Source organism: Rhizobium sp. Root1204 (genome assembly GCF_001424965.1).
Lineage (GTDB): Bacteria > Pseudomonadota > Alphaproteobacteria > Rhizobiales > Rhizobiaceae > Pararhizobium.
Genome location: NZ_LMCZ01000034.1, coordinates 1 through 109512, shown reverse-complemented (window position 1 = coordinate 109512; position 109512 = coordinate 1). Strand labels below are relative to the sequence as shown.

The 109512-nt window shown below is 59.4% G+C and carries 130 protein-coding genes and 1 tRNA gene (1 of these 131 only partly in view); 42 read left to right on the top strand and 89 right to left on the bottom strand.

The window, feature by feature from the left end; translation table 11 throughout:
• From ASC96_RS21695 to dusB, 4 genes are all read right to left on the bottom strand, one after another.
• Positions 1–627 carry the start of a PAS domain-containing sensor histidine kinase gene (locus ASC96_RS21695; RefSeq protein ID WP_060505180.1) on the bottom strand. Its footprint begins 1647 nt before the window's first position, so the window shows 627 of its 2274 coding nt (coding positions 1–627); it begins with the start codon at positions 625–627; the stop codon falls past the left edge of the window.
• 222 nt (positions 628–849) lie between these two features.
• Positions 850–2304 carry a nitrogen regulation protein NR(I) gene (ntrC, locus tag ASC96_RS21690; RefSeq protein ID WP_060505179.1) on the bottom strand — a complete coding sequence of 485 codons (1455 nt, stop codon included), beginning with the start codon at positions 2302–2304 and terminating at the stop codon, positions 850–852.
• On the bottom strand, positions 2301–3458 hold the full coding sequence (locus ASC96_RS21685; protein ID WP_060505178.1) for a nitrogen regulation protein NR(II): 1158 nt from the start codon (positions 3456–3458) through the stop codon (positions 2301–2303). Before ASC96_RS21685 ends, ntrC begins: the two co-directional genes overlap by 4 nt.
• A complete protein-coding gene (gene dusB / locus ASC96_RS21680) occupies positions 3455–4480 on the bottom strand; it encodes a tRNA dihydrouridine synthase DusB (protein ID WP_060505177.1) in 1026 nt (341 codons plus the stop codon). The genes ASC96_RS21685 and dusB overlap by 4 nt, the downstream gene beginning before the upstream one ends.
• A gap of 245 nt (positions 4481–4725) precedes the next feature.
• Here dusB and ASC96_RS21675 point away from each other — a divergent pair, with 245 nt between their 5' ends.
• On the top strand, positions 4726–5940 hold the full coding sequence (locus ASC96_RS21675; RefSeq protein ID WP_060505176.1) for a bifunctional 2-C-methyl-D-erythritol 4-phosphate cytidylyltransferase/2-C-methyl-D-erythritol 2,4-cyclodiphosphate synthase: 1215 nt from the start codon (positions 4726–4728) through the stop codon (positions 5938–5940).
• A complete protein-coding gene (locus tag ASC96_RS21670) occupies positions 5937–6437 on the top strand; it encodes a CinA family protein (RefSeq protein ID WP_060505175.1) in 501 nt (166 codons plus the stop codon). The genes ASC96_RS21675 and ASC96_RS21670 overlap by 4 nt, the downstream gene beginning before the upstream one ends.
• Before the next feature lie 8 nt (positions 6438–6445).
• Here ASC96_RS21670 and ASC96_RS21665 read toward each other — a convergent pair whose 3' ends face one another.
• From ASC96_RS21665 to ASC96_RS21590, 16 genes are all read right to left on the bottom strand, one after another.
• Entirely contained in the window at positions 6446–6898 is a 453-nt protein-coding gene (locus ASC96_RS21665; RefSeq protein ID WP_060505174.1) for a type II toxin-antitoxin system RatA family toxin, read from the bottom strand.
• A 48-nt stretch (positions 6899–6946) separates the two neighbouring features.
• The gene (locus tag ASC96_RS21660; protein WP_060505173.1) at positions 6947–7531 is read right to left on the bottom strand and encodes an AAA family ATPase; all 585 of its coding nucleotides are present in this window, start codon (positions 7529–7531) and stop codon (positions 6947–6949) included.
• Positions 7521–8102 carry an AAA family ATPase gene (locus ASC96_RS21655; protein ID WP_060505619.1) on the bottom strand — a complete coding sequence of 194 codons (582 nt, stop codon included), beginning with the start codon at positions 8100–8102 and terminating at the stop codon, positions 7521–7523. Before ASC96_RS21655 ends, ASC96_RS21660 begins: the two co-directional genes overlap by 11 nt.
• Before the next feature lie 65 nt (positions 8103–8167).
• Positions 8168–9145 carry a lipoyl synthase gene (gene lipA, locus ASC96_RS21650; protein WP_060505618.1) on the bottom strand — a complete coding sequence of 326 codons (978 nt, stop codon included), beginning with the start codon at positions 9143–9145 and terminating at the stop codon, positions 8168–8170.
• Between the two features lie 90 nt (positions 9146–9235).
• Positions 9236–10681 carry a dihydrolipoyl dehydrogenase gene (gene lpdA / locus ASC96_RS21645; protein WP_060505172.1) on the bottom strand — a complete coding sequence of 482 codons (1446 nt, stop codon included), beginning with the start codon at positions 10679–10681 and terminating at the stop codon, positions 9236–9238.
• A 20-nt stretch (positions 10682–10701) separates the two neighbouring features.
• Positions 10702–11283: a GNAT family N-acetyltransferase gene (locus tag ASC96_RS21640; protein ID WP_060505171.1), complete on the bottom strand. Its 582-nt coding sequence runs from the start codon at positions 11281–11283 to the stop codon at positions 10702–10704.
• Positions 11284–11925, bottom strand: coding sequence for an SGNH/GDSL hydrolase family protein (locus ASC96_RS21635; protein ID WP_112834678.1), 642 nt, complete (start codon positions 11923–11925; stop codon positions 11284–11286). It lies immediately after the preceding gene.
• Between the two features lie 151 nt (positions 11926–12076).
• Entirely contained in the window at positions 12077–13420 is a 1344-nt protein-coding gene (locus ASC96_RS21630; RefSeq protein WP_060505169.1) for a pyruvate dehydrogenase complex dihydrolipoamide acetyltransferase, read from the bottom strand.
• A gap of 14 nt (positions 13421–13434) precedes the next feature.
• The gene (locus tag ASC96_RS21625) at positions 13435–14817 is read right to left on the bottom strand and encodes a pyruvate dehydrogenase complex E1 component subunit beta (protein WP_060505168.1); all 1383 of its coding nucleotides are present in this window, start codon (positions 14815–14817) and stop codon (positions 13435–13437) included.
• 21 nt (positions 14818–14838) lie between these two features.
• The gene (gene pdhA, locus ASC96_RS21620; protein WP_060505167.1) at positions 14839–15885 is read right to left on the bottom strand and encodes a pyruvate dehydrogenase (acetyl-transferring) E1 component subunit alpha; all 1047 of its coding nucleotides are present in this window, start codon (positions 15883–15885) and stop codon (positions 14839–14841) included.
• Between the two features lie 147 nt (positions 15886–16032).
• The gene (locus tag ASC96_RS21615; RefSeq protein ID WP_060505166.1) at positions 16033–16341 is read right to left on the bottom strand and encodes a septum formation initiator family protein; all 309 of its coding nucleotides are present in this window, start codon (positions 16339–16341) and stop codon (positions 16033–16035) included.
• A gap of 134 nt (positions 16342–16475) precedes the next feature.
• Complete coding sequence (eno, locus tag ASC96_RS21610; RefSeq protein ID WP_060505165.1) at positions 16476–17750, bottom strand: phosphopyruvate hydratase; 1275 nt, start codon at positions 17748–17750, stop codon at positions 16476–16478.
• 133 nt (positions 17751–17883) lie between these two features.
• Complete coding sequence (gene kdsA, locus ASC96_RS21605) at positions 17884–18726, bottom strand: 3-deoxy-8-phosphooctulonate synthase (RefSeq protein ID WP_200954908.1); 843 nt, start codon at positions 18724–18726, stop codon at positions 17884–17886.
• Positions 18726–19619: a VOC family protein gene (locus tag ASC96_RS21600; RefSeq protein ID WP_060505163.1), complete on the bottom strand. Its 894-nt coding sequence runs from the start codon at positions 19617–19619 to the stop codon at positions 18726–18728. Before ASC96_RS21600 ends, kdsA begins: the two co-directional genes overlap by 1 nt.
• Before the next feature lie 138 nt (positions 19620–19757).
• Positions 19758–20498 carry an SDR family oxidoreductase gene (locus ASC96_RS21595; protein WP_060505162.1) on the bottom strand — a complete coding sequence of 247 codons (741 nt, stop codon included), beginning with the start codon at positions 20496–20498 and terminating at the stop codon, positions 19758–19760.
• Positions 20499–20534: 36 nt separating this feature from the next.
• A complete protein-coding gene (locus tag ASC96_RS21590) occupies positions 20535–21299 on the bottom strand; it encodes an SDR family oxidoreductase (protein WP_060505161.1) in 765 nt (254 codons plus the stop codon).
• Between the two features lie 139 nt (positions 21300–21438).
• Between ASC96_RS21590 and ASC96_RS21585 the strand changes: the two genes are divergently transcribed.
• On the top strand, positions 21439–22350 hold the full coding sequence (locus ASC96_RS21585) for a LysR family transcriptional regulator (RefSeq protein ID WP_060505160.1): 912 nt from the start codon (positions 21439–21441) through the stop codon (positions 22348–22350).
• A 9-nt stretch (positions 22351–22359) separates the two neighbouring features.
• Here the strand turns inward: ASC96_RS21585 and ASC96_RS21580 are convergent, their stop codons facing one another.
• The 3 genes from ASC96_RS21580 to ASC96_RS21570 all read right to left on the bottom strand — a co-directional run bounded on the left by ASC96_RS21580 (position 22360) and on the right by ASC96_RS21570 (position 26103).
• Complete coding sequence (locus tag ASC96_RS21580; RefSeq protein ID WP_060505159.1) at positions 22360–22932, bottom strand: transglycosylase SLT domain-containing protein; 573 nt, start codon at positions 22930–22932, stop codon at positions 22360–22362.
• Positions 22933–23047: 115 nt separating this feature from the next.
• The gene (locus ASC96_RS21575) at positions 23048–24751 is read right to left on the bottom strand and encodes a GH32 C-terminal domain-containing protein (RefSeq protein ID WP_060505158.1); all 1704 of its coding nucleotides are present in this window, start codon (positions 24749–24751) and stop codon (positions 23048–23050) included.
• A gap of 758 nt (positions 24752–25509) precedes the next feature.
• Positions 25510–26103: a TetR/AcrR family transcriptional regulator gene (locus ASC96_RS21570; protein WP_060505157.1), complete on the bottom strand. Its 594-nt coding sequence runs from the start codon at positions 26101–26103 to the stop codon at positions 25510–25512.
• Positions 26104–26257: 154 nt separating this feature from the next.
• Here ASC96_RS21570 and ASC96_RS21565 point away from each other — a divergent pair, with 154 nt between their 5' ends.
• Positions 26258–26656 carry a RidA family protein gene (locus tag ASC96_RS21565; RefSeq protein WP_060505156.1) on the top strand — a complete coding sequence of 133 codons (399 nt, stop codon included), beginning with the start codon at positions 26258–26260 and terminating at the stop codon, positions 26654–26656.
• A 258-nt stretch (positions 26657–26914) separates the two neighbouring features.
• Entirely contained in the window at positions 26915–27919 is a 1005-nt protein-coding gene (locus ASC96_RS21560) for a methyltransferase (protein WP_060505155.1), read from the top strand.
• Positions 27920–28007: 88 nt separating this feature from the next.
• On the opposite strand, the gene ASC96_RS21555 is transcribed toward ASC96_RS21560, so the two are convergent.
• The 3 genes from ASC96_RS21555 to tpiA form a co-directional block, all read right to left on the bottom strand.
• The gene (locus ASC96_RS21555) at positions 28008–29645 is read right to left on the bottom strand and encodes a CTP synthase (RefSeq protein ID WP_060505617.1); all 1638 of its coding nucleotides are present in this window, start codon (positions 29643–29645) and stop codon (positions 28008–28010) included.
• A 144-nt stretch (positions 29646–29789) separates the two neighbouring features.
• Positions 29790–30266 (bottom strand): preprotein translocase subunit SecG, encoded by a 477-nt coding sequence (gene secG, locus ASC96_RS21550; RefSeq protein ID WP_060505154.1) that lies wholly within the window; start codon positions 30264–30266, stop codon positions 29790–29792.
• A 255-nt stretch (positions 30267–30521) separates the two neighbouring features.
• On the bottom strand, positions 30522–31292 hold the full coding sequence (gene tpiA / locus ASC96_RS21545) for a triose-phosphate isomerase (RefSeq protein WP_060505153.1): 771 nt from the start codon (positions 31290–31292) through the stop codon (positions 30522–30524).
• A 205-nt stretch (positions 31293–31497) separates the two neighbouring features.
• Here tpiA and ASC96_RS21540 point away from each other — a divergent pair, with 205 nt between their 5' ends.
• The 3 genes from ASC96_RS21540 (at position 31498) to ASC96_RS21530 (ending at position 33470) form a co-directional block, all read left to right on the top strand.
• The gene (locus ASC96_RS21540; protein ID WP_060505152.1) at positions 31498–32058 is read left to right on the top strand and encodes a cytochrome b; all 561 of its coding nucleotides are present in this window, start codon (positions 31498–31500) and stop codon (positions 32056–32058) included.
• A gap of 80 nt (positions 32059–32138) precedes the next feature.
• Positions 32139–32717 carry a YceI family protein gene (locus ASC96_RS21535; protein ID WP_244482291.1) on the top strand — a complete coding sequence of 193 codons (579 nt, stop codon included), beginning with the start codon at positions 32139–32141 and terminating at the stop codon, positions 32715–32717.
• Positions 32718–32921: 204 nt separating this feature from the next.
• Complete coding sequence (locus ASC96_RS21530) at positions 32922–33470, top strand: OmpA family protein (protein WP_060505150.1); 549 nt, start codon at positions 32922–32924, stop codon at positions 33468–33470.
• A gap of 27 nt (positions 33471–33497) precedes the next feature.
• Here ASC96_RS21530 and ASC96_RS21525 read toward each other — a convergent pair whose 3' ends face one another.
• Entirely contained in the window at positions 33498–34190 is a 693-nt protein-coding gene (locus ASC96_RS21525; protein ID WP_060505149.1) for a TetR/AcrR family transcriptional regulator C-terminal domain-containing protein, read from the bottom strand.
• 191 nt (positions 34191–34381) lie between these two features.
• Between ASC96_RS21525 and ASC96_RS21520 the strand changes: the two genes are divergently transcribed.
• On the top strand, positions 34382–34870 hold the full coding sequence (locus ASC96_RS21520) for a RidA family protein (protein ID WP_060505148.1): 489 nt from the start codon (positions 34382–34384) through the stop codon (positions 34868–34870).
• A 94-nt stretch (positions 34871–34964) separates the two neighbouring features.
• Here ASC96_RS21520 and ASC96_RS21515 read toward each other — a convergent pair whose 3' ends face one another.
• The 6 genes from ASC96_RS21515 to ASC96_RS21490 form a co-directional block, all read right to left on the bottom strand.
• Positions 34965–36416: an aspartate aminotransferase family protein gene (locus ASC96_RS21515; protein WP_112834734.1), complete on the bottom strand. Its 1452-nt coding sequence runs from the start codon at positions 36414–36416 to the stop codon at positions 34965–34967.
• A gap of 17 nt (positions 36417–36433) precedes the next feature.
• The gene (locus ASC96_RS21510; RefSeq protein WP_060505146.1) at positions 36434–37444 is read right to left on the bottom strand and encodes an NAD(P)-dependent oxidoreductase; all 1011 of its coding nucleotides are present in this window, start codon (positions 37442–37444) and stop codon (positions 36434–36436) included.
• Positions 37441–37896 carry a transporter gene (locus ASC96_RS21505; protein WP_037100781.1) on the bottom strand — a complete coding sequence of 152 codons (456 nt, stop codon included), beginning with the start codon at positions 37894–37896 and terminating at the stop codon, positions 37441–37443. The genes ASC96_RS21510 and ASC96_RS21505 overlap by 4 nt, the downstream gene beginning before the upstream one ends.
• A gap of 115 nt (positions 37897–38011) precedes the next feature.
• Positions 38012–39334 (bottom strand): FAD-binding oxidoreductase, encoded by a 1323-nt coding sequence (locus ASC96_RS21500; RefSeq protein WP_060505145.1) that lies wholly within the window; start codon positions 39332–39334, stop codon positions 38012–38014.
• Complete coding sequence (locus tag ASC96_RS21495; protein ID WP_060505144.1) at positions 39331–40773, bottom strand: UbiA family prenyltransferase; 1443 nt, start codon at positions 40771–40773, stop codon at positions 39331–39333. The genes ASC96_RS21500 and ASC96_RS21495 overlap by 4 nt, the downstream gene beginning before the upstream one ends.
• 126 nt (positions 40774–40899) lie before the next feature.
• Positions 40900–41784 carry a phospholipase gene (locus tag ASC96_RS21490; RefSeq protein WP_060505143.1) on the bottom strand — a complete coding sequence of 295 codons (885 nt, stop codon included), beginning with the start codon at positions 41782–41784 and terminating at the stop codon, positions 40900–40902.
• Positions 41785–42025: 241 nt separating this feature from the next.
• Here ASC96_RS21490 and parE point away from each other — a divergent pair, with 241 nt between their 5' ends.
• Positions 42026–44104: a DNA topoisomerase IV subunit B gene (gene parE, locus ASC96_RS21485; RefSeq protein ID WP_060505142.1), complete on the top strand. Its 2079-nt coding sequence runs from the start codon at positions 42026–42028 to the stop codon at positions 44102–44104.
• A gap of 105 nt (positions 44105–44209) precedes the next feature.
• Here the strand turns inward: parE and ASC96_RS21480 are convergent, their stop codons facing one another.
• A complete protein-coding gene (locus ASC96_RS21480; RefSeq protein ID WP_060505141.1) occupies positions 44210–44698 on the bottom strand; it encodes a GNAT family N-acetyltransferase in 489 nt (162 codons plus the stop codon).
• Positions 44699–44918: 220 nt separating this feature from the next.
• Here ASC96_RS21480 and ASC96_RS21475 point away from each other — a divergent pair, with 220 nt between their 5' ends.
• The gene (locus tag ASC96_RS21475; RefSeq protein WP_060505140.1) at positions 44919–45365 is read left to right on the top strand and encodes a hypothetical protein; all 447 of its coding nucleotides are present in this window, start codon (positions 44919–44921) and stop codon (positions 45363–45365) included.
• Between the two features lie 3 nt (positions 45366–45368).
• Here the strand turns inward: ASC96_RS21475 and ASC96_RS21470 are convergent, their stop codons facing one another.
• Together ASC96_RS21470 and ASC96_RS21465 are read right to left on the bottom strand one after the other, a co-directional pair.
• Entirely contained in the window at positions 45369–46391 is a 1023-nt protein-coding gene (locus ASC96_RS21470; RefSeq protein WP_060505139.1) for an aldehyde reductase, read from the bottom strand.
• Positions 46392–46510: 119 nt separating this feature from the next.
• The gene (locus ASC96_RS21465) at positions 46511–47650 is read right to left on the bottom strand and encodes a DUF2336 domain-containing protein (protein WP_060505138.1); all 1140 of its coding nucleotides are present in this window, start codon (positions 47648–47650) and stop codon (positions 46511–46513) included.
• 78 nt (positions 47651–47728) lie between these two features.
• On the opposite strand from ASC96_RS21465, the gene ASC96_RS21460 reads away from it, so the two are divergent.
• Positions 47729–48433 carry a hypothetical protein gene (locus ASC96_RS21460; RefSeq protein ID WP_060505137.1) on the top strand — a complete coding sequence of 235 codons (705 nt, stop codon included), beginning with the start codon at positions 47729–47731 and terminating at the stop codon, positions 48431–48433.
• 10 nt (positions 48434–48443) lie between these two features.
• Here the strand turns inward: ASC96_RS21460 and ASC96_RS21455 are convergent, their stop codons facing one another.
• Positions 48444–49046, bottom strand: a complete 603-nt coding sequence (locus tag ASC96_RS21455; RefSeq protein WP_060505136.1) for a flavin reductase family protein — start codon at positions 49044–49046, stop codon at positions 48444–48446.
• A complete protein-coding gene (locus ASC96_RS21450; protein WP_060505135.1) occupies positions 49046–49630 on the bottom strand; it encodes a nitroreductase in 585 nt (194 codons plus the stop codon). The genes ASC96_RS21455 and ASC96_RS21450 overlap by 1 nt, the downstream gene beginning before the upstream one ends.
• A gap of 112 nt (positions 49631–49742) precedes the next feature.
• Between ASC96_RS21450 and ASC96_RS21445 the strand changes: the two genes are divergently transcribed.
• On the top strand, positions 49743–50750 hold the full coding sequence (locus ASC96_RS21445) for a hypothetical protein (protein WP_060505134.1): 1008 nt from the start codon (positions 49743–49745) through the stop codon (positions 50748–50750).
• Positions 50751–50754: 4 nt separating this feature from the next.
• Here ASC96_RS21445 and ASC96_RS21440 read toward each other — a convergent pair whose 3' ends face one another.
• Positions 50755–51594 carry a lysophospholipid acyltransferase family protein gene (locus tag ASC96_RS21440; RefSeq protein ID WP_060505616.1) on the bottom strand — a complete coding sequence of 280 codons (840 nt, stop codon included), beginning with the start codon at positions 51592–51594 and terminating at the stop codon, positions 50755–50757.
• A gap of 148 nt (positions 51595–51742) precedes the next feature.
• Positions 51743–53731, bottom strand: coding sequence for a threonine--tRNA ligase (gene thrS / locus ASC96_RS21435; RefSeq protein ID WP_060505133.1), 1989 nt, complete (start codon positions 53729–53731; stop codon positions 51743–51745).
• A gap of 225 nt (positions 53732–53956) precedes the next feature.
• Between thrS and ASC96_RS21430 the strand changes: the two genes are divergently transcribed.
• On the top strand, positions 53957–54832 hold the full coding sequence (locus ASC96_RS21430; RefSeq protein ID WP_060505132.1) for a helix-turn-helix domain-containing GNAT family N-acetyltransferase: 876 nt from the start codon (positions 53957–53959) through the stop codon (positions 54830–54832).
• A gap of 140 nt (positions 54833–54972) precedes the next feature.
• On the opposite strand, the gene ASC96_RS21425 is transcribed toward ASC96_RS21430, so the two are convergent.
• A complete protein-coding gene (locus ASC96_RS21425; RefSeq protein ID WP_060505131.1) occupies positions 54973–55614 on the bottom strand; it encodes a dihydrofolate reductase family protein in 642 nt (213 codons plus the stop codon).
• Positions 55615–55759: 145 nt separating this feature from the next.
• On the opposite strand from ASC96_RS21425, the gene ASC96_RS21420 reads away from it, so the two are divergent.
• Complete coding sequence (locus ASC96_RS21420) at positions 55760–56110, top strand: metalloregulator ArsR/SmtB family transcription factor (protein ID WP_060505130.1); 351 nt, start codon at positions 55760–55762, stop codon at positions 56108–56110.
• The gene (locus ASC96_RS21415) at positions 56094–56573 is read left to right on the top strand and encodes an SRPBCC domain-containing protein (RefSeq protein ID WP_060505129.1); all 480 of its coding nucleotides are present in this window, start codon (positions 56094–56096) and stop codon (positions 56571–56573) included. The genes ASC96_RS21420 and ASC96_RS21415 overlap by 17 nt, the downstream gene beginning before the upstream one ends.
• Before the next feature lie 254 nt (positions 56574–56827).
• On the opposite strand, the gene ASC96_RS21410 is transcribed toward ASC96_RS21415, so the two are convergent.
• The 3 genes from ASC96_RS21410 to ASC96_RS21400 are packed head-to-tail and all read right to left on the bottom strand — an operon-like array spanning position 56828 to position 58182.
• On the bottom strand, positions 56828–57355 hold the full coding sequence (locus tag ASC96_RS21410; RefSeq protein ID WP_082512216.1) for a DUF1697 domain-containing protein: 528 nt from the start codon (positions 57353–57355) through the stop codon (positions 56828–56830).
• 4 nt (positions 57356–57359) lie between these two features.
• Positions 57360–57731 (bottom strand): membrane protein insertion efficiency factor YidD, encoded by a 372-nt coding sequence (gene yidD / locus ASC96_RS21405; protein WP_060505128.1) that lies wholly within the window; start codon positions 57729–57731, stop codon positions 57360–57362.
• A 1-nt stretch (position 57732) separates the two neighbouring features.
• Positions 57733–58182 (bottom strand): iron-sulfur cluster assembly scaffold protein, encoded by a 450-nt coding sequence (locus ASC96_RS21400; protein WP_060505127.1) that lies wholly within the window; start codon positions 58180–58182, stop codon positions 57733–57735.
• Between the two features lie 340 nt (positions 58183–58522).
• Here ASC96_RS21400 and folE point away from each other — a divergent pair, with 340 nt between their 5' ends.
• From folE to ASC96_RS21385, 3 genes are all read left to right on the top strand, one after another.
• Entirely contained in the window at positions 58523–59140 is a 618-nt protein-coding gene (gene folE / locus ASC96_RS21395) for a GTP cyclohydrolase I FolE (RefSeq protein WP_060505126.1), read from the top strand.
• A gap of 23 nt (positions 59141–59163) precedes the next feature.
• Positions 59164–59616, top strand: coding sequence for a phosphoribosyl-AMP cyclohydrolase (gene hisI / locus ASC96_RS21390; protein WP_060505125.1), 453 nt, complete (start codon positions 59164–59166; stop codon positions 59614–59616).
• A gap of 211 nt (positions 59617–59827) precedes the next feature.
• Positions 59828–60799 carry a patatin-like phospholipase family protein gene (locus ASC96_RS21385; protein ID WP_060505124.1) on the top strand — a complete coding sequence of 324 codons (972 nt, stop codon included), beginning with the start codon at positions 59828–59830 and terminating at the stop codon, positions 60797–60799.
• A gap of 77 nt (positions 60800–60876) precedes the next feature.
• On the opposite strand, the gene ASC96_RS21380 is transcribed toward ASC96_RS21385, so the two are convergent.
• Both ASC96_RS21380 and ASC96_RS21375 read right to left on the bottom strand, forming a co-directional pair.
• The gene (locus tag ASC96_RS21380) at positions 60877–61305 is read right to left on the bottom strand and encodes a CBS domain-containing protein (RefSeq protein WP_060505123.1); all 429 of its coding nucleotides are present in this window, start codon (positions 61303–61305) and stop codon (positions 60877–60879) included.
• Positions 61306–61559: 254 nt separating this feature from the next.
• Positions 61560–62294 (bottom strand): rhomboid family intramembrane serine protease, encoded by a 735-nt coding sequence (locus tag ASC96_RS21375; RefSeq protein WP_060505122.1) that lies wholly within the window; start codon positions 62292–62294, stop codon positions 61560–61562.
• 426 nt (positions 62295–62720) lie between these two features.
• Between ASC96_RS21375 and ASC96_RS21370 the strand changes: the two genes are divergently transcribed.
• Both ASC96_RS21370 and ASC96_RS21365 read left to right on the top strand, forming a co-directional pair.
• Entirely contained in the window at positions 62721–63365 is a 645-nt protein-coding gene (locus tag ASC96_RS21370) for a PAS domain-containing protein (protein ID WP_060505121.1), read from the top strand.
• Between the two features lie 90 nt (positions 63366–63455).
• Positions 63456–64064, top strand: coding sequence for a PilZ domain-containing protein (locus ASC96_RS21365; RefSeq protein ID WP_060505120.1), 609 nt, complete (start codon positions 63456–63458; stop codon positions 64062–64064).
• Positions 64065–64368: 304 nt separating this feature from the next.
• On the opposite strand, the gene ASC96_RS21360 is transcribed toward ASC96_RS21365, so the two are convergent.
• Positions 64369–64755, bottom strand: a complete 387-nt coding sequence (locus tag ASC96_RS21360) for an ester cyclase (protein WP_060505614.1) — start codon at positions 64753–64755, stop codon at positions 64369–64371.
• 505 nt (positions 64756–65260) lie between these two features.
• On the opposite strand from ASC96_RS21360, the gene ASC96_RS21350 reads away from it, so the two are divergent.
• Positions 65261–65869 carry a transglutaminase-like cysteine peptidase gene (locus ASC96_RS21350; protein ID WP_060505118.1) on the top strand — a complete coding sequence of 203 codons (609 nt, stop codon included), beginning with the start codon at positions 65261–65263 and terminating at the stop codon, positions 65867–65869.
• A gap of 143 nt (positions 65870–66012) precedes the next feature.
• Here the strand turns inward: ASC96_RS21350 and ASC96_RS21345 are convergent, their stop codons facing one another.
• Complete coding sequence (locus tag ASC96_RS21345) at positions 66013–66345, bottom strand: hypothetical protein (protein ID WP_060505117.1); 333 nt, start codon at positions 66343–66345, stop codon at positions 66013–66015.
• A 141-nt stretch (positions 66346–66486) separates the two neighbouring features.
• Here ASC96_RS21345 and ASC96_RS21340 point away from each other — a divergent pair, with 141 nt between their 5' ends.
• From ASC96_RS21340 to ASC96_RS21330, 3 genes are all read left to right on the top strand, one after another.
• Positions 66487–67221, top strand: coding sequence for a hypothetical protein (locus ASC96_RS21340; protein WP_060505116.1), 735 nt, complete (start codon positions 66487–66489; stop codon positions 67219–67221).
• Between the two features lie 213 nt (positions 67222–67434).
• Complete coding sequence (locus ASC96_RS21335; RefSeq protein ID WP_244482248.1) at positions 67435–68904, top strand: D-alanyl-D-alanine carboxypeptidase; 1470 nt, start codon at positions 67435–67437, stop codon at positions 68902–68904.
• 83 nt (positions 68905–68987) lie between these two features.
• On the top strand, positions 68988–69254 hold the full coding sequence (locus ASC96_RS21330) for a hypothetical protein (protein WP_060505114.1): 267 nt from the start codon (positions 68988–68990) through the stop codon (positions 69252–69254).
• A gap of 63 nt (positions 69255–69317) precedes the next feature.
• Here the strand turns inward: ASC96_RS21330 and ASC96_RS21325 are convergent, their stop codons facing one another.
• Positions 69318–69755 carry a DUF1489 family protein gene (locus tag ASC96_RS21325; RefSeq protein ID WP_060505113.1) on the bottom strand — a complete coding sequence of 146 codons (438 nt, stop codon included), beginning with the start codon at positions 69753–69755 and terminating at the stop codon, positions 69318–69320.
• 71 nt (positions 69756–69826) lie between these two features.
• Entirely contained in the window at positions 69827–71227 is a 1401-nt protein-coding gene (locus ASC96_RS21320; RefSeq protein WP_060505112.1) for an L-serine ammonia-lyase, read from the bottom strand.
• A 255-nt stretch (positions 71228–71482) separates the two neighbouring features.
• Here ASC96_RS21320 and ASC96_RS21315 point away from each other — a divergent pair, with 255 nt between their 5' ends.
• From ASC96_RS21315 to ASC96_RS21305, 3 genes are all read left to right on the top strand, one after another.
• Complete coding sequence (locus tag ASC96_RS21315; protein ID WP_060505111.1) at positions 71483–72175, top strand: DUF599 family protein; 693 nt, start codon at positions 71483–71485, stop codon at positions 72173–72175.
• 85 nt (positions 72176–72260) lie between these two features.
• On the top strand, positions 72261–73268 hold the full coding sequence (locus tag ASC96_RS21310) for a DUF1624 domain-containing protein (RefSeq protein WP_060505110.1): 1008 nt from the start codon (positions 72261–72263) through the stop codon (positions 73266–73268).
• Between the two features lie 3 nt (positions 73269–73271).
• Entirely contained in the window at positions 73272–73745 is a 474-nt protein-coding gene (locus ASC96_RS21305; RefSeq protein ID WP_060505109.1) for an isoprenylcysteine carboxylmethyltransferase family protein, read from the top strand.
• 4 nt (positions 73746–73749) lie between these two features.
• Here the strand turns inward: ASC96_RS21305 and ASC96_RS21300 are convergent, their stop codons facing one another.
• Both ASC96_RS21300 and mgtE read right to left on the bottom strand, forming a co-directional pair.
• Positions 73750–74136, bottom strand: a complete 387-nt coding sequence (locus ASC96_RS21300; RefSeq protein WP_060505108.1) for a MerR family DNA-binding transcriptional regulator — start codon at positions 74134–74136, stop codon at positions 73750–73752.
• Positions 74137–74301: 165 nt separating this feature from the next.
• Positions 74302–75729, bottom strand: coding sequence for a magnesium transporter (mgtE, locus tag ASC96_RS21295; RefSeq protein ID WP_060505107.1), 1428 nt, complete (start codon positions 75727–75729; stop codon positions 74302–74304).
• Between the two features lie 256 nt (positions 75730–75985).
• Here mgtE and ASC96_RS21290 point away from each other — a divergent pair, with 256 nt between their 5' ends.
• The gene (locus ASC96_RS21290) at positions 75986–76492 is read left to right on the top strand and encodes a peptide deformylase (RefSeq protein ID WP_060505106.1); all 507 of its coding nucleotides are present in this window, start codon (positions 75986–75988) and stop codon (positions 76490–76492) included.
• A gap of 200 nt (positions 76493–76692) precedes the next feature.
• On the top strand, positions 76693–76965 hold the full coding sequence (locus ASC96_RS21285) for a hypothetical protein (RefSeq protein ID WP_060505105.1): 273 nt from the start codon (positions 76693–76695) through the stop codon (positions 76963–76965).
• A 128-nt stretch (positions 76966–77093) separates the two neighbouring features.
• On the opposite strand, the gene ASC96_RS21280 is transcribed toward ASC96_RS21285, so the two are convergent.
• Positions 77094–77178 (bottom strand) — tRNA-Leu (locus ASC96_RS21280).
• Between the two features lie 195 nt (positions 77179–77373).
• Between ASC96_RS21280 and lipB the strand changes: the two genes are divergently transcribed.
• The gene (lipB, locus tag ASC96_RS21275) at positions 77374–78132 is read left to right on the top strand and encodes a lipoyl(octanoyl) transferase LipB (protein WP_060505104.1); all 759 of its coding nucleotides are present in this window, start codon (positions 77374–77376) and stop codon (positions 78130–78132) included.
• Here the strand turns inward: lipB and ASC96_RS21270 are convergent.
• From ASC96_RS21270 to ASC96_RS21260, 3 genes are all read right to left on the bottom strand, one after another.
• On the bottom strand, positions 78105–79355 hold the full coding sequence (locus ASC96_RS21270; protein WP_060505103.1) for a hypothetical protein: 1251 nt from the start codon (positions 79353–79355) through the stop codon (positions 78105–78107). The genes lipB and ASC96_RS21270 overlap by 28 nt on opposite strands.
• Before the next feature lie 98 nt (positions 79356–79453).
• Complete coding sequence (locus ASC96_RS21265; RefSeq protein ID WP_060505102.1) at positions 79454–80056, bottom strand: hypothetical protein; 603 nt, start codon at positions 80054–80056, stop codon at positions 79454–79456.
• A gap of 95 nt (positions 80057–80151) precedes the next feature.
• On the bottom strand, positions 80152–81048 hold the full coding sequence (locus tag ASC96_RS21260; protein ID WP_060505101.1) for a DMT family transporter: 897 nt from the start codon (positions 81046–81048) through the stop codon (positions 80152–80154).
• Between the two features lie 235 nt (positions 81049–81283).
• Between ASC96_RS21260 and ASC96_RS21255 the strand changes: the two genes are divergently transcribed.
• From ASC96_RS21255 to fghA, 6 genes are all read left to right on the top strand, one after another.
• The gene (locus ASC96_RS21255; RefSeq protein ID WP_060505100.1) at positions 81284–81679 is read left to right on the top strand and encodes a helix-turn-helix domain-containing protein; all 396 of its coding nucleotides are present in this window, start codon (positions 81284–81286) and stop codon (positions 81677–81679) included.
• Between the two features lie 92 nt (positions 81680–81771).
• Entirely contained in the window at positions 81772–82899 is a 1128-nt protein-coding gene (locus tag ASC96_RS21250; RefSeq protein ID WP_060505099.1) for an S-(hydroxymethyl)glutathione dehydrogenase/class III alcohol dehydrogenase, read from the top strand.
• 204 nt (positions 82900–83103) lie between these two features.
• Positions 83104–83589: a hypothetical protein gene (locus tag ASC96_RS21245; protein WP_244482246.1), complete on the top strand. Its 486-nt coding sequence runs from the start codon at positions 83104–83106 to the stop codon at positions 83587–83589.
• Positions 83590–83614: 25 nt separating this feature from the next.
• On the top strand, positions 83615–84085 hold the full coding sequence (locus tag ASC96_RS21240; RefSeq protein WP_060505098.1) for a YaiI/YqxD family protein: 471 nt from the start codon (positions 83615–83617) through the stop codon (positions 84083–84085).
• A 22-nt stretch (positions 84086–84107) separates the two neighbouring features.
• Positions 84108–84761 carry a DUF1345 domain-containing protein gene (locus tag ASC96_RS21235; RefSeq protein WP_060505097.1) on the top strand — a complete coding sequence of 218 codons (654 nt, stop codon included), beginning with the start codon at positions 84108–84110 and terminating at the stop codon, positions 84759–84761.
• Between the two features lie 28 nt (positions 84762–84789).
• Positions 84790–85623: an S-formylglutathione hydrolase gene (fghA, locus tag ASC96_RS21230; RefSeq protein ID WP_060505096.1), complete on the top strand. Its 834-nt coding sequence runs from the start codon at positions 84790–84792 to the stop codon at positions 85621–85623.
• A gap of 57 nt (positions 85624–85680) precedes the next feature.
• Here fghA and ASC96_RS21225 read toward each other — a convergent pair whose 3' ends face one another.
• Positions 85681–85992, bottom strand: coding sequence for a DUF1883 domain-containing protein (locus tag ASC96_RS21225; protein WP_060505095.1), 312 nt, complete (start codon positions 85990–85992; stop codon positions 85681–85683).
• A 156-nt stretch (positions 85993–86148) separates the two neighbouring features.
• Between ASC96_RS21225 and crcB the strand changes: the two genes are divergently transcribed.
• The 4 genes from crcB to ASC96_RS21205 all read left to right on the top strand — a co-directional run bounded on the left by crcB (position 86149) and on the right by ASC96_RS21205 (position 89088).
• A complete protein-coding gene (gene crcB, locus ASC96_RS21220; protein WP_060505613.1) occupies positions 86149–86526 on the top strand; it encodes a fluoride efflux transporter CrcB in 378 nt (125 codons plus the stop codon).
• A gap of 126 nt (positions 86527–86652) precedes the next feature.
• Complete coding sequence (locus tag ASC96_RS21215) at positions 86653–87645, top strand: RluA family pseudouridine synthase (protein ID WP_060505094.1); 993 nt, start codon at positions 86653–86655, stop codon at positions 87643–87645.
• On the top strand, positions 87645–88310 hold the full coding sequence (locus ASC96_RS21210; RefSeq protein WP_060505093.1) for an HAD-IA family hydrolase: 666 nt from the start codon (positions 87645–87647) through the stop codon (positions 88308–88310). Before ASC96_RS21215 ends, ASC96_RS21210 begins: the two co-directional genes overlap by 1 nt.
• Complete coding sequence (locus ASC96_RS21205; protein ID WP_060505092.1) at positions 88303–89088, top strand: ATP12 family chaperone protein; 786 nt, start codon at positions 88303–88305, stop codon at positions 89086–89088. Before ASC96_RS21210 ends, ASC96_RS21205 begins: the two co-directional genes overlap by 8 nt.
• Positions 89089–89174: 86 nt before the next feature.
• On the opposite strand, the gene sugE is transcribed toward ASC96_RS21205, so the two are convergent.
• Positions 89175–89489, bottom strand: a complete 315-nt coding sequence (sugE, locus tag ASC96_RS21200) for a quaternary ammonium compound efflux SMR transporter SugE (RefSeq protein WP_060505091.1) — start codon at positions 89487–89489, stop codon at positions 89175–89177.
• A gap of 235 nt (positions 89490–89724) precedes the next feature.
• Here sugE and ASC96_RS21195 point away from each other — a divergent pair, with 235 nt between their 5' ends.
• Entirely contained in the window at positions 89725–90102 is a 378-nt protein-coding gene (locus ASC96_RS21195; protein WP_060505090.1) for a VOC family protein, read from the top strand.
• Between the two features lie 36 nt (positions 90103–90138).
• On the opposite strand, the gene ASC96_RS21190 is transcribed toward ASC96_RS21195, so the two are convergent.
• The 31 genes from ASC96_RS21190 to tuf form a co-directional block, all read right to left on the bottom strand.
• On the bottom strand, positions 90139–91440 hold the full coding sequence (locus tag ASC96_RS21190; protein ID WP_244482244.1) for a replication-associated recombination protein A: 1302 nt from the start codon (positions 91438–91440) through the stop codon (positions 90139–90141).
• Between the two features lie 90 nt (positions 91441–91530).
• The gene (locus tag ASC96_RS21185; RefSeq protein WP_244482290.1) at positions 91531–92823 is read right to left on the bottom strand and encodes a DegQ family serine endoprotease; all 1293 of its coding nucleotides are present in this window, start codon (positions 92821–92823) and stop codon (positions 91531–91533) included.
• 342 nt (positions 92824–93165) lie between these two features.
• Positions 93166–93591 (bottom strand): 50S ribosomal protein L17, encoded by a 426-nt coding sequence (gene rplQ, locus ASC96_RS21180; protein ID WP_060505088.1) that lies wholly within the window; start codon positions 93589–93591, stop codon positions 93166–93168.
• A 119-nt stretch (positions 93592–93710) separates the two neighbouring features.
• Positions 93711–94721, bottom strand: coding sequence for a DNA-directed RNA polymerase subunit alpha (locus tag ASC96_RS21175; protein WP_037100639.1), 1011 nt, complete (start codon positions 94719–94721; stop codon positions 93711–93713).
• Between the two features lie 100 nt (positions 94722–94821).
• Positions 94822–95211 (bottom strand): 30S ribosomal protein S11, encoded by a 390-nt coding sequence (rpsK, locus tag ASC96_RS21170; RefSeq protein ID WP_018328263.1) that lies wholly within the window; start codon positions 95209–95211, stop codon positions 94822–94824.
• A gap of 238 nt (positions 95212–95449) precedes the next feature.
• Entirely contained in the window at positions 95450–95818 is a 369-nt protein-coding gene (gene rpsM / locus ASC96_RS21165) for a 30S ribosomal protein S13 (RefSeq protein ID WP_060505087.1), read from the bottom strand.
• A gap of 228 nt (positions 95819–96046) precedes the next feature.
• Positions 96047–96643 carry an adenylate kinase gene (locus tag ASC96_RS21160; RefSeq protein WP_060505086.1) on the bottom strand — a complete coding sequence of 199 codons (597 nt, stop codon included), beginning with the start codon at positions 96641–96643 and terminating at the stop codon, positions 96047–96049.
• Complete coding sequence (gene secY, locus ASC96_RS21155) at positions 96640–97980, bottom strand: preprotein translocase subunit SecY (protein WP_060505085.1); 1341 nt, start codon at positions 97978–97980, stop codon at positions 96640–96642. Before secY ends, ASC96_RS21160 begins: the two co-directional genes overlap by 4 nt.
• A gap of 241 nt (positions 97981–98221) precedes the next feature.
• Entirely contained in the window at positions 98222–98692 is a 471-nt protein-coding gene (gene rplO, locus ASC96_RS21150) for a 50S ribosomal protein L15 (RefSeq protein WP_060505084.1), read from the bottom strand.
• A 13-nt stretch (positions 98693–98705) separates the two neighbouring features.
• A complete protein-coding gene (gene rpmD / locus ASC96_RS21145) occupies positions 98706–98909 on the bottom strand; it encodes a 50S ribosomal protein L30 (protein ID WP_037100625.1) in 204 nt (67 codons plus the stop codon).
• Between the two features lie 13 nt (positions 98910–98922).
• A complete protein-coding gene (rpsE, locus tag ASC96_RS21140; RefSeq protein WP_060505083.1) occupies positions 98923–99492 on the bottom strand; it encodes a 30S ribosomal protein S5 in 570 nt (189 codons plus the stop codon).
• A gap of 133 nt (positions 99493–99625) precedes the next feature.
• A complete protein-coding gene (rplR, locus tag ASC96_RS21135; protein WP_037100619.1) occupies positions 99626–99988 on the bottom strand; it encodes a 50S ribosomal protein L18 in 363 nt (120 codons plus the stop codon).
• Positions 99989–100000: 12 nt separating this feature from the next.
• Entirely contained in the window at positions 100001–100534 is a 534-nt protein-coding gene (rplF, locus tag ASC96_RS21130) for a 50S ribosomal protein L6 (RefSeq protein WP_060505082.1), read from the bottom strand.
• 43 nt (positions 100535–100577) lie between these two features.
• The gene (gene rpsH, locus ASC96_RS21125; protein WP_037100614.1) at positions 100578–100976 is read right to left on the bottom strand and encodes a 30S ribosomal protein S8; all 399 of its coding nucleotides are present in this window, start codon (positions 100974–100976) and stop codon (positions 100578–100580) included.
• Between the two features lie 12 nt (positions 100977–100988).
• The gene (gene rpsN / locus ASC96_RS21120; protein WP_037100611.1) at positions 100989–101294 is read right to left on the bottom strand and encodes a 30S ribosomal protein S14; all 306 of its coding nucleotides are present in this window, start codon (positions 101292–101294) and stop codon (positions 100989–100991) included.
• 31 nt (positions 101295–101325) lie between these two features.
• Positions 101326–101886 (bottom strand): 50S ribosomal protein L5, encoded by a 561-nt coding sequence (gene rplE / locus ASC96_RS21115; protein WP_060505081.1) that lies wholly within the window; start codon positions 101884–101886, stop codon positions 101326–101328.
• Positions 101879–102190: a 50S ribosomal protein L24 gene (gene rplX / locus ASC96_RS21110; protein ID WP_037169463.1), complete on the bottom strand. Its 312-nt coding sequence runs from the start codon at positions 102188–102190 to the stop codon at positions 101879–101881. The genes rplE and rplX overlap by 8 nt, the downstream gene beginning before the upstream one ends.
• Before the next feature lie 12 nt (positions 102191–102202).
• Positions 102203–102571, bottom strand: a complete 369-nt coding sequence (gene rplN, locus ASC96_RS21105) for a 50S ribosomal protein L14 (protein ID WP_018328276.1) — start codon at positions 102569–102571, stop codon at positions 102203–102205.
• Between the two features lie 238 nt (positions 102572–102809).
• Positions 102810–103046 carry a 30S ribosomal protein S17 gene (gene rpsQ, locus ASC96_RS21100; protein ID WP_037100601.1) on the bottom strand — a complete coding sequence of 79 codons (237 nt, stop codon included), beginning with the start codon at positions 103044–103046 and terminating at the stop codon, positions 102810–102812.
• A gap of 12 nt (positions 103047–103058) precedes the next feature.
• Positions 103059–103259, bottom strand: coding sequence for a 50S ribosomal protein L29 (gene rpmC, locus ASC96_RS21095; protein ID WP_037100598.1), 201 nt, complete (start codon positions 103257–103259; stop codon positions 103059–103061).
• Positions 103260–103271: 12 nt separating this feature from the next.
• Positions 103272–103685: a 50S ribosomal protein L16 gene (rplP, locus tag ASC96_RS21090; RefSeq protein ID WP_018239489.1), complete on the bottom strand. Its 414-nt coding sequence runs from the start codon at positions 103683–103685 to the stop codon at positions 103272–103274.
• A gap of 38 nt (positions 103686–103723) precedes the next feature.
• Positions 103724–104437, bottom strand: coding sequence for a 30S ribosomal protein S3 (gene rpsC, locus ASC96_RS21085; protein ID WP_037100592.1), 714 nt, complete (start codon positions 104435–104437; stop codon positions 103724–103726).
• Positions 104437–104826, bottom strand: a complete 390-nt coding sequence (rplV, locus tag ASC96_RS21080) for a 50S ribosomal protein L22 (protein ID WP_018328280.1) — start codon at positions 104824–104826, stop codon at positions 104437–104439. The genes rpsC and rplV overlap by 1 nt, the downstream gene beginning before the upstream one ends.
• A gap of 2 nt (positions 104827–104828) precedes the next feature.
• Complete coding sequence (gene rpsS, locus ASC96_RS21075) at positions 104829–105107, bottom strand: 30S ribosomal protein S19 (protein ID WP_037100590.1); 279 nt, start codon at positions 105105–105107, stop codon at positions 104829–104831.
• A 15-nt stretch (positions 105108–105122) separates the two neighbouring features.
• Positions 105123–105959, bottom strand: a complete 837-nt coding sequence (gene rplB / locus ASC96_RS21070) for a 50S ribosomal protein L2 (RefSeq protein WP_060505080.1) — start codon at positions 105957–105959, stop codon at positions 105123–105125.
• Positions 105960–105970: 11 nt separating this feature from the next.
• Positions 105971–106264, bottom strand: coding sequence for a 50S ribosomal protein L23 (locus ASC96_RS21065; RefSeq protein WP_037100585.1), 294 nt, complete (start codon positions 106262–106264; stop codon positions 105971–105973).
• Entirely contained in the window at positions 106261–106881 is a 621-nt protein-coding gene (rplD, locus tag ASC96_RS21060; RefSeq protein WP_060505079.1) for a 50S ribosomal protein L4, read from the bottom strand. The genes ASC96_RS21065 and rplD overlap by 4 nt, the downstream gene beginning before the upstream one ends.
• A gap of 12 nt (positions 106882–106893) precedes the next feature.
• Positions 106894–107574: a 50S ribosomal protein L3 gene (rplC, locus tag ASC96_RS21055; protein WP_060505078.1), complete on the bottom strand. Its 681-nt coding sequence runs from the start codon at positions 107572–107574 to the stop codon at positions 106894–106896.
• A 154-nt stretch (positions 107575–107728) separates the two neighbouring features.
• A complete protein-coding gene (gene rpsJ / locus ASC96_RS21050) occupies positions 107729–108037 on the bottom strand; it encodes a 30S ribosomal protein S10 (protein WP_003507767.1) in 309 nt (102 codons plus the stop codon).
• Between the two features lie 290 nt (positions 108038–108327).
• Positions 108328–108423 carry a hypothetical protein gene (locus ASC96_RS33230; protein WP_156460006.1) on the bottom strand — a complete coding sequence of 32 codons (96 nt, stop codon included), beginning with the start codon at positions 108421–108423 and terminating at the stop codon, positions 108328–108330.
• A gap of 3 nt (positions 108424–108426) precedes the next feature.
• On the bottom strand, positions 108427–109512 hold a 1086-nt coding region (gene tuf, locus ASC96_RS21045), incomplete at its 5' end, for an elongation factor Tu (protein ID WP_060505077.1).

Below are 109512 nucleotides of genomic sequence, written 5' to 3'. Positions count from 1 at the left end.
TGGCGAACCATCGCCACGGACAAGGAAAGCGCCGAGCATGCCGCGCCCACGGGCCTGGCGTGTCATCAACTCGATAAAGCCCGTGCGGTCGAGGCTGTAAAGCTGGCGGTTGCGCTCCAGGTCATTGGCCATGGAGACGGTCTGTCCCTGCAGGTAGCTGGCATTTTCCATCATATAGGCCTGCGCCACGTCAAGCGACGACCTGACGATCGATTGCGTGCGCAGGGAAAACCAGCGGTCGAGACCAACATCGAGCGTGATGCTGGCAAAGATCGCCACCAGGATTGCCGGCGTGATTGCAACGATCGAAAACAGCGCGACGATGCGCACATGCAGCCGTGCTGCCGCCCTGCCTCGGCTACGCGCCTTCAATAGGCGCAGGATCTCCCGGCCGATCAGAAACAGCAGTCCGATGACAAACAACGCATTGATCGCCGCCGAACCGATAATGACATTGGTTTCCGGCCTGATCGGGGTAAGCCCGAGTAGAATCAGCAGCGATATGATCGCGCAGACCAGGGCTCCGGTTGCCAGCAACAGACCTGGCAATGCGAAAGATGCACGCCGGTCATGGCCGATCACGGCAACGTCGTCTTTCGCCATCGGCTCAATCAGCCCTTCGGCCATCAGAAATGCATCCCCCGCCCCGGCTCGCTTTCGATCGGAAAGCGGCGGGCATTTTTTTTACGCGCCATGGTCAAGAAATTGACCGCCATGACCCGATCGACTCCCTGCTTTCCAATGCAAGGAGGCCAGATCCGGCGGATGACGAGCGGAAAGAATCACCGTCATCCGTGTGCTTTCTAAGCAACATATTGTGGCGAAAATGCAACGCTTCTGTGAGGCAAGTCAAGCGCTACGTGAGCTGCGGTAAACCGAAACCCCAAGCTCGCGGATTTTCTTGCGCAGGGTGTTCCGGTTCAGGCCGAGCAGGTCGGCCGCCTTGATCTGGTTACCTCGCGTTGCCGTCAGGGCAGCCAGAATAAGCGGATATTCCATTTCGGCGAGCACACGGTCATACAGGCCGGCCGGCGGCAGCCCCTCGCCAAATCCGGCAAAATATTGCCGCATATTCTCCTCCACCGCCTGCGAAATCGACATTGATCCCGATCGGCCCGGCGTCTTCTCGATCGGGCTGTCGGGAATGTCGGAACGCAGCTCCGTTTCGATGATTTCGCGGGTGATGACGTCCTGTGGATAAAGTGCAGTCAGGCGGCGCACGACGTTTTCCAGTTCACGCACGTTGCCGGGCCACGGGTGGGCCTTCATCAGCTCCAGCGCCTCTTGATCGAAGCGTTTGACATCGAGGCCTTCCTTTTCGGCCTGCTGGACGAAATGGCGGACGAGATCGGGGATATCCTCGGCGCGGTCGCGCAGCGGCGGCAGCCGTAGCGGCACGACATTGAGCCGGTAGTAAAGATCTTCGCGGAACAGGCCCTGGTTGATCGACTGCTTCAGATCCTTGTTGGTCGCAGCAACAATGCGCACGTCGGAGCGGATCGGCGTGCGGCCGCCGACCGTCGTATATTCGCCCTGCTGCAACACGCGCAGCAGACGTGTCTGCGCATCCATCGGCATGTCGCCGATTTCGTCAAGAAACAGCGTGCCGCCTTCGGCCTGTTCGAAGCGGCCGGTCGAACGGTTCTGCGCGCCGGTGAAGGCGCCCTTCTCGTGGCCGAACAATTCCGATTCGATCAGGTCGCGCGGGATCGCCGCCATGTTAATCGCAACAAAAGGACCGTTGCGGCGCTTGCCGTAATCGTGCAACGCCTTGGCAACCAGTTCCTTGCCGGTACCGGATTCGCCGGTGATCATCAGCGTCAGATCAGTCTGCATCAACCGAGCAAGGACGCGGTAAATTTCCTGCATGGCGGCAGAGCGGCCGACCAGCGGCATGCCATCTTGCGTGTCGTCTTCGTGCTTGACCGGCTTGCGCTTCGGCTCTGCAAGAGCGCGGCCGATGATGGCGATCAGTTCGGTCAGATCGAATGGTTTCGGCAGATAATCATAGGCGCCTTTTTCAGAGGCCTTGATTGCCGTCATGAACGTGTTCTGGGCGCTCATTACCAGAACCGGCAGATCCGGCCGCGCCTTCTTGATGCGCGGCAAGAGATCGAAGGCATTTTCGTCGGGCATGACAACGTCGGTCACAACAAGATCGCCATCGCCGGCCGATATCCACCGCCACAGCGTCGCTGCATTGGAGGTGATGCGAACGTCATAACCGGCGCGGCTCAGCGCCTGGTTGAGAACGGTACGGATGGCTGCGTCGTCATCAGCGACGAGGATAGTGGCGCCAGTCATCGGGATTGTCCTTTTACAATAGCCAGAGGCTCGCTGTCTTCGGCGGTCGGGCCTTTCGACGCGGGCATCAGAACACGGAATGTCGTACGGCTCGACTGGCTGTCGCACTCGACGATGCCGCCATGGCCGCCAATGATCTTGGCGACGAGGGCGAGGCCGAGGCCGGAGCCGTTGGTCTTGGTGGTAATGAACGGATCGAACAGATGCGGCACCAGATCGGCGGGCACACCCGGTCCGTTGTCATGGACGCAGAACTCAAGCGGCAGCGAAATCTTTTCCCGCGTTCCGGCAACCGATAGGCGGATGCCGGGCCGATAGGCCGTCGTCAGCATGATCTCGCCATCCGGCTTATCGGCAACCGCTTCCGCCGCGTTCTTGATCAGGTTGAGAAACACCTGGATCAGTTGGTCGCGATTGGCATAGACCGGCGGCAGAGACGGGTCGTAATTCTCGGTAATCCGGATCTTCCGGGCAAAGCCAGCCTTGGCGATGGCCTTTACGTGATCGAGCACCGAGTGAATGTTAACCGGGTGACGATCGACCGGCCGCTCGTCGGAAAACACTTCCATGCGATCGACCAGCGAAACGATGCGGTCCGTCTCATCGCAGATCAGCCGCGTCAGCGCCCGGTCCTCATCGTTGACCGATGTTTCAAGCAGCTGGGCTGCACCGCGGATACCCGATAACGGGTTCTTGATCTCGTGGGCCAACATCGAGGCCAGTCCCGTCACCGAGCGGGCAGCTGCGCGGTGGGTCAGCTGCCGGTCGATCTTGTCGGCCATCGAGCGTTCCTGGAAGACGATCACGACGGAACCCGGCTCGGACAGAACCGGCGCAACATAGAGATCGACAAGCTTGTCGGCGCCCAGCCGCGGCGAACTCAGATCGACCCGGTACTCGTTGACGGCGGCACGCCGTTCGCGGACCTGCTCGATCAGCGTCAGAAGCGGGCTGCCAAATGGAATGAAGGCGCTGATATCGTGGCGGGCGAGATAATTGGCGCTGGCGCCAAAGAATGCCTCCGCCTCCCAGTTCGCAAAGGCGACGAGACCCTTCTCGTCGACGAGGATCACCGGGTTCTGGATGGCATTCAGAACCGCCATCGGCAGCGAATTGACGGCCTTGCGCTCATCATCGCCTATCTTGTCGGTCATGCTGCATCCTTTTCTTCGCCCAAGGCGCACCCTGCCGCAATGGCGGCCACCGCGCCGGACAAGGCGATGGCAGGATCAGTGGAGGTCATGATTGCCGCCTTCTCCTGCGCAGCAAGCTGCGGCGCAAATCGGCTGAGATACCAGCCGAGATGTTTTCGCGCATGACGAAGGCCGATATCGGTTCCGTAGAACTCCAGCATCATACCGTAGTGCTCCGCCACGATTTCAGCGATCTCCGCGGCACCCGGATGTTCAACTGCGCTCGCAAGCACGCCCGCATGCCAGGGCCGCCCCTGACTGGAGCGCCCGATCATCACCGCCTCGGCGCCGGAACGCTGGAGAATTTCGTTGGCGTCTTCCCGCGTTGCCACATCGCCATTGGCGACCAATGGTATGGAAATCACATCACGAACGGCGTGGATCGCATCCCAATCGGCATGGCCGTTATAGAACTGCATGCGGGTGCGGCCATGAATGGTGATCATCTGAACACCAGCATCCTGCGCCCGTTTGGCGATCAACGGGGCATTGATGGAGTTTTCGTCCCAGCCCAGGCGCATCTTCAGCGTCACGGGCACATCGACGGCCTTCACCGTTGCCTCGATCAGTGACAGGGCATGATCGGGATCGCGCATCAGCGCCGAGCCGGAATAGCCACCCGTCACCTTCTTGGCCGGACACCCCATATTGATGTCAATGACATCCGCGCCGTTGTCCGCAGCGATCTTCGCCGCTTCACCCATCCAGTAGGCCTCGCGTCCAGCCAGCTGCACCATATGCGGATCGATGCCCGAGCTCTTCAGCCGAGACCAGCTTTCCGATGCGTTGCCGACCAGTTCGCGGCTTGCTACCATTTCAGTGACGACCAAGCCCGCGCCAAACCGCCAGGCCAATTGCCGGAAGGGCAAATCCGTCACACCCGACATCGGCGCAAGCACGACACGGTTTCTAAAGGAGAGCCCGCCAACCCGGAACGGGGAGGACAAATCCGGTACCTGCAAATGATTATCTTTCGAGCACATCTCTATTCTGCACTATTTTTAGACATACTTGGCGAACTTGCCAAGCGATTTCAGAGCCTCGCCACAAAATTTCCCGAACAACTGGTAAAGCCTCACCCTTCGCGGTAAATCACCACAACGATTTGAAGCTTCGCCTGCCGGACCGGCATGCGCCTGATATTTGACTGAGTCTGGAGCGAGAGACCTGTCCGTGTGCTCGCTATCGAGCCCGGGCGGCGGCCTATTTGCAGGAACCCATATAGAAGATGCACGCAAAAGAACAGTTTTCCTGTGGTGTCGTCATTGTCGCTGCCGGGCGGGGTGAACGCGCAGGCTCGCCGCAAGACGGGCCGAAGCAATATCGCCCGATCGGCGGGCTGCCGGTTATGACCCATACGCTTGACGTTTTTGCGACATGGCCGAGGAAAACGGCGATCGTCGTCGTCATTCATCCCGATGACGAAGCTCTGTTTGCTCAGGCATGCAATCTTGTGTCAGGCGATACTTCAAACATTACATTCGTCCATGGCGGGCCGGCGCGGCAACTTTCGGTGCTGGCGGGACTGAAAGCGCTGGAACAGGCCGACATCACCCACGTAATGATTCATGACGCCGTGCGGCCGTTCATCGACCATGCTCTGCTTGACCGCTGTGTTTCAACGTTGAGCGAAGGTGCCGATGCCCTGCTGCCGGCGGTCGCGGTTGCCGATACGTTGAAACGTGGGTCTGCGGATGGAAAGGTTTTGGAGACGGTGCCGAGAGCAGGCCTCTACGGCGCCCAGACGCCCCAGTGCTTCCGCTTCGCGCCGATCCTGGAAGCTCATATCAACGCCGCCGCCTCCGGCCGCGCCGATTTTACCGATGACGCTTCGATCGCCGAATGGGCCGGAATGCCCGTGACGCTGATCGAAGGATCGGTCGACAATGTGAAACTGACGATCAAACGGGATATTACCATGGCCGATGAAAAACTGAACCGGAACGCACTCCCGGACGTCCGAACCGGGAATGGTTACGATGTACATCAGCTGGTCGATGGCGACGGCGTGACGCTCTGCGGTATCTTCATGCCGCATGACCAGACACTGCTCGGCCATTCCGATGCCGACGTCGCCCTGCATGCCTTGACCGACGCCCTGCTTGCCACCTGCGGTGCGGGCGATATCGGCGATCATTTTCCACCGTCCGATCCGCAATGGAAGGGCGCCGCCTCGCGCATCTTTCTGGAACACGCGGCAAAAGTCGTCCGCGACAAGGGGGGCACGATCATGAATGCCGATGTCTCGTTGATTGCCGAGGCCCCGAAGATCGGCCCACACCGGCTGGCGATGCGGGAAAACCTCGCAGATATGCTCGGCATTTCGCTGGATCGCTGCTCGGTCAAAGCGACGACCAACGAGCAAATCGGCTTCATCGGCCGCCGCGAAGGCATTGCAGCAATCGCCACAGCAACGGTTGTCTATGCGGGAGGCATCAAATGAGCGGATGGCCGGAGGATATCGCAGCCAAGGCAGACCGGCTGATCGCCGCCTTTTCGAAACGTGGCCTGATGGTCGCCACGGCCGAATCCTGCACCGGCGGCCTGATCGCCGGTGTTCTGACGGAAATTCCGGGTTCCTCGTCAGTGGTCGATCGCGGCTTCGTCACCTATTCCAACGATGCAAAGATCCAGATGCTCGGAGTCAACACGGCGACGCTTGAAACGCACGGCGCCGTTTCGCGCCAGACGGCAATCGAGATGGTGCGCGGCGCACTCAGCCACTCGAAGGCGGACTTGGCCGTTGCCGTCACCGGCGTTGCCGGTCCGGGGGGCGGATCGGCCGATAAACCGGTCGGACTGGTGCATCTGGCGGCAACCAGCCGTGCCGGCAACGTTCTTCACCGCGAAATGCGCTACGGCGATATCGGCCGCGACGCGGTCAGGCTGGCCACGGTGCGCACGGCACTTGATATGCTGGAAGAAGCAGCAGCAAGCTGACGTTTCCGCTATACGGTCGCATAGATCGTATCGGCGCGCTTCTCGAACGCTTCGGAAAACATCCGGAATGCCCGGTCGAACATCGACCCCATCAGCGCGCCGAGAATACGGCTCTTGAATTCGTAGTCGATAAAGAAGTTGACGGAACAGCCGCCCTCACCCAACGCTTCGAAACTCCAACGATTGTCGAGATATTTGAACGGTCCATCGATATATTTGACGTCGATCACGCGCTCGGCTTTGTTGAGCAGAACCTGTGTGGTGAACGTCTCGCGGATCGCCTTGTAGCCGACGGTCATATCCGCCACGAGCAGCTCCTTGCCGTCACGCTCCTTGCGCGAACGCACGGTCAGCGCCTCGCAAAGCGGCAGAAATTGCGGGTATTTTTCAACATCGGCGATCAGATCGAACATCTGTTCGGGTGAATGCTTGACGGGCCGGCGGGTCTCGAATTGTGGCATGGCGTTCAGATATTCAATGATTTCGCGAAAAACAAGATGTGGTTGGTATCAAGCGCGAGAAGAAGACGCGTGATGAGCGACATGCTTCAGCAGGCGTCGTGTTTCGCCGTGCGACCGGACAATGAACACCGGCACGTCAGAACCATAATCCGCCAGCTTCTGTTCGATCTCAGGGCTTTCCGTCTTCTCGAAATTCCAGACGTAGGACAGGAATTCCAGCGTCAGGCGCTCAGGGCAGTTCGCGGCCATTTCCGGGCGTGTCTTGCCGCGCAACCGGACCCAGCGGCTGATGACACCATAAAGCGAAACATGGCGGGGCGGACGCATCCAGATGACGAGATCGGTGCGCGGCAGGCGCAGCGGCAAAGTGCCAGGGCTTGTGCCGTCCATGATCCATCGTGGTTGCTCCACTGCCCGCTCGACAATCGCAAGCGCGTCGGCTCTCGGGCGCGGTATCCAGCCCGACATCCAGAAAACGTCGCGGTCCATGGAGACATACGGAAGCACAAACAGTCTGGAAAGCGCCTGCGCCAAAGTGCTCTTGCCGCTACCGGAACAACCGATCATGAGAACGCGATCGGCGGTCCGAAGGGCCTCCGCCGTCCGTTCAACATTCAAACGCTTATTCGACATTGCTGGCTTCCTGCAGGGTCTGGGTCAATGCACGTATGTCCCGGCGGCTTTTCAGTGTCAGGACGGGAATCTCCTGCGCGTAACGGTCAAGCATCTGGACAATCACGGGGGAAACGCGCTGTTCGAAATTCCAGATATAGGAGAGGAATTCACGATCCGGCAGCTGTTCAGGACAACCCGGAGCCATGTCGGGGCGCACGCGGCCAAAGCTCGACGCGACCCGGCAGACAAGTCCCCAAAGGCAGACGCGCCGCGGTACCCGAACCCAGACAACCAGATCGGTTCTTGGAAACCGCAGGTCAAATGTGGAGGGTCCGCTGCCGTCCATGATCCAGCGATCCTGCGCAACACAGGCTGCGATCAGAGCACGCTCTTCGGCTTTCGGCCGCTTGATCCAGCCGGGCAACCAGAAAAAATCCCGGTCCATCGAGACGTAAGGCAGATCGAGTTTTTCGGACAGCTTTCTTGACAGCGTGCTCTTGCCGCCGCCTGAGCAGCCGATCACCAGGATGCGGCTTGCCTGCCGCAAACGCGGCAAGGCATCTTCGGTGTCCGGAATATAGGAGGGCATGACGGCTCCAAACATGTGAGCCGCGCACCATAAAGTTCAAATCCAGATTGGCAACCTGCCAAGGATTATCCGGCGGCTACCGCCAGCTTCTTCTCGCGGTTTGCCTTCAGCCGGGCGAAATCGTCGCCGGCATGGTGCGACGAGCGGGTCAGTGGGCTGGAGGCAACCATCAGGAAGCCCTTGGTATAGGCGACGGTCTCATAGGACTTGAATTCTTCCGGCGTGACAAAGCTCATGACCTGATGATGCTTGCGGGTCGGCTGCAGGTACTGGCCGATGGTCATGAAGTCGACATCCGCCGTGCGCAGATCGTCCATCAACTGCAGCACTTCGTTGCGCTCTTCGCCAAGGCCAACCATGATGCCGGACTTGGTGAACATCGTCGGATCGAGTTCCTTGACCCGCTGCAGAAGCCGGATCGAATGGAAGTAACGGGCGCCCGGACGAACCGTCAGATAGTTGCCCGGAACTGTTTCCATGTTGTGGTTGAAGACGTCGGGCTTGGCGGCGACGACGCGCTCCAGCGCACCGGGCTTCTTCAGGAAGTCGGGTGTCAGGATTTCGATGGTCGTCAATGGAGATGCGGCGCGGATGGCCCAGATCACCTTTTCGAAATGCTCGGCGCCGCCGTCGGCCAGATCGTCACGGTCGACCGAGGTGATGACGACGTGCGACAGGCCCATCTGCTTGACGGCCTTGGCAACGTTCTCCGGCTCGGCCATATCCAGCGCGTTCGGCTTGCCTGTGGAGACATTGCAGAAGGCGCAGGCGCGGGTACAGATTTCGCCCATGATCATGAAGGTCGCGTGCTTCTTGTCCCAGCACTCACCGATATTCGGGCAGCCCGCCTCTTCGCAGACCGTGACAAGCTTGTGCTCCTTCACGATCGACTTGGTTTCAGCATACCCTTTCGAGGTCGGCGCCTTGACGCGGATCCACTCCGGCTTGCGCAGCATCTCGGTATCGGGCTTATGGGCCTTTTCCGGGTGGCGAACGCGCGGGGCATCGGGATCAAGAGTGGTTCGGTCGAGGATCGTGACCATCATGCTTCCATTTTTGCTTCAAGCGCAACAGCGCGCCCTTCGGGCCAGACAGAGTGACCCGCCTTCAGATGGAGGCGAGCCCTAGCACAATCAAGCGTTCAGTGCACGCCCATAGGCATCGAGCACGCTTTCCTTCAACGTTTCCGAAATCGTCGGGTGCGGGAAGATCGTGTGCATCAGGTCTTCCTCGGTTGTTTCGAGGTTCATGGCAACGACAAAACCCTGAATCAGTTCGGTGACTTCGGCGCCAACCAGATGCGCACCGAGCAGTTCGCCGGTCTTCTTGTCGAAGATGGTCTTCACCAGCCCCTGGTCTTCACCAAGCGCGATCGCCTTGCCGTTCGCGACAAACGGGAAGCGGCCAACGCGAATGTCGCGGCCTTCGGCCTTGGCCTTGGCTTCCGTCAGACCAACGGAGGCAACCTGCGGGTTGCAATAGGTGCAGCCCGGAATCTTCAGCTTGTCCATCGGATGAACGTTCGGCAGGCCGGCGATCTTTTCGACGCAGATGACGGCTTCATGCTCTGCCTTGTGGGCCAGCATCGGCGGGCCGGCAACGTCGCCGATCGCGTAGACGCCCGGCACGTTGGTCTTGCCGTAACCGTCGATGACGATGCAGCCGCGATCAGTCTTGACGCCGAGCGCCTCGAGACCGAGGTTCTCGATATTGCCCTGGACGCCGACAGCCGAAATCATCCGGTCAGCAGTGATCTTCTCGACCGAGCCGTCCTTCTTCTCGACATGGGCCGTCACCGAGTTGGCGGCCTTCTCGACCTTCGTCACCTTGGCATCAAGGATGATCTTCATGCCCTGCTTGTCGAACTGCTTCTTGGCGAAGGCGGAGATTTCGGCATCCTCGACCGGCATGACCTGGCTCATGACCTCAACCACGGTCACATCGACGCCCATGGTCCGGTAGAACGAGGCAAATTCGATGCCGATGGCGCCGGAGCCCATAACCAGCAGCGACTTCGGCATTTCTTCCGGCTTCATCGCCTCGAAATAGGTCCAGATCAGCTTGCCATCCGGCTCGATGCCCGGCAGCGCGCGCGGACGGGCGCCGGTGGCGACGATGATATGCTTGGCGGTGTAGGTGCCCTCGCCCAAAGTGTTCTTCGGGATCGGACCCTGCGGCTGGACGATCGCCTTGGTGGTCTTGGCAACGACGATCTCGTTGGCCTTGGTGAGCTTGGCCTCGCCCCAGATCACGTCGACCTTGTTCTTCTTCATCAGGAAGGCGACGCCGCCATTCATGCGTTCGGCAATGCCGCGTGAACGCTTGACGATGGCCTGCAGATCCGGCGAAATCTTGCCTTCGAGCGTCAGGCCATAGTTCTTCGCGTGCTCTGCAAGGTGCAGTACTTCGGCAGAGCGCAGCAGCGCCTTGGTCGGGATACAGCCCCAGTTGGAGCAGATGCCGGCCAGATGCTCGCGCTCGACCACGGCTACCTTCAGGCCCAGCTGGGCTGCGCGGATGGCCGCGATATAGCCGCCGGGGCCGGAACCGATCACGATGACGTCGTAGGAGTTTGCCATTCTTGTTTCCTGCCTCTTCCTTAGGTCATGTTCCGGGCCAGCAAAACCCATTCATGCCTTTTGCTATCCTCAAAGAGCGGCACGGCTGCAAGCCTCGCCTTCTCCGCAAATCCGTTGGCTGCATAGAGCGCCAGCGCCGTGTCATTATGGCTTTCGGTGATCAGGCTGACCTGCCTGCCCTTGGCCTTATCGATTTCGTGGGTCAACAGTGCCCGTCCGATACCCTTGCCGCGATGGTGCCGGTAGACACCCAGACTGTCGATGAACCGGCTGCCGATCACCATGACCTGCAACTCCAGCAACGGCTTGATCACCGGATGCGGCGCGATCATCTCGCGCACGGTCTCATCCAGATCGTAGCCGATCGAAACGCCGGCAATCTCATTGTTCCATTCGGCCAGTGTCGCATCTTTCCAGGCGCCCGGCTCGTCATCCATCCGCATCCGCGACCGCCCCTGCTCCATGGCGGTATCCTTGGTTCCGCGCATCACGGCGCCGTGCCAAAGCCAGGTCGCAAAACCATGCGAGGCGATATCGACCAGGATGGCCAGATCTGCCGCATCCCACCGTTCCGCCGCCCGCAAATGCAAGGCCGCCGTCATTCAGAGCCCGAGCATCATCCGGACCATCGGCTCAAGGCCGCGTCCGATGGCGCGTGTGTTTTCCGTGTCCAGATGCACCCCATCGAGCGGCGTTGTCCGCGCCACCGAACCGGCATCGAAAAATCCGCAACCGAGTTCGTCGGCCAGATCGGCATAAAGCGAGGCCAGCATCGATGACTGATCGATAGCGCCTGCATACATCGCCGCAAAATTAGCATTCGCCGTTTCGCAGATCACCGGCGGCGCAACGATCAGGATTTCAGGCGCTTCGGCCTGAACGTCCGGCCAGCTGTGGTGCCAGACGAGCTTGACCAGTCTCTCGATGCCCTTCACCGCGCCAAAAGCGGTTCCATGCACCAAGGGCTTCATATCGTTGGTGCCAAGCAGAAGAATAACCAAATCGACCGGGGCATGGGTCTGCAAGACGGTCGGCAGGATACGCACGCCGTTGCGGTCGCAATCAGCCAGATGGTCGTCGTAAGCCGTCGTGCGACCGTTCAGACCTTCGGCAATCACGTGCACGCCGCTGCCCAGCGCCTTCTGCAGGACACTTGGCCAGCGGTCGTCCAAGGCATGCCGCCCGCCGGTCTCGGCGTCATATCCCCAGGTCAGACTGTCACCATAGCAGAGGACTGTTTTCATCAAGATCGACCTTCAGCGAGCCAATGACCCGAAAACCTAAACTTCCCTGTACTTGTCACAGGAATCAAGTCACGCGACGCCGTCGCGTGAAAGAGTCTTCGCTCACGGACGTAAGCGGACACCCTCCCCGCGAGGGGGAGGGAAAATTCACTTAGACCAGCATGCCCATCGGGCTTTCGATGTAGCGCTTGAACGCGCCGAGCAGTTCGGCTCCAAGCGCGCCATCGACGGCACGGTGGTCGGTCGACAGCGTCACGGTCATGACATTGGCAACGACCATCTGGCCCTTCTTGACCACGACCCGCTCCTCGCCGGCCCCGATCGCAAGGATCGTTGCATGCGGAGGATTGACGACAGCGGCGAAATTCTTGACGCCCATCATGCCCATGTTCGACACAGCCGTCGTGCCGCCCTGGAACTCTTCGGGCTTCAGCTTGCGGCTCTTGGCGCGGGCGCCGAGATCCTTCATCTCGTTGGAGATGGCCGACAGGCTCTTCAGCTCGGCGCTGCGGACGATCGGCGTGATCAGGCCACCCGGGATCGACACGGCAACACCAACATCGGCGTGCTTGTGCTTGACCATGTTGGTTTCGGTCCAGGAGACGTTGGCATCCGGAACGTCGCGCAGGGCCAAGGCAAGCGCCTTGATGACCATGTCGTTGACCGAGAGCTTGTAGGCTGGCTTGCCGTCCCGTTCCGGCGCTGCCGTATTGAGCTGCGCACGCAGCGCAAGCAGCGCATCCAGTTCGCAATCGACGGAGACGTAGAAATGCGGAATGGTCTGCTTGCTCTCCTGCAGGCGCTTGGCGATCACCTTGCGCATGCCGTCATGCGGCACGAGTTCGTAGGAGCCTTCGGCGAAGTTCTTGAGAACAGCTTCGTCGGACGCGCCCTTGGCAAGTGGTGCCGAAGCAGATGCGGCCGCGGTTGCCGGAGCAGCAGCGGAAGGTGCAGCTTTTGCGCCACCACCGGCAACGGCAGTTTCCACATCCTTCTTGATCACGCGGCCATGCGGGCCCGTGCCGGCAACAGCCGAGATATCGATCCCGGCATCCTTGGCCAGACGGCGGGCCAGCGGCGATGAGAAGGTGCGCATGCCGGATGACGCCGGAGCCGATGCCTGTGCGGCAGCCGGGGCCGGAGCAGCGGCTGGTGCCGCTTCTGTTTTTGCCGGTGCGGCTTCAGCCTTGGCAGGCTCGGCCTTCGCAGCCGGTGCCGCACCGCCGCCGGAAGCGGCAGCAGCAATGTCTTCTCCATCAGCAGCGAGGATGGCGATCACGGCATTGACCTTGACGCCTTCGGTGCCTGCTGCAACGACGAGCTTGGCCACGGTGCCTTCGTCGACGGCTTCGACTTCCATCGTCGCCTTGTCGGTCTCGATCTCGCAGAGAACGTCACCGGCGGAGACCTTGTCACCTTCCTTAACCAGCCATTTGGCGAGGTTGCCCTCTTCCATGGTCGGCGAAAGGGCTGGCATGGTGATGTTGATAGGCATCTCTTCACCCTCCCTTATTTGTAGCAGACGGTCTTTACCGCCTGGACGACTTCGCCGACATTCGGCAGGGCCAGCTTTTCAAGGTTGGCGGCGTAAGGCATCGGAACGTCCTTGCCGGCGATCGTCAGGATCGGCGCATCGAGATAATCGAAGGCCTGCTGCATGACGCGGGTGGCAATTTCGGTACCGACGGAGGACTGCGGGAAGCCTTCCTCGACGGTGACCAGACGGCCGGTTTTCTTGACCGATTCAATGACCGCCGGAAGGTCCATCGGACGGATGGTTCTGAGGTCGATGATCTCGACGTCGATGCCTTCCTTCTCCAGTTCCGCTGCAGCCTTGACCGCATAGGTCATGCCGATGCCGAAGGAAACGATGGTGGCATCCTTGCCGACGCGATGTGTGCGCGCCTTGCCGATCGGCAGGACGAAATCGTCCATCTTCGGCACATCGAAGGAGTGACCGTAGAGGATTTCATTTTCGAGGAAGATCACCGGGTTCGGATCGCGGATCGCAGCCTTAAGCAGACCCTTCGCGTCAGCGGCCGTGTACGGCATGACGACCTTGAGGCCTGGAATATGGCTGTACCAAGCGGCATAGCACTGCGAGTGCTGGGCGCCGACACGGGCAGCAGCACCCGACGGACCACGGAACACCATCGGAGCGCCCATCTGTCCACCGGACATATAGAGGGTCTTTGCCGCCGAGTTGATGATATGGTCGATCGCCTGCATGGCGAAGTTGAAGGTCATGAACTCGACGATCGGGCGCAGGCCGGTCATCGCAGCACCGACGCCGATACCGGCAAAGCCGTGTTCGGTGATCGGCGTGTCGACAACGCGGCGGGGACCGAATTCCTGCAGCAGCCCCTGCGTGATCTTGTAGGCGCCCTGGTATTCGGCGACTTCCTCGCCCATGACGAAGACGTCTTCGCTGCGGCGCATTTCTTCGGCCATCGCATCACGAAGCGCTTCGCGCACGGTGGTGGAGACCATTTCGGTACCGGCCGGAATATCCGGGTCGGAGGGAATGTCAGCTTTCGGCTGGGCCGGAACGGGCGCGGATGCTTCCGACTTTGCCGGTGCTTCGGTCTTGGCGGGCTCTGCAGCAACAGGTGCCGCGGCCTTCGGCGCGGCAACATCCCCGGCGCTCTCGCCGTCCTGCAGCAGGACTGCAATCGCGGTATTCACCTTGACGCCTTCGGTGCCGGCAGCAATCAGGAGCTTGCCGATAACGCCTTCGTCAACGGCTTCCACTTCCATGGTCGCCTTGTCGGTTTCGATTTCGGCGATCACGTCGCCGGAAGTGACCTTGTCACCTTCGTTTTTCAGCCACTTGCTGAGCGTGCCTTCTTCCATCGTCGGGGACAGAGCGGGCATCAGAATTTCGATAGGCATGATGTTTTCCTCGTCCCGGTCTTAAAGCAGAATATCGGTGTAGAGCTCGGATACATCCGGCTCCGGATCGGCCTGGGCAAAATCGGCGCTGTCGGCAACGATGTCGCGAACCTCCTTGTCGATTGCCTTCAGCTCGTCTTCGCTCGCCCAGCCGTTGTCCAGCAGGCGCACCCTTACTTTTTCGATCGGGTCGTTCTCGGAGCGCATCTTCTGCACTTCGTCCTTGGAGCGGTACTTGGCCGGATCGGACATCGAGTGACCGCGGTAGCGGTAAGTCTGCATTTCGAGGATCATCGGCCCCTTGCCTGCCCGGCAATGCTCGACAGCTTCATCACCCGCCGCCTTGACGGCGCGTACGTCCATGCCATCAACCTGGAAGCCGGGAATGCCGAGCGCTACGCCGCGTTGCGAAAAATCGTGACCGGCAGAGCCGCGCGACACCGACGTACCCATGGCATAGCGGTTGTTCTCGACAATGTAGATGACCGGCAGGTTCCAGAGAGCCGCCATGTTGAAGCTCTCGTAGACTTGGCCCTGGTTGGCGGCGCCGTCGCCGAAATAGGCAAGCGAAACGTTGTCATTGCCGCGGTAGCGATTGGCAAAGGCCAGACCGGTGCCGAGCGAGACCTGCGCACCGACGATGCCGTGGCCGCCGTAGAAATTCTTTTCCTTGGAGAACATGTGCATCGAGCCACCCTTGCCGCGGGAAAGCCCGCTGCGGCGACCGGTCAGCTCGGCCATGACGCCACGTGCACTCATGCCGCAAGCGAGCATATGACCGTGGTCACGATAGGCAGTGATAACCTGATCGCCTTCCTTCAGCGCCATCTGCATGCCGACGACGACAGCTTCCTGGCCGATGTAGAGGTGACAGAAACCGCCAATGAAGCCCATGCCATAGAGCTGGCCCGCTTTTTCCTCGAAACGGCGGATGAGGAGCATTTCGCGATAGGCCTTCAGATCGGTATCGCGATCGAACTCGGCGATCGTGCCCTTGGTGAAGTCCTTTTTAGCTGGCTTTGCAGCTGCCTTGCGACTGGAAACGGACGCGGATTTTCGCGGTGCCATTCAATCCTCCCTATGGTTGGCTTTTGCGGTACCATAGGGAAAGAATGCGATCACAGCAATGCCATATTTGCATGGCTTATATTCCCATCAAACCATTGATAAGAATAGAGTATTTGGAATTAACCTGTTTCCGGTTAATGTGGCAACTCAGTGAAAAATAACGATTTCGTCGCTGCGAGACATGTTCAGCCCAAACCGCGCCTTTTCGTCCAGCATGTCACGCTCAAGCGAGCCGTCGCTGAGCAGAGCAACTTCCTTTTCCAGCACCTGACGCTTTGCGGTCAGCTCATCCAGCCGTGCCTGACGCTCGATGCGCTGCCGGTCAAACGTCTCCGTCGCCTTCAGCCCAAAGTCGCCATGAATGGAATGATAACCGAAATAGCTAAGGAACGCGATAGTGATGAGCGGCATGACAAACCGCCCCAGCTGCCGTTTTTTATGGTGTTTGGTCCACATAGATCATGCCCTGATACGCAATACTTAAACACGCTACCAGCCATTGATTAACCGACCGTTGACCATAAAGCCGGCAACGAAAAACCCGCGTCCGTTTCCAGACGCGGGTTTCATCATTGCGATGCTTGTGCGGATCAGCCGCGCAGGATCGAGCGGCCGGCATATTTTGCCTGCGGGCCCAGCTGTTCCTCGATACGGATCAACTGGTTGTACTTGGCAAGCCGGTCAGAGCGCGACAGCGAACCGGTCTTGATCTGTCCGCAATTGGTGGCAACGGCGAGATCGGCGATGGTCGAGTCTTCGGTTTCGCCCGAGCGGTGCGACATGACGGCGGTATAACCAGCCTTGTGTGCAGTCTCGACGGCGTCGAGCGTTTCCGACAGCGAACCGATTTGGTTGACCTTGACGAGGATCGAGTTGGCGACGCCCATCTTGATGCCGTCGCGCAGGCGCGAGGAATTGGTGACGAACAGATCGTCGCCGACCAGCTGGCACTTCTTGCCCGCGAGATCGGTCAGCGTCTTCCAGCCTTCCCAATCGTCTTCAGCCATACCGTCTTCGATCGAAGCGATCGGGTACTTGGCAGCCAGTTCGGCCAGGTATTCGGCCATTGCGCCCGGCTCGAGCGTGCGGCCCTCGCCTTCCATGACATACTTGCCGTCCTTGAAGAATTCGGTCGAGGCACAATCGAGGCCGAGGAACATGTCTTCGCCCGGCTTGTAGCCAGCTTTTTCGATCGACTTCATGATGAAGTCGAGCGCTTCCGTGGCGCTGTTCAGGCCCGGAGCAAAGCCGCCTTCGTCGCCGACATTGGTGTTGTGACCCTTGGCCGACAGTTCCTTCTTGAGAACGTGGAAGACTTCCGCGCCCATGCGAACCGCGTCACGCAGGCTGTCGGCGCCAACCGGCATGATCATGAACTCCTGGAAGTCGATCGGGTTGTCGGCATGCGCACCGCCGTTGATGATGTTCATCATCGGCACCGGCAGAAGGCGGGCGTTCGGGCCACCGACATAGCGGAACAGCGGCAGGTTGGAGGCTTCCGCGGCGGCCTTGGCAACAGCGAGCGAAACGCCGAGGATGGCGTTGGCGCCAAGACGCGACTTGTTGGCCGTGCCGTCCAGCTCGATCATCGTTGCATCGATGTGCAACTGGTCTTCGGCATCCATGCCGCCGATGGCTTCGAAGATTTCGCCGTTGACGGCTTCGACAGCCTTTTCGACACCCTTGCCGAGATAGCGCTTGTCGCCATCACGCAGTTCGACAGCTTCATGTGCGCCGGTGGAAGCGCCCGAGGGAACGGCGGCGCGGCCAAAGCTGCCGTCTTCGAGATGGACGTCGACTTCGACGGTCGGGTTGCCCCGGCTGTCGAGAATTTCGCGGCCGATGATGTCGATGATTGCAGTCATGATCTCTTCCCTGCTTCAAACATGGTGGTGGAGGATGGCCCTGTCATAAGTCATGGACCGGAAATTACAATGGCGGGGCCTGAGCAATCGCAGCCAGCGCCCGGCCTTCAAGAAAAATTCACAAAACCCGCACTCAGCGTTTCGCGACCGCATCGAATGCCAGCAACGTTTCCAACAGGCGCGGCATATCCTTCAAGTAGACCATGTTGGGGCCATCGGACGGAGAATTGTCCGGGTCCTCATGCGTCTCGATGAACACACCGGCGACACCGACGGCAACGGCCGCACGAGCCAGGGTCTCAACGAACTCACGCTGACCGCCCGACGATGCGCCCTGCCCGCCCGGCTGCTGCACGGAATGGGTGGCGTCAAAGATCACCGGCGCGCCAAGGCTCGCCATGATCGGCAGCGAGCGCATGTCCGAGACCAACGTGTTATAGCCGAAGGAGGCGCCGCGTTCGCAGAGCAGAACGTTCGGATTGCCGCTTTCGGTGAACTTGGCAAGCACGTTCTTCATGTCCCAGGGGGCGAGGAACTGGCCCTTCTTGACGTTGATGACGCGACCGGTCTTGGCAGCGGCAACCAGAAGGTCGGTCTGGCGTGAGAGGAAGGCCGGGATCTGCAGGATATCGACGGTCGGCGCAACCAGCGCGCACTGCTCTTCCGTGTGGATGTCGGTGATAACAGGAAAGCCGAATTCCTTCTTCAGGTCGGCAAAGATTTCCATCGCCTTTTCCAGGCCGATGCCGCGCTTGCCGGAGATCGACGTGCGGTTGGCCTTGTCGAAGGACGACTTGTAGACATAGCCAAGGCCGAGCGACTTGCAGAGTTCGACCATCGTGCCGGCGATCATGAAGGCGTGGTCGCGGCTTTCCATCTGGCAGGGGCCGGCAATCAGCGACAGCTTCTGCGTATTCGAAAACACCACCTGATTGGCGCCGCTGCCGGCAACGACGTTTGCATTGGTCTGCATGATTATTCTCCGAATGCGAAGATGACGCCCTGCCCCGGTGCTTCCGGAACGAGCAGGCGATTGTCTTTTCTGATGAAGTCTACCGCGTTGGCGGTAAGAAAATGCTCGGTCACGGCCAGATCGGCAACCTTGAAGACGATGGCCCGGCCGCGCAGGCCGCGCGAATGGCCCGACGTCGTCTTGTCGAAGAAGCCCGACATGCCGGCCTGATTGAGGACGGAAATTTTCACACCATTGCGGGTTTCGATATCCATGCCGAAGGAATGCGCCGAGACTTCGCGCTCATCGACCACCTCCTGAAGGATATACTGGAAATCGGTCGGGTTCGGCTCCGACAAAACCACCTCGGCAAGGCCGGTCACCCCATTGGCGTGACTTTCCAACGCTGCGCGGTCGGAAGGCAGCGACTTGACGCGCTGACAGCTGAAAAAGAAGAAATCCGGTGCGCGCAGGTCGGCGGCAAACGACAGGCGAAAACTGGCAACAGCTTCGGAACCATCCGGCAGTTTCATCGGCCGCGAAAATTCCAGCATGTTACCTGCCGAAATGCCTCTTTCCTGGAACCGGGCATGGTCGGCCTTTGCATCATCGCTGCTGACCACGATTGCGGAAAACCCGTCTTGACCACGACGGAACCGGTAAGCCTGATCACGAGCGGTAAAGGCATTGCCGGCGAGCGCCGCTGCTTCGCAATCCTCGCGCTGGGCAATACCCAGTGGCTCAAGATAGGTCTTGTCGGAAAAGAACACGCAGGCGTTTTCGGTTCCGAAAGGATGAAGCGCATCCGCAGCGACGGTAAAACCAAGCTGCTCGTAGCGACGCCTGGCGGTTGCCAGATCGATGACCGGCAGGACCAGATGGTCGAGCAGACGGGGTGTACGGGAGGCAACGCTCATGATTTTCCCTGAAACTGGTCGTTGGCTGGTGCTTTGCCCGTTTTGACCGTCGATTTCAAGGAAATGTTGAAACTTCAACTTTGTGTCGATTGTATAGGCATGGCCCGATAGTGAAACACCGGGCCATGTGGGAGATCGTCAGAGATTGCTCATGCCGCCATCGATGACCAATTCGCTGCCGACCGTATAGGTCGATTCGTCAGAGGCGAGGAAAACCACAGCCTTGGCGATTTCGGAAGGGTTGCCAAAGCGGCCAGCAGGGATTTTCGCCGCAGCCATGGCCTCGGTATCCGCAGACGACATGCCGAGCTTGCCGTAGAGCGGCGTTGCGACCGGGCCGGGACTGATGGCGTTGACACGAATGCCGCGGCCGATCAGTTCACCCGACAGGGTTTTGGCAAAGGACAGCAAGGCGGCCTTGGTAAGCGCGTAGACGCTGGTATTGGGCATGCCGATATGGGCGTTGATCGAAGTGTTGAGCACGATCGAGGCCGGATTGGCAAGGATCGGCAAAAGCGCCTGGATCAGGAAGAACGGACCTTTGACATTGATCGCGACGGAGCGATCGAAGGCCTCCTCGTCGAACTGTTCGATCGGCCGGAAATCAGCCGCACCGGCATTGACGAACAGGATATCGAGATGACCGAACGCGGTCTTCACGGCATCCGCGACCGCCTTTTGTCCAGCGGCGTTGCCGGCATCGGCCTGAATGACCAATGCCCTTTCCCCCAGTTCTGCGCGGGCCGCCTCGATGGTGGCAGGGCTGGTGCCAGTGACGGCAACGCGGGCACCCTCGGCAATAAACTGGCGGGCGGTTTCAAGGCCGATACCGCTGGTGCCGCCGGTGATCAGGGCCGTCTTGTTCTGCAAGCGTGACATGATGAATTCCTTCTCTTTGCCGTTCGGCGAACTGGCTCAAGTGCGGGTGATCGAGGCGCCGCCATCGATGAGCGATGCCGTCCCTGTGACGAACGCCGCATCGTCCGAGGCGAGATAAAGCACCGAGCGGGCAAGCTCTTCAGGGGTAGCCACCCGCTTCAGCGCATGCAGGTTGGTGATGAAGGACTGCGATTCAGGCGTATTGTTCATCTCGCGATACATGTCCGTGTCGACAGCACCTGGCAGGATGGCATTGACGCGCACGCCTTGCGGACCGAATTCGGCGGCCAGTGCCTGGGTCAGGCCAATAAGGCCAGCCTTGGAGGCAGCGTAGGCAGCAACACCCGGGAACGCGAAGCTGTAGCCGACGAAGGTCGAGGTGAAGATTACCGAACCTGCGCCGTGTTTGACCATTTCAGCGATCTGGTGCTTCGCACCGAGAAACGAACCGGTGAGGTTGATGGCGATAGCGTCATTCCAGCCTTGTTCGGAGACGCCGGTTGATGGGCCGGCTTCGCCGAGCGTTCCGGCATTGTTGAAGGCAACGTCAAGGCGGCCGTATTTTTCGACGGCAAGTGCGACGAGCGCCTTGGCATAATCTTCCGAGCGGACATCACCGGCAAGAGCGACGGCTTGCCCGCCATCAGCCCTGATTTCGGCAACGAGCGCGTCAAGTTCGCTCTGGCGGCGGGCACCGACGACGAGTTTTGCACCCTCGGCTGCGAACAGCTTTGCCGTGGCGCGGCCGATGCCAGCGCTGGCACCGGTGACGATTGCAACTTTGTTGGACAGGCGTTCCATGATCTCTTCCTCTTTGGCAGAGCGGTTGAGACGCCATGTGGCTATCTCTTCATGCCGTTTGCTTGAGGCGAATATGGCTTTATTCCAACGTTCTGATTAGTCTGCAAATCATGGAACTCGCATCCGGAAAAACCGAACAATGATGAAGCTCGATGGCATAACAAGTTTCGTCGCGGTGGCAGAAAGCGGATCGATCAGCGAGGCGGCCCGGCGGCTTCGGCTATCGAAATCAGTGGTCAGCGAGCGGCTTGCCGAACTGGAACGCAGCCTTGGCGCCAGCCTGCTTCATCGCACCACGCGCAAGCTGACGCTGACCGAGGATGGCGCGGCCTTTCTGGAGCGCGCCAGCCGGATCGTCCAGGAAATCGACGAGGCCACCGCCGACATGGCCGAACGGCGCGGGACAATTTCCGGGCCGTTGCGCATCTCGGCGCCAGTCACCTTCGGCCGCATGCATCTCGGCCCGGCGCTTTATCCGTTTCTAGCCGCACACCCCGATGTGCAATTGACGCTTGATCTCGATGATCGGCGGGTTGATGCCGCAGCCGATGGATACGATGCCGTCGTGCGCAACGGGCCGATCGCCGATTCACGTTTGATGGCCTGGCGCCTGGCGCCAAGCCGGCGCGTGCTGGTAGCCTCACCCGCCTATCTCAGGGACAACGGCAAGCCAGCATCCATCGAGGAACTCGAACAGCATCGCGGCATCTTCTACACCAATCGCGGCGTTGCCGACTGGCGCTTTCCCAGCATCGGCGGCACGGTGATCGTGCGCGGCAAGATGGGGCTCGGCCTCAACAATGGCGACATGCTGCGCGACGCGGCTATTGCGGGCCTCGGTATTGCGCTCATTCCGATGTTCATCGTTGGTGCGGACGTTACTGCAGGCAAACTCGAGACCATCGATATCGGCGTCCAGCCGGAGCTTGAATATATCCACATCGCGCACCCTGAAGGACGGCGTCCATCTGTCAAATTAAGGGCGATCGCCGATCATCTGCGGGCCGCATTCGGCAGCCCGCCGTATTGGGATCCAGCTTTCTCAAATTAAGCACGCTGCTCAATTGCAGGAACGCAACTGCTTAGCATAGGCATTGGCGATATTTGCCGAGCGCTGGGCTGCCTTCTGCAGCTGGGTATTGCCGCGCCAGCCGCCTTTTCTGTAGCCGGCATCCCCGAGATAGTACGCCAGATAGAGATTGTAGGCGTCGTTGCGGGCAATGCCGTTCTTGCGGCTGTTCTTGTTGTGATACCAGGCGACGAAGTGGATCGCGTCGGAGAATTTCGTCCGCCGCGCCAAAAGGTTGCCGGTCGATTGCTTGTACTCCGACCATGTGCCGTTCAGCGCCTGCGAGAAGCCGTAGGCGGTCGATTGGCGTTTCCACGGGATAAAGCCGAACAGTTTGGTGCGGGGCGGCCGGGCATTCGGGCGGAAACCGGATTCGGTGTAGATCGTCGCCATCAGGATATGCACCGGCACGCCATACTGACGCTCGGCGTGGTTTGCGGCGCGCTGCCAATTGTTGAACCAGCCGTCACGCTGCTCGAAAATCGCGCAGGCATTCCGGGTATCCCTTGGGGCACTCGCACAACCGGCCAGAAGCAGAAGGGCGACGATAAACGCAATACGCATCGCTCAAGTCTCTCACTTTCAGAGAGATTACTAACCGGTAAACGTTAAAGAGAGGTTTTTAGATAAATCGGGACGGCCCTTTTACCCGTCTCCGACCGATTCCGAACGGAAAAGCCTATAGTTTCAACGCCAAAATTTTGCCTGACGTAACGTAACCCTTCTCGGCCTCCAGACGTGCCGAGCGAACCGGCTCGAACCCTTCGATGCGTTTCGTTCCCGCCCAGCGGCCATGATCGGCAAAGACCTCGATCGAGCCCGCATCGAGGAAAATCCGCAGACTGACGGGACGGGCACCGCGGGCGATGTAGCGCGGCAGGGTGACGACGCCCGGGAGGGTGTAGAGGATGGACAGGCCCTCCGCATCAAGTTGCAGCGCCAGATCCACATCGGGATGATCGAAATGGAGAACGAAGGGCGCGCCGGGCCAGGACAGTTCCAGCAGGATTTCGACGGCGCCGGTTTCCAGACGAACGGTTTCGCCGGTCACAAGTCTGGTTTCGTCGATTACACCGTTGCGCAGGCTCTCGACCGCCGAAACCGGTGGCGTCAGCACCGCGCCGTCCTGAAGGTGCAGGTTTCTTGGCAGGGTCATCGCGGTTGGGAAATCGATCGTGTGGGAGACATCCGCCCAATTGGCGAGCCAGCCGATGCCGACCGGTGCGCCGTCATCGACAAAAGCCTGAAAGGCATAGTTGTCGGTGCCGAAATCCAGTTCCTGCTCGAAATCCGTCAGAAAGCGAACCCCGTCGAAATGTCCGACCGCAATCAGCGTCAGGTTCTTGCGTCCGGTATCGGCATGGGTGCTGTTCATCAATCCGTAGATCAGGCCCCAACGGGTCTTCGGATCATTCGCCGGGCCATCGAGCGGCAGCAGGCAGGGGCACTCGATGACGGCGGTGCCGAACCGCTCCTCCAGCAGCAGCGTTCCGGTAAAACGCCAGCCATCGGCGCCGGTGGGATCATCGGTCTCATAAAGAAGGATGACGCCGCCTTTTTGGCTGAGGCTGCCGAGCACCATTTTCCACAGGCCGTCCGGCCCCTTGACGACGTAAGGGTCGCGGAAATCGAGCGTCAGGCCAAGGCCCGCCGGGCGATTGGGCAGAATGATTTCCGCCTGGCTGGCGGTGATGATGTTGTGCGAGGTGGCGGTCAGCTGCACTTGGGTTTCCGGCGTGCGATCGATCACCTGTTCGGTGAAGAAGACGCGGATGCCGCCGTCATTCTCAATCGGGATGGCGGAACCGGAAAAGGCCCCGCCCCTCCGGTCCGGCCGCGCCGTCAGGTCTTCGGAGGGAAACAGGAAGACCGGCATGTGATGCCAGTGGATATAATCTTTAGACACCGCATGGCCCCAGTGCATGGTGTTCCAGCGAAGGCCATGGGAGTAATGCTGATAGAACAGGTGCGGGCGCCCGGCGAAACGGCCAAAGCCATTGGGATCGTTCATCCAGCCGAAGGGCGGGCGAAAATGATAGCCATGCGGCACGGGGGCAGGCGCATTGGCGGCGCTGGTGTGCATGACGGTAATACCCTTTTCCACCACCTCGGCGGCGTTGAAAAAATAGGCGACGGAGACCGCCGTCGTCGTCCTGTCGTAGACACAGGAGAGCGCACCGCCGCTGGTGGCGACGAAGGTACGGAACACATATTCCTCGGCATTGCTGACGGAGACTTCGCCGATCTTGTCGCCGCCGAGCATGAACGCCATCGTGCCCGGTGCATCGGGCGTCAGCGCCTTCAGCCAGACATGCAGCGTGGCGCTGAGCGGCACGTCGGCGCGCAAGACCTTCAGTGTTTCCGTGGTGATTTCATCCGCCATTCCCGCGCTCCTTCTTCCGGCCCGCAGCGGCCTCCCGAATGAAGAAACGATGCAGGCTTTTCCCAAAAGCCATTCAAGCGACCTAGTGCCAAACTGCTGGATGTAAAGACAACGATCCGGCGTAGCGGACAGCAAAAGCATCCCCGCGCGGTGTCCGCCGTGGTTTTGAAAAAACATGCACTCAATCGGACGGGGCACTGGAAACCGCCTCTAATGAGTAAATTTAATTGACGCCTTCCAGCGCCCCGTTTGGCGTTCTCTCGGGAGCTCTCCTCCCTACAGACCCCGACTGCGGATCCTCTGACCCGGGACGATCGACGCGACATAGATTTCCGGTTCCGGCGTTCAGCATCACGGTTCCGGTACGTCACGATCCTCATCCCGGCATGCGTGCCACACAGGCACACCCGCCCCAGAAGGACAGGGGGAATCCATTTTCCGGGGGCTCTCCTTCCGGTCCGCCTGACGTTCGCAGCCTCCTTGCGNATGCGTGCCACACAGGCACACCCGCCCCAGAAGGACAGGGGGAATCCATTTTCCGGGGGCTCTCCTTCCGGTCCGCCTGACGTTCGCAGCCTCCTTGCAGGAGACGGTGAGGCTTCACGTGGAGCGCCAGCCCTGCCTCGCCGCAAACGTCTTGCGGTGTATCCGTGACAGAACCCCATGATCATCACACGGTTTTTCAGGGCGGGGATTTGCGGGGATAATTTTTCTTTGAGATGGCGCGCTGGTTTGGAATTGGCGCGAGCAAGGGCCGTTTATGCGAGCCTCACCAGAAGACCCGTGGCCAGGGACTGGAATGCCTCGACAGCCTTCGGCAGGACGTCCTGCGGATCGTCACTGGCAGCGATCCAAAGCGCAGCATTGAGTGCTGCCCCACTGAGAAGGCGGGCGGCGGCTTCGGCATCCACAGGTTTAAGAACTCCTTGTAAAATCAATCGCTCTACCGTTTGCCGGGTCGCCTGTAGACAACTGCTTTGGCTCGGCCATTGCGACGGGTCACCCAAGACGGCAGGACCATCGCGCAAGACGATGCGTTGCACTTCAGGATCCAGCGCCATCTCGATATAGGCCGCACCTTCGGCCAGCAGACACTGCCAATCGCCTCCCGCCCCTGCCCCGATCTGTTGCGCGCGCGAAGCCATTTCAGAATCGATCTGCTCGACAACTGCCGCCAGAAGCCCCCGTTTGTCCCCGAAATTATGATAGAGGGCGCCACGCGTCAGACCAACTTCAGCGGTCAAATCGTCCATTGACGCGGCTGAATATCCTTTTTCGGCAAAGGCCCTGCGTGCGGCCGCAATCAGCTTGACGCGGTTTTCTTCCATCATCTCGAGGCGCCGGTTGGCCATCTTATCCTCAAATTCATATACGCTTCGTATACGAAATTGACATGCGAGGCGCATGCTGCTATTTCGTATACGCACCGTATATGAAATAGCATGACCTGTGAAGTACAAAGCGCCGCTCACCAAATGCGGTCCCATCCCATTACGAGAGATGAAAATGACACAACGCCAAGCAATCTTCCCCCCGAACAAACATGCTCTCTATGAGGAGCATGGTTATTCTGCTGCCATTCGATCCGGTGACCTTCTGTTCGTATCCGGGCAGGTCGGCAGCCGCACCGATGGAACGCCTGAACCTGATTTTGAACAGCAAGTCAGACTAGCCTTTAAAAATCTTGAGGCCACGCTGGGCGCAGCCGGATGCACATTCGATGATATCGTGGATGTGATGTCGTTTCACACTGACCCCGAAAACCAGTTCCCATCCATCATGACCGTCAAGCAACAGGTTTTCAGCAAGCCGCCTTACCCTAACTGGACCGCAATCGGTGTCAATTGGCTCGCCGGCTTCGATTTCGAGATCAAGGTTATCGCGCGCATTCCAACCGACGCGTGATTTCCCGCCGTGGCAAACTCGATCCAATTGAAAACTCACGCACTATAGTGTGCTCAACATTCCCGGCGAGGGCCGATATCGGCCCTCGGATTACCCAATCGGCGCATGGATTGCACTCAACGAAAGACCGGCATAGCTGCTGCCACAGTTATCTTCTGCACCATTCCCCCGGTCTCACCGTCCACCGAACAAGCGCTCGACAGAGCCATTGCACGACAATAAAGTTACCGGAGTTTTCTTCTGTCGAGGGCGTTTGCGATGACGTTGAAGAATGCAATTCCGCAACCCACTCTCATCCAATCTCTTCAAGCATCCATTGCTCCGGCATTCGCCCTGCATGCCGGCGTGATACTCGGCGTGTTTACTGTACTTGGCGACACTACCCTCACGGCAGCAGATGTGGCGCGCGCTCTGAATGTCGATCCGCGCCGCCTCGAGCGATTGCTGTATGCCTTGGTTTCGGCTGGCCTTCTGGAAATCCACGACACAGGTTTTTGCAATGGTCCGGAGGCGGCCGCGTACCTTGTCCAGGGAGAACCCGGCTATATCGGCGAGGAGCACCAACTTCTCGATGAACTCTGGCGTGCAGATCTGATGACCGCCACATCTATTCGCGAGGCACGTCCCGCCGCGAAACATGATTTCGCCACGTCAGATCCCGAGGAAGCACTGGCATTCTTCCGTGGAACGGCGCCAAGTGCATTGGCCTTCGGACGCCGGCTGGCGGACATGATCGACTTCGAAGGCGTGCACTCGGCCATCGATATCGGTGGCGGGCCTGGCCATTCCCTCATCGGACTGCGTGAGACCAAGCCTGGCCTTCAAGTTACCCTGCTCGAATTTCCGGCGAATATAATACTTGCGAAGAAACTTCTGGCAGGAGAACCACTCGCCCATGGATTGAGATTCGAGGCCGGCAATATCGTGGAGACACCGTCGAGCACTCCCCACGACCTTGCCATTCTAAAGGCGGTGATCCAGGTGCTATCACGCGACGAGGCGGCCAAAGCCATTCGCAACACCCATGCCAGCCTCAAGTCAGGCGGAAGAATAGTGATCAGCGGTGTCGGCATTCTCAACGATGACCGGGTGTCACCGTTGGAGGCCGTCTTCTACGATTTGACCTTCATGAATCTTTATCCGGAAGGCGCGTCGTATACCCGACGCGAATACCGTTACTGGCTGTCGGAAGCGGGCTTCGTCGACATTGCATTCGATACCATGCCATCGGGAAGCCAGTTGATCTCGGCGAGAAAACCGTAGCTACGAACAAAAACCGCCCGCAACGGTTTGTTGCGAGCGGTTTATGTATCTGAACTCATGGTGAGTTACTGGCTAACGCCGAATCTTGTCAGACCAACCGGCTCTGCTCCACCGCCGCTTCGATGAAGCTCGCGAACAGCGGGTGCGGATCGAGCGGGCGGCTTTTCAGTTCCGGGTGGTACTGGACGCCGATGAACCATGGGTGATCAGGGTACTCGACAGTTTCCGGCAGCACGCCGTCCGGTGACATGCCGGAGAATTCCAGGCCGCAGGCTTCCAGCCGATCCTTGTAATCGACATTCACTTCGTAGCGATGGCGGTGACGCTCGGAAATATCGGTCGAGCCGTAGATATCGGCGATCTTGGTGCCCTTCTTGAGGCTGGCCTTGTAGGCACCGAGACGCATGGTGCCACCGAGATCACCGGAGGCTGCGCGCTTCTCCAGCGCGTTGCCCTTGACCCATTCGGTCATCAGGCCGACGACTGGCTCTTCGGTCTTGCCGAATTCAGTCGAGGACGCCTTTTCGATGCCAGCGAGATTGCGGGCCGCTTCAACGACTGCCATCTGCATGCCGAAGCAGATGCCGAAATATGGCACCTTGCGCTCACGGGCAAAACGAACCGCCTGGATCTTGCCTTCGGAGCCGCGCTCGCCAAAACCGCCGGGCACGAGGATGCCGTTGACCTTCTCGAGATAGGGCGACGGATCTTCCTTTTCGAAGACTTCCGACTCGATCCACTCAAGCTTGACCTTGATCCGGTTGGCGATTCCGCCGTGATACAGCGCCTCGATCAGCGACTTGTAGGCATCTTTCAGGCCGGTGTACTTGCCAACGATGGCGATGGTCACCTCGCCTTCCGGCGTGCGGATGCGGTTGGCGACTTCGAGCCAGTTTTCGATGCGCGGCGCCGGTGCCGGCTCGATGCCGAAGGCGGCCAGGACCTCGTTGTCGAGGCCTTCCTTGTGATAGGCGATCGGAACGTCATAGATCGACGCGACGTCGAGCGCCTGGATGACGGCGGACGGACGGACGTTGCAGAACAGCGACAGCTTGCGGCGCTCTGCCTCCGGGATTTCGCGGTCGGCGCGCACCAGCAGGATATCGGGGTGGATGCCGAGCGCCTGCAGTTCCTTGACGGAATGCTGGGTGGGCTTCGTCTTCAATTCGCCTGCAGCTGCGATGTAAGGCATCAGCGTCAGGTGGAGATAGATCGCGGTGCCGCGCGGAAGATCGTTCTTCAGCTGGCGGATCGCCTCCATGAACGGCATCGCCTCGATATCGCCGACAGTGCCGCCGATTTCGCAGATGACGAAATCGAACTCGTCATTGCCTTCGGTGACGAAGTTCTTGATCTCGTTGGTGACGTGCGGGATGACCTGGACAGTGGCGCCGAGATAATCGCCGCGGCGTTCCTTGTCGATGATGTTCTTGTAGATGCGGCCGGTGGTGATGTTGTCGGTCTTGGTCGCCGAGCGGCCGGTAAAGCGCTCGTAGTGACCGAGATCGAGATCCGTCTCCGCGCCATCGTCAGTCACGAACACTTCGCCGTGCTGCGTCGGGCTCATGGTGCCCGGGTCGACGTTGAGATAGGGGTCAAGTTTGCGAAGCCGCACCCGGTAACCCCGGGCCTGCAGCAACGCTCCGAGAGCAGCTGCGGCTATCCCTTTGCCAAGGGAAGAAACCACGCCGCCAGTGATGAATACATATCGCGCCATGGGCTTCACCGGATACCGTTTCAAAAATGATTCCGCCACCGAAAAATTCATCTTTCAGAATTTTTTCGTTCAAAAGGTTCGGGTGGCAAAATTCAAACAAAAGAAAACCGGCGGAAGACTGGCTTCCGCCGGCGATTATATCTGCATTGAGCCTTACTGGCCGCTTGGGACTTCCGAACCGGACGTTGCCGGCTTTGTTTCGGTCGTCGCAGGTGTCTGGGTTGCTGCCGGCGTCTGCGTAGTGGTCGCAGGCGTCTGGGTGGCGGCGCCGGACTGTGCGGGTGTCTGCGTCGGTGTCTGGGCAGGCGTCTCGCCAGCTGGCGGTGTTGTGCCGCCGCCGAGCGAATCAAGCACGCCGTTGCCGTTGTTGGTCGTGCCCGGGATGCGGTCGAGAACGTCGGTGGCGTTCGGCTGGTAGCGGGCGAGAATGCCCATGCCGAGCGCCAGCACGAAGAACAAAGCTGCAAGGATCGCCGTGGTGCGGGTCAGCGCGTTGGCGGTGCCGCGTGCGGACATGAAGCCCGAGCCGCCGCCGATGCCAAGGCCGCCGCCTTCGGAGCGCTGAATGAGCACGACGCCGATCAGCGCCAGCACAACCATGAGATAGATGACAAGCAATACGGTCTGCATTTTGTCCAGTCCTGCCTTAGATCACGCCTCGCCCGGCTTCATGAGAAAGCCTGATCTGAAACGCGATCGAGTGATCGTCCGGCATGGGAGACGCATCGAAATTGCAACGCAAGTTTCTGCGTCCGCTCCAGGCGGCAAAGATTAGTGTTGCGGCTGCATATACCAAGCCACCGCGCATTAAAAGCCCCTGCCCGTCTCTCCATGGACTTAATACCAGAGATAGACGGACAGAAATTTCAGGAATGGTCGCCGGGATCAGGCCGTGAGTTCGTCATACGCCCGGTAGATGGCGAGGAAGTCGTCGGCTTTCAAGCTTGCCCCGCCGATCAGTGCGCCATCGACATTGGCAACGCCCATCAATTCCCTAGCATTGCCCGGCTTGACGGAGCCGCCATAGAGGATGCGCATCTTGGCGCCGGCCGGGCCGAAGCGCGCGACGAGCTCTGCGCGCTGGAAGGCGTGGGCTTCCTCGACGTCAGCTGCCGTCGGCGTCAGGCCGGTGCCGATCGCCCAGACCGGTTCATAGGCAATCACGGTGTTTTCAGCGGTGGCGCTGTCCGGAATGGAGCCTGCGAGCTGGCGCTTCAGGACGTCCAGCGTCTGGCCGCCCTTGCGCTCATCACCGGTCTCGCCGATGCAGATGATGGCAATCAAGTCGGCAGCATAGGCAGCCTCGGCCTTGGCGCGAACGAGAGCATCCGTTTCCTTATGGTCGGTGCGGCGTTCGGAATGGCCGACGATGACATGAGTGCCGAAGCAATCGGCGATCATTTCGGCGGAGATGTCACCGGTATGGGCGCCGGACACCTTTTCGTGGCAATCCTGCGCGCCGATCAGCAGCGGGCTGTCGTCGCACAGCGCCGTTGCCACATAGAGCAGCGTCGCGGGCGGGCAGATCAGCGTCTCGACTTTTGCAGACAGATCGCCCTTGACGCCTTCCGCCATCGCCTTGATCTGATCGAGCGACGCCCGCAGACCATTCATTTTCCAGTTTCCGGCAACAAGCGGTTTTACCTCGGGCGTCATGTCGTCTCCTTAAGGGCATTGTCCTTTTCCCGGCAAAGGCCCTAGCAAATAAGCCGGGCAAAGAAAAGCTTACCGGCAACCTGGTAGCCACGCTGCGGCCGGTTTTCCAAGCGCCGGTATCGAAACCGTGAAGGCTGACCGGCTTGTCCGCACCGCGCGAAAGAGCGATGATTCGGCCAGTGCTTTTGACAGCCGGAGATCGGTGATGCTGCGCAACGGGCCGGATACGTTCGGGTGGGTGACCATTCTGCTTCACTGGACGATTGCCGTCCTGATCGCCGGGTTGCTGGTGCTTGGTTACGCCATGACCCTGCCAAGCATTGACCCGGTGTTGCAGTTCGACCTTTTCCAGTGGCACAAGTCCTTCGGGTTCACAGCCCTTGGCCTTTGTATCATCCGCGTTCTCTGGTGGCTGGCGGGCCGGCATCCGGCGGCCGTTGCGGGGCTCTCGATCCGGGAAAGACAGGCGAGTTTTGCCGTCCACAGCCTGCTTCTCTGCCTGACCCTGGCGGTGCCAATAACCGGCTGGGCACTCGCATCAGTCTCGACGCTCGATATTCCGAGCTTCTATTTCAATCTCGTCGTCATCCCGCATCTGCCGCTGGAGAAATCCGCCGTTGCCGAAACCGTGTGGACAACCGCCCACGCCATTCTCGCCTACGGCCTTGCAGCACTTGTGTTGCTGCATGCGGCGGCGGCCCTCCACCATCACTTCATCCGCCACGACGCGGTGCTTGTCCGCATGCTGCGCAGCCGCCGCAGCTAGGAATATTTCCGCTGCATCGTGCGTCTTACACGGCGAAAACCGGGCAATTGGGAAGGACCATAAAAATGTCTGCGCATTCAATGGTAATCACCGCCGCATTGATGACACTTGCGGGTCTCGTGGCTCATCCGGCCTTGTCTCAAGCCAAGGCGCCGACGCTGGATGACGCGGCCGGCCGCTACGATATCGACGGATCGTCACAGATCAACTTCAAGGTCGGACAGGTCGGCGGCGGCGGCATTTCCGGCAAATTCACCAAATTCTCCGGCACCTTCCAGCTGGATAGCGGCGACATCGGCAAATCCGTGGTGGAATTCTCGCTCTATCCGGAAACCGTTCAGACCGGCGAACCGCGCATCGAGAACTTCCTGCGCTCCACCGCCGTGTTCGATACCGCAGCCTACCCGAAAATCGTCTTCCGCTCGACCAGGATCACCCGTACCGGCGAGGACACGGCACAGATCGAAGGCAACCTGACGGCCAAGGGAACGACCCGAACCGAACATTTCGATGCGACACTGACCAAATGGAACCGGCGCGTCATCGGATTTCACATCCAGGGCGGGGTCTTCCGTACCCGCTACGACATGTCGGTCGGAATACCGATCTATTCCAATATCGTCGAGTTCGACATGATGGTGAACGGGCAAAAACACTAGCCTTTCCGATGCCGCCAGGCTGCGCCGTTATACTGCCCGTAAACTGTTCCTGCGGGAACATGTGAGCCAGCCGCTTGCGGCCCAAGATGCATTGAAGCCGCCGCTCCCTGTTTGGGAATTGACGGCGTATTAGGCGCAATTCTACTCTTTGCAGCATTGCTTATTCTTCAGTTATTTCATGGCCTGGAAATCCGGGGCGGTCACATGCGGTATGCTTTTTTCCAATCTCTTGTGTTCAGTCTCGGCCTGTTTCCGGCGGTGGCTTCGGCGCAGGACGTGCTGACCACGGCAACACCGGATCTGCTGATCCGCTCGCTCAACCCGGCCCTGGCGCAGAAGGAGAAAACCCGGGGATTGAAGATCGTTGGCGCCAAGGATCTGGAAACAGTCAACAGCTACGGCGACAGGCTTTTGGCGACGGTCAATCTCGCGGTCAATTTTCACTTCGGTTCGGCTGAACTGACACCACAGGCAGAGCGCCTTCTCGACACTGCCGGCACAGCGCTGCAATCCAGCGAGCTTGCTTCCTACCGGTTCGTGATCGGCGGTCATACGGATGCGGCCGGCACCGACGCTGACAATCTCGACCTCAGCCGGGCGCGGGCCGCATCAGCGACGCGGTATCTGTTGACGCATTACAAGATCGATACGAGACGGCTGGTTCTGCGGGCATTTGGCGAAACCGCCCTGCTCTTTCCGGCCGATCCCGAAGACGGGCGCAATCGCCGGGTCGAAATTTCGACGCTCAAATAGTGCGTGGAGATTCGACAACTACCAGCCTCATTTTTGAACGAGGCCATCCAGCAGGAAGTCGAGACCTTTCCTGAAAACGCCATCCCAATCGTTGTCCAGCAGCAGACGCGAGCGTTCGATTGTCGGGTAGTGTTCGCTGAGACGTGTCAGTCGCTGATGCCCTGCCGTCCTGTCCTCTTCCGAGAGGTCGAAGCTCGCCCGAGTGATGGTCGCGCCGATCACATAGTTCCAGAGCGACCATATCGCCGCGTTCAGATCTGCGTCGGCGACACCGGCTCTGGCCAAGGTCTTGCTCAGCAACTCCAACCGGCCGAGGATGTTTGCGCCAAGGGCTCGTTGCGGCAACAACGATGCTGACCAAGGGTGGCGCAACATGCTGGCGCGCCAGTCTTCGAGCATGTGAATGGCTTCCTGGCGCCAATCTTCAGCCTTGCCCGTTGCCGACGATCCGCGATATTCGAACACCGCGTTGAGGGCCAGATCAACGAGTTCCTCCTTGTTGGCGACGTGCCAATAGAGGCTCATGGCGCCCGCTCCGAGCCGGTCGGCCAGCCGGCGCATCTTCAATCCGCCGATGCCTTCAGCGTCCAGCAGTTCTACCGCAGTGGCGACGATCCGCTCCAGGGAGAGAGACGGCTCGCCGCGCTCAGCCGCAGGCTGGATCGACATATCTGTCTGTTGAGGCCGTTTGCTCTGCGCGCCGCTGCCTTTGCCTGCCATCCGTCTTCCTCACCGATCAGAATGCCGATGTAAGCCGACAATACAGCGCATGTCTATTCTGACGGATTGACTCGTACGTTGTACGATGCGATTTTATCGTACAACGTACGAGTCAGTTCGCAATGCGTTAAAATCCAATCCTGCAGACGCGAGGGTACGTTGCTCGTGGTCAGCGCAACCAAGAGAAAATCATGTCACGCGCAATCCAGCATCTGCTTATCGGAGGGCTCATCATCATGACTGCGGGAATTTCGACTGCGGCGGCAGCAAACGACAGCGATCGCAGGTTGACCATCGTCAATCCTAAGAACCTCTACGACCCGACGCCAAATGGCTACAGCACGGCGGTGATCGTGCCCCGCGAAGGCCGGGTCGCCTATATTTCCGGACAGGGAGGGCAGGACAGTACGGGAGCCTTGTCGCCTGACTTTGCCGTTCAGGTTAAGCAGGCCTATGCGAATCTGCGCGCCGCCCTTGATGCACTCGGCGCAAAGCCGGATCAGGTCGCAAAGCTGACGGTCTTCGTGGTCGATCACGATATGTCCAAGCTTGAGGTCTTGACCCGGAACATCAAGGAGATGTTCGGCGAAACGCTGCCGGCGCAGACGCTGATTCCGGTCCCCAAACTTGCAATTGACCCGATGCTCTTTGAGGTCGAGGCCGTCGTTTTGCTTGACTAAAGCACTTCCGACCGGTCGCTCGAACCGAAAGTGAAGCGGGCGCGCAGCTGCCAGCCGCGCGCCCGCAATGCAATTTCAATCCTGTCCCGGACGATCAGCCGAACTGGCTGCCGACGAAATCCTTGACGATGCGGATGATGCCGCGGCCGAGCAGGTCGTCGAGGGCGTCGCAGAGTTGATCGACATGCTGGCGTTCGCAGATCAGCGGCGGCAAGAGCCGGATGACGTTACGGTTATACTCGGTGAAAGCCACCAGCGTATCGTAATCACGCAGCAGAAGCGCGCCGATGAAACCCGACAGCGAGCCCTTCAGCTTGTCGTCCAGCACGGCAACCACCGGCCGCAGCACGAGCGGCAGCGTCTGGCTGAAATCCTGGAACTCCAGCCCGATCATCAGGCCCTGCCCGCGCACGTCCTTGATGATCTTCGGATACTTGTCCTTCAGCGCAGTCAGGCGTTCCAGCAGGTATTCACCCTGTACGGCGGCATTCTCGATCAGGTCCTCGTCATAGAGGACGTTCAAGGTCTCGATCGCCGTGATGGATGCCTCGCCAATACCGCCGAACGTGGCATGGGCATGGATCATCGCCGTCTTCGGCGTACCATAGGCTTTCATGTAGATTTCGCGGCGGGCGATCATGGCAGCCATCGCCGTCTTGCCACCGCCAAGAGACTTGGCGACCGCGGTGATATCGGGCACGACGTTTGCATATTCGAAGGCAAAGAAACGTCCGGAACGGCCGACACCGCACTGCACCTCATCGGCCACCCAGATGACGCCATGCTTGTTGCAAAGCGCGCGAACCTCCTGCCAGAACTCCGGCGGTGCGATATTGATGCCGCCACCGCCCTGAATGGTTTCCAGCACAAGCACGCCGATCGTCGGATCGCTCTCGAAAGCGCGGCGGATCGCCTCGATGTCGCCGAACGGCACCTTGACGTTGTTGTCGAGCAGCTGGAAATCACCCCGATAGAGCGGGCCGTCAGTGATCGACAGAACGCCGCGTGTCTTGCCGTGGAATGAGTTCTCGGCATAGACGATACGTGGCCGCTTCGGGCCAGCGACGCGCTCGGCAAGCTTGATGGCGGCTTCCATGGCCTCCGAGCCGGAGGAGCCGAGGAACACCATGTCGAGGTCACCCGGCGCGATTTCGGCGAGGTTCTTGGCGAGCGCCGCCGCATATTGCGACATGAAGGCAATGGCGATCTCGTGGCGGTTTTCGTCCTGGAACTGTTTTCGCGCAGCGATCAGGCGCTGGTGGTTATGGCCGAGCGCCAGCGAACCGAAGCCGCCGAAAAAGTCGAGGATCTTCCGGCCATTCTGGTCGACATAATACATGCCCTCGGCGGTCTCGATCTTGATCTTGTTGAAGCCGAGCAGCTTCATGAAATGAAGCTGCCCCGGATTCAGATGATCCTTGAACAGCGTCGTCATGTCGGCGACGCTCATGTCCTTGGCCTGTTCGACCGTCATCAGGTTGGGCTTCTTGATGCCGCCATCGAGGGCGGGGGCGTCAACGGCGACGCGGTGCGTTTTGTCGAGCATGGTCGTTGTTTCCTGATTCATTCGGCCGGTACGGCGGCTGCGTGCGCGAAGGTCTTGCCGGCTTTCTTGGCGCGGTATTCGTCATAGGCGGCGATCAGCATGGCGCCGTCATTGTACTCGGCCTTCCAGCCAAGCTCCTTCTTGAGCTTGCCGGTTTCGCGGATGCACATCTCGTCGGCGATCAGATACTGTTCCGGATCCATGATCGGCAGATTGGCGAAATCGAAGGCAGCGAGCGTTGCCTTCACCGCAAAGGCAGGCGTCGGCAACAGGAACGATTTCGAACCGGCATGAACGATCAGGTCGCCGAGCAGCTTCTTCACCGATGGCGGATTGTCGGAACCAAGATTATAGGCCTCGTTCGGCACGCCGCCCTTCCAGGCGAGACGGGCGGCTTCGGCGCAATCGAACACCGAGATGAACTGGTAGGGGTTCTTGCCCGAACCGATCATCGGCACCGGCAGGTTGGCGTCGATCAGCTTGAACAGCTTTTCCAGGATACCCAGACGGCCGGGGCCAATGATCAGGCGTGGGCGGAAGATCGAGATGTTCATGCCCTGCTTGCGCCATTCGGCGGCAAGCTGCTCTGTTGCCCATTTCGACTTGCCGTATTCACCCAGCGGCTTGGCCGGATGCGCCTCGGTCTGCGGCGACATCACCGTGTGGCCATAGATCATGTCGGTGGTGAACTGCACCAGCCGGTTGGCGCCGGACTTTGCCGTCGCCTTCATGATGTTCTCAGCACCGTAATAATTGACCGGCCAGAAGAACTGCCAGCGCTTGGAGCGCACCTGCAGCGGCGACAGCATCTTCGCCGCCATGTTGTAGACCATGTCGTCCGGTCCGATCTCGACCTTCATGACATCTTCTGCATTGGTGACATCGCAATGGACGAAACGGACGCGGGCATAATGCGGCAGGTCGGACTTGACGATATCGGCAACGAGAACCTCTTGCCCCTCGTGAACCAGGCGTTCCGCCAGATGGCGCCCGACGAAGCCGTCACCGCCAAAAATGATATGTTTCATGATGCGCTCCCGATTTTTACTGTTTTTGTGCCCGCAGCTTCAAGCGATGGCTGGTCCTCGTGCGAGGACATGCCAGCCCCTGACAGGCCGGACTGGGCGATGAGAATGGTTCCGACGCAGATGAAGCCGATGCCGGCGATGCGCCAGGCGTTCAGATCCTCGTGGAAGACGAAATAGGCAAAGACGGCCACGGCCACATAGGCAAGGCTCAGAAATGGATAGGCGAAGGAGAGTTCCACCTTCGATAGTACGTAAAGGTGCGACACCATCGAAATGACGAAGGTGGCTAGTCCGGCGAAGACCCAGGGGTTGAAAACCACCTGGAAAATACGGGCAATGAAAGTATCAGCCGTGAAGCTCAACGGACCGAGCGAAAGCATACCCTGTTTTAGCATGACTTGTGCCGCAGCGTTGGTAATCACGGTGAAGAGAATGAATACGATATACTTCATGTCGATGTTCCCTGTTCCCGTCGCGATACCTACACGCAAGAGCGGTATATTCCGTGAAAATCGGGCGTTTATTTAATTCAAATTGTTCCTATTCTCATTTTGGCAAAGCCCATTCTCATTTCGGCAAAGAAAGGGCCGTCCGCTTCCAGAAATTCGAAACCATTGCCGGATCGCGCAAAGCTTCCAGCTGCCGCCAGCGCGGGAACGAGAAGTCAAAGGTTTGCGGGCTCATCCGCGCATCCTTGTAGGGATTGATGGCACCACCGGCCTCGACAACCATGGCGTCCAGCCGGTTGAGAAGCTTAAGGGTCTCTTCACCCTGATTGGCGAAATCCAAAGTCAGCGTAAAACCCGGCCTCGGGAAGGACAAAAATCCGCCTGAAATCTGCTCGCCGAACTTCTTCAACACTGTGAGGAAAGAGGCGTGGCCGGCCGCGCGGGCAGTCTCCAGCAACCGTGCCGTCAGCTCAGGCGCATTGCCCGCTGGATAGACGCTCTGGTGCTGGTAAAGGCCCTTGGGGCCATAAAGCCGATTCCAGTTGCCGATGGCATCCAGCGGGTGGAAATAACCCGGCCATTTCACCGTCTTGACCGTTTCGCCCGGCTTTTCCTTGCGGAAGTAAAGTTCGTTGAATGCCTTCAGCGTCAGCGTGTTCAAGAGATTGAACGGCGGCGCGAACGGAACCGACAATCGTCTCGCCTTCGGCATGTCCGGAAATTCGCAGGAGGCATCGGCATGATCACCGGCCAGAAGCACACCCCTGCCCGTCCTCTTTCCGGTGGCCAACTGGTCGATCCAGGCGACGGAATATTCGTGCTCGCCATCAACGGTTTCGACCATGCCGAAATATTCATTCAGGCTATCGAAGCGGATGGCGTGTTGCTGGATGTGGGCGGATGGCACCTTCATCAGCTGCAGGTCGACCGACAGGATCAGCCCCGTCAGGCCCATGCCGGCGATGGTGGCAAAAAACAGGTCGCGATTTTCCGTTGCCGAGCAGGTCAGTACCTCGCCGCTCGACCGCAACAATGTCAGGCCAAGCACATGCTTGCCGAAAGTACCGCGGGCGTGATGGTTCTTGCCGTGCACATCATTGGCGACGGCCCCTGCAACCGTGACCGACGCGGTTCCCGGCGTCACCGGCAAGAAAAACCGGTGCGGGATCGCTGTTTCGAGAATGGAGCGAAGCGTGACGCCGGCATCGCAGGAAATGATGCCGGTTCCCGGATCGAAACCGAGGATGCGGGTGCGTACCCGGCTCTCGATCAGCCTGCCCGCGTCGTTATGGCAACTGTCGCCATAGGACCGGCCGTTGCCGAATGGCAGGAAAGCGCCGGGCGCCGCAGTTTCACGCAGGTTCTCATAGGCATCGGGCGATACGGACTGCCGGGCGCGGCAATCGATCCGGCCCCAGCTGTCAAATTCGGCGGGGGTCATGGCGTTCCCAAAGCACCGGCGAGCACAAACATGGCGCCGAGCGCCATGGTGACGAGGCTGCGCCAGTCGCGCATGATGAACACCACAGGATCCTCATGCAGCATGCCGCGGCGGGCCAGCATCCAGATGCGCAGCAGCATATAGAGCACCAGCGGGCAGAGCGGCCACAGCGCCCAATCCAGCCTGTACATTTCCTGCATTTCCTTGCTGTGAATATAGAGCGCCAGAACCAGTGCAGAGGCAAAGGCCGAAGAAACACCGGCCTGTCCGACCATTTCGAAATCGACCGCCATATAGCCGCGCCCCGGCACCTGGTTGCCGTCGCGGCCGTCATATTCATCGAGCTCGACATAGCGCTTGACCAGCGCCAGGCTGAGGAAAAAGAAGATCGAGAACGACAGGAGCCAGAAGGACAGATCCGTGCCTGTGGCAGCAGCACCGGCGATGATGCGAACTGTATAGAGCCCGGCCAGTGTGAAGACATCGACCAAGAGCTTGCGCTTGAGCACAAACGTGTAGGCAGTCGTCGCCAAGGCATAAAAACCGAGTACGAGGGCGAAATCGTACGGCAGCACAGCCGTCAGCGAGAGCGAGGCAAGGAGCAGGCACAGCGCTATCATCAGCCCCATCGGCACCGACATCTGGCCGCTTGCCAGCGGCCGGTTGCGCTTCTTCGGATGACGGCGGTCGCTGGTGAGATCCGACAGATCGTTGACCACATAGACAGCAGAGGCAAGGAAGCTGAAGGCGAAGAACGCCAGGATGACGTTGACCACCGCATCCATGTGCAAGATGTCGTGGTTGAGGACCATCGGAACGCCGATCAGCACATTCTTTGCCCATTGATGCACGCGGATCGATTTCAGGGCTGCCAACGGGCTCGCCTTGCCGAGATCGAGCTTTTCGGCATCATGTGCCCGGCGCCATTTTTCGGCGGCGGCATCCGGCGCCACGACAATCGCCTTGCGGGCGGCATCAAACACCGGCACGTCATCGCGGCTGTTGCCCATATAGTCGAAACCGCCCTCGCCGAACTGTTCGATCAGTTTTTCCCGCTTGCGGCGGCTGGTGAGGTTGACGTCCGTGGTGCTGTGCAGGACGGAGGAAAAAGCGCCGGTATGAGCTGCAACCCCAAGCGCCACGCTTTCGGCGGCACCGGTGACCAGAATGACCTGCCGGCCGGTTTCGCGCTCGCGCGCCAGACGCTTGAGCACCGCCTCGCGATAGGGCCAGTCGGCCGCCTGGCGTCCGGAGCGTGCGGCAACCTCGTATTTCAGCCGCGCCTTGCCCTTCGTCATCCAGATAAGAACTGCAAATAGCATCAGCGGATTGCGCAACAGAATGATCGCCACGCCCTCCCAGAGCGTGTCGGCAGCAAGCAATGTGCCGTCAAGATCGACGCATAGCGGAATATGCCGCGTTTCTGTCCGAGCATCCATAAGATCAAACCCCGATAAAATATACCCGGGACAGTCCCATGTTCAGCTTTCGAAAGTGCAAACAGCGCTCGCCTTAAGGTTTCAAACTGCTGCGTTGGTTAATGAATCCCGGATATATTCGGTGTTTCAATCCAGCCCGATCCAGTTCAGTGCATCGCGCCAGTCCGTCATACGGACGGGGGTGCCGTGCGACCCTGTCTGGAAAAGGACGATGCGGGCGGGATAGTTCGCTTTCCTCAGCGAGCGGTAGAACGCGATCTGGCCGGACACGGGATAGACAGTATCGGCGCCGCCATGGCTGAAGAATATCGGCAGTTTCTTCTTGTAGGCGGCACTCTTGCTGAAAGCCGCATCAGAGGGACCGCCCATGATCATCATGCCCTTGAGGTCTGCAACAGCCTGCGGATTGCGGGTGAGGCCCCAGCAGATGAAACTGCCCATCGAGGCGCATGAGAGCACGACCGGTCGGCCAGGGGATTGCTGCCGGGCATAGGCAATCAATCCAGCGACATCGGCGACGCCCGCATCATCGAAGGAGCGCATGCTCGGGGCATAGTAGACGCCGCCATTTTCGACAGCGAGGTTCTTTAGCCGGTTGAAATTGCCGCCGAACGACCAGTCATTGGCGCCGAGCCGCCGGTCGCCGCCTCGGCCATGGATGAAGATGACGGTGAATGTCGCGCCCCTCGCAGCACCCACCCGCAGCACATCCAGCGGCCGGGTGGCGAGATCGAGCGTCTCGTTGACCTGCGCGCTCTTGACGCCGAGCGACACATAGGTTCGCCTTACCCGGCGTTCCGGCTCGGTGTCACGAGCGTGGATATCGCGCATCTTGTCGTAATCGACGACGCGGTAATCGCCGCCATCCTCCGTTTCCAGCACCGTTCCATAGGAAAACAGCTCGTCCTTAAAGGGCTTCAGCGGCGCGGCCTGTGCCGGCAAAACCAGGGCGGCCATGACGATTGCGGCAAAAAAGGCACGAAAGGTCAAATGAGTTGTGGACAGGTGCATCCGGAATGTTCCTCTTTTGATCCAAGCCTTGCCATCGGACCTTCCGCAAAGCAACAGTTGGGGCTATTGAAGGCACGATCGGCGTGTTGACGCGCGCGGCTGAGTGATTGGGCTGGCCTGGTCGCTCTCGCGCTGGGAATTTGGCAGAATTCCAGCGATTCGTGCAGACATTCCTGACGGCTCAGTCCGAACCTTGGGCCGGGCCTGAAGCCGCCACCACGGAAAGACATCAAAACAGACTATGACCGACAGCAACGATCTCTTTTCAGCAATGCCCCTGGTACCGAAGCCTGCGACGGATCCCGTCGTGCCAAAGCCGGTTGTTGCCACGCCCGCCGCCGCGCCGGTGGCGGAACAGCGCAGCAGTACCCCGGCGGCGCTGAAGGCCGATGCCGGCGATTACAACGCCTCGGCAATCGAGGTGCTGGAGGGGCTGGAACCTGTGCGCCGCCGTCCCGGCATGTATATCGGCGGCACCGACGAAAAGGCTCTGCACCATCTGTTTGCCGAAGTCATCGACAACTCGATGGACGAAGCTGTTGCCGGACACGCCAATTTCATCGACGTCCATCTCGACGCCGAAGGCTGCCTGTCGGTGACCGATAACGGCCGTGGTATTCCGGTCGAGAACCATCCGAAATTTCCGGGCAAGTCGACGCTCGAAGTGATCATGACCATCCTGCATGCGGGCGGCAAATTCGACAGCAAGGTCTACGAGACCTCCGGTGGTCTGCACGGCGTCGGCGTCTCGGTCGTCAACGCGCTGTCGGACATTCTCGAAGTTGAGGTTGCCCGTAATCGCAAACTCTATCGTCAGCGCTTTTCGCGCGGCATTCCGCAAGGCGGGCTCGAAGAACTGGGCGACGTGCAGAACCGGCGCGGCACGAAGGTCAAGTTCCATCCGGATCCGGAGATCTTCGGATCGCATGCCAAATTCGATCCCGCCCGGCTGTTCCGCATGGCGCGGTCGAAGGCCTATCTGTTCGGCGGCGTCGAAATCCGCTGGTCCTGCGATCCCTCGCTGATCGAAGGTACGGATACGCCGGACAAGGCGGTGTTCCACTTCCCCGGAGGCCTGAAGGATTACCTGCAGGCAACGATGGGCAAGGAATTCACCGTCACCCGCGAAATCTTTGCCGGCAAGACCGAAAAGACCGGCGGCCATGGCGCGCTCGAATGGGCCGTCACCTGGTATGGTGGCGACAGCATCGTACATTCCTATTGCAACACCATTCCGACACCGGAAGGCGGCACGCACGAAGCCGGCTTCCGCATCGCGCTCACCAAGGGCCTCAAAGCCTATGCGGAACTGACGCAGAACAAGCGCGCGGCGATTGTGACCACCGAAGACGTGATGATCTCGGCCGCCGGTATGCTGTCGGTGTTCATCCGCGAACCGGAATTCGTCGGCCAGACCAAGGACAAGCTGGCGACCGTCGAAGCGCAGCGCATCGTCGAGAACGCGCTTCGCGATCCCTTCGACCATTTCCTTGCCGATAACCCGCAAGAAGCCCACAAGCTGCTGGAATGGGTCATCGAGCGCGCCGACGAGCGTGTGCGCCGCCGCAAGGAAAAGGAAGTCACCCGCAAATCGGCGGTGCGCAAGCTGCGCCTGCCGGGCAAGCTTGCCGACTGCTCGCAGAATTCGGCCGAAGGGGCCGAACTTTTCATTGTCGAAGGCGATTCGGCTGGTGGCTCGGCAAAACAGGCGCGCAACCGCTCCAACCAGGCGATCCTGCCTTTGCGCGGAAAAATCCTCAACGTTGCCAGTGCTGGCCGCGAAAAACTCGGCGCCAACCAGCAGATCAGCGATCTCGTCCAGGCGCTCGGCTGCGGCACGCGCAGCAAGTACCGTGAGGAAGACCTGCGCTATGAGCGCGTCATCGTCATGACCGATGCCGACGTCGACGGTGCCCACATCGCCTCGCTGCTGATCACGTTCTTTTATCAGGAAATGCCGGAACTCGTTCGCGGCGGACATCTCTATCTGGCCGTACCGCCGCTTTACCGCATCACCCAAGGGGCAAAGACGCTCTACGCCCGCGACGACGCGCATCGGGTGGAACTGGTCGAGACGGAATTCAATGGCCGCGGCAAGATCGAGATCGGCCGCTTCAAGGGTCTTGGCGAAATGATGCCGGCGCAGTTGAAGGAAACCACGATGGATCCTTCCAAGCGCACGCTCTTGAAAGTCGCCATCGACGAGGTGGATTTCGAAGGCACGCGCGAAGCCGTCGACAACCTGATGGGCACCAAGGCCGATGCCCGCTTCCGCTTCATCCAGGAACGTGCCGTGTTTGCCGACAACCTGGATATCTAGCTCAAAGCCTTCGCAGATCGATTCAACACATTGTGGAATTGATTCAGCTTTCCGCTCCAACTCACGGAGCGGAAACGGTTTTCCCTGAAGTAACCTCGCTCTGCGTCAGGCGATGGCCTTTTCCATGAACAGGCTGAACGGGTCCGGTTGATAGGAACCGAACGGTCCAATCTCGACATAGCCGGCGGTCTTGTAGAGGCCGATCGCCTCCGGCTGATAGATGCCGGTCTCAAGCCGGATGGCCGACAGTCCGGCGCCGCGGCCATGGCCTTCGAGATGCTCGAGCAGCTTGCGGCCGATCTTCAGGCCACGTGCCTGCGGATCGACGAACATGCGCTTGATCTCGGCGCTGCCATCACCAGCATCCACCAGCGCACAACAGCCGACGACCTCTCCCTCATGGCGGGCGACGAAAAAGGAGACGGACGGTTTTTCCAGCGTCGAGACATCGACAAGGTGATTGCTTTCGGCCGGATAAAGCGATTGCGCGTAGGCATCGGATTGATCAAGCAAGTTCTGGACGCCCGGCTGGCGCGGCGATTCTTTTTCAATGGTCAGAGTCACTTGGCGTTGTTCCTTCGCAGATCGATTCATCCCGTTTCCAGTCAATCCTAAAAGTACGGTAGTGAAAACGACAGACGGAAAATCTGGCCATGTACGGCGGCTAACCTCACTCAGAGCAACCGGCAGAAACAAATTGTTTCCAAGCCTTCCCCACTTTGCCTTACTTCCGGAGCAAACGGGCCCTTAGTTCAGCGAAGTCAGAATCGCTCCTTACAGAACGATTTTTCACCGAATTGGAGAGATATCCACGATGGTTCCTGCCCTGATCGTCATGACAATTCTCGGCTGCGACGATAGCGTCAGCCAGTGCCACTACGTCTCGACCGTCAGCGGCACGTGGCAGAGCATTGCCGTCTGCGATGCGGAATCACAGAAACAATTGCCGAAATTCTCCAACGCCAATTATCCGGTGATCGTCGCGGTCTGCGAAACATCCGGCAACACGATGGCAGACGCCAAGGATCCCGCGCCTGTGCCCGCAACGCAGCCTGCTCTCGATCAGGCGCATGCCGTTACGAAGGATGCCGTCCCGACACCACCCACGACCGAACAGAAACAGCCTAGCTTGCCGCGCCGGACATTGGCGATGGTGACAGGAGCTCTGCCCGACGCCTCGGACCTGCGCAATGCGGTGACCAAACCCGTCCACTATATCGAGGACGGCTATTCCTGGGTGGCCCGGAAGTTTACAAAGTAAACCCTATACCAGCCCGGCAGCGATCAGGCTTTCAGCGCTGGCGCGGATTGCCTCGTCCCCTGAACGCGGCCTCCAGCCGAGCAGACGCTTTGCCTTTTCATGCGACACGCGCTGGTCGCGGCCGAGTTCGGCGACGATCAGTTTCAGGCCGGGATCGAAGCGCGAGGCAACGCCCGCCAACCAGTTGGGCAAAACGAATTTCGGCAGTTTTTTCCCGTAGGCTGGAAAGTCCCGTTTCAAGACCCGGGCAATATGCTTGATCGACAGCGCCTCGCCCGCAATGATGAAGCGCTCGCCCGCAGCCTTTGGTATCGTCATGGCAAGAACATGCGCCTCTGCGGTATCGCGCACGTCGACGACAGGCACGCTGAAATCCGGCATGGCGGGATAGCGGCCTTTCAACAGGCTTTTTACCACACCGACCGACGTTCCTGTCTCCGAGCCTAGGATGGGTCCAAGGATCATGCCCGGATTGACGACGGCGAGTTCAAGGCCTTGTTCGTGTGCAAAGGCCCAGGCGGCGCGTTCGGCCAGCGTTTTCGACTTGTAGTAGGGCGTTGCAAGCACGCCATCGACATCGGTCCAGTCCGTCTCCGAAAAAGGCGCCCTGCCCGCCCCATAGCTGATGGCGGCAATGGAGGATGTCAGAACCACGCGGCTGACACCGGCGTTCTTTGCAGCGCGCAGCACGCGCAACGTTCCCTCCCGCGCCGGCAGAATGAGGTCATTTTCATGCCTGGGAACGCGTGAGGGAAAAGGTGACGCGGTATGGATGACGTGCCCAGCTCCTGTAAGGGCATCATCCCATCCGGCGTCTACCGTGAGATCCGCGACAACGAAGGAGAGCTTTCCCTGAATTGCGCCGTCAACCGAGCGGATCGCCGCCTCGATGGCCTGCGCCTTTTTCATCGACCGCAGGGTTCCGCGAACCTCGTAGCCTGCACGCAGCAAAGACGCGGCGACGTGACCCCCGAGGAAACCGCCTATGCCCGTCACAACGACCGGCCTTGTCGTATCGTTCTTCATTGCCACACTCCGCACCTGCCGCACCGATCTTCATCAGCTACATGGTGGGTTTGGCACCCTGTGTCAAAGGCGGACTGTCCGGATTGTTCTGCAACGCGCCAGCGCAGAAGCAGCCAGGGTCAGGCCGCTTCCCGTGCAGCGAGCAATGCATAGTCGCGGGCGGTCTGGCGCTGTTCGGCAATCGTCAGCTTCTCGATGAGGCCGGCAAGTCCGCCGGACGCATCGGAGGCCTGGCTCTTGCCACGCAGTTTAGACAACAGGGCGGCAGAGATGGTGGCCGTCACAGTAGACGAGCCAACCCGGTTTTCCTTGCGCCAGATCAGCACGGCTTCGGCAAACAGGGCGCTGACATCGCGACCAAGGCCCGCACTTTCGAACAGCGCCCGGATGGCGTGGATACGGCCATCCGACAGGATCGAGCGCACGCGCTTGTCGGCGACATCGGACAGGTTGACGATGGCCGCAGCAAAAAAATCGACCTTGCCGGAACACAGGGCGTTCAGAAGGAAGGCTGGCGTCAACCGTCCCGTTACCCTGAGATGTTCGACGAGATTGGGAATCTGATCAGGTTGGGCAGCGCCGGCCATGCCGACGGCCGCCTTGTCACAGGCTTCGCGGGTGATCCGCTCGACACGGCGCTCGCCAATGGCGGCCTGCACGAGGCCAAATCCGGAAAGGGCCGTTCCGACCTTTTCGACCAGCGCATGCCGGGCATCGGCCGGCAGATCGTCACGGTCGAGCAGCGTATTGCGGACCGACCAGAGATGGCCGAGCCGGTCACTCAGGCGCTTCAGCGTCCGGCAGGAGAACCGCGCCTGCCCGTTTTCAAGCAGGATCAGAACCTCTTCCTCACCGCCGATTTCGGCGATGGCGGCAGCAACCGGGCGTGACATAGACTGGCGGGCGGCGATGACTGCGCGGGTCTCCGGCGTCCCCTTGGCAGCAAGATCGACAAGATCCATATCGTTGAGCACAGGAGAACGCGAAATGACGGCATAGGCGGTTTCAGGCTGGTCTTCGGCAAGCGACAGAATGATGGTCCGTGGAATGCGCGCGCAATCTGCAATGGCTTCGGCCAGCGCCAGCCGAACTTTCGGCGAGGGATCATCGAGAAGAAAGGTCATTGCCATTTCGGCCGCATGTTCGTCGAGCGTATTCATTTCGGCCGCGACATAGGCACGGCCCAACGCCTGCGCTGCGCGAACCCGATCCCCGGTTTTCGCGGTTTCAACCCAACGAAGAAATGCTTGAATGATCACCGACGCCTCACTACACACCAACCAGCCCAATCATGGTGCCGGTTACGTTAGCGATCAAAGGTTTAAGATTGGTTCACCATGTCCGTTAACCGCTTCGAAATCACGCTGCCGATGATGTGCGCAACGCCGGATGCGCTGCCGCCAAAGTCCGCCACCGGCGGGGCATCGACCGTGATCCTCGATATCCGCGGGGACTGGATAACCAAGAGCGCAGCCGATCAGGCGCGGCGGATAATTACACACCGGCAATCAGCCTCGACGCTGCTTCGCGTCGGCAGGCCAGACGACGAGGCCGGGCAGACGGCGATCGGGCAACTGGCGACACTGCGGCCGCATGGCTTTGTGCTTTCCGGCTGCGGCGGTGCCGCCGATATCCAGAAATTCGATGTCATGCTGCGGGTCGCGGAAGCCACCCACGGGATCGATGCGGGATCGATCGGACTGGTTGCCGAGCTTGGCGGGGATTTGGCGTTTCTTCTCTCGCAAGCTTCCCTGAAAGACGTGTCGCGCCGGCTGATAGCGATCATTTTCGACGGTAACGGCGTGACACAGGCGACGGCAAGCCAAACGTTCAACGCGGCGGCATCAAGGATGGGTGCACCGCTTCTCCTTGCCCGTGGCGCCGCCGTCATCAAGGCGAGGCAGGCAGGCATAGACTGTTATGAACTGCTGAAAGGCGCGGATGGCGACCCGCGGATCACTCGCGACATCGCTCTTGCCGATGGTTTTTCCGGCGTGGTGGCGCGCAATGCCGCCCAGCTTGAGGCGCTGTCGCCGTCCTGAGCGGCCAGCCCTAGCGTTTGGGCCGGAACATTTCGAAGACGTCTCCGGATTCGCAATAGTCCATGTATCCCATGCGGCCGACCGGCCGGACCTTGGCCATGTCAAGCCGCCCGTCGCGGATCGCCTCGTCACGAATGTGAATACCGACAACCTGGCCGATGACCACGTGGTTTTCAGACAGCGTACCGTCGAGCGCTTTCGGCCGGAAGATTTCCGTGACCTTGCATTCGAGGGCGGCGTAAGCTTCGGCAACGAAGGGCGCTTGGACAAACTGGCCTTGGACCGGCGTCAATCCGGCAAGCGCGAATTCGCTCTCACCATGTGGCACCGGAGCCGACGTGACGTTCATCGCTTCGCGGATGTCAAAGCTGACTAAATTGGCGGTGAATTCACGGGTTTCCTCGATGTTGCGGACCGAATCCTTGCGGCCGGCCGAGGAGAACATCACCATTTTCGGCGCGTCGCTGATCGCATTGAAGAAGGAATAGGGCGCCAGATTGAGGCTGCCATCGGCAGACCTCGATCCGATCCAGCCGATCGGCCGCGGAGAAACGATGGCCTTGAACGGATCATGGGCAAGACCATGGGCGTTTTCCGCAGTCGCATAAAACATCAGGCGTCCTCGCCAACCCAGGTGACGATATCCGCAAGCTCCGGCCGCGGGCGCTCCGTCGGCGGAACCTGCGGCGTGCCGATATGGATGAAGCCGGCGACCTTTTCACCGGGCTGAACGCCGAGCAGCGGATAGGCCTTTTCATCGAAGGCATACCATTCGGTCAGCCAGTTCGAGCAGAAGCCGAGCGCGTTGGCAGCCATGAGCAGGTTAAGGCAGACGGCGCCGGCCGACATCACCTGCTCCCATTCCGGCACCTTGAAATGCGGCGCTGCCTTGCTGACGACGGCGACGACGACGGGCGCGCGCGACAGGCGGGCGTTTTCCACCTTGATCATCTCTTCGGAAAGATCGGGCTTGGCTGCGAGCGCCATTTTTGCCAGTTCGGCACTGATACGCACCCGCTCCTCGCCGCGATAGACGATGAAACGCCAAGGCGCCAGCTTGCCGTGATCCGGCACGCGCGAGGCAAGCGTCAGCATCTCTTCGATCTCCGCTGTGTCCGGTCCAGGCCCGCTCATTTGAAAGGCTGGAATAGACCTTCGGGTTGTCAGATAATCGCGCAGGCTGATTTCAGTTTTCATCGCCGTCCATTTCCACTAGTTTGCCACCGCACGCCGCCACCAAGCAGGCAGCCACGAAATTGCCATATCGGCGTTTCAAGTGGAGCCACACACTCAGGATGTCAACCACCCCATGCGCATCAAGGCCGGTCATGTTCGCGCTCTCGTCATAGCGCTTGTTCTTGCAACAGTTGGCGCCCGTGCGCCGCAGGCGCAGGAGCTTGCCGACCCCTTCAAGGCCTTTCCGGCGATCTCCGCTCCATCCAAGAAGATGCCAAAGCTCAACAGCTTCAATCCGACCAACCCGGATGCCGCGACGCAAGGTCCGACCGCAAAGGACATCCAGCTGGAAGCGCATCTGACGGAAAAGGGCAATGCCGTCGAGCAGGGCCTGACCTGGCGCGTTTTCAATCCCATTCCCGGTTCAGACGGCAAGCTGCCGCTGGTGGCGACATCAGAAGGCGGCTCGGCCGCGTTCCAGCTCATTCCCGGCGAATACTTCGTCAATGTCGCCTTCGGCCGCGCCGGCGCGACACGCAAGATCCGGGTGGCGGACGCTGGCCTCCCTGAAAAGCAGGTGCTGGTGCTGGATGCCGGTGGCGTCATGCTCAATGCCGTCTCCGGCAGCGACGTGCGTATCCCGCCGGGAGAACTGAGCTTTTCGATCTTTTCGGCTGATTCGAAAGAAGATGGCGAACGCGCCCTCGTGGTTGCCGACGTCAAGCCCAACACGGTCGTTCGTTTGAACACCGGCACCTATCACGTCGTTTCCAACTATGGCTCGGTCAACGCAGTCATTCGCGCCGATATCCAGGTCGAAGCCGGTAAACTGACAGAAGCGACGATCCAGCACCGCGCGGCCAAGCTGACACTGAAACTTGTCTCCGAACCCGGCGGCGAAGCGATTGCAGATACGGCCTGGTCGATCCTGACCTCGTCGGGCGACGTCGTCAGCGAAAGCGTCGGTGCTTTCCCGACATTGGTGCTGGCCGAAGGCGGCTATTCGGCGGTCGCGCGCAACAACGAGAAAATTTTCCAGCGTGACTTTACCGTCAAGGCCGGCGTTAATACCGATGTCGAGGTCTTGCTCAACGACAAGGGCGTGCAGCCAGCCTCCGGCGCCACGGACGCGCAGGACTGAACGGTTACGACGCCCGGCTGAGAAACCGGCGGCGTGGCGGTGCCATGCAGAACACGCCGTCATAGATCCGCGTCAGGATATCCTTGCGGTCGGCAATGGCGCTCAGTTCTTCCCAGGCAATCAACTGGCCGATGCGCGACGAGATCGTCGTACCGGAAAGACGGCGGAACTCGCGGATCAACAGCGAGATACGCAGCGTCATCGACACCTTGCTCGCTAGGTGAAACAGCCTGCCGTTCTGGCCTTCGAAATAGATCGGGATAACGCTTGCCTTGGCGGTCTGGATGAGTTTTGCCGGAAACATCTTCCACGGCAGGTCTTCGGCCCTGCCGAATCCCTTTCTTGCCGTGGCGACGCCGCCGGCCGGAAAGACGATCAGGGTGACGCCTTCCTTCAGCAGCCGCACCGCTTCGTGGCGCGTCTGCATGTTGATCGCCAGCGCTTCCTTGGTTTCCTCAAACGAGATCGGCAGCGAATAGGGCGCCATTTCCGGCACCTTCAAGAGTTCGTTGTTGATCAGCACGCGGAACGGGCGGCCAAGCTGTTCGGCCAGCGACAGAACGGCAATGCCGTCGCCGATGCCGAAGGGATGATTGGCGACGATGACAACAGGGGTATCCGGCAGATGGCGCGGCGGCCATTCGCCCTGGATGCGGACGCGCACATTGATCAGATCCAGCATTTCCCCGAAAATCCGGTCGCTCTTGCCGACGATTGTATCGCGCCATTGCGTGTAGAGCCTGGCATAGCGATTGCGCCCGGCAAGCCCTTCCATGGAACGGATAAACCAACGTTTTAGCCGTCGATCGTTCTCGTTGGCGTAAGACAGCTCTTTGAACTGCACGTTGTTCCCCGCTCCATGAAAGCTGCGCCGATAGAGGCGCAGCAGCGTCATCCGGATAATCTGCGAATGTTACAGTTTTCTGACAATAGACTGAAGGTGCGGTCCTGCCACACCTTCTTTATTAGATCATACACAACTTAGCGAATGATCAGGCGGAAGCCTTGCTCCGGCGTTCGGCCTTGCGCTTTACATCCGGCGGCGTTGCTTCCGACACCAGCGAGGCAATGGCGTCGTCCAGCGTCATCGGTGTCTGTGCCTGCGAGCCCAAGCGGCGGATGTTGACCGTCCGCTCTTCGGCTTCGCGCATGCCGCAAACGATGATCACCGGAACCTTGGTGACCGAATGCTCGCGGACCTTGTAGTTGATCTTCTCGTTGCGGAAGTCGGTCTCGACCTGAAGACCGGCATCGCGCAGCAGTTCGGCAACTTCACGGCCGTAATCGTCGGCTTCCGACGTGATGGTGGCGACGACGACCTGCAGCGGCGAGAGCCACAGCGGGAAATGGCCGGCGAAATTCTCGATCAGGATGCCGAGGAAACGTTCCATCGAGCCGCAGATGGCGCGATGGATCATCACCGGCTGCGTCTTTTCCGAGTTGCTGTCGATATAGAAGGCACCGAAGCGTTCCGGCAGGTTGAAGTCGACCTGCGTCGTGCCGCACTGCCATTCACGGCCGATGGCGTCCTTCAGCGTGTATTCGAACTTCGGGCCATAGAAAGCGCCCTCGCCCGGCAGGATGCCGGTCTTGATGCGGCCTTCCGACTGCTGTTCGATCGTCTTCAGCACGTCCATCATGACGCTTTCGGCACGATCCCAAAGGGCATCGTCGCCAACGCGCTTTTCCGGACGGGTCGACAGCTTGACCACGACTTCCTTGAACCCAAAATCCTGATAGACCGACAGGATCAGGTCGTTGATGCGCAGGCACTCCGCCGCCATCTGCTCGTCGGTACAGAACACATGCGCGTCGTCCTGCGTGAAGCCGCGCACGCGCATCAGACCATGCAGCGCGCCCGAAGGCTCGTAGCGGTGAACGTTGCCGAACTCCGCAAGCCGGATCGGCAGTTCGCGGTAGGATTTCAGGCCATGCTTGAAGATCTGGATATGGCCGGGGCAGTTCATCGGCTTCAGCGCAAAAACGCGCTCGTCGTCGGTTTCGTCACCGGCGACCGTCACCTTGAACATGTTGTCGCGGTACCAGCCCCAGTGACCCGAGGTTTCCCAGAGCGACTTGTCGAGCACCTGCGGCGCGTTGACTTCCTGGTAAGTGCCAGCCAGACGGCGGCGCATATAGGCAACCAGCGTCTGGAAGACGCGCCAGCCCTTGCCGTGCCAGAAGACGACACCCGGGCCTTCTTCCTGGAAATGGAACAGGTCCATTTCGCGGCCAAGGCGGCGGTGGTCGCGCTTTTCGGCTTCGGCCAGGATATGCAGATACTGGTCGAGTTCTTCCTGCGTACGCCAAGCCGTGCCGTAGATGCGCGTCAGCATCGGGTTGTTTGAGTCACCGCGCCAATAGGCACCGGCCACCCGCATCAGCTTGAAGGCATTGCCGATCTGACCGGTGGAGGCCATATGTGGACCACGGCAGAGATCGAACCAGTCGCCCTGATAGTAAATCTTCAGGTCCTGATCGGCGGAAATCGCATCGACCAGCTCGACCTTGTAGGCTTCGCCCTTGTCGGCAAACACCTGACGCGCCTTGTCGCGCGGCCAGATTTCCTTGGTGAAAGGCTTGTTGCGCTGGATGATCTCCTTCATCCGCTTTTCGATCTTCGGCAGATCGTCGGGCGTGAAGGGCTCGTTCTTGGCAAAATCGTAATAGAAGCCGTTCTCGATCACCGGGCCGATGGTCACCTGCGTGCCGGGCCACAATTCCTGCACGGCCTCGGCCATGACGTGGGCGGTATCGTGGCGGATCAGCTCCAGGGCGCGGGCATCTTCGCGGGTGACGATCTCGAGCTTGCCGGTGACGACGGGATCGGACAGGTCGCGCAGCTCACCATCCAGCGCGATCGCGATGGCCTTCTTTGCAAGCGACTTGGAGATCGATTCGGCAACTTCGCGTCCCGTCGTGCCAGCGGCATAACCGCGGACGGAACCATCGGGAAATGTAAGGGAAACAGCGTCAGACATGTTTTCTTCCTTGTCCAGTCCCGCCAACGAATGCGGGTGGTGTACGGTGAAGGCCGGCAAAGCCGGCGCGTGCGGTGCGCGGTATAGAGGGAAAACGGGGCGATTGGAAGAGGTGTGAACCCAGTGGCCGTTTCGCGGCGCACCTGCCATACCAGCAAGCCAAAACGCATGGGCTCGATCATACCGAAATTGACAGAGGCAATTACCTGACTTAAGTCAGACAATATGACCCATGATCCTATCTCCCGCGTTCGCCGCTTCAACCGTGCCGTCACCGCCGAAGTCGGCGCTCTCGACACATCGTTCCTTGGGCGCGGCCGTCCGCTGGGCGCCGCTCGTGTTCTCAATGCGATCGGCCAGGGGCAATCCGAAATAGCCGCTATTCGCGATTATCTCAGTCTCGATTCGGGCCTGATGAGCCGCCTGCTGCGCGGTCTGGAAGACGAAGGCCTGATCGAGACGGTGCCGGATCAACAGGATGCGCGCCGCCGCGTCGCGCGATTGACCGATACCGGCCGCTCCGAATTCCAAGAATATGAAGCCCTGTCGAATGCCCAGGCGAAAACATTCCTGACACGCCATAGCAGCCCGGAGCACCTTCTCCGGGCCATGGACATCGTCGCCAGTTCCCTGAGGCGTGACCACATCGCGCTCGAGGAGAAAGATCCCCGCCATGAGGACGCCCTGTACTGTCTGGGCGAATATTACGGCGAACTCGCCCGCCGCTTCGACAACGGCTTTGATGTATCGCTGTCCCGTGATCCCGACGCCAAGGACATGATCCGTCCGCGCGGGGCGTTCCTGGTCGCCATGTCGGATGGCCTGCCGGTCGGATGCGTCGGGTTGAAAGGCAGCGGCGGCGATGTCGCGGAGATCAAAAGGCTCTGGGTCGCACCTTCAGCGCGTGGCCTTGGGCTCGCCAAACGCCTGATGACATCAGCCGAGGCCATTGCCCGTGACCTCACCATCAAAATCCTTCGTCTGGATACCAACAGCGCATTGCCGGAAGCAAAACAGCTTTATCGCGGCACCGGCTGGACCGAGATCGACCGCTTCAACGACGATCCGTACCCGGACACTTTTTTTGAGAAGCGGATTTAGAGGGCGGCGCAGGGCTGAAGGGAAACGGGGATTGGATGTTTGAAATTAAAGAGCCGCTATTGGGGCCGTAATGCGAGAAGCGGATGCCTGAGTTAGGGTATGGCTGTGATTGACGGTCCAAGATCGACCCAGCTCAGGACCTAGCGTTGGAAGGTGATGTGGATGGTGCCACTCTCGGCCGTTTCCGACTTGACCGTATATCCGCCCTCCAGACCACGCAGATCGTCCCAAAGGCGTATGCCCCGCCCCAACAGAATCGGCACAATGGCAACATGCAGGCGGTCGACAAGTCCGGCCTTCAGATAGTCGCGCACCATGCTGGGGCCGCCGCCAATTCTGACATCCTTGCCGTTGGCAACGCTTGTGGCCTGCTGCAGCGCGTCAACAGGGTTCGTCTCTATGAAGTAGAACGTGGTGCCACCCGCCATTTCGATGGCGGGGCGAGGCTTGTGGGTCAGCACAAAGACCGGGCAGCGGAACGGCGGTTCGTCGCCCCACCACCCCTTCCAGTTCGGGTCATCAGGAAAGTTATGCAGGCCGAATTTACCGGCCCCCATGATTTCCGCGCCGATATTGTCGAAGTAATCCTGCGCATACTTATCGTCTATGCCAGTGGTGCCTTTGCCGCTGACGTCCTTGAGCACGCGCTCCTGGAATGTCCTGGTCGCGACGTAGGCACCGACAAGGCGCATCCAGTCTTCACCAAATGGTTTTTCGGGGGTTTGATCAGTGGTTGTCGCGAAGCCATCAAGCGAAATGATAAGATCGACACGAACGGCCATTCGAACACTCCTTCTGAAAGTTTGAAGCCGCCTCGATATTTGGCGACCATACACTAAGGTGTTTGCCTTTGTATTTTACGCCAAATAGAAAGGCAAGTACCTAATTATTATTGACCCACATCCTGATCCGTTCTAACTGAGTCAAATGCCTCACCATTCTGCCCCACTCGATCTTGCCTTTCACGCGCTCAGCGACCCGACCCGCCGCGCGGTGGTGTCGCGGCTGGTCGAGGGCGAGCTGCCGGTAACCGCACTGGCCGAGCCATTCGACATGGCGCTGCCCTCCTTCGCCCAGCATCTCAAGGTACTGGAGGATTGCGGATTGATCGTCAGCGAGAAACGTGGGCGCAGCCGCTGGTGCCGGCTGGAGCGGGCGCGCTTTTCCGAGGCGGCAAACTGGATGGAAGCGGAGCGCCGACGCTGGGCCGAGCGGCTCGACCGGCTGGAAACTTATTTGGACAGGACGGAAGAGAACAACGATGGAAAAGCTGTTTGAAACCTGGTCGCTCGACCGTGAGATCGTGCTGGTGAAGGTGCTGAAGCACCCGCGGCATAAGGTCTTCGCCGCGTGGATGGACCCGAAAGCGTTGGCGCAATGGTACGGTCCGGCTGGCCTGACTATCGAGAGCCACAACGCCGACATCCGCGAGGGCGGGGAATGGCGCTTCGACATGGTGGGCGTGTTTGAAGGCCGACAGCAGCGCTTCGCCAATCTCATGCGCTTCTTGAAGGTCGTTCCGAACGAGCTGATCTTGGTAGACTATGGCACCCCGGACCCCAACGATCCGGAACGCTTCTACATGACGATTACCTTCGATGAGCAGACCGACGGCAAGACCGTGCTGACCATGCGCCAGCTTCACCCAAGCCGCGAACGTCGCCAGGTGGTCGTTGGTTTTGGCGCGGTGGAGTACGGCTTGCAGACGCTTGATAGCCTCGTCACTTGGTTGGACGGTTGAACGCTGCTCATCTGGATAAGTCGGCAGTCGCCGCACCATCGTGTCCATAAACGACGTCTTTCAGGAGTTTGCAGTTCAATATCCGACATTGGGGCAAGAGCGGACAATCGTGGATATGGAGAGGAATACCTGCATTGGTGCTGAGCGCTCTCCAAGCAACGTGACACCCTCCCCCGAGCAGACCGAAGAATGGTGTCGTGAATGTGAAGCCCTGCGGGACAGCGGCAACGCGCCTGAAAATCCGCAGCCCCGCCTCAGCCGAGCATGGCGCAAAGCCCGTTGACGGTGTTGGCGTTGCGTGTTGTGCCGATGCCGAGCTTCTTCGTGGTTAGATGCGACAGCAGTTTCGTCCCGCTCGGTTTGCCGGCGAAATCGATCCAGAGGTCGCCACCGACAACGGCCAGCCGGATCTGCGGTTCGGCGATGCGCGCAAGCGGTGCCAGCGCGGCCTCGGCCAGCGGCTTTCGCATCACCCGCACCACGACATTGCCACCCTCGCCCTCAGCAAACGGGTTGTCCGCGGCAAGCCGCCTCCAGTCGCCTGCGGTGCACACGATGATATCGACATGTTTGCCGAAGCGCGCACGAAAGGCGGTCTCCAACCGCTCCTCGATCACGCAAACCGGCGCATCCTCCGCCGCAAAAACCAGATTGCCGGTGGAAACCAGCGTGCGGGCATCGGCAAAGCCCGCGTCCTGCGCCATCGCCCTCAGATCGGCCATGACGACGCGGCGTCCGGGGCCAAGCACGATCGAATGCAGCAGAGCGACATAGGTTGCCACAGCCTTATTCCCCCGCCGGCCGCGGCAGGCGCCAGAGCCGCCAGGGCTCCCACCAGCGCGCCGCGATACGGTCCGGCACCGGATCGAACCCGCTTGTGCCGCCGGGACCGCAGCGCATAAACCGGAACAGCACCATCCAGCCACCCGGCCAGAAGCCATGACGGGCGATGGCCTCATAACCATATTCGGAACAGGTGGGGATATGGCGGCAGGAATTGCCGATGAAGCCGGAGAGCGTCAACTGGTAGAGCCGGATGAAGGCCATGCCGAACAGCCGCCCCGGCGTCTTGCGGAACGGCCCTGCATAGTTGCGGCCCGAATAGGGCCGCTTGGCCGGAGCTTCCTCATGGCCCTGACATCCCGGCTTGCCGCACATCTCAGACGGCAGCCTTGACCGAACGGGACGCTTCGATCTGGCTGATCGCATCGACGACAGCGTCGAAGGTCAACATGGTCGAGGCGTGGCGGGCCTTGTAATCCTTGACGGGTTTCAGAAAGCGCATGTCTTCGAAACGGCCCGATGGCCCCTCGCCGTCCGCCTTCAGCATCGCCAGCATGTCTTCGCGTGCCTTTCGGATTTCAGCCGATGTCGCACCGACCACGTGGCGGGCCATGATAGAGGACGAGGCCTGTCCCAGAGCGCAGGCTTTTACCTCATGGGCGAAGTCGGCAACCGTGTCTCCCTCCATTTTCAGATAGACGCGGACTTTCGAGCCGCACAGCTTGGAATAGGCGCTTGCCTCGGCATCGGGATCGGCAAGCGTGCCAATTTCCGGGATATTGCCGGCGAACTCCAAGATCCTGCTGTTATAGATTTCATCCATCATTCGGCGCGATCCGCTTGTTTTTGCGCGTTTTCAGGCAAACGGCGCATGATTTTCTATCGTATCTCAGAAAAAAACACAGTGTCTCCATCTGCGCCCCTTTCACATGCATCCCGGCATATTATATGCTATGTCTTGAGGGGGCGACAGGTTCGCAAGAGCGAACAGTCGCCTGTTGTTTGGGAAACCGTGCCGGATGATCCAGAGCCCTTAACCTCTGCAAATCAAAAAGCTCCGGAGCCCGCCGACGGAAACCAGGCCTGAAAACATCAGGTCAATGGCCAGTGGCGAGTTGTCCGAAAAGATAAACGTCAAGTAACACCTGTTACGCCAAGAGGCCATTATGGACGCCATAGTCAAGAATTTTCCCGCCGTGCCCGCCGTTGACGGCCGGCCGAGCCAAAAGGAAGCCGAGGACGCCGTGCGCGTTCTCCTGCGCTGGGCCGGTGACGATCCGGCGCGCGAGGGGCTTCTCGACACCCCTTCCCGCGTTGCAAAGGCCTACAAGGAGCTCTTCTCCGGTTATGACCTTGCTGCCGAGGATGTGCTTGGACGCACTTTCGAGGAAGTCGGCGGCTATGACGACATCGTCCTCGTCAAGGACATTCCGTTCTTCTCGCACTGCGAACACCATATGGTGCCGATCATCGGCAAGGCGCACGTCGCCTACCTGCCGGAAGGCAGGGTACTTGGCCTGTCGAAAATCGCCCGTGTCGTCGATATTTTCGGCCGCCGCCTGCAGACGCAGGAAACCATGACGGCGCAGATCGCCAAGGCGATCGACGATACGCTGCAGCCGCGCGGCGTCGCCGTCATGATCGAAGCCGAGCATATGTGCATGGCGATGCGTGGTGTCCAGAAGCAGGGCTCGACGACATTGACCACCACCTTTACCGGTGCCTTCAAGACCGAGCCCGCCGAACAGGCCCGCTTCATGACCATGCTGCGGGGCTTCAAGTAAGCTCCGTCAACCGGAGCTTTCCGATGACAATTGAATTTGCCTCCCCGTCCAACGACAAGGCGGAACTGGAATCCGGTTCCGTGTTCACACCACGCTTCGATGCCAGCGGCCTGATTACCGCCGTTGTCACCGACGCCGGAGACGGCACGCTTTTGATGGTGGCGCATATGAACGCCGAGGCACTGGCGCTGACCATCGAAACCGGTGTTGCCCACTATTACAGCCGCTCACGCAAGAGCCTCTGGAAAAAGGGCGAAACGTCCGGTAACCTGCAAACAGTCGAAGAAATTCGCACCGACTGCGATCAGGATGCACTGTGGCTGAAAGTCCGTGTCGCCGGCCATGACGCAACCTGCCATACCGGCCGGCGCTCCTGCTTTTATCGTGCCGTTGGCGCCAAGGATGGTGTCACGTCACTTAACATCATTGATACCGAAATTCATTTCCATCCGGACGACGTCTACGGCAAAAATTAATCATCTGACGCTTTTTGGCTCAGTTTTTTCGGGGATTCACGATTTCGCAACCAGACTGGGAGCGTAATCCCGACAACAAGCATACGTTCCGCCGGGAACACCTGCACGGAACGCCCTCGAATAGATTGAGTTCTTACGGCATGCGCTTGCAACGCAGTAAAGCGAGACGTGACGGCCTGTAACAGTGTGTTCTGCGGCATGGAGGTGCCGGATGTTGAACTGGACATTCAATCGCAGCGGTATCACCGCAGATGCATCGGCCCCCGGCGGCCCTTCTCACGCGCTCAGCGTCCCTCCTCCCATCGAGACCAAACCGCAGAAATCGAAGATTGCCCTTGCGCTTGGTGGCGGTGCTGCCCGCGGCTGGGCCCATATTGGCGTGCTGAAGGCGCTGGACGAAGAAGGCATCGAAGTGGGCATGATTGCCGGCACCTCGATCGGCGCGCTGGTCGGTGGCTGTTATCTGGCTGGAAAGCTCGACGAGCTGGAAACCTTTGCCCGCTCTTTGACCATGCGGCGGATTGCCGGCCTGCTTGATTTCGCTATCGGTGGCGGCGGCCTGTTCGGTGGCCTGCGCCTGACCAAGCGGATGCAGGAACACCTGCAGGACATGTCGATCGAAAATCTCGACCGGACGTTCGTCGCCGTCGCGACCGAGGTCAATTCCGGTCACGAAGTCTGGATCGGTCAGGGCTCGCTGATCACCGCGATCCGCGCCTCCTATGCGCTGCCGGGCATCTTCGAACCGGTCAAATGCAACAATCGCACCCTGATGGATGGCGCGCTGGTCAATCCCGTGCCGGTATCGGTCTGCCGTGCCCACGAACAGCAGCTGGTCGTTGCCGTCAACCTGAATTACGATCTCTACGGCCGTTCCGCCGTCATCAAGCACAATGCCGGAAGCCAGACGGCCGAGCAGCCGCAAATGCAAAAACAGCAGGAAGGCCAGGCTGGACGGATGGGCATGACCAGCGTGATGGTCCAGGCTTTCAACATCATCCAGGACCGCATCTCTCGCGCACGGCTTGCCGGCGATCCGCCGGATCTGGCGCTGCATCCCAAGCTCAACGATATCGGCCTGTCGGAATTCCACCGCGCCGGTGAGGCAATCGATCGCGGCTATCACGAAACCAAGTCGAAGCTCAGCGAGTTGCAGCGGCTTCAGGATGTGATGCTGCGATAATTTCCGGCGTTGACACCCGGCACCTCTGCCGCGCGGCCCTGATGGCAGCGCGGCTTTTTTGTGCGCAATGGTTACGATTAACCAGCGATATACGCCTTGATCTGCTCGGCCTCGTGCTCGATCGCCCGGATGTGATGACGCACCGCATCGCCGATCGAGACGATGCCGACAAGGCGACCGTTCTTTTCAACCGGAAGATGGCGGGAGCGCATGTTGTTCATGATTTCCATGATGTCGTTGATGGTCATCTCCTCGGTGCAGCAGTACACCTTCGCCCACATGACGGAGGATACCGGCTTGTCGAGGCATTCGGCGCCGAACTTGGCCATCGCAGCGACCACGTCGCGCTCCGTCAGGATACCGGCGATCTTGTCACCCGGTTTGACGATGATAACGGCACCGATACGATTTTCACTCAGCAAGGCGACCGCTTGGCGCACTTTCGCCTGCGGATCGACCGTCACCACCTGACGGCCTTTTTCATTCAATATTGCCTTAACAGACATTCAAACCCTCCCGTTTCAGCGACCTGCATCTGACCGGGACATTGGCGAACCACAAAGGCGCTCCTCGCGCTGCGGTTATGGACCAACTCGCAAGACAGATATCATTCCTGTCGCGTTATCTGCCCATTGGCATCAAACCGGGGACCGCGCGGTTCACTGCCTTCGGACAGGAATGGTGCGCTACGGACCGGCGAAAATCAAGCGCTTCCGGTAAGATCGTCAATCTTTTGAAAGGCCGTAGCCCTCTTCTAGGATCACTGGCGGGGGTCGAAAAGGCCAAACAGCAGAAAGCCGAACAGGAAGCCGCCGATATGCGCTTCCCAGGCAATGCCCCCGGCCCCACCAAAGGCAAAGACGCCAAGGCCGATCAGGAAATTGGTCAGGAACCAGATGCCGGTAAAGACCACGACCGAGCGGTTCGACAGCGCTTCGCCGACGGTCAGCCGGCGGTTGAGATGGGCGAACTGGCGGCTGATGCGGCCGCTGGGAGAAAAGACGAACCGCGCTGCAGCCCCCATCAGCCCGGCGACCACGCCGGAGGCGCCAACGACAAAAATCGTTTCGCCCCAATGGAAGGCCACGTGCAGCGCGACCGCGGCGACAGCGGACAGGCACCAGAAAAGCATGAAACGCGCCGGACCGATCCGGCGAATGACCGGGGCGCCGAACGCCACCATCCAGAAGCCGTTGAAAATCAGGTGTTCCCAGGAACCATGCAGCAGCGAATATGTCAGGGGGCTCCAGAGCCAAGCAAGGTTCTGATCCGAAAACGGGTGATCATATCGTGCCGGCCAGAATGCGAAGTTCATGATCACTGCGCTATCCACGGCGGCCGAGAGCATATAGGTGCGCACCACATGAATGATCACAAGCAGCGCCAGCACGGCAACAAGACCTGACGGCAGATTGAACGCCGGTTCGCTGACCCGCGTTGCATTGTCTGCTTCCGTGCCCTGCGGCGGCGTTGCACCGTCGGTTTGGTCTGTCATCCTGCTCACAATTCCTTCCGCCCGCTCATCCTCAACCGGGCTCTCCTGCGTCGCTCTATACGATTCACGGCTGCGTCAAAAGCGGCGTGATGCGCGGCACTTGTTCGCACAGCTTGCGGGCGCAGATCAAATCAAAAGGATTTGCAAATTCGGCCGCAGATCTTCCGGCGAAAAAAAGGCCGTCCAGTCAAAAACTGAACGGCCGGTGAGCCCCCAAAAACCCCGAGCCCAAAGTCAGTGTGCCGAAGGCAACCCTTCGTGAAGTGATGTCCTTTCATGCCATCTGAGCCCGGCGCTTTCAATCTAAACCAAACATTAACCTTAATATCGGGCTGGCACGGATATCGCAACGTACCCCCTAAGGGAGCGTTTTCTCCCGCCGGATGTGCCAAAGCGGCACAAACATGTGTCAAATGGAATGAGAGCATGCGCAGCAAGACCGCTATCGAGATCTACGCCTATTGGGATGAGTTGCGGGGGCATCGCGAGGTGCCGGCCCGCAGCCAGATCGAGCCTGGTCATATTCGTAATATCCTGCCGGATCTCTTCATCCTGGAAAAGACACCGCGTGGCGATATCCGCTTCCGGCTTGCCGGCACCCGCATCTGTTCCCTGTTTGCGCGCGAACTGCGTGGCTCGGCATTCGATGCGCTCTGGCTTGCCGAACAGACCGGCCGTCTTGCCCGCATCGCGGAGGACGTGATGACGCAGAAGACGCCTGTCGTTCTCTCGGCCTCATCCCTTGCTGGCACGGCCGATCGTCTGCCCACAGAAATCATCCTTTTGCCACTGCTGTCGCCGGATGGAGCCGTAGACCGGATCATCGGCGCATTGGTGCCGCTGTCGAGACCACTCTGGCTCGAGGCGACGCCCGTCAACTACCTCGACCTTGACGGCATTCGCGTCCTCGATATCGCCAAGACCAACCTGTTCATGCAGAACCGCCCGGAAAAGCCCCTGCCCGCACCCCGCCAACCGGCCCTCCGTCAGCCAATGGGCGACCATAGTTTTGCCGGCGCGATCCGCCGCGTGCTGCATCTTCGGGTGTTCGAGGGCGGCCGAAGGGATTAACGCCAGTCAAATACCAAGCAACGCGAGAACCTTCTGTTAACCGGAAGCAGTTAAAGCTGTGGCCTGGATGGACATCGCACAAGTGTGGTCATGTATTCGTTTCAGCAGTCGCAGACGGCCGGCCCCAAGCAGCACAACGAAGGCGCTTTCCAGCGTGTTTCTGTGAACCTGACAGGCCGCCTGATGCTTGCCAACCATGACGAATTCGAGTGCACCGCCATCGACATGTCGCCGGGTGACGTGCTGTTCACTTGCGATGCACGGCCGCGCGCCGGCGAACGCATCATCGCTTATGTCGACCATGTCGGCCGCCTGGAGGGCACGGTTTCGCGCCTTGCCGAAAACGCCTTCGTCATCCAGATCAACGCCACCGACCGCAAGCGCGAAAAGCTTGCGGCTCAGCTAACCTGGATTGCCAACAAGCACGAACTGGGACTGCCGGAAGACCGACGCCACGACCGTCTGGCCCCGCGCAAGACCCGCACGGAAATCACCCTGGAAGACGGCAGCAAATATGTCTGCCGGATCATCGACCTTTCCCTGTCCGGCGCCGCCGTCGACATGGAGACCCGCCTGCCACTCGGCACGCCCGTTCTGCTCGGCAGCATGAAGGGCCGCGTCGTGCGCCATTTCCAGGAAGGCGTGGCGATCGAATTCCTCGGGATTCAGTCGCGCGAGGCTCTGCGCGAGTTTCTTTAACGCCGGGACGCTTTCGCTTGAAAGCCATGCGTGATTTTTTGCGCACCACTTCCGGCATATTTCCAGCAATGAACAAGACAGGTTGAGGCGATAGTCTCGCGCCCCTTTGCTCGTCTTTTCCTTCGCACGAGGCGCGGCTGGCGCTTTTTGCTTCTTCTTGCTCCGATTGGTTGCCATACATCGCGCCAGCCTTCCGCATCCGGAAAAGCTCTTCAGCAGCGGTTTCGCAGGCAAAGTCTCGCGGGCGATCGACCTTTTCGAGCACAATGTGATCGATGAGCATCCGGTCGGCAGGTGCAACGGATTAGAGTTGAGCTTCGATCGCCGTCTTGTCGATAACCGACCAGACATTCGCAATCTTCCCGCCCCGAAATTCGTAGAACACATTCTCGGCAAACGAGATTGTCCTGCCATTGACCGGCAGCCCCAGGAACATCGCTTCCGGCGTACAGTCGAACACCAACCGGCTTGCGACAAAAGGCGGATCAGCGATGAGCAGATGAACGTTGAACCGGAGATCGGGAATATCCCGGTAATCACCTTCAAGCATTTGGCGATAACCCGCCAATCCGATCTGCCGGCGGTTGTGGCAAGCCTCATCGGCGACAAATTTTCCCAAGTTCGACCAATCCTGCCCGTTCAGGCAGTCGATATAGTCCCTGTAAATATCCGACAGTTCGTTTTTCGTCACGGTGCCAGCCTCGCCTCGCGTTCCATGCGACCCAATATGATACAAATCCGGATGCAGTTCAGTGCCATTTCGATGACGAACAAAGTCCGGCCATGATTTTTCGTGCCAGAATATAAAATAAATTTCCGGTCGCTTGCAGCAAATCCAGACCAAAACCGGGGATATTTTTGGTAAATCAAGTCTAAACTGATCTCCACCCCTCCCCATCTGACGCCGCGGAATTTCAAATAGCGCATGGGCGACCGCGGGTTCGGAACCGGTGAAAATGGAAAAATATGAGCATTTACAGTAACATATATGGTTTCCAGGTTGTTAAGGACAGGCGCATCAAAGTGAGAATAGTTCAAATTTTAAACGTATTTGATTCAAATGTATTTCAATATTTATTCAAGTTTATTTTGAATTTTCTACTCATTTCACTTTGTTTTGCACTTTATTTTACTTCCAATTTTCGCGAGCAATAAAAAACTCGATGTCATTGTCACTCCAGAACGGGGAGACAAGCATGACAACGAAAACATTCCTGAAGGCCGTCATCATCGGCGCGTTTCTTTCTGCAGCAGCGGTGCAGTCGGCTTTTGCCCTGCCAGCCAACATGATCACCGGCGGCTCCACCAACCCGCCAGTCGGACATTATGAGTTCTGCCGCAGCCTGCCGCAGGAATGCCGCGCCAACCCGGACAAGAAGGGACCTCTGGTCCTGACGCGTGAGGGCTGGAAGAAAATTCTCGAGGTCAACTACGACGTCAACGAATCCGTGGCGCCGCTGACCGACAAGGAAATCTACGGCGTTGAAGAATACTGGGCCTATCCCGACAAGGTTGGCGATTGCGAAGACTACGTGCTTCTGAAGCGCAAGCGCCTGATCCAGGCCGGCTTTTCGCCCTCCGACCTGTTGATCACCGTCGTGCTGCAGCCGAATGGCGAAGGCCATGCCGTGCTCACCGTGCGGACCGACCGTGGCGACTTCGTCCTCGACAACATGCGCAACAAGGTGCTGCTGTGGTCGGAGACCGAATACACCTATCTCAAGCGCCAGTCGGAACAGCATTCCGGGCGCTGGGTCAAACTTCAGGACGGCCGCACCGTGGCGGTCGGCAGCGTCAGCCAGTAAGCCAGGCATAGCAGACATACGCAGCCCGGCTCAGGATGCCTGGGCTGCGTATAAAAAGGGCTTCGGTCAGTCCCCAATCCCCGTCCCAGACCAAGGCCCTGCTGGCCGGTTCCGCTGTCCCCGGAACCGGCCTTTTTCTATTATCAAAACAGCAGCGGGCCATCTAGAAACAGCAACCAGGTACTTTGGGCCACCAGCAGGCCGTAACAGCAGGCCCAGCCAGAGGCAATCACGCCGGCGACGGTGATTTCGACCGGCGATAGAGTACCTTCCAGGCGCATCCGCCAGGTGGCTTCAGCAAACAGGGCCGGCCCGGCAAACAGCGCCAAAAACATCGGAAAGGGCCGAAACCGCCCGGTCAACGCCCCATCGGTCACCGGCCAGTGCCGGCGCGCGGCGATGCGGCAGATATCCAGCACAAGGAAGGAGACTCCAAAACCGGCAGCAAGCAGAACGGGGATCGTTGCAATATTCATCGAAAATTAACCATGTTGGGCGAGCGTCAGCCTGTTACTCCCTATCAGCAAATTCCGTGCCGCCCTTTCCTGCTCCATTCCGGCACAAGCCAGTCCGGCGACGATACTTCCTGTTAACAATGACAAGACCGCGGACCATTCATGAAAGCCAATTCAGCGACCGCCGGCCAGGATGATCATGCTCCTTTAATCTCGCCGCGCTTTGTCTACAGGCTGACGGCTGCCGTCATCGGACTGGCAACCTTGACGGCTGCGATCAGCCTTGCCGGCCGCTGGTATGGAGAAAATCTGGCGCTGGCCGGACATACGACCAGCGCGGAACCTGCCGATATCCTCATCGGGCAGGATCACCTGCGGCTTGCCTCCAATTACATCCGCTTCGAACAGCAGCGCATGACCGGCCGGGCCGAACGCGTCGACCTCTACCTGACCTGGCCGGGACTTCAAGGATATACCGACGAGACGCGCGCCCTGTTCAACGATATCAACAAGCCGGAATCGCTGCTTTTCCTCGACATTTCCCAGAGCACGATGTCCCGCGACATGTCGGGACGGATCGAGCCAATCTACCAGCATCTTTTCAGCGGTACGATCCTGCCGGGACCGGCTGGACTGGTGCGTCACGAAATGAAACAAAATTCCGGCTATGGACAGGAAGTCTTTTTTACGGCGAACCGGGATGGCGATACGCCCTACGCCGTTCGCTGCATGATGCCGGCAACGCCTGCCCTGTCGACCAGCGCCGATTGCCAGCGCGATATTCACATCGGCCGCGATCTTGTTGTGCTTTACCGCTTTTCCAGCCAATTGCTGCCACAATGGCAAGCCATCGACACCGCCATCGCAACTTTCCTGAACGATAGGCTCATCCCTTGAATGTCACTGCCTTACCTTGCCTGAGCTTCACTTGCGAAGTTCAGGGCCAGCGGATCGACTGTACCGAAATGCAAAAGAAGACGTCAGACAGCAGAAACCAATCATTCATCATAAACCGATTGGTAACGCTATCCCGATAGAGTTTCGAGAACGGTCGTTTTCGGCAGGCCACGCCCGGACGGCATCTGTGAAAATAGAATGAAGAGTAGTGTAGTGTCCAAATCCATATTCAACGGCTCCGCTCCATACGCGCCTGCGCTATTCTTCAAGAAAGCGTGCCGGGTTCTGCTGGTATCGCTGGCCGCTACGTTTACGGCGATCCCCGCCGCCTTTGCCGCGCAATATGCGGGTATCGTCGTTGATGCGAAGACCGGCAAGGTTCTGTATAGCGAAAACGCCGACAGCCTGCGCTATCCGGCTTCGCTGACCAAGATGATGACGCTCTACCTCACCTTCGAGGCGCTGGAAGCCGGCAAAATCAACGAGAATACGCCCGTTCCGTTCTCGAAGAACGCATCGGCCGAGCCGCCATCGAAACTCGGCGTGCGCTCCGGCAACTCGATCACCGTCGAGCAGGCCATCCTTTCGATGGTCACACGCTCCGCCAATGATTCATCGACCGCACTCGGCGAACTGCTCGGTGGTTCCGAAGAGCGCTTTGCCCGGATCATGACCAACAAGGCGCGTGCGCTCGGCATGACCCGCACCACTTATCGCAACGCCAACGGCCTGCCGAACGACGCGCAGATGACGACAGCGCGCGATCAGGCGCGGCTCGGCATGGCGCTTCGCCAGCATTTTCCGCAGTATTATTCCTATTTTTCGACCCGCAGCTTCCGCTTCGGCAAGCAGACGATCGGCAATCACAATCGCCTGCTTGGCAATGTCCGCGGTGTCGATGGCATCAAGACCGGCTATACGCGGGCTGCCGGCTTTAATCTGGTAACCTCAGCCCAGGCTGACGGCCGCAGCATTGTCGGCGTCGTCATGGGCGGCAAGTCCGGTGGTGCCCGTGACGCGCAGATGCGCGCCCTCGTGGCCAAATACATGCCGGCAGCGTCGCGCCGCGGCGGTGGCAATCTCGTTGCCGAAACGGCTGATGCACCGACCATGCAGACGGCTCAGGCTGTCGCACAGCCGGTCGAAACCGCTGTTGCCGCGACCGGTGGCAGCTTCAACCTCCCGAGCAACGGTCCGGTTCCGGATTTCCGCTACAGCGGCGAGACCACCAAGAGCATCGAAGTTGCCTATGCAGCGCCGGTCAAGGCCAGCGCCAACCCGCTGCTGACCCAGAAAGTCATGCCGAACACGCTGGAAGCGCAGAGCCGCAAGCTCGCCAAGGCGGCTCCGGTTCCGGCTGCCGATGTCGACAACCAGATCACCAATTCGGTTGCCAAGCCCGCCGCTGAAACAGCTGCCGTTGCCGACAATGTACCGGCCGGCTGGGTAATCCAGATCGGTGCGACACCGGACAAAGCCCAGGCCATGACATTGCTCGATAATGCCAAGGACAAGGGCGGCAAGGCTCTGCGCGGCGCAACCCCGTTCACGGTGGCATTCGCCAGTGGTGACAGCCAGCTCTACCGGGCACGCTTCGGCGGCTTCTCGGACCAGAACAAGGCGGTTTCTGCCTGCAAGACTTTGAAAAGCAAGGGCTTCGCCTGCTGGGCAAGCGCCCAGTAACGATATCACACAGTTTCGATCAGCGGCGTGTTGTGTTTACCGCTGGTCCTCCTCGGATTTGGTTTTGCGTAACGAGGTTAGTTATGGGAATGAATGAGAATGGATCGGGCATGACGCCCGCACCGGACAAAAAGCGGAAATCGCCGCGCTCCGGCCTGCACCCCTTGCACGAAGCCGCCATGCGGATCGCCGAACTCGGCAGCCGCCCCCGGTCGAAGACCAAGGATCTGGTGACACTGCTTCTGACGCACGGGGCACGGGCATGGCGCTCGACACAGCCAGATGCACAGATCCACGTGCACGTGACCTCGCCCTCGGGACGCTACCCGATCCGGCTGCGGATCCGGTAAAACGGCATGGAATAACGATCAAAGCCCGGTTTTGCCGGGCTTTTCGCATTTTGATGTCAGCTTTTAGAGAAGGCCCAGTTCGGCCAGTTCGCGGCGCAGTTCCAGCGGCAATTCTTCGGCACCGACGCCCAACGCCGCCAGATCGCGCGGCGCCTCATTGTCCTGAAGATAACGCCAGCCCTGAAAAGCACGACGGGGCTGATAGGCCGTTTCGACGACGTCAGGGCCGAGGATCAGGTTGCAGCGGCCGATCCCCTCGCCGTCGGTGAAGGTTTCGATGCCGGTCAGCCGCTGGCGGGCCTGCACCTGCCCCTTGATCACCCAATAGAGCGATCCGCCTTCCAGCAATTCTTCGACACGCTTCGGCACCATGCGTGTCGTATGATAGGAATGTGGTTCGAGACCCGCGGCAACCGCCACGGCTGCCTTGCGCGACACCCATTCGCGAAGGTCATCGATCGATTCTGCGCCGACGCAGAGCTTGATAAGATGCAAGGCCATGGCCGGAGTTGAATACCCGCACAGCGGTCGCGGTCAAGCCCGTTCTGCCCCGCTCCACAGGTGCGTGCCCGTCAGCACTCGACAACGTTGACGGCAAGGCCGCCTGTCGACGTTTCCTTGTATTTATCGTGCATATCGACACCGGTCTGGCGCATCGTCTCGATGCAGGCGTCGAGCGGCACGAAATGCTGGCCGTCGCCCTTGATCGCCAGTGAAGCAGCCGTGACCGCCTTGACCGCGCCCAGCGCATTGCGCTCGATACACGGAACCTGGACGAGACCGGCGATGGGATCGCAGGTCATGCCAAGATGGTGCTCCAGCGCGATTTCCGCCGCATTCTCGATCTGCTCCGGGGTGCCGCCCATGACGGCGGCAAGGCCCGCTGCCGCCATCGCCGAGGCCGAACCGACCTCGCCCTGACAGCCGACTTCGGCACCGGAAATGGATGCGTTGAACTTGATGATGCCGCCGATCGCCGCCGCCGTCAGCAGATAGTCGCGGATGCCGTGATGATCGGCATCCTCGTGAAAATGCAGATAGTAGCGGATCGTTGCAGGCACCACACCGGCGGCACCGTTGGTCGGCGAGGTGACGACGCGACCGCCGGCGGCGTTTTCCTCGTTCACCGCCATGGCGTAGACACTCAGCCAGTCGTTGGCGAGCAAGGGGTTGATCTTGTTGGAGCGCCATTCGTCCTGCAGCTTGTCATGGATCATGCCGGCGCGGCGGCGGACTTTCAAGCCGCCAGGAAGGATGCCGGACCCGGTCAGGCCACGATCGATACAGCTTTTCATCGCCGCCCAGATCCGGTCGAGGCCTTCGTCGAGTTCTTCGGCGGGCATCGAACATTCCTCGTTCGCCCGCTTCATCTGGGCAATAGACAGGCCGGAATGCCGCGCCATATCAAGCATCTGCTTTGCCGTCGAGAAAGGATAGGGAACCTTGACGCCGCCGGGCTTGGTCTTGCTGGCCTTCATGGCCTCCAACTCGGTATCGGTGACGACGAAGCCGCCGCCGATGGAATAATAGACGCGCTTCAACAACAGGCGGCCATCCTTGTCGAACGCAGAAAAGGACATACCATTGGCATGACCGGGCAGCGGTACCTTCTTGTCGAAGACAAGATCTGTCTTCGGCTGGAACTCATAGGACGGATGCCCGGCCGGGGTGATGCGCCCGGTGCGCTCGACTTCCTCAATGATCGGATCCATCCGGTCGGGGTCGACGCGGTCCGGACGCTCGCCCATCAGGCCAAGGATCACCGCCCTGCCCGTTCCATGGCCGATGCCGGTAAAGGCGAGCGACCCGTGCAGGCTCGACTTGATGGAAGTGATGGTGGCATTGGCCGGGCGCGGCCAGTCGCTCGACAGGATCAGATCGAGAAAGCGGTTTGCCGCCGACATCGGTCCCATCGTGTGCGAACTGGAGGGGCCGATACCAATCTTGAAGACATCAAAAACCGAAAGAAACATGCGAACTCCGCCCGGGGACTGCTGGACCGGACAAGATTGCCGGACCACGATCATTGCATCAAAACTAGGCCATCCTGTGCCTGCCATCAGGCGATCAACCGACATCCGCTTCCGTGCGTGCGACACGAACGGCGGCCGGGTGGCTGTAGCACGATTCCTCCTTCATAATTCGCCATGCCCAGCCATCGATTTCAAGGTGCTGGGTAAACTTTCGCGATACCTTGCAATTTCGGCAAAGCATGCCAAAAACGAGCCATGACAATCGTCGACTATATCGCACTGACCGTTTTCGCGCTGCTGTGGACCAGCTACAACTGGGCCACGGACGGCAAGGTGCATCTCAAGCGCATCTCGCTGACGCGTCTGATGATGGACAACAGGCGGCGCTGGCTGATGAACTCCCTTAACCGCGACTTGAAGATGATCGATACCCAGATCGTCGCCGGATTACAGGCGGGGACCGCATTCTTCGCCTCGACGACGATCTTTGCGCTGGGTGGCTGCTTTGCTCTTCTGGGCGCCACGGATCAGGTCCAGGCGATCATGGGCGACCTGCCTTATGTCTTCCAGGGCGGGCGCACGGCCTTCGAGCTGAAAGTCGGCGGTCTTGCCTGCCTGTTTGCCTATTCTTTCTTCAAGTTTGCCTGGTCCTACCGCCTGTTCAACTATTGCTCCATTCTCGTCGGCAGCATCCCGATGATGTCCGACCTGATACAGGACCGGGCCGGTGCAGAGCGTGCGGCCGAACGGGCCGTGAAGATGAACATTCTGGCCGCCAAGAATTTCAATGCCGGGCTGCGCAGCGTCTTCCTGTCGATTGGCTATCTCGGCTGGTTCATCAGCCCTTATGTCTTCATTGCGCTGACAATCTTCGTCATTTTCGTCCTGGCCCGCCGCCAATTCTATTCGGAAGCGCGCGAAGCCCTTCTTGACGACACAAACCCCTGAAAGTCTCGGGCGGCAAGCCATGTGACGCGTTGCGCCTGACGCAAGCTCGCCGCGCGATAATCACGCCATTCGAAAAGATAGAGCCATGTCGATACCCAACGCAGTCACCGAAACCGACAACGGGACGGCACCGCCGGTGGCCGCTGAAAAGCGAGGCCGCATCTGGGCGATCGATGCGCTGCGCGGGTTTGCATTGATTGCAATGGCGACCTATCACTTCTCCTGGGATCTGGAATATTTCGGCTATCTCGATCCAGGCACGGTCGGCACCGGCGCATTCAAGATCTACGCAAGGATGATCGCCAGCAGCTTCCTGTTTCTGGCGGGCCTCGGGCTTGTGCTCGGCCACTATCCGGTCTTCAAACCCCGGTCCTTCGCCATCCGCTTTGCCAAGATCGCTGCTGCTGCGCTGGTTATCACCATCGCCACCTGGTTTGCCTTTCCCGATGGCTTCATCTTCTTCGGCATCCTGCATGCAATTGCGGCAGCAAGCGTCATCGGCCTGCTTTTCCTGCGCCTGCCGACGATCCTGACGCTTCTGGTGGCCGCTGCCGCCTTTGCCGCACCGTTCTACCTGCGGTCACCCGTTTTCGACACGCCGGCGCTCTGGTGGGTCGGGCTGTCGGAAACCCTGCCACGCTCGAACGATTACGTGCCGCTGCTTCCCTGGCTGGCACCGTTCCTCACCGGTATCGCATTCGCGCGCATTGCGCTGAGCTTCGGGTGGTTCGAAAAACTGCGCACCGATGGCAGCGCCCGGTGGAAGAGGATCCTGACCGCAGCTGGCCGTCACAGCCTGATCATCTACCTCGTGCACCAGCCGCTGTTGTTTGCGCTGGTCTATGTCTATGCGCTGGGTTTCCCGGCGGCCAAACCCGACCCGGTGGAGACCTATCAGAACAATTGCGTCGCCTCCTGCAGCCTGCAGGAAAGTGCGGCGCTCTGCACCACCTTCTGCAGCTGCACGCTGGACAAACTGATGGAAGAAAACCTCTTCGCACCGCTGAACGAAGGCAAAATCGACGTCAAGACGGATGAGCGTATTGCGCGAATCGCCGGTCAATGCACCATGGAGTCACAACCCAAGGAATAGGATATGAACGCCTATCGCGCCAAGCCGCTGACCTACCCCTGGCCACCATTTCTCTATATGGCAGCCTTTGCGGGAGCGGTCGCCTTGGGGCGGATGCTGCCGATTGCGATTGTCCACGACCATGGTTGGTTTCCCTGGCTGTCTGGCTGCGCGCTGATCGCTGTTGCGGCCTGCCTGGACGCCTGGGCGGTGAAGACGCTGATCGAACGGCGAACAGCGGTTCTGCCGCATCGCTGTTCCTCGCATCTGGTCACCTGCGGACCTTACTATTTCACCCGTAATCCGATCTATCTCGGCTACACATTGATGATGGTCGGTTTCGGGCTGATCACACTCAATCCCTGGTTTTTCATTATGGCAATTGTTGCTGTTGCGCTCATGACGATGTTTGCCATCCGCAACGAAGAACGCCATCTGCTGTCGCGCTTCGGCTTCGAGTTCGAACGCTACTGCCGCACCACCAGCCGGTGGATTTGACCGCTCAGGTTCCGACGCCGATTTCGGCGAGCCGGGTCAGACAGGCTTCCTCGACATTGCCGAGTTCCTCCAGCGTTTCCTCGATGTCCTTGCGCTTCTGATTGAGTTCTTCGCGCTTTTCCTCGACACGCTTCATCAGCAGGCGCAATTGACCAGCCTCGCCCGGCGGATCCCGGTAGACCTGGATAATTTCGCGGATTTCAGCGATGGTGAAGCCGATACGGCGGCCGCGCAGGATTTCCATGATCAGGCGGCGATCTGCCGAACGGAACAATCGGGTCCGGCCCCGCCGCTCCGGGTGGATCAGCCCCTCGTCCTCGTAGAAGCGCAGGGTGCGGGTGGAAACCCCGAATTCCCGTGTCAGCTCTGTAATGGTATAATACTTGTTCACGCCTGCCTCGCCCTACACCGCAAGCGGGACAATCAGGCGACATGCGCCGGATAATACTGCTGCGATTGAAGTGTCGCACCGGAACTCTGCCTGAAATGAAGCGGCACCGATGTCCAAAAGGCAGATTGATTGACTTTGACGTAAAAGTCAAATTTTCACGTGGCGTCAACCAACCCGAAACCACCACGTCGCCAGCCCCAGGAAGGCGAAGAAGCCGGTGACGTCAGTGACTGTCGTGACGAAAACGGCCGAGGAGACGGCCGGATCGGCGCCGAAGCGGTCAAGCAGCAACGGAATCATGATGCCGGCAAGTGCCGCGGCAATCATATTGATCAGCATCGCAGCCGCGATGATACCGCCGATATTGTAATCCTGGAACCAGGCGCCGGCGACAACGCCGATCAGAATGCCAAACAGCATGCCGTTGAAAAGGCCGACCCCGGCCTCGCGGCGAACGACGCGCCAGGCATTGTGAATATCAAGATCGCGTGTGGCAAGCGCACGCACCGTCACCGTCATCGTCTGCGAACCGGCATTGCCGCCCATGCCGGCAACGATCGGCATCAATACGGCAAGGGCAACGATCTGCTGGATTGTCGCCTCAAACAGGCCGATGACCGATGCAGCCAGAAATGCGGTGAAGAGATTGACCATCAACCACGGGACGCGCGAGCGCGACGCGCTGCCGATCGAATCAGACAGTTCTTCGTCGCCGACGCCACCAAGGCGCATCAGGTCCTCTTCGGCTTCTTCCTGGATGACGTCAACGACATCATCGATGGTCAAAACCCCGACCAGCCGGTTGTTCTCATCGACCACCGCCGCGGAAAGAAGATCGTACTGCTCGAACAGCTGGGCAGCCTCTTCCTGGTCCATCTCGGCCGGCACCGGGTGGTTGGTTTCGCGCATGATCGTCTCGATCTTGACCGAGCGTTTGGTGCGCAGCACGCGGTCGAGATCAAGCGCCCCCAGCAGCTTGAACGTCGGATCGATGACGAAGATCTGGGTAAAGCTCTCCGGAAGGTTTTCGTCTTCGCGCATGTAGTCGATAGTCTGGCCGACCGTCCAGAACGGCGGCACCGCGACGAATTCCGTCTGCATGCGGCGGCCGGCCGTGCTTTCGGGATAATCAAGAGACCGTCTCAGCCGCACCCGCTCGGTAAACGGCAGCTTCGACAGGATCTCTTCCTGGTCCTCCTGATCGAGGTCTTCCAGAATGTAGACCGCATCATCGGAATCCATTTCGCCAAGGGCGGCGGCGATCTGCTCGTTGGGCAGGTGCTCGACGATATCGAGGCGGATCGCCTCATCGACCTCGGTCAGCGCCGAAAGGTCGAAATCGTCGCCCAGAAGCGACACCAGCGCCCGGCGCTGCTCCGGCTGGATGACCTCCAGAAGGTCGCCCATTTCGGACGCGTGCAGCCTTGCGACGTGCTGGCGCAGATAAAGAAGATCACGATCGGCAATGGCGGCACCGACATGCATCAGATAGTCGGAGCGCACCGACCCGTCTTCGCCGTAAATATCGGAGCCATCATAGACATCGGCTTCTAAGGGATTACGGTCCTTGTCCTGGTCGCCGGTACTGCTCATGTGCCCGCCTCAAAAGATTTGCAGCCATCCAAGGCGCCGGCATAAAACCGGGCGGGAGCAGGAAGGCAATGTCATAGACCGGTGGTCGCGGTGACCTTGAAAAAGCAAACCGCCTGTCTCTGCTAACCCAACAAACCCGGGAGGTCCACAACCCGATGCCCTGACAATTCGGTCCTGCTGCTGTTTTTGTGCAAGCTGTTGCAAAATCATATGAAATGTTTAGCTCTGGCGAAGCGAAAAACCATGGAGCCTGCCCTTGCCCCGAAGACCGATCCTGCGTTTTCCCCATCCGCTTCTATCCGTGCCAGCCAGCCCGGTGGTGCAATTCGGCACGGAGCTTGCAGCACTGGCGTCAGACCTTTTCGACACCATGCGGGCAGCCCCCGGTATCGGCATCACGGCGCCGCATGTCGGCGTGCTGCAACGCTTGACGGTGATTGAACTCGACGCTCAGTCCGGCGCTAGAATCTACGTCAATCCGGAAATCACAGGGTCATCGGCTGAAACGGTATCGCATGCCGAAGGCAGCGTCTCCATGCCGGGCATCAGCGAAGACGTGATCCGGCCGAGCCAGGTCCGTGTCCGCTATCAAACGTTACTTGGCGAGGTGAAGGAAGACCAGGCCGATGGCCTCCTGTCCATCTGCCTCCAGCACGAGATCGATCAACTCGACGGCATATTCTGGCTTCAGAGATTGTCGCGCCTGAAACGCGACAGAGCGATCAAGCGTTTCGCCAAGCAGGAGAAGGCGGCTGATTCTTGAACGCAACACTGAGATGTGCCGGAGTACAAAGCGGGTGTCTGGTACAGGTCGCGCTTCGACTATGCCCATTGGCAATCAAGCGTTGCCTCAAGCGAGACAGACACACAGATGCGCGACTGGATCCCAGCGTTCGATTTCACGCTGGCGCGATTTAATTAGCGGAGTATAAAATAAGGCAGAACGATAGGAGGAGGCCTGCAATGAGATGGGGCATGATAATGGTGGCAGCGGTACTGCTTGCCTCCTGCACTGCTGTGGAGGTTGAGCCGATCCCTGGCAGCATCACCTATAACGGCCAGCCACGCACCAAATTGACGAAGTCGCCAGCCGGCAGCACGTTCAGTCACACCTTCCACGACCAGCGGGGCAACTACTGGAGCGAGACCTATCAGATACAGCCGGATCGCTCGCTCAAAATCATTTCAAGACGCAGAGCGGAAGATTTCAGGCTGAATGATAATGGCGGATTGTAAACGGACGAACGGCGGGCTCTTTGCTTTCCACCGCAGCCTCGTCTGTTTGTGAAGCGCGGATGCTGACGAAGCCTTCACATGCCAACTTGCGATAAGGCAACAAAAAACCCGCCGAAGCGGGTTTTAGTTGGTGCGGTCGAGAAGACTCGAACTTCCACGGGTTGCCCCACAGCGACCTCAACGCTGCGCGTCTACCAATTCCGCCACGACCGCATCGTGGTAGGTGTCGTCTTGCGGCGACGGGGGTGCATGTAGCAAAAGCATTTGGGGTGCACAAGGGCAGGATGACAGAAAATTGACGGCAACATCAACTATTTCAACAGGCCTTTTCACGGCCCCCTGAGAATGCTGGACTCTTGCCCTCCGGCGTACCATTTAGAAAAGCAAATCAACGGGATTGCTTTGACCATGCAGCGCGAAAATCTGGAAAAAACATTCTTCGCAGCCGATGACTGTCCGCCGGTGCGGTGGAGAATCGCGCCCTCACCGGTCGAATATGAAGATGCAATCGAGACGATGGAGCGCGAAGCAGCCGCGATCGCGGCCGGCGAAGCGGACGAACTTGTCTGGCTCGTCGAACATCCGCCGCTCTATACAGCCGGAACCAGCGCCGATTCCGCCGATCTGGTCATGCCCGGCCGCTTTCCGGTTTTTCAGACCGGTCGCGGCGGCGAATATACCTATCATGGCCCGGGCCAGCGCGTCGTTTACGTCATGCTCGATCTGAAACGGCGCAAGCAGGATGTTCGCGCCTTCGTCGCCGCTCTCGAAAGCCTGGTGATCGAAACGCTGGCCAGTATGAATGTCCGGGGCGAGCGGCGCGAGGACCGTGTCGGCGTCTGGGTCCGGCGTCCGGAACGGCCTGCCCTGCCCGACGGCTCGATGGCCGAAGACAAGATTGCCGCGATCGGCATTCGCCTGCGCCGTTGGGTGAGCTTTCATGGCATGTCGTTGAACGTCGACCCTGATCTTGAGCATTTCGACGGAATCGTGCCCTGCGGCATTCGCGGTTATGGCGTCACCAGCCTGGTCGATCTCGGCCTGCCGGTGATGATGACCGATGTCGACATCAAGCTTCGTCAGGCATTCGAAGATATTTTTGGCCCGGCCGTCAATGACGCCGGCTGTCCACAGGACGATCAGGAAAACAGCCGGTCCGTTGCATAGACGATGGCATAACCGTGCAGGGCCACGGCAGAATAAAGCCCCAGGCCACTGAGAATCCGCTGGCCACTTGTCATCTCGTCCAGCCGGTGGCGCGGTTTGACGCCGCCGCTCCCCATCATGCTCAGCAGGCCAAAGACCGCGAGCCCGGCCAGCAGTGCCGGTGTTGAAAGGCCGATACGCCAGCCGACACCGGCAATGATCAGAGTGATGAGGAAGCTTCCCGCTACCCGGCCAGCATGTGAATGGAAAACCTGGCGCAGGACCTGACCGCCATCGAACCGGTTCATCGGCAAGAGATTGAGCAGGTTGAAAGCGCCGAGAATCAGCAGGAAAATCAGAACCGCCGTTCCCGAGCCGAACACGTCATTGCCGGCTGCTTCGTATAGAAGGATGGCACCCGGAATGAGAAAAGCCGACATGCCCGCCCCCATCAGGGCGCAGGTGGCGACCTCGAAAAGCGAATTGTAGGGTCTGCCGCCGATCGCCACCCCACCCAACAGCGGCACAAAGATCATACGCACCGATTTATGTCCGAAAGCCCGGTAGGCAGCCATATGTCCCAGTTCGTGCAGCACGATGACCAGCGTCAAAAGCGTCGATAGCAACAGGCCGTTGCGGGTAAGACCGAAGAACGGCCACAGAAGCAGCGTCGATACAATCGCCAGCCCGCATTGGACAAGTGGGTGCTCGAAAACGGCGCGAGCCGGCCTGCTCTGCCCGGTATCGAGCCATTGCTGCAACGCCTTAACCTCGCGCCGCAAGGCAAAGAAGCGAAAGATCAGAAACGCCAGGCCACGATAACGATCCGTCTGTTCGATGGTCAGATGAACCCCGTCGCCATCCTCGACGAGCCGCCGGCGCTCGTGAAAATCCTTCCAGAATACCGGGTCGAGTGCGCTGTCATCGAGCACACGAGCGTCATATTCGGTTCCAGCCCGTGTTTCGGTAACTTCCATCGACCGGACGATCGGCTGTCCATGACGATCAAGATGGGTGTAGGTTTGGCGGACCCGGTTGGGTGCTTCCTTTTGGCTGGCCAGAACGGAATGGTGCCAGTTGGCGGAAGTTCCAAGCGGAAAGATCGCGTTCCAGACCTTGGCCCGCCCCGCCCGGAACGTTGCCTGCACACGCAGCGTGCGCAATCCAAGCGGCACCGCCAGCAGAAGCCATAGCAGCCCGACATTGATGACAAGCAGCGCGATCGCCGGTGCATGCGTCGCCATATGTGCTCTCCCCTTGATGGTCAGCCGAACGCTAGCCGCAGAGCATGAACAAATCGTGCGGGAAGCCGCACCCCACCGGCCTCTCCACGTTTCAGTGGCTATGCGGCTTCGACACGACTGGCCGATACGCCCGTCAGGATACCGATCTCATCCAGCATCCTGCGCTCGCGTGCCGTCAACTGGCTGCCACGCGAGCGGGCAATGGCGCTCATGACCCGGGTAATCAGCAGAACGTCAGCCTTTTGTAGGCCATTTTTCCGGGTGCCGCGCAAGCTCGCCCAGGCCCCCGTATCCTCGGCCATCGCCATGCGTATCTGTTCCAGAGCAAATATGGACAGGCTGTCGGGAATGTGCGCGGCGATGTCGATGATGTGAAACAACAGATCGAGCTCGATCCGCGAATTGACCACGCCGCGCGTCGAGATCATCGCAATCAGCCAATCGGCATTCCACTCATCCATGGCGCCTTGCGGGTAACGGGTATGGACAATGAATTCCGTCAGGGCATCGATGAAATAATGGCGCCATTCCGGGCATTTTTCGCTGCACGAGCCGTTGATCGCCAGGAGAATTACCGCATCCTGCGATGCGGTAATTCCTGGAACGAAAACATGCTCACGCAGAATGGCGATATCATCGACCGTCAAGCGCGTCTTCCCGGCGATGACACATGCCGGATAAGAAAGACGAAGTTCACCCATCGTTTCTCTCCCGTTTCATCATGAAACTGGACTAAACGTAGACCGTGCCCGTTTCCAATCTGGAAAGAATGAGCGTTAGCAGAGGCTTGCGGGATTCAGTCAATTTTTACCATTAATCCGGCCCGCCGCTCGCGCCAGATCATGAACAGGCCGGAACCGACAATGATGGCGATGCCCAGCCATTTCGACAGTGTCGGGAATTCGCCGAAAATCAGGAACCCCAGCGCGGTGCCGGTGATGATCTCCAGATAATGAAACGGGGCCAGCAGCGAGACGGGAGCTGCCTGGAATGCCTTGACCACCAGAAGATGGCCATAACCGGAGATGGTACCGAGCGCGATGACCAGAACCCAGCCCAGCGTCGAGTGTGGCAAGGATGGCACGAAATCCGCTGATCCTGCGCTGTAGCCGACCGCGATGACGACCATCATGAACAGCGACCCGCCGATGCCGGCAATGGTCTGCATCGTCAAAGGCGTATCGGCATTGCCGACCACCCGGTTGAGCAGCAGATAGCAGGCAAACAGGAAGGCGCAGAAAACCGGCATCAACGACTTCAGCCCGAAGATTTCGAAACTCGGCTGAATGACGATCATCGCCCCTCCAAAACCGATGAAGATGGCGAGCCAGCGCCGCCAGCCGACCTTTTCACGCAGGATCAGGGCCGAAAGGCACGTGAGGATGAACGGTTCGACGAAATAGATGGCGAAGACATCGGCCAGCGGCATGTATTTGACCGAAACGAAAAACAACAGTGCGGCACCGGCCAACAGCACGCCGCGCAAAAGGTTGAACCAGAGGCGCTTCGGCCTCAATGCCCGCAGGCCACCGGCCGACAGAAGCATCGGCAGGATCGAGACCAGTTGGAAGAAGAACCGGTAGAACGTCACCTGCGCCGGCGACATGCCTTGATAGACCGCCATATATTTGGCGATCGCATCCATGCATGGCAGGATGATCATCGCCACCAGCATGATCACCAGGCCTTGCATGACGGTATGGCTGGGCGCGGCGGCTGTGGATGTGGAAACGCTCAAGCTCGAAGTCCCATTGTTGGCGCCGTGCGGGATGGAACGCACGGAAGACGCATTTGGCGGCATTTTTGACGTGGAGGGGTGTCCAATCTCGCCGCAGACCCTATAAATTGCAAGCTTGAAGTCTTCGACCGCATTCGCGGCCGCTCCGGAACTCGACCCATCCCGGCCCAAAAGGCACAAGGAGAGACCGATGCGTCTATCGACCGAAACCGCCATGGCAATGTTACGCAGGCCAAGCGACAACGACACGCTGGGAGGCCGCATCTGGCGGGCGCGCGATGCGATGAACCTCTCGGTGAAAGATCTTGCCAACCAGCTCGGCGTCCGCAGCGATACAATCTCCGCCTGGGAGCGTGACCGGTCCGAGCCCCGCACGAACCGGCTGTTCATGCTGGCCGGCGTCCTTGGGGTCACACCGGCCTGGTTGATCGCCGGCATTGGCGAAGCGCCGAAGGACGATCTTTCGAACACGGTGTCCGGCCAGCTGCGCGATCAGCTGGCGCAAGTGAAGAAACTGCACGAACAAACGGGAAAGGCGATCTCCGCCCTTGAGATGGAGATCAACCGCGTCCTACAGGACATGTAATATTTCACGACCGATTCTCGGCCGATTCCGGCTTGAGCGCCACCAGCCACTCTGCGATTGTGGCGAGAATTCATTTCAGGGAGACGATACTCATGGACGTACGCGCCGCTGTTGCCGTGCAGGCAGGCAAGCCACTCGAAATCATGACCGTTCAACTCGACGGCCCGCGCGCCGGCGAAGTGCTGGTCGAGGTCAAGGCGACCGGCATCTGCCATACGGACGAATTCACGCTATCAGGTGCGGATCCGGAAGGCCTGTTTCCAGCCATTCTCGGCCATGAGGGTGCAGGTATCGTCGTCGATGTCGGCCCGGGCGTCACATCGCTGAAGAAAGGCGACCACGTCATTCCGCTGTACACGCCGGAATGCCGCGAGTGCTATTCCTGCCTGTCGCGCAAGACCAACCTGTGCACGTCGATTCGCTCAACCCAGGGACAGGGCCTGATGCCGGACGGCACGAGCCGCTTTTCCATCGGTAAGGACAAGATCTTCCACTATATGGGCTGCTCGACCTTCGCCAATTTCACGGTTCTGCCGGAGATCGCACTGGCCAAGGTCAATCCCGACGCGCCGTTCGACAAGATCTGCTATATCGGCTGCGGCGTCACCACCGGCATCGGTGCCGTCATCAACACGGCCAAGGTCGAGATCGGCTCGACGGCCATCGTCTTCGGTCTCGGCGGCATTGGTCTCAACGTGCTGCAGGGCCTGCGCCTTGCCGGTGCCGACATGATCATCGGCGTCGATATCAACAATGACCGCAAGGCCTGGGGCGAAAAGTTCGGCATGACGCATTTCGTCAATCCGAAGGAAGTCGGCGATGATATCGTTCCCTATCTGGTCAACCTGACCAAGCGCAACGGCGACACGATCGGCGGCGCGGACTACACGTTCGACTGCACCGGAAATACCAAAGTCATGCGCCAGGCACTGGAATCCTCGCATCGCGGCTGGGGAAAATCGGTCATCATCGGCGTTGCCGGTGCCGGCCAGGAAATCTCCACCCGTCCGTTCCAGCTGGTCACCGGCCGCAACTGGATGGGGACTGCCTTTGGCGGCGCGCGCGGCCGCACCGATGTGCCGAAAATCGTCGAGTGGTACATGGAAGGCAAGATCCAGATCGACCCGATGATCACCCACACAATGGGTCTGGAAGACATCAACAAGGGTTTCGACCTGATGCACGAAGGCAAGAGCATCCGCAGTGTGGTGATCTACTAGCAGAAACCCGAGACTCCGGCACCGGTTCTCGCATCTTCGGGCTTAACAATTACCGGGCGCCGCGTCTGTTCAAGGCGCGGCGCTTGTCTGCCGTACGGATCCCTGCCCGCTTGATATGGTTCTGGATTTCGAGCGGCCGGACAGCTATGCGTTCGCAAGACCACGGCCGAAAAACGGCCGAGACAAGAAAAGCATGAGGGCGGAATGATCAGGCGTGGTTTTTACACATTCGGTGTAATCTTGAGCCTTTCCGCCTCCACCCCTGCATTGGCTGATCCAACCGGGACCTATAATGTCGCCGGCATCAATCCAGACGATGGCGGCGAATATCACGGAACCGTCACCGTCAAGCGTACCGGCGAAACCTATTCGGTGACCTGGACGATTGCCGGCACGGAAGCAAACGGCGTCGGCATTGGCGGCAAGCGTGGCAACACGGAAACGACGGGCGTCGCCTCCGTGGATGACGATATGATCACCATCGGCTACGGTAACGAAAGCGGCTTTGGCATTTCGCAATATGACCTGCAGCCGGACGGTTCCTGGAAAGGCCGTTGGGCCTATGCGGATGGCGAAAAAGTGTCGACGGAAACATGGACACGCCCCGGTGCTGCCCGCTCTCTTGAGCGGCCGAAGACGCCAACGAGCGAAGCGATGAAGCCGATGAGCAGCCCTGCGGCGCGGCCATGACAACAGTGAAGCGGTACGAACAGCCATGTCAGACCCACCCCAGCCAACACCCACGATCTACGTCGATGCCGACGCCTGCCCGGTCAAGCCGGAAATCCTGAAGGTCGCCGAGCGTCACGGCCTGCCTGTCGTGCTGGTCGCGAATTCCGGTCTTCGTCCCTCCCGTGATCCGATGGTGCGCAACGTCATCGTCTCGTCCGGTTTCGACGCCGCCGACGACTGGATTGCCGAACGCGCCCATGACGGCGATATCGTCATTACCGCCGATGTGCCGCTGGCCGGGCGCTGCGTTGCCGCCGGTGCACAGGTGACCGGGCCAACGGGCCGTATTTTTGACAAGGGCAATATCGGCATGGCGACCGCCATGCGCGATCTCGGCGCGCATTTGCGCGAAACCGGCGAGAGCAAGGGCTATAATGCCGCCTTTTCGCCGCGCGACCGGTCGGCTTTCCTCGAAACGCTCGATCGACTTTGCCGCCGCGTCAAACAACGCTGACCCAGCAGGATCGGAAGCCCTGATGAGCATGCAGGACAGGACAATCACGCATCGCCGCCATACGCCGTTCTATGCGGGCGGCATCTGCGCGGCGATCACCTTTGCGATCTGCCTGTTTGCCAAGCCTACTTTGGCGGTCAATCTGGCCGCAGTGGTCTTCTTCCTTGTCTATCTGCTGATGATCGCCTGGCGTCTTCCCAGACTGACGGGCTCCTATCTCAAGCACCATGCTGCCCGCACCGACGAACCGGCGATCATCATCTTTGCCGTGACGCTGGCGACCGCCGCGATCTCGCTGGTCTCGCTGTTCATGGCGTTGAATGCGGGCGGCAAGGAAACGGTGCTTGATCTGGTGCTGGCATTTTCCTCCGTCACGCTCGGCTGGCTGACAATCCATACGATGGCGGCGATGCACTATGCCCATACCTACTGGATGCTGCAGACAGACAAAAATGAAGGCGACAGCCGCGGTCTGGAGTTTCCAGGCACCAAGGATCCGGGCGGCTACGATTTCCTCTACTTCGCCTTCGTCATCGGCATGACGGCACAAACCTCAGACATTGCAATCACCACGACAGCCATGCGCAAGATCAACCTTGTTCACGCGGTCGTCTCCTTCTTCTTCAATACGGTACTGGTGGCAGCTGCGGTCAACGCGGCGGTGTCGCTGGCATAATGCCGTTTCAGCCTCAAAGGAGCACAGCTTGAAAGTCCTTTCCCAGAACACCGCATTCGGCGGCATGCAGGGCGTGTTTGCGCACGATTCACAGGCCTGCGGGGTCGAGATGACCTTCGCGGTCTATATCCCGCCACAGGCGATCACCACGCCCTGCCCGGTCGTCTGGTATCTCTCCGGCCTCACCTGCTCGCATGCCAACGTCATGGAGAAAGGCGAATACCGCCGGATGGCCGCCGAGCTTGGTCTGATCATCGTTTGCCCGGATACCAGCCCGCGCGGCGGTGACGTTCCGGACGAACTGACCAACTGGCAAATGGGCAAGGGGGCGGGCTTTTATCTTGACGCCACAGAGGCGCCCTGGGCCGAAAACTACCAGATGTACACCTATATCAACGAGGAACTGCCGGCCTTCGTCGCCCAGCATTTTCGCGCCGATATGAGCCGCCAGGGCATCTTCGGCCATTCGATGGGCGGCCACGGCGCCATGACCATCGCGCTGAAGAACCCGAACCGGTTCAAAAGCTGCTCGGCCTTCGCACCGATCGTCGAGCCGTCGACGGCCGACTGGTCGATCGGTGCCTTCGAAAAATATCTTGGTGAAGACAAAGTACGCTGGCGGCAGTACGACGCCTGTGCGCTGGTGAAAGACGGCGCGCGCTTCCCGGAATTCCTGATCGATCAGGGCAAGGCCGATAATTTCCTGGAGAACGGCTTACGTCCCTGGCTGTTCGAAGAGGCCATCAAAGGAACAGATATCGGCCTGACACTGCGCATGCATGAGCGCTACGACCATTCCTATTATTTCATCTCGACCTTCATGGATGATCATCTGAAATGGCATGCCGAACGGCTGGCCTAAAGCCTAGCCAAGCGGATTGGAGAACCGTGCCGTCCCCCACGGTGCGGTTCTTCTTTTTCAGGAGGCGGACTGGAAGCGCGGCGGCGCGGCCGTCTCGACGATGCGGATGCTGGATTCGCACTGGCCATGATGACCTTCCATATCGACGACCACATGCCAGTGACCGGATTGCGGGATGGTCAGGCGGATCGGTGATTTGCGCGCCACGCCGCCGACGAACTGATGCTTCAGCGTTTCCGTGTAGAGCTGGAAATTATTGGCCGTCATCAAACGCACGTTGGCGACGGCCGACAAGGTGATCTCGATGGTTACGCCTGCGCGCTGTTGCTTGAGGTCGTAGTGGGTGAAGCTGAACTTCAGTTTTGTCATTGCACGTCCGCTTGAAAACAGCCTGGCCAGATGTCGGAACCTTAGCGATCGCGTGTTAAAAATTGGTTTGGCGCACCCGCTCGCTCCGGCGTGACCGGTCCATCGCAACGGGCGGCCATCTTTTCTGGAACCCTGGTTTCGGCTATGGCATTTGCCATGACACATATCCTTCTCGTTGCCGCCGGCGGTGCGCTTGGCTCGGTCCTGCGCTATCTCGTCGGGCTCTGGACGCTGCGCAGCTTCGGCCCCTCATTTCCGTGGGGAACATTGACGGTCAACATCACCGGATCTTTCCTGATCGGCGTCTTTGCCGAGGTGATTGCCCGAAAATTCGGTGCATCGGCAGAGATGCGGGTGTTCCTGATCACCGGCATTCTCGGCGGCTACACCACCTTTTCCGCCTTCTCTCTTGACGCGATCACTCTGTTTGAACGCGGCGAACCGGTCACGGCATTGATTTATGTGGTATCCAGCGTGCTTCTTTCGGCTCTCGCGGTGTTTGCCGGGCTGGCCCTTATGCGCGCAATAGTCTAAAGGGACCTCTCAGAGCGCCATGCGTCCACTTGGGACCGGCCTGCTCTGTCATATCAGTTTGCGCACGGATTTCCGGCCGGCACTATTGCCGGGGCGCGATGGCAATTGGATGCAGGTAGAAACACGATGGCGGGTATTGAACACAAGCAGGTCGAATCCGACGAAGCGGGCATGCGCCTCGATCGCTGGTTCAAGGTGCATTATCCGGGCCTCGGCTTCGGTCCGCTGCAGAAGCTTTTGCGGTCCGGCCAGGTACGCATCGATGGCGGCCGTGTCAAATCCGATACCCGCGTCCAGCCCGGCCAAGTCGTGCGCATTCCGCCGATGGATGTCGATCCGAAGACCAAGACAGGTCCGATCGCTGGCCGTGACCTGCGCCACGCCTCCGACCACGAACTTCTGTCGCGCATGCTGTTGCATGAAGACGCCAAGGTGATCGTTCTCAACAAGCCGCCAGGCATCGCGGTTCAAGGCGGCTCCGGCATCAATCGCCATATCGACGACATGCTGGAAGCCTGGACCAGCCCCAAGGGCGAAAAGCCACGTCTCGTGCACCGCCTCGACCGCGACACATCCGGCGTTCTTGTGATCGCCCGCACCCGTGGCGCCGCGCAGAAACTGACGGCGGCGTTTCGCGAACGCGACACCAAGAAAACCTACTGGGCACTGGTCAAGGGCGTCCCGCGCAAGAAGGAAGACAAGATCTCCACCTGGCTGGTCAAGGAACAGACGCCAGACGGCGACCGGATGCGGATTGCCAAGCATGGTGACGATGGCGCCGATCATGCGGTTTCCTACTACCGGATCATCGAGACCGCCGGCCAGAACCTGACCTGGCTAGAAATGGAGCCCTATACCGGGCGGACCCATCAGCTGCGCGTCCACGCCGCCCATATCGGCCACCCGATCATCGGCGATCCCAAATATTTTGCCGCCGAATTCAACTGGGCCTTCCCCGGTGGTGTGCAGAACAAGTTGCACCTGCATGCCCGGCGTATCGACATTCCCCATCCGGATGGCGGCCGCCTGGTCGTCACCGCACCGATGCCGCAGCATATGGTCCAGAGCTGGAACCTGATCGGCTTCGACATGGCCAGCGCCGAGGAAGCCGACGACTGATGAAACTCGCTCTTTTCGATTGTGACGGCACTCTGGTCGATAGCGCCGGACTCATCCACGAAGTCATGGCACGGACGTTCGAGGATTTTGGCCTCGAACGCATCTCGTTGGATGCCACCAAGAGTATCATCGGCCTGACGCTCGACATTGCCATTGCCCGGCTGATGCACCAGCCGCATGTCGATGATCGCGCCCTGGCGATGACGGCGCATTACAAGAAAATCTACGGCGGGGTCCGCACCGAAATGAACTTCCGCGAGCCGTTGTTCGACGGCATCGCGCCGCTGCTCGCAGCCCTGATGGCCAAGGACGAACTGCTGCTGGGTGCCGTAACGGGAAAATCACGCCGCGGACTTGATCAGATCTGTGCAAGCCACGGTTACGAAAAGACATTCTTCGTTTCACGTACGGCCGACGACTGCCCGTCGAAACCGCATCCGGCCATGGTGACGGAATGCTGCAGCGAAGCCGGTATCGACGCCAAGGATACCGTCGTCATCGGTGATGCCATCTATGACATGCAGATGGCCAAGAGCGCCGGCGCATCCGCCATCGGCGTTGCCTGGGGTTATGCGTCGGTTCCCGAGCTGATCGAGGCAGGCGCCGATTTCATTGCCCGCACCCCGCATGACATTCTGGACTGGATGGAGAGACATCATGCCTGATATTCGCGACGATCTGCATGACGCGCTGAGCGACCCCGATCCCGTACGCCGCGCGCAGATACAGATGCACAAGCCGCTGCCAAAGCGATTCTATACCACCGTCAGTACCGCCCCGGCGGAAGACGGCGGCCATGCCGTGCTTCTCGACGGCCGCACGGTCCGCACCCCGGCAAAACAGTATCTGACCGTTCCGACACAAGCCGCAGCCAACCTCTTGGCAGCCGAATGGGATGCGCAGAAGGAAGAAATCGACCCGGCGACCATGCCGGTCACCCGGCTTGCCAACACCGCGATCGATGGTGTCTCCAAGGATATCCGCGCTGTTTTCGACGACATCCTCAACTTTGCCGGGACGGATCTTCTCTGCTACCGGGCAGGAGAGCCTGAGGGCCTGGCCGTCCGCCAGTCGGAACGCTGGGATCCCGTGATCCGCTGGGCGGCCGAGAAGCTGGGTGCGCACTTCATCCTTGTCGAAGGCATCGTGCATCAGGTCCAGCCGCGCGCCGCCATCAACGGTGTCGCTGAAGCGCTTCGCGCCTATGCCACGCCGCTCGGCCTCGCCTGCCTGCACACGATCACCACGCTGACCGGCTCGGCCCTGCTCGCCATCGCCTTTGCCGAAAAGCAGCTGTCGGCGGAAGAAGCCTGGGCGCTTGCCCATCTCGATGAGGACTGGCAGATCGAGCATTGGGGCACCGACGATGAAGCCTTTCAGCGCCGTGAAAACCGCTGGCGGGAAATGCAGGCAGCAACAGTGACGCTCGACGCTCTGCGCTGATTTTCAAGGCGACCCAAGCGTCCGATACTGAAATACCCCGTGCAGCGATCTGCACGGGGTATTTTTTTCATTCAACGCCGGTGATTTCAGGCCGTCAGCTTCAACCCGGCAATGCCCGCGATGATCAGCGCGATACAGCCGAGGCGTACAGCCGTCGCAGGCTCCGCAAACAGCACGATCCCCAGGATCACCGTCCCGACTGTTCCGATGCCCGTCCAGACGGCATACGCCGTGCCGAGCGGCAGCGTGCGCACGGCGATACCGAGCAGAACGACGCTTGCCACCATGGAAGCACCGGTCAGTACCGTCGGCACAAGCCTGGTAAAGCCTTCGGTATATTTCAGGCCGATTGCCCAACCGATTTCAAGAATTCCTGCGAGGAAAAGGATAGTCCAAGCCATCACTGACTCCGTCTAAGGGAGCGAGGCCGTCCTCGCGGATGTTCGGGTCCAGGCAATGATGCCGATCCCGTGCAGCCGTCTGCATAAGCACTCTATGCCATCCCGGTTTAACCATGACAAGAGCACGCGGCGCGTGCCGGCTATGCGCAGGCGGCAATCCGGACGCCCTGTGGTTTGCACTTGTGCGAATGATTTCGAACGGTGAAGATGGCGACGAAACAGGGAGTGTTCCGCAATGTTTGACCATGTCTCGATTGGCGTCAAAAACCTCGATCGTTCGCTTCGCTTCTATGACGCCATCCTGATGCCGCTCGGTTATGAGCGGTTGTCGAAGACGGACACGGTGATCGGCTATGGTTCGGACCGGATCAGTCTGTGGATTGCGCAGGTCGAGACCCCCGTCCCCGCCGACCGAGGGTCTGGCCTGCATTTCTGCTTCATCGCCCCGGATACCGCTTCGGTCGACGCCTTCCATACAGCCGGCATCGCCAACGGTGGCGAAGACAATGGGCCGCCGGGACTGCGGCCGGAATACAGCCAGTTTTATTACGCCGGCTTTCTCGTCGATCCCGATGGCTATCGCCTCGAGGCATTTTTCAAGCTGCCTGAGTGAGTAGACGTAGGCTAGAGCGGTAAAGAACGCGCAAGCCTATTCCTTTGCCGCGCGCTCCCGTTTCAGCCGGTGCCAGAACTCCAGGCGTTTCAGCGTCTCACGCTCGAAGCCGCGTTCTTGCGGCTTGTAAAACCGCGTGTCCTTGCTGCGCAGCTCTTCCGGAAAGAACTCCTGGCCGGAATAGGCATCCGGATAATCGTGATCGTATTTGTAACCCTCGTGATAGCCGAGGTCCTTCATCAGCTTGGTCGGGGCATTAAGAATGCTCTTCGGCGGCGGGATGGAGCCGGTCTGGCGGGCCATCTCGAGTGCCGCGTCGAACGACCGGTAACTGGCATTGGATTTTGGCGCGGTCGCCACGTAGACGATCGCCTGGGCAATGAACAGCCGTCCTTCCGGCCAGCCGATGCGCTCGAAGGCCGTCCAGGCGGCAATCACCTGCGGCATCGCGTTGGGATCGGCCATGCCGACGTCTTCGCTGGCAGCGCAGGCAAGCCGCCGGAACAGCGTTGTCGGATCTTCGCCGGCATCTACCATTCTGGCGCCCCAATAAAGGGCCGCATCAACATCGCTGCCGCGCAGGCTCTTGTGGAAGCAGCTCAGCAGATTGTAATGACCGTCCTGCGCCTTGTCATAGACGGGCATCCGCTTCTGCAGCGCCTTGGACAGACGCCCGATATCGAGGTCGCCCTCCTCCCCGATCGAGAGAACATCATCAGCCAGTCCCACCAGATATCGCCCGTCTCCATCGGCCATGTTAATCAACGAGGAGCGTGCATCGCTGGTCAGCGGCAGCCGCTTTCCGACGAAGTTTTCAACCCGCGCCAGGAGCAGTTCGGACGAGGCGGCGTCGAACGGATTGAGAGTGAAAACCTTGAGCCGCGACAGCAAGGCCGCGACTAGGCTGAAACTCGGATTTTCCGTGGTTGCGCCGATCAGAATGACCGTACCGTTTTCCACATGCGGTAAAAGCGCATCCTGGGTGCTGCGGTTGAACCGGTGAAGCTCGTCGATGAACAGAATGGTCTGCCGCCCGACGGTCCTGTTGTGTTTTGCGGTCTCGAAGACCTTGCGAAGATCGGCAATGCCGGACATGACGGCGGACAGCTGGACGAACTCCATCTTTGCGGAGGTCGCCACCAGCCGCGCAATCGTGGTCTTTCCGACGCCGGGCGGCCCCCAGAGAATGAAGGAGCCTACCGTGCCGCCCGGCAACAGCATACGGGCGATAGGCCCGTTTTCGCCCAGGAGATGATCCTGGCCGATGACCTCTTCCAGAGTCTCGGGACGAAGAGCATCGGCAAGCGGCCGCTGCGTCGCCTCATCGAACAATGTCATATCCAACTCCCCCATCCTGCTCCGGCCGGTCCTATGACGGCCAAAGCAAGATGCCTCTGCTCTCTGCTCCCGCTGAAACCGGCTAAATGATTACCGGAAGAACTGGCGGATACGCTGGCCATCACGTTCGATCTCGACGCGCCACAGCGACGGATCATCCTTGGCGATGGTTTCAAGCGTCGCTGACTTGTCGATCGGCGTGCCGTTGACAGCGATGATGATGTCCTTCGGCCGGAAACCGACGCGGGCAGCAGGCGACCCACGATTAATTTCGGTAATCACCACGCCTTTCGATGAAGCAGGCATCCGCAGTTCATCCGCCAGCCGCGGCGACAGATTGCCGACTACGGCGCCGGCAAAGGGATTGCGGCCTTCGATCAGCCGCTCGTCTCGGGGCGATGTTTCCGGCGCTTCGGCAAGCGCGAGATCGATATCGCGGGTCTTGCCATTGTCGCTGATCGTGACTTTGGCGACATGGCCGATGCCGACGGTGGTGAGACGATAACCCAGAGCGTCCGGGTGTTCGACCGCAATGCCGTTGACGGCAACGATCACCTGGCCGGGCTTGATGCCGGCCTTCTCCGCTGGACCGCCCTCGATAACGGACGTGACCAGCGCGCCGCGTGCCCGGTCGAGCCCGAGCGCATCGGCGACTTCCGAGGTTACGGGCTCAAAGCTTGCTCCGATGAACGGCCGGGTAAAGCTGCCATTGCCGCCCTCGGCCGAAGCGACGAAAACCTTGACCAGATTGGCCGGAATGGCAAAGCCGACGCCGTTGGAGCCGCCCCCGCGCGAAAAGATCGCGGTGTTGATGCCGATCAGTTGCCCGTTCATATCGATCAGGCCACCGCCGGAATTGCCCGGATTGATCGCCGCATCGGTCTGAATGAAGAAGCCGAAATCGCCAGAAATGACCTGATTGCGGGCAAGCGCCGAAACGATGCCGCTGGTCACCGTCTGGCCGACGCCAAAGGGATTGCCGATCGCCAAAACGAGATCGCCGACTTCGACAGCATCGGAATCACCCAGCGGCACGGTCTCGAACGGACCGTCGGCCTTGATCTTCAACACGGCGAGATCAAGCCGCTCATCCTTGAGCATGACCGTGGTTTCGAACTCGCGGCCGTCAGCCAGGGCGATCTTGATGTTATCGGCATCGGTGATGACATGGTAATTGGTGACGACGATGCCATTCTTGCCGACGATGACGCCGGAGCCTAGCGACGACTGCTTTTCCGAGCGATTGGGCATGCGCTGGCCGAAAAACTGCTCGAAGAACGGGTCATCGGCGAAGGGCGAGCGGGTCTGAACGGTCTTTTCAGCATAGACATTGACGACGGCATTGGCCGTCTGCTTGACCAGCGGCGCAAAGGACAGCTGCATTTCCGTCTTGCTTTGCGGCAGAACCTTCGGTGTCTCCGCCTGCGCCACTACCGCACTCGTATGGATGTTTTCCACGCCATCGTCCGGCTGTGTGCCGGCAAAACCAAAATGCGCGACGCCGGCAACAAGCGCCAGCGCGGCGATGGTGGACAGGACGAGAGTAGCGGGGGAACGGATCATGCGGGACATCCTGCCGAAATGGGTCATGGGGTAAAACAGATAGGATGTCAGGGATAAAAAGCAAAGGCGGCGGAACCGTGAAAACAGGATCAACAACAGCCTAAACGCAAAACAGCCGGGCTTTTGGCCCGGCTGTTTCAATCTTCCGATCAAACGGAAAACTTAAGCGGCGTCTGCAGCTTCTGCTTCGGCAGCAACGCGTGCGATGTCCTTGGCGCCCTTGGCCGAGGTGTCGCGATCGACGAATTCAATAACGGCCAGAGCCGCATTGTCGCCGTGACGGAAGCCGGCCTTCATGATGCGCAGGTAGCCACCGTTGCGGGTTGCGTAACGGGTTGCGATGGCATCGAACAGCTTGCCGACGACAGCAACGTCGCGGATCTGCGAGATGGCCTGACGGCGGGCATGCAGATCGCCGCGCTTGCCGAGCGTAACGAGCTTCTCGACGATCGGGCGGATTTCCTTTGCCTTCGGCAGGGTGGTGACGATCTGCTCATGTTCGATGAGCGAAGCAGCCATATTGGCAAACATTGCCTTACGGTGACTTGCAGTTCTATTCAGCTTGCGGCCGGCTACACCATGGCGCATTGCTATTCTCCTTTAATTGCAGGTTCCCTTTTCAGTCTGGGCCTGCCGTTTCCTGGCACATGCAGACTTTTGCCTGCTGTTTGACGGGGAAAGGCAGTCAAAACCTGCCTTTTTTATTGTTAATACTGGTCTTCGTAGCGCTTGGCGAGATCTTCGATGTTCTCGGGCGGCCATGCCGGTACTTCCATACCGAGGTGCAGGCCCATGGAAGCGAGAACTTCCTTGATTTCGTTCAGCGACTTGCGGCCAAAGTTCGGAGTGCGAAGCATTTCGGCTTCGGTCTTCTGAATGAGGTCGCCGATATAGACGATGTTGTCGTTCTTCAGGCAGTTGGCCGAACGGACGGAAAGTTCCAGTTCGTCGACCTTCTTGAGGAGCGCCGGGTTGAAAGCCAGTTCGGTGACGGCTTCTTCTTCGGCTTCCTTCTGCGGTTCGTCGAAGTTGACGAAAACGCCGAGCTGGTCTTGAAGGATGCGGGCCGCGAAAGCGACTGCATCTTCACCGGTGACGGAACCGTCGGTCTCGATCTGCATGGACAGCTTGTCGTAGTCGAGAACCTGACCTTCACGGGTGTTTTCCACCTTGTAGGACACTTTCTTGACCGGCGAATACAGGCTGTCGACCGGGATGAGGCCGATCGGTGCATCTTCCGAACGGTTGCGGTCAGCAGGAACGTAGCCCTTGCCGTTGTTGACGGTGAACTCCATGCGGATCTCGGCGCCCTCGTCGAGGGTGCAGATCACATGGTTCGGGTTGAGGATTTCGATATCGCCAACCGTCTGGATGTCACCGGCGGTAACAACGCCCGGGCCCTGCTTGCGCACAACCATGCGCTTTGCGTCGTCGCCATCCATCTTGATGGCGATTTCCTTGATGTTCAGCACGATGTCCGTCACATCTTCCCGGACGCCCGGGATCGAGGAGAACTCGTGCAGGACGCCGTCGATCTGCACTGCGGTAACAGCAGCACCACGAAGCGACGACAGAAGAACGCGGCGAAGCGCGTTGCCGAGGGTGAGGCCAAAGCCACGCTCCAGCGGCTCGGCAACAAGGCTAACCTTGGTGCGGCCGGAGGACGAGAACTCAACCTTGTTCGGCTTGATCAGTTCCTGCCAGTTTTTCTGAATCATATGTTCTGCCTTCTGTTCGTTGCCACCATTCAATCGTGACAACCGAGCCTTGAAGCGCCGGGAGAGGTTGCCCCCTCACCGGCTTGATGAATGCGTAAACTTAAACGCGGCGCTTCTTGCGCGGACGGCAACCGTTGTGCGGGATCGGCGTAACGTCACGGATCGAGGTGATCATGAAGCCAGCAGCCTGAAGCGCGCGCAGAGCCGATTCACGGCCGGAACCCGGGCCGCAGACTTCGACTTCGAGCGTCTTCATGCCGTGTTCCTGGGCCTTCTTGGCCGCATCTTCAGCAGCCATCTGGGCTGCGAACGGGGTCGACTTACGCGAGCCCTTGAAGCCCTTCGAACCAGCCGACGACCAGGCAATCGCGTTGCCCTGTGCATCGGTGATGGTGATCATCGTGTTGTTGAACGACGAGTTGACGTGAGCAACGCCCGTAGAAATGTTTTTCCGCTCGCGACGGCGAACGCGTGTGGCTTCCTTGGCCATGGTATACCTTTCGTTGATCTCTGCACCGCCGTAGTACCAGCGGCTCCACCGGGCGGAGGATAACCCCTGCCCTGAATTCTCAAGATTGTGCACAGACGGAAGACCCGGCCTGCGCGGCGATATCGTCACTGCCGTAACACCAGCAGCTCCACCGGAGGGGCATGAAACCACGCCCATCCGAAACTACAAAAAGAGGCCGGCGTCGAACGCCAGCCCCCGCATTCCCCATGTCGGGAAATTACTTCTTCTTACCAGCAATCGCCTTTGCCGGACCCTTGCGGGTACGAGCATTGGTATGCGTACGCTGACCGCGAACAGGCAGCGAACGACGATGACGCAGACCGCGGTAGCAGCCCAGGTCCATCAGACGCTTGATGTTCATCGAGGTCTCGCGACGCAGGTCGCCTTCAACCTGATAATCGCGGTCGATTGTTTCGCGGATCTGAAGGATTTCAGCATCCGTCAGTTGGTGCACACGACGTTCAGCCGGGATACCGACCTTCTCGACGATTTCCTGTGCGAACTTCGCTCCGATCCCGTGAATGTAACGAAGCGCGATTACTACGCGCTTGCTCGTCGGGATGTTGACGCCAGCGATACGTGCCACGCCTGTTCTCCTTGCTTCCAGTTGCCATCCGGCAATAGGTGCTTCGTTATGCAGCCCTTTTCAAAAGGCCGACTGTGAAAGTTCTGTTCGGAACACGTCAAAAGAATCGCGCCCGGACTTCGTCTTTGAAATCCGCGCCGATCCCTAGCATGCTGCGAGTTAGCGCGGTCTTTGAAGGAATCGACCGCAAAAGTCAACTCCCCGGCAGTCCTTTTTCAAGAACTGCCTTTAGGCGTCAGCCGAAGCCGATGCCAGAATTGCGTTGATTTGAGAGGTGACGGTCTCGACCGGCGCCATTCCATCAACTGTCTTCAATTCGCCGGTTACAGCATAATGCTGCGACAGAGGCGCCGTCTTCTCGCGATACTCGACAAGACGCTTCTTGAATGCTTCCGGATTATCGTCGGAACGAACCGTACCGCCAGCGGCAATGGTTTCTGCTACGCGATTCTCGATGCGCCGTACAAGCGCATCTTCATCCACCTTCAATTCGATAACCGAATCAAGGCGAAGCCCCTTGCCTGCAAGCATCTTGCCAAGGGCAACAGCCTGCGGAACGGTGCGCGGATAGCCATCGAGGATGAAACCATTGGCGCAATCCGGCGAATCGATCCGGTCGGATACGATTTCATTGACAATCTCGTCGGAAACGAGCTGGCCGGCATCCATGACAGCCTTGGCACGCTTCCCGACTTCCGTCTGCGCCTGTACGGCAGCCCGCAGCATATCGCCTGTGGAAAGCTGCGGAATCCCGTATTTTTCCGTCAGAAGCTTGGCCTGAGTTCCCTTGCCAGCACCCGGCGGTCCTAAAAATATTAGTCTCATCGGCCCCTCTTTCCTCCACGCAGCTTCGATTTCTTGATCAACCCCTCATACTGCTGGGCAATCAGGTGACCCTGTACCTGTGCTACAGTATCAAGGGTAACGCTGACAACAATCAAAAGCGACGTACCACCAAGGTAGAACGGCACGCCGGTCTGCGCGATCATGACTTCAGGCAGAATGCAGACGAACATCAGGTAGATCGCGCCGAGCACGGTGATGCGCGTCAACACGTAATCGATGTACTCAGCAGTGCGTTCACCTGGGCGAATACCGAGGATAAAACCGCCGTGCTTCTTCAGATTGTCGGCCGTGTCCTTCGGATTGAAAACGATGGCCGTATAGAAGAAGGCAAAGAACGCGATCATGCCACCGTAGAGCACCATGTAGAGCGGCTTGCCGTGGCCAAGGGCCGCGACGACGGTCGTTGCCCAGCCTGGCAGCGCTGCGCTATTGGCAAAGCCTGCAAGCGTTGCCGGCAGAAGCAGAAGCGACGACGCGAAGATCGCAGGAATAACGCCGGCGGTGTTAAGCTTCAGCGGCAGGTGAGACGTGTCGCCCTGGAACATCTTGTTGCCAACTTGCCGCTTCGGATACTGGATCAGAAGCCTGCGCTGGGCGCGCTCGACGAAGACGATCAGCGCGATAACGGCAACGACCATGACGATGATGGCCAGAATGAGCGGCGTCGACAGAGCGCCGGTGCGGCCCAGTTCGAGCGTACCAGCCAGAGCTGTCGGCAGATGCGCGACAATCCCGGCAAAGATGATCAGCGAAATACCGTTACCAATGCCGCGCGATGTGATCTGCTCGCCAAGCCACATCAGGAACATCGTACCGCCAAGCAGCGAAATGACGGTCGAGATCCGGAAGAACCAGCCTGCGTCCACGACCAGGCCATTGCCGCTTTCAAGGCCGACTGCAATGCCATAGGCCTGCAGCGTGCCGAGCAGCACCGTGCCGTAGCGGGTGTACTGGTTGATGACCTTGCGGCCCTGCTCGCCTTCCTTCTTCAACTGCTCCAGCGACGGGACCACGGAGGTCATCAGCTGAACGATGATGGAGGCGGAAATGTAAGGCATGATGCCGAGGGCGAAGATTGCCATGCGCTCGACGGCGCCGCCCGAAAACATGTTGAAAAGGCCGAGGATACCACCGCTCTGCCCGGCAAACGCCTGCGCAAAAGCTTCCGGATTCAGGCCTGGCAGCGGAATATATGTGCCAAGGCGATACACCAGAAGCGCGCCGAGGGTGAACCAGAGGCGGCGTTTCAAATCTTCGGCTTTTGCGAAAGTCGCAAAATTCAGGTTGGAGGCGAGCTGTTCCGCTGCAGAAGCCATGCAATTCTCCGCGTAGCCAGTTCGGAACCCGCGGGGAAACCCGGTCAGATCCGGAAAAAAGCTATCTTCTTTTTATGAAAACCGGTTTGGAGACGACTGCTACCGCAATCACGCGCCTCACCGTAGTTCCCGATCAATATTCTGCTGCGCCGGACGAATCCGGCCGTGCAATCCGTGAGGCTCTCATATGGGAGCAAAACCGCCCGGTGTGAAGCACCCCGGGCGGTTCATCAGCAACTAATTATTCAGCAGCGCCCGAAAGCAGCTTGATCGAACCGCCAGCCTTTTCGATCTTTTCGATCGCAGGCTTGGAAGCGCCGGCAACTTCGATCGTTACCTTTGCCTTCAGTTCGCCGTCGGCGAGAACGCGTACGCCGTCCTTGGCGCGGCGGATAACGCCGGCAGCCGTCAGAGCAGCAGCATCGATGGTCTTGGAAGCATCAAGCTTCTTGGCATCGATTGCGATCTGGATACGGCCGAGCGACACAACAACAAAATCCGAACGGAAGATGTTGTTGAAGCCGCGCTTCGGCAGACGGCGGTAGATTGGCATCTGGCCGCCTTCGAAGCCGTTGATGGCAACGCCCGAACGAGCCTTCTGACCCTTGACACCGCGGCCGGCAGTCTTGCCGGATCCGGAGCCGATACCACGGCCGAGACGCTTGCGGTTCTTCGTCGAACCTTCGTTGTCTTTGATTTCATTCAGTTTCATGACGGTATCCCCCTCACTTCTCGTCGACGACGCGAACGAGATGCTGGACGGCCCGGATCATGCCGCGAACGGAAGGTGTATCTTCCAGAACGCTAACCCGGTGCATCTTGTTGAGACCGAGACCGATCAGCGTTGCGCGCTGTACGGCTGGGCGGCGAATGGGGCTGCCGATCTGTTCGACCGCAACCGTCTTCTTTGCAACTTCTTTCTTAGCCATTGTTCAGGCTCCCTTATTCTTCGGAAGCAACGCCGGCGGATACGCGGCGGCTCTGCAGGGTGGCATACTTCATGCCGCGCTGAGCTGCGATATCCTTCGGGTGCATCTGGCTCTTCAGGGCGTCGAACGTGGCGCGAATCATGTTGTACGGGTTCGAAGAACCAGTCGACTTCGCAACAACGTCGTGCATGCCGAGCGTTTCGAAAACGGCGCGCATCGGACCACCGGCGATGATACCGGTACCGGCCTTGGCGGCACGCAGCAGAACCTTGCCTGCGCCGTGACGGCCATGAACGTCGTGATGAAGCGTACGACCCGAGCGCAGCGGAACGAAGATCAGTTCGCGCTTGGCAGCTTCGGTGGCCTTGCGGATGGCTTCCGGCACTTCACGTGCCTTGCCATGACCGAAGCCAACGCGGCCCTTCTGGTCGCCGACGACGACGAGAGCAGCAAAGCCGAAACGACGGCCACCCTTGACGACTTTTGCGACGCGGTTGATTGCTACGAGCTTGTCAACGAATTCGCTGTCGCGCTCCTCGCGGTTCTGGCGATCGTCGCGAGAACCTCTTTTTTCTTGTGCCATTGTCCTTTTCCTTTTTCTTTTCCGGGTGCAATCGGCAGATTGACAAAGGTCGCTTCGGTTTCATTGAACCGAAGCGACCGGGTATTATCCGAGCAATTTTTATAAGTCCAGACACGAATGCCTGGAAACTGCATCAGAAGTTCAGGCCACCCTCGCGGGCTGCCTCGGCGAGCGCCTTGACGCGGCCGTGATAGATGAAGGCGCCACGGTCAAAGACGACGTCCTTGACACCAGCCTTCGAGGCGCGCTCTGCGAGGAGCTTGCCAACGGCAGCAGCAGCTGCCGTGTCAGCACCCGTCTTAAGCGACGGACGCAGATCCGTGTCGAGTGTCGAGGCAGACGCGACGGTCTTGCCTGCAACATCATCGATAACCTGTGCGTAGATGTTCTTCGACGAGCGATGAACGGACAGGCGCAGACGGCCATTGGCCACTGCCTTGACTTGACGGCGCACGCGGCTGGCGCGGCGCACAAGTGTATCTTTCCTTGTAGCCATTTCGCGTGATCCTTACTTCTTCTTGCCTTCTTTGCGGACAATCCGCTCGCCAGCATACTTGACGCCCTTGCCCTTGTAGGGCTCGGGGCCACGGTATTCGCGGATTTCTGCCGCGACCTGGCCGACCTGCTGCTTGTTGATGCCGGTGACGACGATTTCCGTCGGCTTCGGCACAGCAATCGAGATGCCTTCAGGAGTCTGATAGACCACGTCGTGGCTGAAACCGAGTGCGAGCTGCAGGTTCTTGCCCTGAAGCGACGCGCGGTAACCAACGCCGTTGATTTCGAGCTTGCGCTCGAAGCCGTCCTTGACGCCCTTGAAGATGTTTTCGATCATCGTGCGGGACATGCCCCACTTCGACCGAGCATCCTTGGACTGGTCAACCGGGGTCACCGACACCGCGTTGTCTTCCAGCTTTACGAGAACTTCGTCGTTCGCAACGAAGATGAGTTCGCCTTTCGGGCCCTTTGCAGTCACTGTCTGGCCATTAACCGTGGCTGTGACACCTGCAGGAACCTGAACGGGCTTTTTACCGATACGAGACATATTTCAAACCTGTCTGTCCGTTATGGAGATCACTGCTACCGTATTAGAATACGGAGCAGAGAACCTCGCCACCAACGTTCTGTTCGCGTGCCTGATGATCGGCCATCACACCCTTCGGAGTCGAAAGGATAGTGATACCGAGACCGTTCGCGACCTGCGGAATGGACTTGACCGAGACATAAACCCGGCGGCCCGGCTTCGATACGCGGCCGATCTCACGGATCACCGACGCACCTTCGTAGTACTTCAACTCGATATTCAGCTCGGCCTTGCCGTTGCCGAATTCGGTTTCCGAGTAACCGCGGATGTAGCCTTCAGCCTGAAGGACATCCAGAACGCGTGCGCGCAGCTTGGAAGCCGGCGTGGAAACGCTCGACTTGCGGCGGGAAGCACCGTTGCGGATACGTGTGAGCATATCGCCCAGCGGATCAGTCATTGCCATGTACCCGTCTCCTTACCAGCTCGACTTAACAATGCCCGGCACCTTGCCGAAATTGCCAAGTTCACGAAGCGCAATACGCGACATCTTGAGTTTGCGATAATATGCGCGCGGACGACCCGTTACTTCGCAACGATTGCGAACGCGGGTCTTGGAGCCGTCACGCGGGAGGCTGGCCAGCTTCAGAGTAGCCTTGAAACGCTCTTCGATCGGAAGAGACTGGTTCATGATGGTGGCCTTCAGGGCTGCGCGCTTGGACGCATCCTGGGCAACCGACTTACGGCGGCGATTGTTCTTTTCAATTGCGCTCGTCTTCGCCATTCAACTTAATCCTTCTGCTTGTCGTTACGGCTTACGTGCGAAACGGGAAGTTGAACTCTGTAAGCAGAGCGCGAGCTTCGTCGTCGTTCGTTGCCGTCGTGCAAACGATGATGTCCATGCCCCACATCTGATCAACCTTGTCGTAGTTGATCTCCGGGAACACAATGTGTTCCTTGACACCCATGGCGAAGTTGCCACGGCCGTCAAAGCTCTTCGGATTCAGGCCGCGGAAATCTCGAACGCGCGGAAGCGCGATGTTGATCAGGCGGTCCAGGAATTCGTACATGCGAACGCCGCGCAGGGTAACCTTTGCGCCGATCGGCATGCCTTCGCGCAGCTTGAAGCCGGCGATGGAGGTGCGGGCCTTGGTGATGACCGGCTTCTGGCCGGCAATCGCTGCGAGGTCTGCTGCAGCAACCGTTGGCTTCTTGGAATCAGCCGTCGATTCGCCAACGCCCATGTTGATGACGATCTTGTCGAGGCGCGGGATCTGCATGACGTTTGCGTAGGAGAACTTCTCCTGCATTGCCTTGGAGATACGCTCAACGTATTCCGTCTTCAGACGGGGCTCATACTTCTTGGTGTCAGCCATCGATCGACACTCCCGAACGCTTTGCAACGCGAACCTTCTTGTCGCCGTCGATCTTGAAACCGACGCGAGTCGGCTTGCCGTCCTTGGGGTCGGCGATCGCGATGTTCGACAGGTGAATCGACGCTTCCTTGTTGATGATGCCGGCTTCCTGGCTCTGGGTCTGGCGCTGGTGACGCTTCACCATGTTGACGCCACGCACAACAGCCCGGTCTTCCTTAGGCAGAACCTGGAGAACTTCCCCAGAACGGCCCTTGTCCTTGCCGGTCAATACGACGACCTTGTCGCCCTTGCGAATCTTTTGCATCTCAATCGCTCCTTACAGTACTTCTGGAGCCAGCGAGATGATCTTCATGTGGTTCTTGGCGCGAAGTTCGCGCGGAACCGGTCCGAAGATACGGGTGCCGATCGGCTCTTTCTTGTTGTCGATAAGAACAGCTGCGTTGTTATCGAACCGGATGACGCTGCCGTCCGGACGACGGATGTCCTTGGCTGTGCGAACCACAACCGCCTTCATCACATCACCCTTCTTGACGCGGCCGCGCGGAATAGCTTCCTTGATCGAAACGACGATAATGTCGCCGACCGAAGCGTACTTGCGCTTGGAACCGCCCAGCACCTTGATGCACATGACACGACGTGCGCCGGAATTATCCGCCACGTCGAGGTTTGTTTGCATCTGAATCATGTCAGGTCGCCTTCTTGTTGTGACCGGACCGGTTGGGCCAACCTCATCAGATTGAGGGCCCCCTGTTCCAGCTTCTAAATTTCTGTTCTCGCGCGGGATCGATCGTTGCCAGGGTGGTTTCCCAAACAGGACCTTCCGTGCGCTCAAAGCAAAAGAACGCCCGTAGACGAGCGTCCTTGCGCTGCTTCATACAGATTTTCGCAGCCGACGCAAGGGCCGGATGCGAAAGTCTTAAGAATTAGGCCTGAACGGAAACCACTGTCCAGGTCTTATCCTTGGAGATCGGCGCGCATTCCTCGATGGAAACCTGGTCGCCGACCTTGTACTGGTTGTTCTCGTCATGCGCCTTGTACTTCTTGGACCGGCGAACGGTCTTCTGGAAGATCGGGTGCGCGAAACGACGCTCGACACGGACCACAACGGTCTTATCGTTCTTGTCGCTGACGACTGTGCCCTGCAGAATGCGTTTTGGCATATTCTTTGATCCTTAAGCCTTGGCTTCTGCCGCCTTCTGGCGGGCAATGGTTTTGACGCGCGCAATGTCCTTACGGACTTCATTGATGCGCGACGACTTTTCGAGCTGGCCTGTAGCCTTCTGGAAGCGCAGATTGAACTGCTCTTTCTTCAGCTTGGCAAGCTCTTCGTTGAGCTGATCGGCGCTGAGCGCGCGGACGGTATCGGCTTTCATGGGCTTTACTCCTTACTCTGCAATGCGCTGTACGAAGCGCGTCTTGACAGAGAGTTTCGCAGCACCAAGGCGAAGCGCCTCACGGGCGAGTTCTTCGCTGACGCCGTCGATTTCGAACATCATTCGGCCGGGCTTGACCTTGCAAGCCCAATATTCAACCGAACCCTTACCTTTACCCATACGAACTTCGGTCGGCTTAGCCGTGACCGGTACGTCTGGGAATACGCGGATCCATACGCGGCCGGCACGTTTCATGTGACGGGTGATCGCGCGGCGGGCCGCTTCGATCTCGCGTGCGTTTACGCGGTTCGGCTCCTGAGACTTCAGGCCGAATTCACCGAAAGCAAGGTCGGAACCGCCCTTGGCAACGCCCTTGATGCGTCCCTTGAACTGCTTGCGGTACTTAGTGCGCTTTGGCTGCAACATTTTTTTAATTCTCCGATATTAGCTGCCAGGAACGACTGTTACGCGTTTTCGCGACGACGGTTGTTGCTGCTGGGGCCCTGGGCATCTGCCTCGGACGAACGACGCTCGGAAGCCATCGGATCGTGTTCGAGGATTTCGCCCTTGAAGATCCAGACCTTGATGCCGCAGATACCGAAAGCGGTCTTGGCTTCAGCCACACCGTAGTCGATGTCGGCGCGAAGCGTGTGCAACGGCACGCGGCCTTCACGGTACCATTCGGTACGAGCGATTTCAGCACCGCCGAGACGGCCGCCGCAGGTGATCTTGATGCCTTCGGCGCCAAGACGCATTGCGGACTGAACGGCACGCTTCATCGCACGGCGGAAAGCCACGCGGCGTTCGAGCTGCTGAGCGATCGACTGGGCGACGAGCGTCGAGTCGACTTCCGGCTTGCGCACTTCAACGATGTTGAGGTGCGTTTCCGACTTGGTCATCTCGCCGATCTTCTTGCGCAGCTTTTCGATGTCTGCGCCCTTCTTGCCGATGATCAGGCCCGGGCGAGCCGAGTGGATCGTGACGCGGCACTTCTTGTGCGGACGCTCGATAACCACCTTGGCGATACCAGCCTGCTTCAGCTCTTCCATGACGTAGGCACGGATCTTCAGGTCTTCGTGAAGAAGCTGACCGTATTCTGCGTTGTCCGCGAACCAGCGGCTATCCCAGGTACGGTTGATGCCGAGGCGGAAGCCGACTGGATTGATCTTCTGACCCATTATGCGGCCTCCCCTTTAGCTTCGACTTCGCGAACAACGATCGTCAGATGCGCGAAAGGCTTTTCGATACGCGATGCACGGCCACGGCCACGAGCGTGGAAACGCTTCATGACGATGGACTTGCCAACGTAAGCTTCGGCAACGATCAGGCTGTCGACGTCGAGATCGTGGTTGTTTTCTGCGTTAGCGATCGCAGATTCCAGCGTCTTCTTGACAGTGTCCGAGATCCGCTTGCGCGAGAACTCGAGTTCGGCCAGAGCCCGGTCAACCTTCTTGCCGCGGATCATCGCAGCTACCAGGTTGAGCTTCTGGGGGCTGACGCGGATCGTGCGCGCGATTGCCTGCGCCTCGTTATCCTTCAGCCGGCGTTCGGCTTTTGCCTTGCCCATAATTACTTCCTCTTTGCCTTCTTGTCCGCACCGTGACCGTAATAGGTCCGGGTCGGAGAGAATTCACCGAACTTGTGACCGATCATGTCTTCGTTGACACTGACCGGAACATGCTTGCTGCCATTGTAGACGCCGAACGTGAGACCGACGAACTGCGGCAGGATCGTGGAGCGGCGGCTCCACATCTTGATCACTTCGTTGCGGCCGCCTTCACGAACCTTCTCAGCCTTCTTGAGAAGATAGCCGTCAACAAACGGACCTTTCCATACTGAACGAGTCATTGGAGACTTCCTCTCTTACTTCTTACGCTGATGACGCGAGCGCATGATGAACTTGTCGGTCGACTTGTTCGAGCGCGTACGCTTGCCCTTGGTGGGCTTACCCCAAGGCGAAACCGGATGACGGCCACCCGAGGTGCGGCCTTCACCACCGCCGTGCGGGTGGTCAACAGGGTTCATGACGACGCCGCGAACATGCGGACGCTTGCCACGCCAAACCGAACGACCGGCCTTGCCGTCGTTGATGTTGCCGTGATCGGGGTTGGAAACTGCACCGACCGTTGCAAGGCAGGAGCCGTGCACCAGGCGCTGTTCGCCAGACGACAGGCGAAGGATCGCCATGCCCTGGTCGCGACCAACCAGCTGAACGTAGGCGCCGGCGGAGCGAGCGATCTGACCGCCCTTGCCCGGCTTCATCTCGACGTTGTGAACGATCGAACCAACCGGCATGTACTGAAGCGGCATGGTGTTGCCTGGCTTCACGTCAACCTGCTTTTCCGAAGCAATCACCTTGTCGCCGGCAGCGAGGCGCTGCGGAGCAATGATGTAAGCCTGTTCGCCGTCCGCATAGTTGATCAGCGCGATGAACGCCGTGCGGTTCGGGTCGTATTCGAGGCGTGCAACCGTGCCTTCAACGTCGAACTTGCGACGCTTGAAGTCGATCAGACGATAGGTACGCTTGTGACCACCGCCCTGGAAACGCACGGTGATGCGGCCAGTGTTGTTACGTCCGCCCTTGGAGGACAGGCCTTCGGTCAGCGACTTGACCGGCTTGCCCTTGTGCAGGCCGGACCGGTCGACGATGACCAGCTGGCGCTGGCTCGGGGTGATCGGATTGAAACTTTTCAATGCCATTGTTCTATTCCTCAGAGTCCGGTGGAGACGTCGATGGTCTGACCGTCAGCGAGTGTGACGATTGCCTTCTTGACGTCCTTCTGCCGGCCCGCGAAACCGCGGAAGCGCTTCAGCTTGCCCTTGCGGACGAGCGTGTTCACAGCCGTAACCTTGACGCCGAACAGCGCTTCGATCGCAGCCTTGATTTCCGGCTTCGACGCGCCCTTGGCGACGTTGAAGATGATCTGGTTCTGTTCAGAAACCAGCGTCGACTTTTCGGTGATCGACGGAGCGAGGATCACATCGTAGTGGCGAAGGTCAGTCATTTAAACCGCTCCTCAAGAGCTTCAACTGCAGCCTTGGACAGGACGAGCTTGCCGCGGCGCAGAATGTCATAAACGTTGATGCCCTGCACCGGCAGAACGTCCACGTTCGGGATGTTCTGAGCTGCGAGCTTGAAATTGCTGTCGAGTTCGGCGCCGCCGATGAACAGCACGTTGGTCAGGCCGAGCGTTGCGAACGCGCCGGTCAGCACCTTCGTCTTGGCTTCAGCAGCAACCAGGCTGTCAACGATGATCAGCTCTTCGGCACGCAGCTTGGCGGACAGCGCATGACGCAGGCCGAGAGCACGAACCTTCTTGGGCAGGTCATGGGCGTGGCTGCGAACAACCGGGCCATGAGCCTTACCACCGCCGCGGAACTGCGGAGCACGAGCCGAATGGTGACGAGCGCGGCCCGTACCCTTCTGCTTGAACATCTTGGCGCCGGTGCGTGCGACTTCTGCACGGCCCTTGGCCTTATGCGTACCCTGCTGCTTCTTGGCAAGCTGCCAGCGAACGACGCGGGCAATGATATCTTCGCGCGGCTCAAGGCCGAAAATCGCGTCGGACAGGGAAACCTTACCGGCCTCTTTGCCCTCGAGTGTGGTGACGTTGAGATCCATGATCTGGCCCCCTTACTTGGCTGCGCGCACAGCGGCAGGACGCGGAGCGTCAGCCGGAGTGCCGGACTTGATGGCGTCGCGAACGACGATCCATGCGCCCTTGGAGCCGGGTACGGCGCCCTTGACGAGGATCAGACCGCGGTCTTCATCGGTGGAGACCACTTCCAGGTTCTGGGTGGTGATGCGTGTCTGACCCATGTGGCCAGCCATGCGCTTACCCTTCCAGACGCGGCCCGGATCCTGGTTGGAACCAGTCGAACCATGCGAACGGTGCGATACGGACACGCCGTGCGTTGCACGCAGACCGCCGAAGTTGTGGCGCTTGATGGCACCGGCAAAACCCTTACCGGCAGATGTACCGGTAACGTCGACCAGCTGGCCGGCGACGAAATGGTTTGCAGTGAGCTCAGCGCCGACATCGATCAGATTGTCCGACGAAACGCGGAACTCAACGACCTTGGCCTTCGGCTCTACATTGGCGGCAGCGAACTGACCACGCAACGGCTTGCTCGTGTTCTTGACCTTGGACTGGCCGGCACCGAGCTGAACTGCGGTGTAGCCATTCTTGTCTTCTGTGCGATGGGCCACAACCTGGCAGTTTTCCATCCGCAATACTGTAACCGGGATGTGCTCACCAGCGTCGTTATAGACGCGGGTCATCCCAATTTTCTGTGCAATCACACCTGAACGCATTGGTTCATTCCTCTTAAGAGTTAGCGACGGAGCAAACCCCGTTGCATCTCTGGTTTAAGGTTTCCCTCAGATCACCCGATCGCTAGACCGGAGGCTTTGAGGGTCGCCCGTTTTTGGAAGCCGTTGGACCGAAATCCACGTACCTTCCTTGTTTTTAAAGCTTGATTTCCACATCTACGCCGGCAGCGAGGTCGAGCTTCATCAGCGCGTCAACAGTCTGCGGAGTAGGATCGACGATATCGAGGAGACGCTTGTGGGTGCGCATCTCGAACTGTTCACGGCTCTTCTTATCAACGTGAGGCGAGCGGTTGACAGTAAACTTTTCAATCCGGGTAGGAAGCGGCACCGGACCACGAACCGAAGCGCCTGTGCGCTTGGCCGTCGAAACGATTTCCCGCGTGGAGGCATCAAGAATCCGGTGATCAAACGCCTTGAGGCGGATACGGATATTCTGGCCGTTCATTCGAGTTATCCTTGTTGTTGTTAGCGAATGCCACAATGAGGCAGTTCGTTAGTCGTTTCCGGGTGCTGATGCTTCAAAGAACACAAAAAGCAAATCGCTCTCTGTCCGTTTCTGCAATTCGACCCGCCACATATACGGAATCGGCGTCCGACACAATGACCGAACGCCCACGAAAACACGTTTTTTCGTGCTTCCGTCAATTCGAGAGGCATACACCCTGAAGTGCAGGCTTCGACCAGCAAATATTCAAGGAAGCGGCGCTTGAATGCGCCGCTTCCCAACCGAGTAAATTACTCGACGATGGAGGCTACGATGCCGGCGCCGACGGTACGGCCGCCTTCACGGATAGCGAAGCGCAGCTTTTCTTCCATGGCGATCGGAACGATCNATTACTCGACGATGGAGGCTACGATGCCGGCGCCGACGGTACGGCCGCCTTCACGGATAGCGAAGCGCAGCTTTTCTTCCATGGCGATCGGAACGATCAGCTCGACGGCAACGGTGACGTTGTCGCCAGGCATAACCATTTCCGTGCCTTCCGGAAGCGACACGATACCGGTCACGTCCGTCGTGCGGAAGTAGAACTGCGGACGGTAGTTGGTGAAGAACGGTGTATGACGGCCGCCTTCTTCCTTCGTCAGGATGTAGGCTTCTGCCATGAACTTCTTGTGCGGCTTGACCGAACCCGGCTTGCACAGGATCTGACCACGCTCGACGCCGTCACGGGTAACGCCGCGAACCAGAGCACCGATGTTGTCGCCAGCCTGGCCCTGATCGAGCAGCTTGCGGAACATTTCAACGCCGGTAACCGTCGTCTTCGAGGTGGCGCGGATGCCGACGATTTCGACTTCTTCACCAACCTTGACGATACCACGCTCGACGCGGCCGGTCACAACCGTACCACGGCCCGAGATCGAGAACACGTCTTCGATCGGCATCAGGAACGGCAGGTTGATCGGACGCTCAGGCGTCGGGATGTAGGCGTCAACAGCAGCCATCAGCTCGCGGATCGCGTCTTCGCCGATCTTCTTGTCGGAATCTTCCAGAGCGGCCAGAGCCGAGCCCTTGATGATCGGAATGTCGTCGCCCGGGAAGTCGTACATCGACAAGAGTTCGCGAACTTCCAGCTCAACGAGCTCGAGCAGTTCGGCGTCGTCGACCTGGTCGACCTTGTTGAGGAACACGACGATTGCCGGAACGCCAACCTGACGGGCAAGCAGGATGTGCTCGCGGGTCTGCGGCATCGGGCCGTCGGCAGCCGAGCAAACCAGGATCGCGCCGTCCATYTGGGCAGCACCGGTGATCATGTTCTTGACGTAGTCGGCGTGGCCGGGGCAGTCAACGTGGGCGTAGTGACGGTTCGGCGTCTCATACTCGACGTGTGCCGTCGAGATGGTGATGCCGCGGGCCTTTTCTTCCGGTGCTGCGTCGATCTGGTCGTACGCCTTGAACTCGCCGAAATACTTCGTGATCGC

Bases quoted from the DNA above. Each gene is read 5' to 3' on its own strand.
- lipB (WP_060505104.1), top strand. From the start codon at position 77,374: ATGCAGCGCGAAAATCTGGAAAAAACATTCTTCGCAGCCGATGACTGT.
- ASC96_RS21630 (WP_060505169.1), bottom strand. From the start codon at position 13,420: ATGCCTATCAACATCACCATGCCAGCCCTTTCGCCGACCATGGAAGAG.
- ASC96_RS21285 (WP_060505105.1), top strand. From the start codon at position 76,693: ATGAGATGGGGCATGATAATGGTGGCAGCGGTACTGCTTGCCTCCTGC.
- ASC96_RS21585 (WP_060505160.1), top strand. From the start codon at position 21,439: ATGATGAAGCTCGATGGCATAACAAGTTTCGTCGCGGTGGCAGAAAGC.
- rpsJ (WP_003507767.1), bottom strand. From the start codon at position 108,037: ATGAACGGCCAGAATATCCGTATCCGCCTCAAGGCGTTTGATCACCGG.
- rplR (WP_037100619.1), bottom strand. From the start codon at position 99,988: ATGGCTACAAGGAAAGATACACTTGTGCGCCGCGCCAGCCGCGTGCGC.
- ASC96_RS21470 (WP_060505139.1), bottom strand. From the start codon at position 46,391: ATGAAGAACGATACGACAAGGCCGGTCGTTGTGACGGGCATAGGCGGT.
- ASC96_RS21245 (WP_244482246.1), top strand. From the start codon at position 83,104: ATGATCAGGCGTGGTTTTTACACATTCGGTGTAATCTTGAGCCTTTCC.
- ASC96_RS21375 (WP_060505122.1), bottom strand. From the start codon at position 62,294: ATGACAGACCAAACCGACGGTGCAACGCCGCCGCAGGGCACGGAAGCA.
- ASC96_RS21480 (WP_060505141.1), bottom strand. From the start codon at position 44,698: ATGAATCGATCTGCGAAGGAACAACGCCAAGTGACTCTGACCATTGAA.
- sugE (WP_060505091.1), bottom strand. From the start codon at position 89,489: ATGGCTTGGACTATCCTTTTCCTCGCAGGAATTCTTGAAATCGGTTGG.
- ASC96_RS21310 (WP_060505110.1), top strand. From the start codon at position 72,261: ATGTCGATACCCAACGCAGTCACCGAAACCGACAACGGGACGGCACCG.
- rpsE (WP_060505083.1), bottom strand. From the start codon at position 99,492: ATGGCACAAGAAAAAAGAGGTTCTCGCGACGATCGCCAGAACCGCGAG.
- parE (WP_060505142.1), top strand. From the start codon at position 42,026: ATGACCGACAGCAACGATCTCTTTTCAGCAATGCCCCTGGTACCGAAG.
- ASC96_RS21580 (WP_060505159.1), bottom strand. From the start codon at position 22,932: ATGCGTATTGCGTTTATCGTCGCCCTTCTGCTTCTGGCCGGTTGTGCG.
- ASC96_RS21370 (WP_060505121.1), top strand. From the start codon at position 62,721: ATGCGCAGCAAGACCGCTATCGAGATCTACGCCTATTGGGATGAGTTG.
- ASC96_RS21420 (WP_060505130.1), top strand. From the start codon at position 55,760: ATGCCTCACCATTCTGCCCCACTCGATCTTGCCTTTCACGCGCTCAGC.
- ASC96_RS21255 (WP_060505100.1), top strand. From the start codon at position 81,284: ATGCGTCTATCGACCGAAACCGCCATGGCAATGTTACGCAGGCCAAGC.
- ASC96_RS21320 (WP_060505112.1), bottom strand. From the start codon at position 71,227: ATGTTTCTTTCGGTTTTTGATGTCTTCAAGATTGGTATCGGCCCCTCC.
- ASC96_RS21345 (WP_060505117.1), bottom strand. From the start codon at position 66,345: ATGAATATTGCAACGATCCCCGTTCTGCTTGCTGCCGGTTTTGGAGTC.
- ASC96_RS21490 (WP_060505143.1), bottom strand. From the start codon at position 41,784: ATGCACCTGTCCACAACTCATTTGACCTTTCGTGCCTTTTTTGCCGCA.
- ASC96_RS21315 (WP_060505111.1), top strand. From the start codon at position 71,483: ATGACAATCGTCGACTATATCGCACTGACCGTTTTCGCGCTGCTGTGG.
- ASC96_RS21670 (WP_060505175.1), top strand. From the start codon at position 5,937: ATGAGCGGATGGCCGGAGGATATCGCAGCCAAGGCAGACCGGCTGATC.
- ASC96_RS21270 (WP_060505103.1), bottom strand. From the start codon at position 79,355: ATGGCGACGCATGCACCGGCGATCGCGCTGCTTGTCATCAATGTCGGG.
- ASC96_RS21640 (WP_060505171.1), bottom strand. From the start codon at position 11,283: ATGACGGCGGCCTTGCATTTGCGGGCGGCGGAACGGTGGGATGCGGCA.
- ASC96_RS21475 (WP_060505140.1), top strand. From the start codon at position 44,919: ATGGTTCCTGCCCTGATCGTCATGACAATTCTCGGCTGCGACGATAGC.
- ASC96_RS21260 (WP_060505101.1), bottom strand. From the start codon at position 81,048: ATGCAAGGCCTGGTGATCATGCTGGTGGCGATGATCATCCTGCCATGC.
- ASC96_RS21380 (WP_060505123.1), bottom strand. From the start codon at position 61,305: ATGTCTGTTAAGGCAATATTGAATGAAAAAGGCCGTCAGGTGGTGACG.
- yidD (WP_060505128.1), bottom strand. From the start codon at position 57,731: ATGTGCGGCAAGCCGGGATGTCAGGGCCATGAGGAAGCTCCGGCCAAG.
- ASC96_RS21510 (WP_060505146.1), bottom strand. From the start codon at position 37,444: ATGAAACATATCATTTTTGGCGGTGACGGCTTCGTCGGGCGCCATCTG.
- secY (WP_060505085.1), bottom strand. From the start codon at position 97,980: ATGGCTTCTGCAGCGGAACAGCTCGCCTCCAACCTGAATTTTGCGACT.
- ASC96_RS21160 (WP_060505086.1), bottom strand. From the start codon at position 96,643: ATGAGACTAATATTTTTAGGACCGCCGGGTGCTGGCAAGGGAACTCAG.
- ASC96_RS21190 (WP_244482244.1), bottom strand. From the start codon at position 91,440: ATGACATTGTTCGATGAGGCGACGCAGCGGCCGCTTGCCGATGCTCTT.
- rplB (WP_060505080.1), bottom strand. From the start codon at position 105,959: ATGGCATTGAAAAGTTTCAATCCGATCACCCCGAGCCAGCGCCAGCTG.
- rplV (WP_018328280.1), bottom strand. From the start codon at position 104,826: ATGGGCAAGGCAAAAGCCGAACGCCGGCTGAAGGATAACGAGGCGCAG.
- rplO (WP_060505084.1), bottom strand. From the start codon at position 98,692: ATGAAACTGAATGAAATCAAAGACAACGAAGGTTCGACGAAGAACCGC.
- mgtE (WP_060505107.1), bottom strand. From the start codon at position 75,729: ATGAGCAGTACCGGCGACCAGGACAAGGACCGTAATCCCTTAGAAGCC.
- ASC96_RS21635 (WP_112834678.1), bottom strand. From the start codon at position 11,925: ATGAAAACAGTCCTCTGCTATGGTGACAGTCTGACCTGGGGATATGAC.
- ASC96_RS21185 (WP_244482290.1), bottom strand. From the start codon at position 92,823: ATGCAGCTGTCCTTTGCGCCGCTGGTCAAGCAGACGGCCAATGCCGTC.
- ASC96_RS21215 (WP_060505094.1), top strand. From the start codon at position 86,653: ATGGCGGGTATTGAACACAAGCAGGTCGAATCCGACGAAGCGGGCATG.
- ASC96_RS21615 (WP_060505166.1), bottom strand. From the start codon at position 16,341: ATGTGGACCAAACACCATAAAAAACGGCAGCTGGGGCGGTTTGTCATG.
- ASC96_RS21305 (WP_060505109.1), top strand. From the start codon at position 73,272: ATGAACGCCTATCGCGCCAAGCCGCTGACCTACCCCTGGCCACCATTT.
- lipA (WP_060505618.1), bottom strand. From the start codon at position 9,145: ATGGTCACGATCCTCGACCGAACCACTCTTGATCCCGATGCCCCGCGC.
- pdhA (WP_060505167.1), bottom strand. From the start codon at position 15,885: ATGGCACCGCGAAAATCCGCGTCCGTTTCCAGTCGCAAGGCAGCTGCA.
- rpsS (WP_037100590.1), bottom strand. From the start codon at position 105,107: ATGACTCGTTCAGTATGGAAAGGTCCGTTTGTTGACGGCTATCTTCTC.
- ASC96_RS21235 (WP_060505097.1), top strand. From the start codon at position 84,108: ATGAGCATGCAGGACAGGACAATCACGCATCGCCGCCATACGCCGTTC.
- rplD (WP_060505079.1), bottom strand. From the start codon at position 106,881: ATGGATCTCAACGTCACCACACTCGAGGGCAAAGAGGCCGGTAAGGTT.
- hisI (WP_060505125.1), top strand. From the start codon at position 59,164: ATGACAATTGAATTTGCCTCCCCGTCCAACGACAAGGCGGAACTGGAA.
- ASC96_RS21565 (WP_060505156.1), top strand. From the start codon at position 26,258: ATGACACAACGCCAAGCAATCTTCCCCCCGAACAAACATGCTCTCTAT.
- lpdA (WP_060505172.1), bottom strand. From the start codon at position 10,681: ATGGCAAACTCCTACGACGTCATCGTGATCGGTTCCGGCCCCGGCGGC.
- ASC96_RS21265 (WP_060505102.1), bottom strand. From the start codon at position 80,056: ATGGGTGAACTTCGTCTTTCTTATCCGGCATGTGTCATCGCCGGGAAG.
- ASC96_RS21500 (WP_060505145.1), bottom strand. From the start codon at position 39,334: ATGACCCCCGCCGAATTTGACAGCTGGGGCCGGATCGATTGCCGCGCC.
- rplN (WP_018328276.1), bottom strand. From the start codon at position 102,571: ATGATTCAGATGCAAACAAACCTCGACGTGGCGGATAATTCCGGCGCA.
- ASC96_RS21525 (WP_060505149.1), bottom strand. From the start codon at position 34,190: ATGGCAGGCAAAGGCAGCGGCGCGCAGAGCAAACGGCCTCAACAGACA.
- ASC96_RS21195 (WP_060505090.1), top strand. From the start codon at position 89,725: ATGTTTGACCATGTCTCGATTGGCGTCAAAAACCTCGATCGTTCGCTT.
- folE (WP_060505126.1), top strand. From the start codon at position 58,523: ATGGACGCCATAGTCAAGAATTTTCCCGCCGTGCCCGCCGTTGACGGC.
- ASC96_RS21590 (WP_060505161.1), bottom strand. From the start codon at position 21,299: ATGGAACGCCTGTCCAACAAAGTTGCAATCGTCACCGGTGCCAGCGCT.
- ASC96_RS21575 (WP_060505158.1), bottom strand. From the start codon at position 24,751: ATGGCGGATGAAATCACCACGGAAACACTGAAGGTCTTGCGCGCCGAC.
- rpsC (WP_037100592.1), bottom strand. From the start codon at position 104,437: ATGGGTCAGAAGATCAATCCAGTCGGCTTCCGCCTCGGCATCAACCGT.
- ASC96_RS21365 (WP_060505120.1), top strand. From the start codon at position 63,456: ATGTATTCGTTTCAGCAGTCGCAGACGGCCGGCCCCAAGCAGCACAAC.
- rpmD (WP_037100625.1), bottom strand. From the start codon at position 98,909: ATGGCTAAGAAAGAAGTTGCAAAGAAGACGGTTGCGGTCGAACAGATC.
- rplP (WP_018239489.1), bottom strand. From the start codon at position 103,685: ATGTTGCAGCCAAAGCGCACTAAGTACCGCAAGCAGTTCAAGGGACGC.
- ASC96_RS21660 (WP_060505173.1), bottom strand. From the start codon at position 7,531: ATGTCGAATAAGCGTTTGAATGTTGAACGGACGGCGGAGGCCCTTCGG.
- ASC96_RS21330 (WP_060505114.1), top strand. From the start codon at position 68,988: ATGGGAATGAATGAGAATGGATCGGGCATGACGCCCGCACCGGACAAA.
- thrS (WP_060505133.1), bottom strand. From the start codon at position 53,731: ATGTCTGACGCTGTTTCCCTTACATTTCCCGATGGTTCCGTCCGCGGT.
- ASC96_RS21665 (WP_060505174.1), bottom strand. From the start codon at position 6,898: ATGCCACAATTCGAGACCCGCCGGCCCGTCAAGCATTCACCCGAACAG.
- secG (WP_060505154.1), bottom strand. From the start codon at position 30,266: ATGCAGACCGTATTGCTTGTCATCTATCTCATGGTTGTGCTGGCGCTG.
- rplE (WP_060505081.1), bottom strand. From the start codon at position 101,886: ATGGCTGACACCAAGAAGTATGAGCCCCGTCTGAAGACGGAATACGTT.
- eno (WP_060505165.1), bottom strand. From the start codon at position 17,750: ATGACTGCAATCATCGACATCATCGGCCGCGAAATTCTCGACAGCCGG.
- ASC96_RS21540 (WP_060505152.1), top strand. From the start codon at position 31,498: ATGCTGCGCAACGGGCCGGATACGTTCGGGTGGGTGACCATTCTGCTT.
- ASC96_RS21400 (WP_060505127.1), bottom strand. From the start codon at position 58,182: ATGATGGATGAAATCTATAACAGCAGGATCTTGGAGTTCGCCGGCAAT.
- rpsQ (WP_037100601.1), bottom strand. From the start codon at position 103,046: ATGCCAAAACGCATTCTGCAGGGCACAGTCGTCAGCGACAAGAACGAT.
- rplX (WP_037169463.1), bottom strand. From the start codon at position 102,190: ATGCAAAAGATTCGCAAGGGCGACAAGGTCGTCGTATTGACCGGCAAG.
- ASC96_RS21455 (WP_060505136.1), bottom strand. From the start codon at position 49,046: ATGTTTTATGCGACTGCGGAAAACGCCCATGGTCTTGCCCATGATCCG.
- ASC96_RS21415 (WP_060505129.1), top strand. From the start codon at position 56,094: ATGGAAAAGCTGTTTGAAACCTGGTCGCTCGACCGTGAGATCGTGCTG.
- ASC96_RS21240 (WP_060505098.1), top strand. From the start codon at position 83,615: ATGTCAGACCCACCCCAGCCAACACCCACGATCTACGTCGATGCCGAC.
- ASC96_RS21530 (WP_060505150.1), top strand. From the start codon at position 32,922: ATGCGGTATGCTTTTTTCCAATCTCTTGTGTTCAGTCTCGGCCTGTTT.
- rpsK (WP_018328263.1), bottom strand. From the start codon at position 95,211: ATGGCCAAGGAAGCCACACGCGTTCGCCGTCGCGAGCGGAAAAACATT.
- rplC (WP_060505078.1), bottom strand. From the start codon at position 107,574: ATGCGTTCAGGTGTGATTGCACAGAAAATTGGGATGACCCGCGTCTAT.
- dusB (WP_060505177.1), bottom strand. From the start codon at position 4,480: ATGTGCTCGAAAGATAATCATTTGCAGGTACCGGATTTGTCCTCCCCG.
- ASC96_RS21225 (WP_060505095.1), bottom strand. From the start codon at position 85,992: ATGACAAAACTGAAGTTCAGCTTCACCCACTACGACCTCAAGCAACAG.
- ASC96_RS21350 (WP_060505118.1), top strand. From the start codon at position 65,261: ATGACAACGAAAACATTCCTGAAGGCCGTCATCATCGGCGCGTTTCTT.
- ASC96_RS21340 (WP_060505116.1), top strand. From the start codon at position 66,487: ATGAAAGCCAATTCAGCGACCGCCGGCCAGGATGATCATGCTCCTTTA.
- ASC96_RS21445 (WP_060505134.1), top strand. From the start codon at position 49,743: ATGCGCATCAAGGCCGGTCATGTTCGCGCTCTCGTCATAGCGCTTGTT.
- rpsH (WP_037100614.1), bottom strand. From the start codon at position 100,976: ATGGCAATGACTGATCCGCTGGGCGATATGCTCACACGTATCCGCAAC.
- ASC96_RS21515 (WP_112834734.1), bottom strand. From the start codon at position 36,416: ATGCTCGACAAAACGCACCGCGTCGCCGTTGACGCCCCCGCCCTCGAT.
- tpiA (WP_060505153.1), bottom strand. From the start codon at position 31,292: ATGACGCCCGAGGTAAAACCGCTTGTTGCCGGAAACTGGAAAATGAAT.
- ASC96_RS21520 (WP_060505148.1), top strand. From the start codon at position 34,382: ATGTCACGCGCAATCCAGCATCTGCTTATCGGAGGGCTCATCATCATG.
- ASC96_RS21175 (WP_037100639.1), bottom strand. From the start codon at position 94,721: ATGATTCAGAAAAACTGGCAGGAACTGATCAAGCCGAACAAGGTTGAG.
- ASC96_RS21570 (WP_060505157.1), bottom strand. From the start codon at position 26,103: ATGGCCAACCGGCGCCTCGAGATGATGGAAGAAAACCGCGTCAAGCTG.
- rpmC (WP_037100598.1), bottom strand. From the start codon at position 103,259: ATGAAAGCCGATACCGTCCGCGCGCTCAGCGCCGATCAGCTCAACGAA.
- ASC96_RS21065 (WP_037100585.1), bottom strand. From the start codon at position 106,264: ATGACTGACCTTCGCCACTACGATGTGATCCTCGCTCCGTCGATCACC.
- ASC96_RS21505 (WP_037100781.1), bottom strand. From the start codon at position 37,896: ATGAAGTATATCGTATTCATTCTCTTCACCGTGATTACCAACGCTGCG.
- rpsN (WP_037100611.1), bottom strand. From the start codon at position 101,294: ATGGCGAAGACGAGCGCAATTGAAAAGAACAATCGCCGCCGTAAGTCG.
- ASC96_RS21600 (WP_060505163.1), bottom strand. From the start codon at position 19,619: ATGAGCGTTGCCTCCCGTACACCCCGTCTGCTCGACCATCTGGTCCTG.
- ASC96_RS21535 (WP_244482291.1), top strand. From the start codon at position 32,139: ATGGTAATCACCGCCGCATTGATGACACTTGCGGGTCTCGTGGCTCAT.
- ASC96_RS21560 (WP_060505155.1), top strand. From the start codon at position 26,915: ATGACGTTGAAGAATGCAATTCCGCAACCCACTCTCATCCAATCTCTT.
- ASC96_RS21385 (WP_060505124.1), top strand. From the start codon at position 59,828: ATGTTGAACTGGACATTCAATCGCAGCGGTATCACCGCAGATGCATCG.
- ntrC (WP_060505179.1), bottom strand. From the start codon at position 2,304: ATGACTGGCGCCACTATCCTCGTCGCTGATGACGACGCAGCCATCCGT.
- ASC96_RS21425 (WP_060505131.1), bottom strand. From the start codon at position 55,614: ATGGCCGTTCGTGTCGATCTTATCATTTCGCTTGATGGCTTCGCGACA.
- ASC96_RS21325 (WP_060505113.1), bottom strand. From the start codon at position 69,755: ATGGCCTTGCATCTTATCAAGCTCTGCGTCGGCGCAGAATCGATCGAT.
- ASC96_RS21625 (WP_060505168.1), bottom strand. From the start codon at position 14,817: ATGCCTATCGAAATTCTGATGCCCGCTCTGTCCCCGACGATGGAAGAA.
- ASC96_RS21685 (WP_060505178.1), bottom strand. From the start codon at position 3,458: ATGACCGACAAGATAGGCGATGATGAGCGCAAGGCCGTCAATTCGCTG.
- ASC96_RS21450 (WP_060505135.1), bottom strand. From the start codon at position 49,630: ATGAAAACTGAAATCAGCCTGCGCGATTATCTGACAACCCGAAGGTCT.
- ASC96_RS21430 (WP_060505132.1), top strand. From the start codon at position 53,957: ATGACCCATGATCCTATCTCCCGCGTTCGCCGCTTCAACCGTGCCGTC.
- ASC96_RS21595 (WP_060505162.1), bottom strand. From the start codon at position 20,498: ATGTCACGCTTGCAGAACAAGACGGCCCTGATCACCGGCGGCACCAGC.
- crcB (WP_060505613.1), top strand. From the start codon at position 86,149: ATGACACATATCCTTCTCGTTGCCGCCGGCGGTGCGCTTGGCTCGGTC.
- ASC96_RS21205 (WP_060505092.1), top strand. From the start codon at position 88,303: ATGCCTGATATTCGCGACGATCTGCATGACGCGCTGAGCGACCCCGAT.
- rplQ (WP_060505088.1), bottom strand. From the start codon at position 93,591: ATGCGCCATGGTGTAGCCGGCCGCAAGCTGAATAGAACTGCAAGTCAC.
- ASC96_RS21655 (WP_060505619.1), bottom strand. From the start codon at position 8,102: ATGCCCTCCTATATTCCGGACACCGAAGATGCCTTGCCGCGTTTGCGG.
- ASC96_RS21460 (WP_060505137.1), top strand. From the start codon at position 47,729: ATGTCCGTTAACCGCTTCGAAATCACGCTGCCGATGATGTGCGCAACG.
- rplF (WP_060505082.1), bottom strand. From the start codon at position 100,534: ATGTCTCGTATCGGTAAAAAGCCCGTTCAGGTTCCTGCAGGTGTCACA.
- ASC96_RS21675 (WP_060505176.1), top strand. From the start codon at position 4,726: ATGCACGCAAAAGAACAGTTTTCCTGTGGTGTCGTCATTGTCGCTGCC.
- ASC96_RS21210 (WP_060505093.1), top strand. From the start codon at position 87,645: ATGAAACTCGCTCTTTTCGATTGTGACGGCACTCTGGTCGATAGCGCC.
- ASC96_RS21495 (WP_060505144.1), bottom strand. From the start codon at position 40,773: ATGGATGCTCGGACAGAAACGCGGCATATTCCGCTATGCGTCGATCTT.
- ASC96_RS21250 (WP_060505099.1), top strand. From the start codon at position 81,772: ATGGACGTACGCGCCGCTGTTGCCGTGCAGGCAGGCAAGCCACTCGAA.